A 110,057-nucleotide genomic window follows, 5' to 3' on the forward strand; every position below is an offset into this window, starting at 1 on the left:
ACGCGGTCGACGTGCCGGTCACGCTCAAGTTCCGCACAGGCTGGGATCGCGAAAACAAGAATGCGCTCACCATCGCGCGCATGGCCGAGCAGGCCGGCATCGCTATGCTGACCCTGCACGGGCGCACCCGCGCGGACGGCTACAAGGGCGAGGCCGAGTACGACACCATTGCCGCGGTCAAGGCGGCGGTATCGATCCCGGTGGTCGCCAACGGCGACATCACCACGCCGCAAAAAGCCAAGTTCGTGCTCGAGCACACCGGCGCCGACGCCGTGATGATCGGCCGCGCCGCCCAGGGCCGGCCGTGGATCTGCCGCGAAGTCGACCACTACCTGCGCACCGGCGAACTGTTGCCGGCGCCGCTGGTGGAGGAGGTACGCGCCTTGATGAACGAGCACCTGCCGGCACACTACGCGTTTTATGGCGAATTCCTGGGCGTGCGCACCGCGCGCAAGCACATCGGCTGGTACGTCGAAGACTTGCCGGGCGGCGAGGAGTTCCGCCAGCGCATGAACCGCCTCGAATCGACCGCCGAGCAGCTGGCGGCCGTGGATGAATTTTTCAAATCGCAACAGGAGCATGGGGAGCGGTTACAATACCGGCCCGCGCCGACGCAGGATGTCGCGATCGCAGCATAAATAATTGAAAAGATAATAAAAAGAACCGGAGATGAAGCTGCTTTGAGCAGCGTAACGGTGGCCTCGAGAACCGTAGCGAGCGGAAGAAGTTTCGTTCGAGAAGCGCAGCCGTACTTATGGTACGGCGAGCATCGCAGGACGAAAATTCGACGCGCAGTAGGTTCTCGAGGCCACCCACCGAACAGGAACAGCAGTATGAGCAAAGAAATAATCCAGGAAGTCGTACAGAAAAGTCTCGAAGACTATTTCAACGACCTGGGCGAACAAAAACCGACCAATATCTACGACATGATGCTCCTGACCGTCGAAAAACCGATCCTGCAGGTCGTGATGACGCGCGCGGATGGCAACCAGTCGCATGCGGCCCAGATGTTGGGCATCAACCGCAACACCCTGCGCAAGAAGCTGCAGGAACACGGGCTGCTATAAGCCGCGGCGGAGGGGCCGGGGCGTACCGTGCGCGTCGGCTCCCGTTCGGCGCAACATAATGCAGGTCGTCCGCCAGCAAGTCGTACGCTAGATTTCTTCATCGATAGGCCACTCCCATGATCAAACAAGCTCTCATTTCCGTTTCCGACAAGACCGGCGTGCTCGATTTCGCGCGCGCGCTGTCTGCGCTTGGCGTGAACATCCTGTCCACCGGCGGCACTGCCAAGCTGCTGCAGGACAATGGCGTCGCCGTGACCGAAGTCGCCGACTACACCGGTTTCCCGGAAATGCTCGATGGCCGCGTCAAGACCCTGCATCCGAAGGTCCACGGCGGCATCCTGGCGCGCCGCGACTTGCCCGAGCACGTCGCCAAGCTGGAAGAGCACGGCATCCCGACGATCGACATGGTGGTGGTCAATCTGTATCCATTCCAGCAGACCGTGGCCAAGGAACAGTGCTCGCTGGAAGAAGCGATCGAGAACATCGACATCGGTGGCCCGACCATGCTGCGCTCGGCGGCCAAGAACCATCGCGACGTCGTCGTCGTCGTCGATCCGGCCGATTACGGTCCGATCCTGGCGGAGATGAAAGGCACCGGGGCCACCGCGGGCGACGTCGGCTACGACACCAAGTTCCGCCTGGCCAAGAAAGTGTTCGCCCACACGGCCCAGTACGACAGCGCGATCACCAACTATCTGACCAGCCTGGGCGAGGACAAGCAGCACACGACCCGCGCCACCTACCCGCAGACGCTGAACCTGCATTTCGAAAAAGTCCAGGACATGCGCTACGGCGAAAATCCGCACCAGAGCGCCGCCTTCTACCGCGACCTGGCCCCGGCGGCCGGCAGCCTGGCCAACTACCGCCAGCTGCAGGGCAAGGAACTGTCGTACAACAACATCGCCGATGCCGATGCGGCCTGGGAATGCGTCAAGACGCTCGGCGGCTTCGAGGCGCCGGCCGGCTGCGTGATCATCAAGCACGCCAACCCGTGCGGCGTGGCGATCGGCGCCGATGCGCTCGACGCCTACTCGCGCGCTTTGAAGACCGACCCGACCTCGGCGTTCGGCGGCATCATCGCCTTCAACGTGCCGGTCGACGGCCGCGCCGCCGAAGCGATCGCCAAGCTGTTCGTCGAAGTCATCATCGCGCCGGTGTTCACGCCGGAAGCGCGCCAGATCCTGGCGGCCAAGCAGAACGTGCGCCTGCTCGAGATCGCCCTGGGCGAAGGCCACAACAACTTCGACGTCAAGCGCGTCGGCGGCGGCTTGCTGGTGCAGTCGCCGGACGTCAAGGACGTCGGCCTGGGTGAGCTGCGCGTGGTCAGCAAGAAGCAGCCGACCCAGCAGCAGCTGCAGGACCTGCTGTTCGCCTGGCGCGTCGCGAAATACGTGAAATCGAATGCGATCGTGTTCTGCGCCAATGGCATGACGCTGGGCGTCGGCGCCGGCCAGATGAGCCGCATCGACTCGGCGCGCATCGCATCGATCAAGGCGCAGAACGCCGGCCTGTCGCTGGAAGGCTCGGCGGTGGCGTCGGACGCATTCTTCCCGTTCCGCGATGGCCTGGACGTGGTGGTCGACGCCGGCGCCACCTGCGTCATCCACCCGGGCGGCTCGATGCGCGACCAGGAAGTGATCGACGCGGCCGACGAGCGCGGCGTCGTGATGCTCTACACCGGTACGCGTCACTTCCGCCACTGATCGCGGCGGCGCGCAGTAATCTAGTGGGATAATGCAAACCGCCACGGCCAAAACCGTGGCGGTTTCGCTATTGGACTGTATTTTTGCACAGTATTTTTCCCACGAAACACCCACGCCGGTATACCATTCGCTCATGATTATTCTGGGCATTGACCCGGGCCTGCGCACGACGGGCTTCGGGGTGATCGAAAAGCAGGGCCAGCGGCTGCGTTACATCGCGTCCGGCACCATCAAGACCGGCACCGAGGGCGCGCTGCCGCCGCGCCTCAAAATCATCCTGTCCGGGGTGAGCGAAATCGTCACGACCTACAAACCGGCCTGCGCCGCCATCGAACGCGTGTTCGTCAACGTCAACCCGCAGTCGACGCTGCTGCTGGGCGCGGCGCGCGGCGCGGCGATCACGGCGCTGGTCGGCGCCGACCTCGACGTGGCCGAGTACACGCCGGCCGAGGTCAAGCAGGCCGTGGTCGGCTCCGGCAAGGCGGTCAAGGCCCAGGTGCAGGACATGGTGGCGCGCTTGCTCAAGCTGCCCGGCCTGCCGGGCAGCGACGCCGCCGACGCGCTCGGCATCGCGATCTGCCATGCGCACGGCATGGACGCGCTGGGGCTGATCGGTTCGCTGTCGCCGGAAAAGCCGGGGCTGCACATGCGCCGCGGCCGCCTCGTCTAATATCAATACACTGAACTGAAAGAACACGATGATCGGTCGCCTGTCCGGAGTCCTGCTGGAAAAGAACCCGCCGCAAGTGCTGGTGGATTGCAACGGCGTCGGCTATGAAGTCGACGTACCGATGAGCACTTTCTACAACCTGCCGCACACCGGCGAGAAGGTCACGCTGCACACGCATTACGTGGTGCGCGAGGATGCGCATCTGCTGTTCGGTTTCGGCACGTCCAGCGAGCGCGCCGTGTTCCGCCAGCTGATCAAGATCACCGGCGTCGGCGCGCGCATGGCGCTGTCGATCCTGTCCGGCATGACCATCGCGGACCTGGCCCAGGCCGTGACGCTGCAGGAAGCCGGGCGGCTGGTGAAAGTGCCGGGCATCGGCAAGAAGACCGCCGAGCGTCTGCTGCTCGAGCTGAAGGGCAAGCTGGGCGCGGACATCGGCGTGACCGCCGGCGCGCCGCAGGACGACGCCCAGGCAGACGTGCTCAATGCGCTGCTGGCTTTGGGGTATTCTGACAAGGAAGCCCTGGCCGCGATCAAGAGCATGCCGGCCGGGACGAGCGTATCCGACGGTATTAAGTTGGCGCTGAAATCGCTGTCGAAAGCGTAAGCACTTTAAGATTCAACCATGAGCATCCAGACCGACAACTTCACCGAGCAGCGCATCATCGACGCCGCCCCGTCCTCGCCCAACGAGGAGGCGATCGAGCGCGCGCTGCGCCCCAAGCACCTCGAAGAATACGTCGGCCAGAGCAAGATCCGCGACCAGCTCGAGATCTTCATCTCTGCCGCGCGCAAGCGCCGCGAAGCGCTGGACCACACGCTGCTGTTCGGCCCGCCGGGCCTGGGCAAGACCACGCTGGCGCACATCATCGCGCGCGAGATGGGCGTGAACCTGCGCCAGACCTCCGGCCCGGTGCTCGAACGCCCCGGCGACCTGGCCGCGCTGCTGACCAACCTGGAAGCCAACGACGTCCTGTTCATCGACGAGATCCACCGTTTGTCGCCGGTGGTCGAGGAGATCCTGTACCCGGCGCTCGAGGACTACCAGATCGACATCATGATCGGCGAGGGCCCGGCGGCGCGTTCCGTGAAGCTCGACCTGCAGCCGTTCACGCTGGTCGGGGCGACCACGCGCGCCGGCATGCTGACCAACCCGCTGCGCGACCGCTTCGGCATCGTCGCGCGCCTGGAGTTCTACAACGTCGATGAACTGACCAAGATCGTCACCCGCAGCGCCGCGCTGCTCGAAGCGCCGATCAACGAGGAAGGCGCGCGTGAAGTCGCCAAGCGCGCGCGCGGCACGCCGCGTATCGCCAACCGCCTGCTGCGCCGCGTGCGCGACTACGCGGAAGTGAAGGGCAACGGCGAGATCACCAAGGACATGGCCGACCGCGCACTGCGCATGCTCGACGTCGACACGGTCGGCTTCGACGTGATGGACCGCAAGCTGCTGGAAGCGGTGCTGTTCAAGTTCGCCGGCGGCCCGGTCGGCATCGGCAATCTGGCGGCGGCGATCGGCGAAGCGGCCGACACCATCGAGGACGTGCTCGAACCCTACCTGATCCAGCAGGGCTACCTGCAGCGCACCCCGCGCGGGCGCATCGCCACGCCGCTGGCGTATCACCACTTCGGTGTGACGGCGCCGCGCATCAGCCCGACCGGCGACCTGTGGGACAACCTGCCGCCGGCATGATGCAGATCTGGGTCGATGCCGACGCCTGCCCGGCCGTCATCAAGGACATCCTGTTCCGCGTGGCCGAGCGCGTGCAGATGCAGGTGACGCTGGTGGCCAACCAGTTGATGCGCGTGCCCGGCTCGCGCTTCGTGCGCGCGCTGCAAGTGCCGAGCGGGCCGGACGTGGCCGATACCGAGATCGTCGAGCGCCTGGCGCCGGGCGACCTGGTCGTCACCGGCGACATCCCGCTGGCCGCACGCGTGCTGGAAAAGGGCGGCGACGCCCTCAATCCGCGCGGCGATTTTTATACGAAGGACAATATCGCGCAGCAGCTGACGATGCGTGCCTTCATGGAAGAGTTGAGGAGCGGCGGCGTCGACACCGGCGGCCCGGCCGCGTTCAGCCAGGCCGACCGCCAGCGCTTTGCGAATGCGCTCGACCGGCACCTGGCGCGCAGGCGGCCGGCCGGACAATAAGCGGCGTCGATCAGCCCTGCTGGTGCGGCGGCAGCAGGTTCAGGTTCGGGTCCTGCTGCTCGCGCTGGCGCATCGGCCGCGAAGGCGCTTCGATGCCCGGATACACGAAGCTCAGGAACAGCAGCAGGCCAAAGCCCAGCACCATGCCGCTGGCCACCATTTGCGCGAATTCGTGGAGCATCACCATCAGCACCAGGCCGGTGACGATCGGGATCAGCAGCAGGACGCCGCCGATCTTGCGTTGCGGGCGCTTGCGGATCATGCGTTCCCCGTTCACGCCGATGTAGATGAAGGTGGCCGAGACCGCCACGACCGCGAGCAGACTGGCGGCGACGGCTTCGATCGACCAGTTGCCGGTGCCGGCGTCGGTCAGCATGATCGGCGGCGCCAGCAGGACGAGGAAGCTTGCGAGCAGGGAGAGGATACGCAGGGCGTTCATCGCAGCCGCTCCTGCGGCGAGGCGATGAACGCAAAAATGAGCTTGTGCATGCTTGTTCGTCAACAATAAGTTGCGCAAAGCTTAATGGAGACACAATTTCGATGGCGCGCGTTTGGCGCACCGCAGCAAAACCTGCGGCTGAACCTTGGGACGTTCGACGAACCCCGGGGCGAGACCTGGCAACGCAGCCCTGAGGCTTCGGTCAGGCGGTCTTATTCCTGGCGCAGCCAGACCTGCGAGCGGCCCAGCATCGGCATGCCGATGTAACCGCGCACTTCCAGCTTCTTGCCGCCTTCGCGCAGCATCGCCTTGCTCTTGTAGACCTTGCCGCTTTTCGGATCCAGGATCTCGCCGCCGTCGTATTCGTCGCCGTCTTTCTTGAGGCCGGAGACGATGGTCATGCCGATGATCGGCTGGTCCTTGCGCGCGCCGGTGCACAACGCGCACTTCGGGTTCTGGTCTTCACTGGGTTCGCGGAACAGCTTCTCGATCTTGCCCTGCAGCTCGCCCCCGTTGTCGCTGATGCGGATCAGCGCCGACGGTTTGCCTGACTTGTCGTCGATCGCCTTCCACAGTCCGACCGGCGAATTCGATTCGGCCCAGGCCAGTGGCGCGGCGAGGACGGCGGCAATCAGGGACAGGTTGATCAGGGTGCGCATGGGGTCTCCAGTGGGTTGGCGGCAAGTGCAGTGTAGCAACTATACGGCCCTGCGGTAAAGGACTAGAGGTGATGACATTTGTCACACCGAATTGGTGGCGGTCGCTTCTATCGGCACCGGACCAGGTTGCGAATACTGCTTCGCATCGACAACGACAATGCCAGGCCCCCATGAAATTGATGGTCTGGCGAAAGGAACCCCGGCTGAACGCGCCTCATGCGACGTGCATCAACATCGCACTGGAGCTCATCCTTATGCTGGTTGCGTGGACGGCCGTCGTCCACCGACCTGACGAGGACATCATGACGCCATCCAGCTGGATCCGACGCGGCATCGCCATCGCCGCCGCCTTGTGCGCTTGCGCGGCCACCTCCGCCTCGGCCGAGACGGTCACGCTCACCTTCGCCATTTTCGACGACCCGCTCTATCCAAGCTCCTATTCGCAAGCCGGTTTCATCATCACCTCGCTCTACCCGGATGGCGGACACCTGCATGCCGGCGACGGCAACCTCTGGCTGCACAGCCGCGAGGGTTCGTCGCCCTACCAGATCCGGCGCATCGACGGCGGCAGCTTCGATTTCCTCGGTTTCGACTACCAGGGCGGCGATTCCGTCTTCGTCAGCGACACCGGAGCGAGCTACACCATCCTGGGCGAGCAGCCGCTGGCCACCTTCGCCATGCCGCCCTCGTTCCACGACGTCACCTACGTCAACTGGTATATGAACAACCCGGGCGACCTCGATTTTCCGGACCCGCAGTGGGGAAGCATCGACAACGTCGTGCTGAACATCCCGGCGGCGCCGGAGCCGGCGCCGCCGGCCATGTTCGGCATCGGCGTGGCCGGCTTGCTGCTGGCGGCGCGCCGCTCGCAGCGCCGGTACGCAGGCGGCGCGGGAGCCTGAGGCATGCGGCTGGCGGCGGACGAAAAAAAACGCGCCGGCGTGAACCGGCGCGTTTTGGATGAACTGCGGCATGCACCGCGCACCCGGCTGCACCACGCTGGGCGCAGCCGGCGTTCTGGGCGATCAGGCCGGCGGCAGCTTGGCCAGTTGCTCGCTCATCTTGTCGCGGGTGGCGCTGAAGTTGGCCACGCGCTCGCGCTCCTGCGCGACCACGGCCTCGGGCGCGCGCGCGACGAAGCTTTCGCTGGACAGCTTGCCGTTGGCCTTGGCGATCTCGCCTTCGAGGCGCGCGATCTCCTTTTTGAGGCGTTCGCGTTCGGCGGCGACGTCGATCTCGACCTTCAGCATCAGCTTGGTGGTGCCGACGATGGCGACCGCGGCCGGCGATTCCGGCAGCGCGTCGACGATCTGCACCTCGGACAGCTTGCCCAGCAGCTGCACGTAGGGCGCGAAGGCCTGGGCGGCGGCGCGGTCAAGCTCGCTCGCCGGCTCGACGATCAGCGGCACGCGCACCGACGGCGCCAGCTTCATTTCGCCGCGCAGGTTGCGGGTCGCGTCCGTGACCTTCTTGAACTGCTCCATCCAGGCTTCGGCGCCTTCATCGATCATGGTTTCATCGGCGATCGGATAGGGCTGCAGCATGATCGAGTCACGGTTCTCGCCCTGGCCCTTGCCGGCCAGCGGCGCCACCGCCTGCCACAGCGCCTCGGTCACGAACGGGATGATCGGGTGCGCCAGGCGCAGCACGACTTCCAGCACGCGCAGCAGCGTGTGGCGGGTGGCGCGCTGCTGGGCTTCGCTGCCCTGCTGGACCTGCACCTTGGCCAGTTCCAGGTACCAGTCGCAGTACTCGTCCCAGACGAACTTGTAGATCGCGTTGGCGATGTTGTCGAAGCGGTAGTCGGCAAAGCCCTTGGCCACTTCCAGCTCGACGCGGTTGAGCAGCGAGATGATCCAGCGGTCGGCCTGCGAGTAATCGGCCGGGTCGGGCTTGTCGGATGGCCGCACCCCGCAGTCTTTCCCTTCGGTGTTCATCAGCACGAAGCGGGTCGCGTTCCACAGCTTGTTGCAGAAGTTGCGGTAGCCTTCGGCGCGGCCGAGGTCGAAGTTGATGTTGCGGCCCAGCGAGGCGTAGCTGGCCATCGTGAAGCGCACGGCATCGGTGCCGAAGGCCGGAATACCCTCCGGGAATTCCTTGCGCGTCGCCTTGGCGATCTTCTCGGCCGAGCGCGGATCCATCAGGCCGGTGGTGCGTTTGGCTACCAGCGACTCGAGGTCGATGCCGTCGATCAGGTCGATCGGGTCGAGCGTGTTGCCCTTCGACTTGGACATCTTCTGGCCGGACGAGTCGCGCACCAGGCCGTGCACGTACACGGTCTTGAACGGCACCTTGTTCGTGAAGTGCGCGGTCATCATGACCATGCGCGCGACCCAGAAGAAGATGATGTCGAAGCCGGTCACCAGCACCGACGACGGCAGGAACAGGTCCAGGTCCTTCGTCTGCTCGGGCCAGCCGAGCGTCGAGAAGGGCACCAGGGCGGACGAGAACCAGGTATCGAGCACGTCGTCGTCGCGGCGGATGTCGCCGGCGATGCCTTGCTCCTTGGCCTTGGCCTGGGCTTCTTCCTCAGTGCGCGCGACCACGATTTCGCCATTCGGGCCGTACCAGGCCGGAATGCGGTGGCCCCACCACAGCTGGCGCGAAATGCACCAGTCCTGGATGTTGCCCAGCCACTGGTTGTAGGTGGTGCTCCAGTTTTCGGGCACGAACTGGATCTCGCCGCTCGCGACCTTTTCCAGGGCGACTTCGGTGATCGACTTGCCCGGATTGAAGGTGCCTTCCGGCGCCGGCTTGCTCATCGCGACGAACCACTGGTCGGTCAGCATCGGCTCGATGACGACGCCGGTGCGGTCGCCGCGCGGCACCATCAGCTTGTGCGGTTTCACTTGCTCGAGCAGGCCCTGCGCTTCCAGGTCGGCGACGATCTGCTTGCGTGCGGCAAAGCGGTCCAGGCCGCGGTAGGCCGCCGGCGCGTCGTCGACGATCTTGGCCTCGAGCGTCATGATCGACAGCAGCGGCAGGTTGTGGCGCTGGCCGACCGCATAGTCGTTGAAGTCGTGCGCCGGCGTGATCTTCACGCAGCCGGTGCCGAAGGCCTTGTCCACGTATTCGTCGGCGATGACCGGGATCTCGCGGCCGACCAGAGGCAGTTTCAGCATCTTGCCGACCAGGGCCGTGTAGCGCTCGTCGGTCGGGTCGACCGCGACCGCGACGTCGCCCAGCATGGTTTCCGGACGCGTGGTCGCGACCGTCAGGTGGCCGCTGCCGTCGGCCAGCGGGTACTGGATGTACCACATCGAGCCGTCTTCTTCCTGCGAATCGACTTCGAGGTCGGACACGGCGGTGCCCAGCACCGGGTCCCAGTTGACCAGGCGCTTGCCGCGGTAGATCAGGCCCTGCTCGTACAGGCGCACGAACACTTCGGACACGGTCTTGGAACGCGGCTCGTCCATCGTGAAGTATTCGCGCTGCCAGTCGGCCGAGGCGCCCAGGCGGCGCATCTGGCCGGTGATGGTGTCGCCCGACTTTTCCTTCCACTCCCAGACTTTCTCGACGAAGGCTTCGCGGCCGAGGTCGTGGCGCGAGATCTTTTGCGCGTCCAGCTGGCGCTCGACCACGATCTGGGTCGCGATGCCGGCGTGGTCGGTACCCGGAATCCAGGCGGTGTTGAAGCCACGCATGCGGTAGTAGCGGGTCAGGCCATCCATGACGGTCTGGTTGAAGGCATGGCCCATGTGCAGGGTGCCCGTCACGTTCGGCGGCGGCAGCTGGATGCTGAACGACGGTTTGTCGGCGTCCATGGTGGCGGCGAAGTAACCGCGCTGTTCCCACTCGCTGCGCCAGAATTGTTCGATGTCGGCTGGCTCGAAAGACTTGGCTAATTCCATGATGTGGCTTATCGGGATATATATGCGAAAACGACCATTATAGATGACGGCGCAATTGAAAAGGGCGCTTGCCGCGCCCTTTCGCCATGCCGGTCAGACGGCGTGGAAGCTTACTTGCCGCAGCCCAGCGACTTGATGCGGTCGTAGGCGGCCTTCGCCTGCACCAGGCCGTAACCGTAGTGGATGTCGCGGCCGGCAGCGCCGAGCTCGAGTGCGCTGTTGTCCAGCGAGGTGCGGATCTGCGCGCCGGTGCAGGTCGGGAAGTAGCTCCACACCAGGGCGGCCACGGCCGACACGTGCGGCGTCGCCATCGAGGTGCCGTCGAAGTAGGCATAGTTCGACGCCTTCACCGCCACCGTGGCGCTGCTGCCGAGCTGGGTCTTCATCGCGGCGCCATCAAGGTCCGAAGCGGTCACCGACGGGATGCTGGTGGCGACGCCGTTGAGCGTGCCGCTGTAGGCGCCGGCGACGTTGTTGTACACGACCGCGCCGACGCCGCCGCTGCTCTGGCAATTCTGCACCTTGGTCGCGAAGTCCACGGTGCCGCGCTGGATCAGGCAGACCTTGCCCGAAACTGCCGTGTTGACCTTGTCGCCGATGCCGAAGTCGGCCAGCGGCGCGGTCGCCGTCTTGACCGGCGAGCCATCCATCGCCGACGAGGCGTAGTTGGACGCGCCGACCGAGAGGGCGGTGTCGATGCCGGCGCCCATCGGGACCGTGGACAGCACCGACACGCCCGGGCCGGCGATCTCGACGTCGCTGTTGTACTGCGAGAAGCTGGCGAAGGCCTTGTTCTCGTCGACCGCCGCGACCGACATCACGCTGGCGTAACCGGCCGGGTAGGAGGTGGTGGCGTTGCCGTCGTTGCCGGCCGCGGCGATGCTGAGCACGCCCTTGGTCTGCAGGCTGTCGAAGGCCTTCTGCTCGGTCATGCTCTTGGCCCCGCCGCCCAGCGACATGGTGATGACGTTGGCGCCGGCCGCGCCGCACTTGTTGGCGGCGTTGGCCAGCGTCGACGAATAGGTCCAGGCGCCGTCGGTGCCGAACACCTTCACCACATGGATCTTGAGCTGCTTGTTCGGGTTCACGCCGACCACGCCCAGGCCATTGTTGACGCCGGCGATCGTGCCGAACACGTGGGTGCCATGGTGGGTCTCGTCGGTGTACCACCAGCCGGTGCCCGCGTCGTATTCGCCGGTGACGTTGCCGCCGTTGTCCTTCAGGTCTTCGTGGCTGAAGTCGACGCCGGAGTCGATGATGCAGATCTTGCGGTTGGCGGCGTTCGCATCCGCCAGCTGGTCGGCCTGGACCAGCTTGATGCCGTAGGGGACCTGCTGGCCGCTGGTGTACGGCACGCCGGTCGAGGGGGTGGTGAGCGAGAACGGCTTGCGGATTACGTCCTCTTCGATGTACTCGACGTTCGGGTTGTTGGCCAAGCCCTTGAGCGCCACGCTCGGCACTTCGATGGCCATGGCGTCCATGTTGAAGATTTCCTGCTTGACCGCGCCGCGGGCGGCGGCGACGGCCGACTTGAGCGCGGCCTTGGCGCCCGGCTTGAAGGCGACGATCACACGGGTGGTGTCGGGTGCGGCGGCTGCCGCCGGGACCGCGAAGGCCGTGGCGATCGCCGCGACACACAGGCCGAGAGCGGGAAGGACAGGGAAGGCGCGCGTGGATTGCTGATTCATCGGTGTTTTCTCCGTATAAAGCTTGTCGTTATAGCCACGAGCTATGCCCGTGTGCTGTTGCTTGCTGCTTTAAGAACCGAACGTCGTGCTGTAGCCGCGGTTTGCAAATACCTGGGCAGCATGGATGAGTTTATGTGTGACATTTGTATGTATGCAAATGATTTCCAATCGTGCGCGCCAGACTGTTGTTGTTGCACTCAGGACATAGATATATTGACGCGTCAGCTCTACAGCATGCTATATTTGTATCAGCCGAATAGGGTGAGGTGACGATTGACACGGCGCCCGGTTCGCGACCTACTCACACTACATAACGATAATCATGAGTGCGCCTACGGCTTCCCGCCGCCTCATCCTTCTGGTCGACGACGACGCCCTCCTGCTCGACTACCTGTCCACCGTCCTGCGCCACGCGGGCTATGAAACGATCATGGCGGCGTCGGCGCCCGAAGCCTTGCAGCGCGTGGCCGAACCGGATACCGACATTGCCCTGGCCCTGCTCGACATCAACATGCCCGGCATGTCCGGCCTCGACCTGGCGCGCCGGCTGAAGGACCACACCGAGGTGCCCTTCATGTTCCTGTCCTCGGTCGACGATGCGGAGACCGCGCGCCAGGCCGCCAGCCACGGCGCGGTCGGCTTCGTGGTCAAGCCGGTCGACGCCACGCGCCTGCTGCCGGCCTTCGAATCGGCGCTGGCGCGTGCCGATGAGATCCGCAAGCTGCGCCACACCGAAGCCAACCTGAACGCCGCGCTGGCCGCGGGCCGCGAGACCAGCCTGGCCGTCGGCCTGTTGATGACGCGTTTCCAGACCGACCGCAACACCGCCTTCGAGGTGCTGCGCGACCACGCCCGCTCGAGCCGGCGCAAGATCAACGAATTGGCCGAGCAATTGGTCGAGGCCGAGGAATTGCTCAACGGCCTGCACGGCGCCTTTGTTTCGCGCTTGCGGCGCTGACGGCCGCTGCCTGGCTAAGATTCCGCACGAAAACGGCGGCTCGGCCACGCGTCTTTCCTGCGCTTGGTATCATGACAAATTCATCGGCACGCCATGGCTGTGCTGAATTTCATTATTACCAACGTTAAGTTCAGGAAGGACGACATGAAAACCAGAGCAGCGATTGCATGGCAGGCGGGAAAACCGCTGACGATCGAAGAGGTCGAGCTCGAAGGCCCGAAGGCGGGCGAGGTGCTGGTCGAGGTCAAGGCGACCGGTATCTGCCACACCGACTACTACACGCTGTCGGGCGCCGATCCGGAAGGCATCTTCCCGTCCATCCTCGGCCATGAAGGCGCGGGCGTGGTGGTCGATGTCGGCCCGGGCGTGACCAGCCTGCGCAAGGATGACCATGTGATTCCGCTGTACACGCCGGAATGCCGCCAGTGCAAGTTCTGCCTGTCGCAGAAGACCAACCTGTGCCAGGCCATCCGCTCGACCCAGGGCCGCGGCCTGATGCCGGATGCGACTTCGCGCTTTTCGCTGGACGGCAAGCCGATCTACCACTACATGGGCACCTCGACTTTCTCGAACTACATCGTGGTTCCGGAAATCGCGCTGGCCAAGGTGCGCTCGGACGCACCGTTCGACAAGATCTGCTACATCGGCTGCGGCGTCACCACCGGCATCGGCGCGGTGATCTTCACGGCGAAAGTGGAGGCGGGCGCCAACGTGGTCGTGTTCGGCCTGGGCGGCATCGGCCTGAACGTGATCCAGGCGGCCAGGATGGTCGGCGCCGACAAGATCATCGGCGTGGACATCAACCCGGGGCGCGAAGAGATGGCGCGCAAGTTCGGCATGACCCACTTCGTCAATCCGAAGGAAGTCGGCAACGTGGTCGACGCCATCGTCCAGCTGACCGACGGCGGCGCCGATTACTCGTTCGAGTGCATCGGCAACACCACCACCATGCGCCAGGCGCTCGAGTGCTGCCATAAAGGCTGGGGCCAGTCGATCATCATCGGCGTGGCGGAAGCCGGCGCGGAAATCTCGACCCGTCCGTTCCAGCTGGTCACCGGCCGCGAGTGGAAAGGTTCGGCCTTCGGCGGCGCGCGCGGCCGCACCGACGTGCCGCGCATCGTCGACTGGTACATGGAGAACAAGATCAACATCGACGACCTGATCACGCACCATTTGTCGCTCGACCAGATCAACGAAGGTTTCGACCTGATGAAGAAGGGCGAATCGATTCGCTCGGTGGTCGTCTACTGATCCAGGACTGAAGCGACGGCGCGTTCCGCCGCTGCCGCCTTCCGGGCCGCCCGCCGGCCCGGTTCCGTTTTCACTCCCACCCTCTTTGCCTGCGCGCACCCAGCGCATCCAGCGCACCCAGCGCAGCCGCAGCACGCCGGTCCCCGCAACAGCGACACCAGCTTGCTTCTGCATACTTTCCGTGTATTTATTGAAATATTGTTAGAAATTGTGACGATTCCAGCAGGGTTCATGCATAAGGCATATAATTTCAAACTAGCAACCCAGCCCATTCCCTGCGGCGAGTTGCGACTACACGTAGTTTCAACATTTTGCATTGGATTAAACATGTTTAAGAAAATCGCTGCTGCTGCAGCCCTGACCCTGCTGGCTTCCTCCGCTTTCGCTGCGCCGACCGGCTTCTACGGCGCCGTCGACCTGGGCTCGACCCGTGCCGACACCCTGGACCTGAACAGCAGCAAGGTCAGCTACGGCGCCCTGCTGGGTTACGGCCTGAACGAGAATATCGGCTTCGAACTGGGCTACCGTCGCCTGGGCGAGTGGGATGACGCCTACGGCAATGGCCGTGACGCCAGCATCAACCAGACCCACCTGTCGGTGATCGCTTCGGTGCCCCTGAAAGACCAGTTCAGCCTGTTCGGCCGCATCGGCTACAGCAAGCTGAACGGCGCACCGGAAAGCAACAGCGGCGCGCTGTACGGCGTCGGCGTCGGCTACGACTTCAGCCCGGTCCTGTTCGGCCGCGTCGAAGTGCAGAAGCCGACCAACTACGCCAACAACATCGGCATCACCGTCGGCTATAAGTTCTAATTGCCGGCTGGCTTGACGCCAGCGATCCAAAAGCGCGCATGGCTGTCAAGCCTGCGCGCTTTTTTTATTGGTTTTTGCCGCCTGTTCCGCCATTCGCGCAGTCTGTCGCAGTGCGTTGGCCGCATCGCAAGCGCGCCTCTATCGTTGCCTTCATTGAACCCAGCCCATGGAGGAAACGATGTCCCGATTCGAACACAAGACGCTGCGCCGGCTGCCGGCCATCCTGGCCCTTGGCTTTGCCTTGACCGCCGCGGCGGCAAGCGCAACCTGGGCGCACGAGGATGGGCATGCCGACCAGCCGTACGCGCTGGTGCGCGCGGGCGTGACGGGTATGACCGGCAGCGGCGACAGGGGCGACTGGTTCGCCGTCAAGCAGGCGAAGGCGCGCATCAAGGGCGACTTCCTCTGGTTCCGCGAGAATGGCCGCGCCTGGGTGATCCGGGACCCGGACACGCTGGCCAAGGCGCGCGCCGCCTGGGCCGACGTCGACCGCCTCGGCGACCAGATGAACGTTTGTGGCCGCGACATGGACCAGCAGGGCAAGGCGATGGGCGCGCTCGGCATGGAAATGGGCCGCGCCGGCGCCGCCATGAAGCCGGACGAAGCGAAGATGCATGCGATCGAGCGCCAGATGGATGCGCTGGGCCGGCGGATGGGCGAGCTGGGCCGGCAGATGGGACCGGCCGACGATGGCGAACGTGTACGCCTGGACGCCGAGATGGCGACACTGAGTGTCCGGATGGGCCAGCTCGGCGGCCAGATGGGCGCCGCCGCCCAGCCCGTGCATGGGCGCCAGGCGCAGATGCAGATGAAGGAAATCGGCCTGCGGATGGAGAATGCGAAGGGGCCGATGGAAGCGCTGGGCCGCAAGATGGATGCGCTCGGCAAGGACATCGACCGCGCCAGCCACGCCGCCGACCAGACCGTGCACGCGCTGATCCGCGACGCCAGGGCACGTGGGCTGGCGCAGCCGGCGCCGTAAAACCGAGCCGTTATCGTTCTCGCCGTTTCACGGTGGCCGGCGAATTGAATCCGCCGGCCATTTTCTCGTACGCATAAAAAACAAGCGTTGTTCAATACAGACAATCCCTTGGCGATCTATTTTCGTGATTGTATAATTTCCCTATGGAAATGTTTATCTTCATTTCCAATAAATAAGACCACTGAGAGAATCTGGAAACATGATGATGAAAAAGATCTTCGCCGCCGTTGCATTGAGCCTGCTTGCTTCTTCCGCGTTTGCCACGCCGCCGGGTTATTACGGCGGCCTGGACGTCGGCTCGACCAAACTCGACGGCATGGACGGTAGCAAGACCGGCTACGGCGGCTTCCTGGGTTATGGCTTCAACCGCTTCCTTGCGATCGAGCTGGGCTACCGCCAGCTGGGCAAAGGGGACCTCTACGGCGTCGATATCACTGCCAAGCAGACGCACGTATCGGTGATCGGCTCCTATCCGCTGGCGCCGCAGTTCGACGTGTACGGCCGCCTTGGCTATAACGATGTGCGCGCCGAAGCGTCGTATGGCGGCACCACCTACAGCGCCAGCGACAGTGGCGGCATGTACGGCGTCGGCCTGAACTACGATTTCACCCCGGCCGTGTCGGGCCGCGTCGAAGTCCAGAAACCAACCAGCGATTCGACCTATTACAACGTCGGCGTGGTTTTCAAGTTCTGATCGAATTCAGCCGGGTGATCTGATCGCCTAAAAAGAAGCGCTTGTTCCGTGAGGAGCAGGCGCTTTTTGTTTGGTTTCACTCGAAAGCCAAGTGCGGCATTTGCAAAAATCCGATCAGCCGGCGCTTGTCGAATATTAATCCGGCGTAAATCCGTGATAATCCGCGCATATTCATGAATTAAGCCTTTGCGCACATAATCAAATAAAAAGGTTTTAAAACACGAAAGCAGGGCATGTTTCAGCACACGGCTTGCCCGTCAATAAACATTGTCGGGTTTGCAGTTGTATGGCAGCATGACGCCCCAAGCCATCATCACCAGGAATTCCTCGCATGCGCACCTTCGTTCGCCTTGCCCAGCCCGCCGTTCTCGCCGCCCTGGCCAGCATCGGCGCCTTCGCTTATGCCCAGACCTCGGCCCCGACGCCAGCCTCGACGTCAGCGTCAAGCCAGGCATCGACGCCGGCCTTGAGCGCCGCGCCGACCGCCAGCCCGGAACGCCCGGCCACCTCCTTTCCCTACACCCCGGGCCTGGACGTCAAGTCGATGGACCGCAACGCCGATCCCTGCGTCGACTTTTACCAGTACGCCTGCGGCGGCTGGATGAAGAACAACCCGATCCCGGCCGACCAGGCACGCTGGTCGGTGTACAGCAAGCTGGCCCAGGACAACCAGCGCTTCCTGTGGGGCATCCTGGAAGACCTCGCAAAGCGCCAGGATGGCCGCAACGCCAACCAGCAAAAGATCGGCGATTATTTTGACGCCTGCATGGACGAGAAGGCGATCGAGGCCCGCGGCAGCGCGCCGCTCAAGCCGTACTTCGACCAGATCGCGGCCTTGCGTTCGAACAAGGATTTGCCGCGCGTGCTGGCGCGCCTGCACCTGGCGCTGTCGGATCCGGGCCTGTTCTTCGGCTTCGGGGCCAGCCAGGACTTCGGCGACTCATCGCGCGTGATCGCGTTCGCGACCGCGGGCGGCCTTGGCCTGCCCGACCGCGATTCCTACCTCAAGCAGGACGCCAAATCGAAAGAGGTCCGCGCCAAGTACCTGATCCACATCGCCAACACGTTCGAATTGCTGGGCGACGCGCCGGCGCAAGCGAAGCAGGAAGCCGCGCGCGTGATGGCGATCGAGACCGAGCTGGCCAAGGCCTCGCTGTCGCGGGTCGACAAGCGCGATCCCTATAAACTGTTCCACAAGGTCGATGCCAAGGGCTTGCAGGGGCTGACCCCCGGCTTCGACTGGCATGCTTACCTGGATGAGCTCGGCCAGGGCAAGCAGACCACCTTCAACGTCACCGAACCCGGCTTCTTCAAGGCACTGGGCAAGATGTGGGCAAGCAATGACGTCGAGGGCACCCGGACGTATCTGCGCTGGCAGGTGGCGCGCAATATGTCGCCGGTGCTGGCGTCGAATTTCGACCGCGAGCATTTCGATTTCTTCAGCAAGACGCTGCGCGGCGTGCAGCAGCAACCGCCGCGCTGGAAGCGTTGCGTGGCGCTGGTCGACCATCAATTGGGCGAAGCGCTGGGACAGGAATTCGTCAGCCGCGCGTTCTCGCCGCAGCTGAAGGAAAAGACGCTGCACATGACGCGCCAGATCGAGACCGCGATGAAGAAAGACATCGATTCGCTCGACTGGATGAGCCCGGAAACGAAGAAGCGCGCCCAGGAAAAGCTGGCCGCCATCGTCAACAAGATCGGCTACCCGGACAAATGGCGCGACTACGGCAGCTACGTCGTCAAAGCCGGCGACTTTGCCGGCAACGTCGAGCGCGGCCACCAGTTCGAAGAGCATCGCCAGCTGGCCAAGATCGGCAAGCCGCTGGACCGCACGGAGTGGGGCATGACGCCGCCGACGGTGAACGCCTACTTCGATCCGCAGATGAACGACATCAACTTCCCGGCCGGCGTCCTGCAGCCGCCGCTGTACGATCCGAAGATGGACGACGCGCCCAACTACGGCAACACCGGCGGCACCATCGGCCACGAGCTGACCCACGCGTTCGACGACGAAGGCCGCCAGTTCGATGCCCAGGGCAACCTGAAGGACTGGTGGACCAAGGAGGATGCCAAGGCGTATGAAGAACGCGCCCAGTGCGTCGTCGACCAGTACGCGCAGTACACGGTGGTGGACGACATCAAGATCAATTCCAAGCTGACCGAAGGCGAAGACATCGCCGACCTGGGCGGCCTGATCCTGGGCTGGATGGCGTGGCAGGAAGAGATGGCGTCGCTGCCGCAGAAGGCCCAGCCGCAGGGCGAGAAGCTGCGCGACGGCTTGACCCCGGAACAGCGCTTTTTCGTGGGCAACGCGCAGTGGGCGTGCGAAAACGACCGTCCGGAAAACCAGCGCGTGACGGCCATGACCGATCCGCACTCGCCGGGACGCTTCCGCGTCAACGGCCTGCTGGTCAACATGCCGCAGTTCCAGCAGGCCTTCCAGTGCAAGGCGGGGCAGCCGATGGTGAAGGAGAAGCACTGCCGCGTGTGGTAACCTGAGCCGCGCTGGATGGCACGGCGCGCCATACGTCGTGCCGTGCCCTGTGAAGGAGAGAGTGGATGAAGCGATGGACAAGCATCCTGGTCGCGCTGCCGATGTGCTGGAGCACGGGCGCGCGCGCGGACGTGACGTACGACTTCATTCGCTATGCCTGCGTGCCCGAGAACGGCATGCTCGACGTCGAGTACCGCGGCCTGCACGATTCGGTTGCCGGCGCCCTTTGGGACAAGCCGACCGAAACGCCGAAAGCCTTGCAGCGGCAAGGTTTTTACCGTGCGCGTGGCTTCCAGGCGACCTGCACGATCGGGCAGGCGACCTATATGATCAAGGCTTCCCAGGATGAACCGTCGGAAAAGATGTGCGGCGGCGTGCCTGACATCTATCTCGAGGTCACCCGCAATGGTCGACCTTTCTTTCATGACGTGATGTTCGGTGATGATCATTGCGGCAACCGACCGTCGCTCCAGCGTTTCACGATCGGCGAAATCACGCCGTCATGGCGCGACGGTCCCGAAGCGCAGGCCTGCTACTCGAGTGGAAGCGACGATGCCGCCGTGCCCGGGATGTCTTCCCCGCAGATCTGCCAATGGACCTTTGGCGATGCCGATTTCGCTAAACGCTTTCCGGTTGGTAAAGACACGATCGTGAAACTGTTTACGCGACCGCAGAAATGAAACAAGCCCGCTGAGCGCGGGCCGGGTGACCGTCGGGAATCCATCCGCCTGGGATGGCGACGTTCAGCGCCGTGCGCCCTGGTCGCTCATCTGCGCCTGCAGGTGCACCATATTCGCTTCGAATGCCTGCATTTCCAGGCCGATCGGCGTCATGTCGATGGCGGCGTGCTGGAGTTGCGGGAAAAACTGCTTTTCCTCTTCGTCGATGTGGGCCAGGACCGAGTCGAGCATTTCGTCGACCAGCGGCGCCGCGGCCGGATCGTCCATCGACATGCCTTGCAGCGTGGCGAGGATATCGTCCACCGCGAGGTGTTCTTCCTCGAAATGGGCGATCAGGTTCGGCTCGACCCGGCGCACGCCTGGATAGAACACGGATTCTTCGAGACGCGAGTGCATGTTGATGGCCTGCACCAGCTGGATCGCGGCCTGTTTCTTGACTTCCGCGCTGTCGCTATTACGGTACTTGTCGGCCAGCTTGCGCACCAGGTCGTGGTCGCGCAGCAGAGCCAGGACGGGATTATCGACCGGGAACGCTTCGTGCGAAACCTGGCGGATGGGATCGTCGTTGATTGCCATGGCTACTCTCCTAAAAGAACCCAATGCTACATCCTGCAAGCATCCAGGCTCGTTCGTTTAGGCGGGGCAAGTGTATGTTTTAAAACACGAAAACGCCGCGCGACGGCGGCGTCATGCGCGCGACCGACACAGTATCGTGCGGGCCCCGTTCCTAGTGCTGGGAAACGCTGCCGCGCCAGGCGCCGCTTTCCTTGCCGCGCGACTCCAGCATGTCCTTGAACTTGCGCAGGTTGGCGCGCGCTTCCAGGCGCACGGCGCCGAGGGCGTCGCCGATGGACTCCAGCGCGCCTTCCGGCTGGTAATCCATTTGCAGCGTCACGCGCGTGACCTTGTCGGCGATTTTGTGGAAAGTCACCACGCCGCCGTTCGGCACGCCCGAGGTGCTGCGCCAGGCGATGCGCTCGTCCGGAATCTGCTCGGTGATCTCGGCGTCCCACTCCTTTTCCTTGCCGGCCACGTTGGCCTTCCAATGCAGGTGGCGGTCGTCGAGCTGGCGGATCTCGTGGACGCTGCCCATGAATTGCGGGAATTCCTCGAACTGGGTGAACTGGTTGTAGGCGGTGCGGACCGGTACGTTGACCTCGACGGTTTCGATGATCGAGGAGTCCATGCCGGACGCCTTGTTGCGCTTGAGCTGCTTGGAAAGCATGATGCCGCCCACTGCCAGCGCGGCGACTGTGACTACACGGTTGAGCATTTGTTGCCTCCTGTACGCTTATGCATTCGCTACATGGTAATAAATGCCTATCCGCATCGAAAATGCGGCGGACAGGCGCTAACACGACGACTTCGGCTGTCAACTTAACCCGATTCGCATGCGGGAAGCGCACGCATAGCGCGGCGTCCGTCAACGGGTGGCGATCCCTTCCAAATCCCTTTCGATGCACTGCGCTGCGCGAAGTTCGCACCTTGCGCAGCCGTTTACGGGGTGATGGCATCCTGTCAAAGGCAGGCGATTTTCCAGCCGGACGGCGTGCGCAGCCTGTTGTATTACTGTATATTTAATCAGTAGATGTGCCTGGACCGCGCCGCCGCCGGGCCGGCCCGACGTTATAATTGCCCGCATGAATCTCCTCGACAATCTGAATCCCGAACAATTGGCAGCCGTGACGCTGCCGTCCCAGAGCGCCCTCATCCTGGCAGGCGCCGGTTCGGGCAAGACCCGGGTGCTGACCACCCGCATCGCCTGGCTGATCCAGACCGGGCAGGTATCGCCGGCCGGCATCATGGCCGTGACCTTCACCAACAAAGCCGCGAAGGAGATGCTGACCCGTCTGTCGGCCATGCTGCCGGTTAACACGCGCGGCATGTGGATCGGCACCTTCCACGGCCTGTGCAACCGCCTGCTGCGCACCCACCACCGCGACGCCGCCTTGCCCCAAACCTTCCAGATCCTGGACTCGGCCGACCAGCTGTCGATGATCAAGCGCATGCTCAAGGCGCTCAACGTCGACGACGAGAAGTACCCGGCCAAGGACCTGATGTACTTCATCAACAACGCCAAGGACCGCGGCCAGCGCGCCGGCCAGCTCGACGCCTATGATCCGATCGAGCGCCGCATGGTCGAGCTGTACGACCTGTACGACCAGCAATGCCAGCGCGAAGGCGTGGTCGACTTCGCCGAGCTGCTGCTGCGCGCCTACGAGCTGCTGCAGCGTAACCAGCCGCTGCGCCATCATTACCAGATGCGCTTCCGCCACATCCTGGTCGACGAGTTCCAGGACACCAACGACCTGCAGTACAACCTGCTGAAAGCGCTGGCCGGGCAGGGCGAGCAGCGCGGCGGCGCCATCTTCGCGGTCGGCGACGACGACCAGAGCATCTACGCCTTCCGCGGCGCCAACGTCGGCAACATGCAGGCCTTCGAACGCGAGTTCGAGGTCAAGAACCTGATCAAGCTGGAGCAGAACTACCGCTCGCACGGCCACATCCTCGACAGCGCCAACCACCTGATCGCCAACAACGCCAAGCGCCTGGGCAAGAACCTGCGCACCGACGCGGGACAAGGCGAGCCGGTGCGGATTTACGAAGCCTCGTCCGACCTGGAAGAGGCGCAGTGGATCATCGACGAGGCCAAGGGCCTGATGGCCGAAGGCGTGTCGCGCAGCGAGATCGCGATCCTGTACCGCTCCAACGCCCAGAGCCGGGTGATCGAGCACGCGCTGTTCGCGGCCGGCCTGCCGTACACCGTCTACGGCGGCCTGCGCTACTTCCAGCGCGCCGAGGTCAAGCATGCGATCGCCTACCTGCAGCTGATGGACAACCCGAACAACGATTCGGCCTTCCTGCGCGTGGTCAATTTCCCGACCCGCGGCATCGGCGCGCGCTCGATCGAGCAGCTGCAGATGGCGGCCGAAAGCTACCGCGTGTCGCTCTACCAGGCCGTGCCGCACATGACCGGCAAGGCCGGCTCGTCGCTGGGCAATTTCGTCAAGCTGATCGAGAGCATGCGCTTCGAGACCCAGCAGCTGCCACTGCCGGAGATGGTGCGCGTGGTGCTCGAGCGCAGCACGCTGCTCACGCATTACGAAAAGGAAAAAGAAGGCCAGGAACGCATCGAGAACTTGCAGCAGATGGTCGGCGCCGCCGGCCAGTTCCTGCAGGAAGAAGGGTTCGGCTCGCACAGCCCGGCCCACCTCGGGCCGCAGGCGCAGATGTCGAGCAGCGAAGCCATCCTGCTCAACGAGGGCGGCCTCGAGATCATCGATGCCGACATCCCGCTGAACACGATCATGTCGCCGCTGTCGGCCTTCCTCTCGCACGCCACGCTGGAAGCCGGCGACGCCCAGGCCCAGGCCGGCCAGGAAGCGCTGCAGCTGATGACGGTGCACTCGGCCAAGGGCCTGGAATTCGATGCGGTGTTCATCACCGGCATGGAAGAAGGGCTGTTCCCGCACGAGAGCAGCGCGCGCGAGCTCGACGGTGTCGACGAGGAGCGGCGCCTGATGTACGTGGCGATCACGCGCGCGCGCCGGCGCCTGTACATGAGCTTCACCCAGCAGCGCATGCTGCACGGCCAGACGCGCTACAACATGAAGTCGCGCTTCTTCGACGAATTGCCGGAAGACTCATTGAAGTGGCTGACCCCGCGCGTGCAGACCAACTGGTTCGGCAACCGCAAGTCGAGCACGGCCTGGGATGACGCCAACTTCCGCGAAGGCGGCACCGACAACCAGATTGCGCGCAAGCTCACGCAAAAGTCGAGCGACGACCGCGGCACCGGCTGGCGCATCGGCGAGAGCGTGTCGCATGCGCGCTTCGGCGAGGGCGTGATCGTCAACATCGAGGGTGGGGCCGGCAGTGCGCGCGCCCAGATCAACTTCGGCGCGGCCGGCATGAAAGTGCTCGACCTGTCGGTGGCCAAGCTGGAGCGGGTGGGGCGTTGATCCTTGCGGTCGGGCGGCCGCGCTGGCAAAATCAGGCCGGCTGCGCCGCCCCATCGGCCGGCTTGCCGAAGATGGTGCGGTAGCCGGCGTACAGCGCGCATTGGAGCAGCAGCATGAACAGGAACACCAGCCACACGGCCACGACCCGGCCGATGGCGGCGTCGCCGAACAGCAGCAGCACGGCCATCACCAGCGCCATCAGGATGCCGAACCAGGCCAGCAGCAATACCAGGAACACGCGCGCCGAACGCACCACGGCAAAGAAGCTGTAGAACAGCGCCTTGCCGGTCGTCATGCGTTTCCAGAGGGCCAGCGGCGCCGCAAAATACAGCGTGACCATCATCACCACGTTCAGCAGGCCGATCAGCAGGAACACCAGCACTTCCATCGAGAGCGACTCGGCCGCCTTCGGATCGGCCTGGCGCGCGGCGATCTTCTGGAAGAATTCCGGCCCCATCGACAGCGCGACGACGCCCATCTCGATCAGTCCCAGGCCGACGTAGATCAGTCCGATCTTGCACAGCGCCGCCAGCGCCGGCTGGCGAAAGCCGGTCAGCAGCACCGCCGGGGTGACCCGGTTGCCATTCTCGATCATCAGGCAAGCCTGCATATAGGCGATCGACAGCGACGGGATCAGGATCGTGCTGAGCAGCGGGCCCAGCAGCGGCACGATGGACAGGAAAACGCTGACCAGGATATTGGCGAACAGCAGCGTGGTCAGGGCGGCCGGCTGCTTGCGGAACAGGCCGATGCCTTGTTTCAGCCAGGCCCAGCCGGTACTTGCGGGAAGTGAGCTCATGCGGTCAAGCCGGGTGCGGGGGTAGCGATGCGTTGGCGCAGGACGCGTTCGAAGTGGGTCGGATCGTGCGGCGTCAGCATCTCGGCGGCGCGCGGCCGATGGAAATCGTACAGGCGCGACACCCAGAAACGCAGGGCGGCCGCGCGCAGCATCGCCGGCCAGGCGTCGCGCTCGGCCTGGGTGAAGGGACGGGCGGCGTCGTAGGCGCGCGTGAGCGCCTGCGCGCGCGCGACGTCGAGCCGGCCGCTGTCCAGGTCGATGCACCAGTCGTTGACGGTGACGGCGATGTCGAACAGCCAGGTGTCCCAGCCGGCAAAGTAAAAGTCGAAGCAACCGCTCAGCTTGTCGCCGACGAACATCACGTTATTGCGGAACAGGTCGGCGTGCACCGGGCCGCGCGCCAGCTGGGCGTAGACCGGGCCGGCGGCGAACTCTTTTTGGTAAGCCAGTTCGGATTGGAGCAGGGCGCCGGTGGCCGGATCCAGGTGCGGCACGATCCTGGGTACCGTCTCGATCCACCAGTCCAGGCCGCGCAGATTCGGTTGCTGCAAGGTGAAGTCGCGCCCGGCCAGGTGCATTTTCGCCAGCATCGCACCCACTTCGGCGCAGTGCACCGGCTGCGGGTCCATCTGCGAGGCGCCATCGAGCTTGCTCACCACGACGGCCGGCTTGCCGTGCAGGGCGACGACCAATTCGCCGGCGTCGTTGGCGACCGGATCGGGCACCGGGACGCCACGCGCGGCCAGGTGGCGCATCAGCTGGATGTAGAACGGCAACTGTTCGAAGCTCAGGTTCTCGAAGATCGTGAGAACGAACTCGCCGCGTTCCGTGGTCAGGAAGAAGTTACTGTTTTCGATGCCGCTCGCAATGCCTTTGAGGGCGAGGGCTCTGCCAAGAGGAAACTGCTTGATCCACTGGGACAGGTCGCCCAGTGTGACCGAGGTGAAAACTGCCATTGTGTCAGTCGGGTAGGTCTTTAAAATGCCCTGCTTACTTCCGGTCGGACGTGTTGGACGGCAGCGGCGGGGGCGGGGGCGGCACATCGGCCGCCGGGGCGTTGGTGCCGCTGTCGCTGGTGCCGTGGCGCTTGCCCGACAGGTCGAAGGTGCCGACCGTCCAGGTGGCGCCGCGGACCTGGTTGCCGGTGACGCTGCCCGGGACCGCGTTGCCCGGCAGGTTGTTCGGCTGCATGGTGTAGTGGCTGCCGCCGGCGGTCACGTCGACGCCGGTGACCTGGCCGCCGTTATCGCGGTGCTCGTCGATCTGGGTGCCGCGCCGGGTCGGGATGTTGGTAGCCGGCGTGTCGCTGCCCGGTTCCACGCTTTGCACATTGGCCGGCGGCCGCTGGTTTTGCGTCGGCTGCGCCGTGGATTGCTGCTGGGCCAGGGCCGGGCCGGCCAGCAAGACCGCGAGCAGCGGCGTGGATAGTGTCCAGCGGGAAAGAGAGCGTGGCATGGTAGGCACCTTTGTCGTTTAGTCCATTGTAACAAACAGTGCCCACCATCTGTGAAAAGCCAATGAAAAGAACGGATGGCGTCCCCATATTGTCCCTGTTCCCGGCATTTCCCGACCAACTTCAGCGCCATTTCATCGCTTCCGATTCTGCGATAATGGCGCACGCTTTCAATTCGAATTCCACAATGGACAATACCCTCCTTCTCGTCGACGGTTCCAGCTATCTGTATCGCGCCTATCACGCGCTGCCCGACCTGCGCAGCCCGGACGGTTATCCGACCGGCGCGATGCACGGCATGGTCAACATGCTGCGGCGCCTGCGCAACGACTTCCCGGCCGCCTACATCGCCTGCGTGTTCGACGCCAAGGGCAAAACCTTCCGCGACGACCTGTATCCCGAGTACAAGGCGACGCGCGCGTCGATGCCGGAAGACCTGGGCAAGCAGATCGAACCGATCCACGAGGTGGTGCGCCACATGGGCTGGCCGATCCTGATGGTCGAGGGCGTCGAGGCCGACGACGTGATCGGCACGCTGGCGGCGCAAGCCACGGCGCGCGGCATGAACACGGTGGTCTCGACCGGCGACAAGGACCTGGCGCAGCTGGTCAACGACAAGGTCATGCTGATCAATACGATGAGCAACGAGAAGCTCGACGAAGCCGGCGTGGCCGCCAAGTTCGGCGTGCCGCCGAACCGCATCATCGATTACCTGACCCTGATCGGCGACACCGTCGACAACGTTCCCGGCGTGAACAAGTGCGGTCCGAAGACGGCGGTCAAGTGGCTGGCCCTGCACGGCTCGCTGGACGGCGTGATCGAGAACGCCCATACGATCGGCGGCGCGGTTGGCGCCAACCTGCAGGCGGCCCTGGAATGGCTGCCCAAGGGCCGCGAACTGATCACCGTCAAGACCGACTGCGACCTGACCGGCCACATGGTGTCGATCGAGGAAAGCCTGGTCGGCCGCCAGGAAGACAAGGACGCGCTGCGCGACTTCTTCCAGCGCTTCGGCTTCAAGAGCCTGCTGCGCGACCTGGGCCACGGCAACGGCAGCGGCAGCGGCAACGCCGGCAAATACGCCTCGCCAGGCGCGCCGGCCCTGAATTCGCCGGAGGGCGCGCTGGCCGGCGAGAACGCCACCCAGCCCGGCATGCCGATCATCAAGGGCGAGTACGAGACCGTCACCACGGCCGAGCAGCTGGAACGCTGGATGGCGCTGATCGACGCCGCGCCTTTGACCGCGGTCGACACCGAAACGACATCGCTCGACCCGCTCAACGCCGAGATGGTCGGCATCTCGCTGTCGGTCGAGGCGGGCAAGGGCTGCTACATCCCGCTGGCGCACCGCTACGCCGGCGTGACCGAGCAACTGAATCGCGAAGAGGTGCTGGAAAAGCTGCGCCCCTGGCTGGAAAGCCCGGACAAGCCGAAACTCGGCCAGAACCTGAAGTACGACATGCACATTTTCGAGAACCACGGCGTCAAGCTGCGCGGCATCGCGCACGACACGCTGCTGCAGTCGTACGTGTTCGAATCGCACAAGCCGCACGACATGGACACGATGGCGCTGCGCCACCTCGGCTACACGACGATTCCGTTCGTCGACGTGTGCGGCAAGGGCGCCAGCCAGATCACGTTCGACCAGGTCGAGCTGTCGCGCGCGACCGAGTACGCGGCCGAAGACGCCGACATCACGCTGCGCCTGCACCACACGATGATCGGCCACGTCGAAAGCGACAAGGGCCTGGACACCATCTACCGCAAGATCGAGCTGCCGACCCAGGTCGTGCTGCAGAAGATCGAGCGCAACGGCGTGCTGATCGACTCGGACAAGCTGGCCGCGCAGTCGAACGAACTGGCCGTGCGCATCCTCGAGCTCGAGCAGCAGGCCTACGAGATGGCCGGCGGCCCGTTCAACCTCGGCTCGCCCAAGCAGATCGGCGAGATTTTCTTCGGCAAGCTGCAGCTCCCGGTGATCAAGAAGACCGCGACCGGCGCGCCCTCGACCGACGAGGAAGTGCTGCAAAAGCTGGCCGAGGACTATCCGCTGCCCAAAGTCCTGCTCGAGCACCGCGGTCTGTCGAAGCTGAAGTCGACCTACACCGACAAGCTGCCGAAGATGGTCAACCCCAACACAGGCCGGGTGCACACCAACTATGCGCAGGCGGTGGCGATCACCGGGCGCCTGGCGTCGAGCGACCCGAACCTGCAGAACATCCCGGTGCGCACCGGCGAGGGCCGGCGCATCCGCGAAGCCTTCGTGGCGGCGCCGGGCAACGTGATCGTGTCGGCCGACTATTCGCAGATCGAGCTGCGCATCATGGCCCACATTTCCGGCGACGAGGCGATGCTGCGCGCCTTCGGGGCCGGCGAGGACATCCACCGCGCCACCGCGGCCGAGGTGTTCGGCGTGCCGCCGGAAGAGGTGCAGAGCGAGCAGCGCCGCTACGCCAAGGTCATCAACTTCGGCCTGATCTACGGCATGAGCGCCTTCGGCCTGGCCGCCAACCTGGGCATCGAGCGCGGCGCCGCCAGCAACTACATCGAGCGCTATTTCGCCCGCTTCGCCGGAGTGAAACGGTACATGGACGAGACCCGCTTGCGCGCCAAGGAGCGCGGCTACGTCGAAACCGTGTTCGGCCGCCGCCTGTGGCTGCCGGAGATCAATTCGCCCAACGGCCCGCGCCGCGCCGGCGCCGAACGCGCGGCGATCAACGCGCCGATGCAAGGCACGGCGGCCGACCTGATCAAGCTGGCGATGATCGCGGTACAGGACTGGATCGAGACCGAGAAGCTGGGCACGCGCATGGTGATGCAGGTGCACGACGAACTGGTGCTCGAAGTGCCGGAAGGCGAGCTGGAACTGGTCAAGCACAAGCTGCCCGAGCTGATGGCCGGCGTGGCCACGCTCAAAGTGCCGCTGCTGGCCGAGACCGGGGTGGGGCCGAACTGGGAATCGGCGCACTAAGCCCTTGCATCAACACGAAACGGCCCGGGCCAGCGATGTCCCGGGCCGTTTCGTTTTACGGTTGTGAACCGGCTACACCACGGCGGCGCTGAACGCGGTCGACATCTCGAGCGCCAACGCCGTCAAGGCCGACATCACGCTGACGCCGTAACTGGCCCGCGCTCATTGCCGCTGGCGGCGCCTCCACGCCGCCAGCACGCCCAATCCTCCCGTCAGCAGCGCTGCCGGCGCCGGTTCCGGCACCGGCAGCGCCTGCGATTCCGCCACCGCGTACGCGCTGTAGGCGAGCATGCCATCCACCCACGCGTCCTGCGACAGCGCCGACACCGACAAGGTGCCGTGCTGGCTGCCGCCATCCACCAGCGCACGCGTGCTGAAGGTCCAGTCGCCGTCGCCGTCGCCGATGCCGTGCAGGGAGCCGTACAGCTCCGCCAGTGCGGTCGGCAGGGAACCGGCGGCCGGGTCGGCGCTGGCCCAGAGCGCGGCATCGAGGTCGAACACCACCTGCGTGTGCGGCGACAGCGTGAAGTGCAGGCTGCGGTTGGACGAGGCGAAGCCGTAGCCGCTGGCCAGGTCGAAGCGGATGCGGGCGGCGTCGCCCTGCGCGTCCACCCGCGCGGCGGCGTAATCGTTGGTGAAGCCGCTGCTGCCCGCGGTCTCGATCTGTACGCTGTCGATCAGGTTCGCTTGCCCGTCGTAGACGCTGGCGTAGGCGAGGACGCTGTCCGAGGTCCAGCTCAGCAGCGGGGCGATGCCGTCGTCCGGCGCGAGGTCGACCAGGTGGTAGACGAGGTTGCCGACGCTGACTTCGGCGGATTGCTGGGCCAGGGCGGGTGCGGCGGCCGTGAACAGAAGGGCGGCCAGCATGGCGTTGAATCGTCTTTGCATGTCGTGTTCCGTCGTGATGGAGGAAAAGCGACTGTAAGCGATGGTCCGGCGCCGGCTTTATGCCGCGTCAATATCCGACACGCATGCGGCCGGCCCCAAGCGCGTCTGCCTGCGCGCTGCTAAGATGCCGAGTCTTTGTCATGGAGGATTGAGATGAACGATATCGCAAACAAGGGCTTCGCGGCCGCCGTCCAGCCGATCGTCGCCCAGACGGCGATCCACACCGATACCGACGGCCTGGTCGCCGGCACCATCACGCTGAATATCGACGGCCAGGACGTGCCGGTCTACCGCGCTCAGCCGGCCGGCAAGGACAAGCTGCCGGTGATCCTCGTGGTCTCCGAAATCTTCGGCGTGCACGAGCACATCGCCGACGTCGCGCGCCGCTTCGCCAAGCTGGGCTACCTGGCGCTGGCGCCGGAACTGTTCGTGCGCCAAGGCGACGCGCACGCGATCTCGGACATCCCGACGCTGTTCCGCGAGATCGTGCTGAAGGCGCCGGACAGCCAGGTCAACGGCGATCTGGACGCCTGCGTGGCCTGGGCCGCGGACAACGGCGGCGACGTCGACAAGCTGGGCATCACCGGCTTTTGCTGGGGCGGCCGCGCCACCTGGCTGTACGCGGCGCACGACCCGAAGGTCAAGGCCGGCGTGGCCTGGTACGGCCGCGTCGCCGGCGACAAGACCGAAAACCAGCCGCGGCAGCCGGTCGACATCGCCCCGGCCCTGACGGTGCCGGTGCTGGGCCTGTACGCTGCCCTCGACCACGGCATCCCGCTCGACACCGTCGAGCAGATGAAGGCCGCGCTGGCCCGGGGTGCGAGCGGTTCGACCATCGTGGTCTACCCGGACGCCGACCACGCCTTCTACGCCGACTACCGTCCGACCTACCACGCCGAATCGGCCAGGGACGGCTTCGCGCGCGCGCTCGACTGGTTCAAGCAGCACGGTGTGAGCTGATACGGCCGGGGCCGGTACGGTACAATTGCCGTCCCCGCGCATAACAAGAGGTTTTCTCATCGACCCGATCCTTATCTCCATCCTGCTTGCCACGGGCCTGGCGGGCCTGGTCAGCATCACGGCGGCCGCGGTGTTTTCCTTCACGCTGCTGTCCAAGGTGGTCGAGCGCATGGTCAGCCTGTCGGTCGGGATCATGCTGTCGACGTCGCTCTTGCACGCGCTGCCGGAGGCGTTCGAATCGAAGGCCGATCCGCGCAGCCTGTTCGGCACGCTGCTGGCGGGTTTGCTGGCCTTTTTCCTGCTGGAAAAGGTCGCGCTGCTGCGCCACTCGCATCATCACGAGGGCGACGGCCACCATCACGCGCACGGCCATGACAAGATGCAGGCCGGCAAGGCCGGCTGGATGATCCTGATCGGCGACGGCATGCACAACTTCACCGACGGCATCCTGATCGCGGCGGCGTTCCTGGCCAACCCGAAGCTGGGCATCGTCACCGGCGTGGCCATCATCGCCCACGAGATTCCGCAGGAGATCGGCGACTTCATCGTGCTGCTCAATGCCGGCTTCTCGCGCGTGCGCGCCTACGTGTTCAATTTGCTGTGCAGCCTGCTGGCGGTGGCCGGCGCCCTGATCGGCTACGCCACGCTGGACCGCGCCAGCAACCTGATTCCCTACGTGCTGGTGTTCGCGTCCTCGGGCTTCATCTACATCGCCGTGAGCGACCTGATGCCGCAGATGCAGCGCCGGGCCACGGTGCGCGAATCGATCCCCCAAGTGTTGTTGATTGGCCTCGGCGTGGTCATCGTTCTGTTTCTGACGCACGGCCATTGATCGGACACAGCGCCCAAGTGTTGACAAGACGATTGACGGCACCCTATCCTGAGCCGTCATCTCAATGGAGGGAAGCATGTCACACCTGGTCGCTCAACTGATCGCGGCACTGCGCGAAAAGCCGTCGCGCTTCGGGTATGTGCTCGCCATCCTCGTCGTCTCGGTGGTCATGTTCACGCTGGCCGATTTCATGCCGGCGCCTTATGATTTCAGCCACTGAGCTTCAGCCGCTGAGCTTGCGCCACCCCGCTACTCGACCGTGATCGCCAGATCGCGGCCCGCCAGAGCCACCTGTCCCGCGTAATCCGCCGCGTAGATGCGCAGCAGGTAGTCGCCCGGCGCCAGATCCCCCACCTTCCAGCTGCCGGCCAGCGCAAGGCCACCGCGCAGCGTGTTGTTGACCGCATACGCAAAGTGCGTTTCCTTGCTGCCGTACACCGTGATGCCGCTGCTGTCGGCGTACACCAGCTTGACCGCGTCGCGCTCGCGCGGCAGCCGGTCATACACCTGGGTGATGCGCGCCGTCTCGAACCCGGCCACCGCGCTGCCGTCCGCGTGCAGCAGCTGGTAGCCCAGCTTGTACAGGCCGAGGCGGCGCCGCGCCAGGTTGCCGTCCATCTGGTCGTAGCCGTCGGCGACGATGGCGATCTCGCCCAGGGCGCGCGCCACGCGCACGCGCCGGCCCTTTTGCGCCGGCAGGCGCCGGCCGCCCGGGTCATACAAGGCAATACCCTGGATGTGCGGGGCGATCGTGTCGCGCATGCCGATAAAGCCCAGCGTCAGCGGGTTGGCCAGCACGCCGCCGGGGCGGTATTCCATGTGCACGTGGGCCATCGGATTGATGGTGCCGAGCGCGTCCCCCAAAGCGAAGCGGGCGCCGCGCCGCACCCGCACGCGCTTCAAGCTGCCGCGCGCATCGGGCAGCAGCTGGAAGCGCGCATCGAGGGCGTGGCCGGCGCTGTCGCGGCCGACGCGCATGTGGATGTACGACAGCGCTCCGAGGCCCATGCCTTCGCCCAGCTCGCCGAAGTCCCAGTTCGGATAGGGATCGGAGACCGTGGCCGGCTCGATCGCCAGCACGCGCGTGCCGATCTCGGCGCGGATGTCCAGGCCGGCGTGGAAGTGGTCGCGGCTTTCGCCGCCGTAATTGCCGCGCACCTCGCCCATCACGCCGACGATTTCGTGCGGCGCGTCCTGCGGGACGACCGGCCAGGGCATGGGCGGCGCCGGGGGCAGCGCGGTCGGCGCCGCCTGCGCAGCCAAGGCTGGCCGCGCCGGCGCGCCGGCCTGGGGCGGCGCCAGCGCGAACACCGTCGACGCCGCGCCGTCGGCCACCACCAGCGCGCCGTCGCGCCTGAGCGCGATCCCGCGCGGCGCGTACAGGCGCAGGCTGCCGTCGCTGCCGAAACTGGTTTGTGGCGGACGGTCGGCGTCCATCAGCGCGTGATACAGCCCGCGCGGATCGACCTGGACGATGCGGCCGCCGATGCCATCGACGTACAGGAAGCCGTCGTGGGTCAGCGCCAGCGCGACCGGGCGATGCAGCAGCCCGTGGCCGTCCGCGGCGACCAGCGGCGCCAGCGTGCTCACCGCGCCGCTCTTGTCGATGCGGCGGATCGCGTCGTTGCCGGTGTCGGCGACGAACAGCACGCCGTCCTTGCCGGCCACGATGGCGCTCGGGGTGTCGAAGCCGGCCGCCATGCCGATGCCATCGAGGCTGCCGGGGCCGCCGTGGCCGGCGACGGTCGTCACCACGCCGGCCTTGTCGATGCGGCGGATGCGGTCGTTGTAGGTGTCGGCGACGTAGACGCTGTCTTCCCGGTCGACCGCCACGCCGACCGGCCCGTCGAAGCGCGCGCTGCGGCCGGCGCCGTCCAGGTAGCCCGCCGGCCCGCCGCCGGCCAGCGTGCTCACGCGGCCGTCCGGCGTGATCTTGCGGATGGCGTTGTTGCCGGTGTCGGCGACGTACAGGTTGCCGAGGCGGTCGATGGCCAGCGCCGACGGCGTGTCGAACGCGGCGTTCGCTGCCGGGCCGTCCGTAAAACCCGCCGCGCCGCCGGCCACCGTGCTTACCCGGCCATCGGGTGAGATGCGCAGGATGCGGTTGCCGGCGCCGCCCTCGCTGACGTAGACGTTGCCATGCGCGTCGACGGCGGCGCCGAACGGGTCGCTGAAGCGGCCGGCCAGCGGCATGGCGCGCGCGCTCCAGTCGGGGCGCGTCGGCGCTTCGGCCCACAGCCAGAGCGCCGGCCCGGGCATGCCGGTCTTGCGGGCGTCGAGCGTGAAATAGGCGGCCGCGGCGAGGGCAAGGACAGTGGCGCCGGCGGCCACCGCAATCAGGGTTTTTCGCTTCACGCTCGCAGCCCGCAAAAATTGCTCAGGCTGCAAGTCTAACCGATCGACCGCCCTGGCAGGGCAGGGCAGCCGTTGCCGTGGCGATCAGTCGGCGCCGGTCGCGACCGCGCGTTTCGGGTCGGCGCTCCATTCGCTCCACGAGCCCGGATACAGCGCGGCGCCCGGCATGCCGGCCACTTCCAGCGCCAGCAGGTTGTGGCAGGCGGTCACGCCCGAGCCGCACTGCATGATGGCCGTTGCCGGGTCGCCGACCGCCACGCCGAGTTCCGTCTTGAGCTGCGCGGGCGACTTGAAGCGGCCGTCCGCCTGCAGGTTGTCCTTGAAGAAGCGGTTTTTCGCGCCGGGGATGTGGCCGCCGACCGGGTCGATGGTCTCGTTCTCGCCGCGGAAGCGGTCGGGCGCGCGCGCGTCGACGACCGTGCGGCCGCCGTGCTCGACGCGCTGCTCTACCGCGCGCAGGACGGCTTCGACGTCGACCGTGGTGGCCAGCGCGTCGCGCGCCTGCACGCTCCCGCGCGCGCGCGCGGGCGAGGCGTCGCTCGTCACCGGCTGGCCGGCGTTTTGCCAGGCCGGCAGGCCGCCGTCGAGCACCGCCACCGCCGCATGGCCGACCCAGCGCAGCATCCACCACAGGCGCGCCGCGAACATGCCGCCGTGGGCATCGTAGGCGACGACTTGCGTGTCGTCGTTCACGCCCCAGGCGCGCAGCAGTTCGATGAAGGCGTCTTTTTCCGGCAGCGGATGGCGCCCGCGGAAGGCGCCGCCCGCGCCGCGCCTGGCGCCCGACAGCTCGGTTTCGATATCGGCGAAGAGCGCGCCGGGAATGTGGCCGGCGGCGTAGGCGTCGCGCCCGGCGGCCAGGTTGACCAGGTCGTGGCGGCAGTCGACCACGACCCAGGCCGGGTCTTGCAGGTGCGTGGCCAAGGCGGCCGGTTCGATCAGGGTGGTGAAGGTGGACGTGGCGGGCATCGATGTCTCCTCAGGCTTCGCTGGCGATGGGGTCGGGTGGCGCGGTTGGCTCGATTGCAGAGGCGCGCGCCGCACTGCGGGTATTGTAGAACGTGGCGGCGATGCCGGAGGCCAGGATCACGCCCATCCCCAGCCACACCTGCCAGGCGAACACGTCGCCCCACAGCAGCATGCCCCACAAGCTCGAAAAGATGATGCCGGTGTACTGCAGGTTGGCCACCACCAGCACGCTGCCCAGGCGATAAGCGCGCGTCATCGCGATCTGCGCGACCACGCCGGCCGCGCCGATCACCGCCAGCAGCCCAAAGCCGCGCCATGACTGCGCATGCGCCAGGCTGTGGCCGCTATCGAACAGCGCGCCGACGAAGCCGGCCACGCCCATGGTCAACGAAAAATAGAACACCACGCGGTATTCCGGCTCGCCCATCTGGCCCAGGCGGCGCACCTGCAGGTAGGCCATCGCGGCGATGACGGAGGAGGCGATTGCCGCCACGCCGCCGAGCCATTCGCGCGTCTCGACGGCCGGACGCAGCACCAGCGTCACGCCGACGAAGCTCATCGCGATCGCCAGCGCCAGCGGCCATTCGGGCAGGCCCTTGCCGCGCCACCAGCCGCTGCCGAACATCCAGGTCGCGAGCCAGATCGGCGCCATGTAGTTGAGGGTGACGGCGGTCGCCAGCGGCAGCTTGACGATCCCGTAGAACCACAGCCACAGCGACAGGACGCCGACCACGCTGCGCCACAGGTGTTCTTTCGGATACGGCGTCTTGAGGGTGCCGCCCTGGGCGTGGATGATCGGCAGCAGCAGCAGGCTGCCGATCAGCCCGCGGTACATGACGATTTCGGAAGTGGAGTAGGTGAGGGAGGCCAGCTTCACGCACGCGCTCATGAGCGCGAACGTGAAGCTGGCAAACAACATCCACAAAGCGGGCATTACATACCTGGCGGGATATCTGGCAGCCGGCCGCGGTACCACTCGTGGAAGTGCTGCATCCCGTCTTCCATCGGCGATTGGTACGGCCCGGCCTCGGTGACGCCGCGTTCCATCAGGATCTTGCGGCCGGCGTCCATGCGCAGGGCGATCTCGTCGTCCTCGACGCAGGTTTCCATGTAGGCGGCGCGCTCGGCGTCGACGAATCCGCGCTCGAACAGCACGAATTCTTCCGGGTAGTAGAACTCGACCACGTTGCGCGTCTTTTGCGGACCCATCGGCCACAGCGTCGACACCACCAGCACGTTCGGGTACCACTCGACCATGATGTTCGGGTACAGCGTCAGCCAGATCGCGCCGTACTTGGGCGGCTGGCCGTTGTTGAACTTCAGGACCTGCTCCTGCCATTTCTTATAGGCGGGCGAGCCCGATTTCTGCAGGCCGCGGTGCACGCCCACGGTCTGCACGCTGTAGTCCGGCCCGAATTCCCAGCGCAGGTCGTCGCAGCTGACGAAGTTGCCCAGGCCCGGGTGGAACGGCTCGACGTGGTAATCCTCCAGGTAGACCTCGATGAAGGTCTTCCAGTTGTAGTCGCACTCGTGCACCTCGACGTGGTCGAACATGTAGCCCGAGAAGTCGAGATCCTTCGTGACCGACATCTGCTTGAGCTTGTCCATCACGTCGTAGCCATTCTGTTCGAACAGCAGGCCGTTCCAGTTCTGCAGCGGCGTCTTGGACAGGTTCAGGCAAGGCGTGTCCGCAAAGTGCGGCGCGCCGATCAGTTCGCCCTTCAGGTCATAGGTCCAGCGGTGCAGCGGGCACACGATGTTCCTGGCGTTGCCGCGGCCATTGAACATCAGCGCCTGGCGATGGCGGCAGACGTTGGACAGCAATTCGATGCCCTGGTTATTGCGCACCAGCATACGGCCTTCGTTTTCCGACTTGAGAGTCGCGAAGTCGCCCTGTTCGGGCACCATCAGCTCATGCCCGACGTAGCGGGGGCCCCCGAGAAACAATTGCTGCATTTCGCGCTGCAACAGCGCTTCGTCAAAGTAGACACTTACCGGAAGCTGCGCGTGCGAGCGCGCCAGCTTGGCGTGGGTAGCCAGATCGGACATCCCAACCCCCCTTTATACAAATTTCAGCCAAAGAAGAGAAAGAATCCGAAGACAGTATTTGGGCGGATCGACGCGCTGCCGGGCAATGCATGGTGGGGCTGCCACCCTGCTGTCGCTGGCTGCGGTGTTCTCGCTCCTTCAAAGAACGGAATACGGTATTTCGGAGACAGAACCGGAGATTATAGCCTGTAAAAGGCTCCACTGGCTGGGACCGGCTCGGCTTTGTGGCACCTGCGCGTATAGAAATTGCCTGTAAGGCATCGTTTTCATGAATCTCGAGGCGCTTTACGATAAAATGTGTCTTTGCTTGCAAGCTTGTGGTGACTTCGCCAACGCCGCATGGCCCGCCACCGTCGTGCAGGGGTAGGATTGTTTACAATAAGCGATTAGACTGGCGCGCCGCACACGAAGTTGCCCCGTGCCCGGCCCCGAAACACCTAGAGTCATTATGCCAAATAAATCAAGCACGGAGAGCCAGGCACAGGCCGCTCCAGAATCCTTCGAAGGGGCGATGGCCGAACTGGCCCAGCTCGTGAGCCAGATGGAAGGCGGGCAGTTGCCGCTGGAAGCCTCGGTCGCCGCGTATGCGCGCGGCTCCGAACTGGTGCGCTATTGCGCGGCCCAGCTGGAAAAGGTCGAGGCCCAGGTCAAGGTCCTCGAAGGCGACATGCTCAAGCCTTTCAGCACCGACGCCGAGGAGGACGAATGAACGCACCCGACGTGGCCGGACTGCGCTTCGGCGACTGGATGAAGGCGGTGCAGGCGCGCACCGAGGATGGCCTCGACGCCTTCCTGCCGCCGGCCGCCACGGCCCCGGCCAGGCTGCACGAGGCGATGCGCTACACCACGCTGGGCGGCGGCAAGCGCGTGCGCCCGCTGCTGGCGCATGCCGCCGGCGAATTGTTCGGCGCCGATCCCGACGCCGTGCTGCGCGCCGCCTGCGCGGTCGAAATGATCCACGTGTATTCGCTGGTGCACGACGACATGCCCTGCATGGACGACGACGCCCTGCGCCGCGGCAAGCCGACCGTGCACGTGGCCTACGACGAAGCCACCGCGCTGCTGGTCGGCGATGCGCTGCAGGCGCAAGCCTTCGAAACGCTGGCCGGCGCCGCCACCGTAGCGCCGCAGAGGCACGTGACGATGTTACGCTTGCTGGCACAAGCCGCGGGCAGCGCCGGCATGTGCGGCGGCCAGGCGATCGACCTCGACAGCGTCGGCTTCAAGCTCACGCTGGAACAGCTCGAACGCATGCACCAGCTCAAGACCGGCGCCATGCTGCGCGTGTCGATCATCCTGGGCGCGCTGGCCGGGCGCGATCTCGACGCGAACGAGTACGATGCCTTGAGCGCGTACGCGCGCGCGATCGGCCTGGCGTTCCAGGTGGTGGACGACGTGCTGGACGCGACCGAGGATTCGGCAACGCTGGGCAAGACCGCCGGCAAGGACGCGGCGGCCAACAAGCCGACCTACGTGTCGATCCTGGGGCTGGAGGAATCGCGGGCCCTGGCGGAACAACTGCGGCAGCAGGCGCACGAAGCGCTGGCGCCGTTCGGAGAACAAGCACTGCGGCTGCGCGAGCTGGCCGACCTGATCGTGCAGCGGAAGGCATAATAATGAACCTGCTAGAGACAATCAACGACCCAGCCGACCTGCGCAAGCTGCCGCGTACCCAGCTGACCCCGCTGGCCCACGAACTGCGCCAGTTCCTGCTCGAATCGGTCTCCAAGACCGGCGGCCACCTGTCGTCCAACCTCGGCACCGTCGAGCTGACGATCGCGCTGCACTACGTGTTCGACACGCCGCACGACCGCATCGTGTGGGACGTCGGCCACCAGACCTATTCGCACAAGGTCCTGACCGGGCGCCGCGAGCGCATGCCGACGCTGCGCCAGCACCTCGGCCTGTCCGGCTTCCCGCGCCGCGACGAAAGCGACTACGACACCTTCGGCACCGCGCACTCCTCGACCTCGATCTCGGCCGCCCTCGGCATGGCCGCCGCCGCCAAGATCAAGGGCGAGAAGCGCAAGTCGATCGCCGTGATCGGCGACGGTTCCATGACCGCCGGCATGGCGTTCGAGGCGCTGAACAACGCCGGCGTCGAGGACGACTGCGACCTGCTGGTGGTCCTGAACGACAACGACATGTCGATCTCGCCGCCGGTCGGCGCCCTGAACCGCTACCTGGCGCGCCTGATGTCGGGCCAGTTCTACGCGGCCGCCAAGAACGTCGGCAAGAGCGTGCTGCCGGCCCCGGTGCTGGAACTGGCCAAGAAGCTCGAGGAACACGCCAAGGGCATGGTCGTGCCGGCCACGATGTTCGAGGAATTCGGTTTCAACTACATCGGCCCGATCGACGGCCACGACCTCGAGTCGCTGATCCCGACGCTGGAAAACATCAAGCGCCTCAAGGGCCCGCAATTCCTGCACGTGGTGACCAAGAAGGGCCAGGGCTACAAGCTGGCCGAGGCCGAGCCGATCCTGTACCATGGCACCGGCAAGTTCAACCCGAGCGAGGGCATCAAGCCGGCCAAGGCCGGCAAGATCACCTATACCGAGGTGTTCGGTAACTGGCTGTGCGACATGGCGGGAAGCGACAAGCGCCTGGTCGGCATCACGCCGGCGATGCGCGAAGGCTCGGGCATGGTGCGCTTCCACCAGGAGTACCCGGAGCGCTACTTCGACGTCGGCATCGCCGAGCAGCACTCGGTCACCTTCGCCGCCGGTCTCGCGACCGAGGGCATGAAACCGGTGGTCGCGATCTACTCGACCTTCCTGCAGCGCGCCTACGACCAGCTGATCCACGACGTGGCGCTGCAGAACCTGGACGTGACCTTCGCGCTGGACCGCGCTGGCATCGTCGGCGCCGACGGCGCGACCCACGCCGGCAACTACGACCTGGCCTACCTGCGCTGCATTCCCAACATGGTCGTGATGGCGCCGTCGGACGAGAGCGAGTGCCGCCAGATGCTGACCACCGCCTACCACTATCCGGGGCCGGCCGCCGTGCGCTATCCGCGCGGCGCCGGCGTCGGCGCGGCGATCCAGCCGGCGCTCGACACGCTCCCGATCGGCAAGGGCACGGTCAAGCGCCAGGGCAAGGGCGTGGCGATCCTGGCCTTCGGTTCGATGGTGGCGCCGAGCCTGGGCGCGGCCGCCGACCTGAACGCGACCGTGGCCGACATGCGCTTCGTGAAGCCGCTCGACGTCGAGCTGGTCAAGCAGCTGGCGCGCGACCACGACGTCCTGGTGACGGTCGAAGAGGGCTGCACGATGGGCGGCGCCGGTTCAGCCGTGGCCGAGGCGCTGGCCAGCGAAGGCATCGTCAAGCCGCTGCTGATCCTGGGCCTGCCGGACCGCTTCATCGACCACGGCGACCCGGCCCTCCTGCTGGCCTCGGTCGGCCTGGACGCGCACGGCATCGGCAAGTCGATCCGCGAACGCTTCGGCATCGGCGAGCCGCGCCTGGTGGTGAACAACACCTGAGCAACACCTGAGCAACACCTGCGCCCTCGCGCGCCTCGCGTTCGTACGCGGGCGCACGCGAGGCGCGCCGCAAAGCCGGTATGATCGGTGTCAAACCAACCTGATACCGGAATTCCTATGTTGATCGTCACCCACGGCGGTAAATTCCATGCGGACGACGCATGGGCCGTCGCCGTCCTGCACATCCTTCATCCCGAAGCCGAGATCGTGCGCACGCGCGACCCGGCCATCATCGAGACCGGCGACTTCGTGGTCGACGTCGGCGGCATCTGGGACCCGGCCACGGGCCGCTTCGATCACCACCAGAAAGGCTTTGCCGGCGCGCGCCAGAGCGGCGTGCCGTATGCCAGCGCCGGCCTGGTGTGGCGCGACCAAGGCGCGCGCTGCGTGCGCCTGCTGGCCGAGCAGCATGCCGGGCGCCAGATTTCGGACGACACCGCCCAGCAGATCGCCTACGCGATCGACGCCGACATCGTGCAGTACCTCGACCTGTCCGACGTCGGCGCGGCCAAGAACGCGCCGGGCGGCTACGGGCTGTCGGCCGTGATCTCGGGCTACAACCCGAACTGGCTCGACGAGGAGCGCCTCGGCTACGGCGGGGAAGCCGACGCCTACCGCCTGCAGCAGTTCCGCCGCGCGATGGCCTTCCTGGCCGACGTGATGGCCAATGCGGTCAAGTACCGCGTCGGCGCGATGCTGGCGCTGGAACAGGTGCGGGGCGCCGAGCAGCTCGAAGGCGGGCGCCTGCTGTACCTGAAGAACAGCGCGCTGCCGTGGTCGTCCGTGGTGCGCAAGGAGATGCCGGACGTCCTGTTCGTCATCAGCCACAACCTGCAGGAGCAGCGCTACATGCTGCACACGGTGCCGGCCAGCGTCGACAGCTTCGAGGCGCGCGCCGACTTGCCGGCAAGCTGGGCCGGCCTGCGCGACGCCGACCTGGCGGCCGTCACCGGCGTGGCCGATGCAGGCTTTTGCCACAACGGCCGCTTCATCGCCGCCGCCAGGTCCTACGACGGCATCTACCTGATGGCGCTGCAGGCGCTGAAGGAAGTCGAACCGGGTTGAGGCAAAAGCCGGTTCCGCCGGCTCAGGCCGCCGTGCGTTCCGGCACGTGCAGCGAGCGCGCCAGCAGGTGGCCGGCCACGAAGCCGCCGACCAGGCCGCCGAGGTGGGCGGCATTGTCGGTGTGCGGATACAGGAAGCCGGCGGTCAGGTTGAACAGCAGGAACGGCAGTGTGGACGCGCGCAGTTCCTTGACGATGGTCGGCGGCACGCCGCTGTTCTCGCGCCGGATGAAGGCCAGCAGGCCGCCCAGGATGCCGAAGATCGCGCCCGAGGCGCCGACGCTGTTCACGTGCGGATTCCACAGCACGCTGGCCAGGCTGCCGCACACGCCGGCGATCATGTACAGCGCCAGGAAACGCGTGCTGCCGAAGATGCGCTCGACCAGCGTGCCGACCTGCCACAGCGCCAGCATGTTGAAGGCGATGTGCAGCAGGCTCCCGTGCAGGAACATCGAGCTCACCAGGCGCCACCACTCGCCGCCCAGCGTCAGCGGGCCGACGTTCGCCCCCCAGTGCGCCAGCTGGTAGGAACGGATCATGGCGTCGACCGGCGAGCTCCAGCCCCAGCCCGGCATAGTCTGCAGCGAGATGCCGTACTGGCCGCGCCGCGCCAGCCACATCAGGAAGTAGATGCCGATGTTCAGGGTGAGCAGCCCCCAGATCACCGGCGTCGACGGGCTCCAGTAATCGATGCGGTCGTGGAAGGCTTCGCGCTCGGCGTAGGCGCGCGCGAATTCCTCGGTCTGGCGCGTCGGCAGCAGCGCGGCCAGGCGGCGCGCCTCGGCGCTGTCCGCCAGCGTGAAGCCGACCGTCATGTTGCCCTTCACGCCGATCACGTCGAAGCGCAGGTCGGGTCCTTCGGTCCGCACGTTGACGATGTCGACCATGCGAATCCGGTGATCGGCCCACTTCGCCAGGCGGAACGAGCTGTGGTTGCGCCCGCCGATGATGACGAAGTCGGGCTCGATCGCGACCGATCCATCGCCCTGCAAGCCGTAGGGATTGGTCGGCCAGTTCCTGCCGCCCAGGTGGAAGCGGACATTGAAAGCGTGCAGTCCTGCCATGCGTCAGCCGCGCTTGCGTTCGTGCTGCCAGAGCACGTCGTTGCCGCCGGCGTGGCGGTTCAGCACGCGTGCCAGCACGAACATCAGGTCGGACAGCCGGTTCACGTACTGGCGCGGCTGGGCGTTGACAGTCTCCGCATGCGACAGCGCGACGATGCTGCGCTCGGCGCGCCGGCACACGGTGCGGCACACGTGCGCGAGCGAGGCCGCGCGCGAGCCGGCCGGCAGGATGAATTCCTTCAGGGTCGGCAGGTCGGCGTTGTACTTTTCGAGCAGGCCGTCCAGGCGCGCCACGTGCTCGTCCTGGATCATCTGGTAGCCGGGGATGCACAGCTCGCCGCCCAGGTCGAACAGGTCGTGCTGGATCGAGACCAGCTCCTCGCGCGTGGCGGCCGGCATGTCCTCGCACAGCAGCAGGCCGATGAAGGAGTTGAGTTCGTCGACGTCGCCGAGCGCTGCGATGCGCGCGCTGTCCTTGCCGGTGCGGCTGCCGTCGCCCAGGCCGGTGCTGCCGTCGTCGCCCGTGCGGGTTGCGATCTTGGATAATCGATTGCCCATGCTGATGTCCTGCCAATGAAAAAAGATAGCCGGAGCATACGCCAAAAAGATGGAATAGTGCTTACAATCGGTTCATGATCTTATCGATAGCCGTCGGTCCCGAGCCTCGCGTCCTGCGCGTCCAGTTCCTCGTACGTACTGCCGTCGTGCTGCCCGGCGTGGCGGTGCGATGACGGCGCCGGTATCGCGGGTCCTGCTGGCGGCCTGGCTCGTCTGCGCCATCGCGGTGGGGCAGGCGCAGGCGGCGTCCGCGCAACAGCACGACGCCAGGCACGACGCCAAGCGTGCCGACAAGCACGCGGCCAGGGCGTCCGGCAAGGCCCAGCACAAGCCGGCCGGCAAGCCAGCCAACAAAGCGGCCAACAAGCGCGAGCCGAAACCGGTCGAGGCCACGCCGTCGACCGTCGACCCCGACGGCGAAGGCTTCCTGAAGCTCTACACCGACCTGTGCGTCAAGCGCATCGACGCCCTCGGCGCCTTCCGCCGCAAGCTGCTGCGTACCAAGGTGCCCAAACTTCAGCCGGAGCGCGCCAAGCTGTACCTGGCGGGCCTGGACGGCGACGCCTGGCCGGTCTCGTACAACGGCAAGACCGGCAACTTCGTGCTGGTGCTGGCCGAGGACAACGACCAGTGCATGCTGTATGCACGCCGCACCGACCGGGTCGCGGTCGAGCAGGGCTTCACGGATCTCGTGGCCAAGGCCCACCTGGCGGCGCGCACCACCGCGCGTACGAACGGTGATGCGCTGACGCTGTCGGCGACCGTGCGGCCACGCGGCGAGCATGCGATGCGCTTCGCGCTCACCACCCAGTCCGCGCCCGACGCCAAGCTGCGCGCGGTCGGCTTGGTCGAACTCAATCCGCTCGCCGATCCGGCCCCGCCGCCGCCACCGAAAAAGGCGCGCAAGCCTAGCCGCCGTTCGAGCGGATCACCTGCGCCAGCACATCGGCCTCGCGCGCGGCCTTGAACGCGTACAGCGCGTCGTCCGGGTGCGCGCAGTCGGTCAGCATCGATTGCCAGCCGGGCAGGGCCTTGATGGCGTCGTACTGCATCACCAGCGGTACGTTCTTCTCGCGCGCGACCTCGTTCAGGATGCCGACCAGGGCGTCGAGCGTCTCGTGGCCGAGGCAGACCGGGTTCGGTTCTTCCAGCACCGGCAGCTTGCCGCCGGCGCGCACTACGTCGACGAAGCGGACCAGGTTGGCGCGGTAGGCGTCCGCCGGCAGGTAAGCGTCGTTGATGCCGAAGTTCTCGATCACGATGCGCGCGCGGCTCAGCGCCGGGCGCGTTGCCAGCGGCGTGCTGTAGTTGCCCGTGCCGTTCAATTCCATGTCGAGGTTGGCGCCCGAGGAGCCGTTGGCGTTGACCGTCACGCCCACGCCGAACAGGCTGCGCAGCTGCGCTTGCACCAGGGCAGGGACCGGGTGCGCGGACTGGACGAACTGGCCGCCGACCGTCTCCAGGCCGGACATGGTCGAGTCGCCCTCGGCGTCGATCTCGATGGCGGCGCCGGACGCGGACGGGGCGGGCGCGGCTGCCGTCCGGTTGGCGGAAGCGGGTTGCGCAGGCGCGGCGCCAGGCCGGCGCCGCCGAAACACGCGGATGTTGCGTCAGGGTAAGAGCCGAGGAGCAAGTTCTCAGCAGAAAATTTCTCAGGCTTGGCAGCTGTGTACTGTTCCGTATGTTGCCAGGCACAGCCGCGTCACCGGCGCGAAAACGCCGGCCGTGATAGCATCGGCGCCCGTATTTTTTAATCGATGGAGGTGCCGCGTGAGTTTCGTGTTTCGTCTCGTGTCCCACGACGAGGACACGGCCTTGTCGTCCACCGCTTTCCAGGACAGCATCGGCCCCGGCTACGTCGGCTTGTGGGAAGAGATCGGCGTCTACGATGCGCTCTACAACAGCGACGGCCGCCAGGGCCGCGATGTCTCGCGCACCATCGCCTACGGCATCGACCGCCTGAACGAGGACGAGTCGATGGGCCGGGTGCTGCCGCCCACTTGCCGCATTTCGGAGGCGATCCGCTTCCTGGAAAACGTGCACCGCGGCTGCACGCTGCACACCTCGGCGACCATCGAGACGCGCTGATCCTCACCAAATATTGCAGTAGCGCCAATAACTGCAGAGCGTTACCATGGCTGACCTGTATTGACTCCGGCCCACGCCATGCGTATCGCCCACCCCTTGTTGTTGGCGCTTGCTCTTTCCCTGCACGCTGCGCCGGCGTGCTTCGCCGCCGAGGCGCCCATTCCGATCGCCGCGTTCTTCGAGAACCCGGCGCTGAGCGGCGCCAAGCTGTCGCCGGACGGCAAGCGGCTGGCGATGCGCGTAACGAACAGCAAAGGACGCGACCAGCTTGGCGTGGTGAACCTGGCCGACAATGCGATGCAGGTCGTCGGTGGCTTCGCCGACGACGACGTCGGCCGGTTCGAGTGGGTCAACGACAACCGGCTGCTGTTCGACTCGCGCGACAACCGCATCGCGCCGGGCCGGGACCATAACGCGCCCGGGCTGTTCGCGGTCAATGCCGACGGCAGCGCGTACCGCCAGCTGGCGACGGTCGGCTTCGAGACCGACCAGGCCACCAGCGCCTACACGGTCGGCCGCGAGAAGCTGCCCTGGAATACCTTCATGCTCGACCAGGCCGGGGCACAGGATTCGGACTGGGTCTATGTCGAGATGGTCAAGTTCAGCCGCGACGGCGACGACGTGGCCGACCTGATCCGGCTCAACACCGTGACCGGCCGCACCGAATCCGTCGACGGTCCCGGCCGCGTGCGCGAATGGTGGCTGGATGCCAAGGGCAAGCCGGCGCTGGCGATTACGGTCGACGGCAATACCGAAGTGCTGCACTACCTCGACCCCAAGACCGGCAAGTGGCGCAAGCTCGCCACCGATAACGTCTACCTGTCCGACGCCAAGACCGTCACGCCGCTCGGCTTTGCGCCGACGGGCGAGCTGTACGTGACCAGCTACGCCGGGCGCGACAAGAGCGCGCTGTTCGCCTACGACCTCGCCACCGGCACAAGGGCGTCCAAGCCGCTGGTCGACCTTGAGGAATACGACTTCAGCGGTAGCCTGATCGTCGGTGCGGGCAAGCTGCTCGGCGTGCGCTATACGGTCGATGCCCAGAGCGCGGCCTGGTTCGACCCGGCCATGAAGAAGGCGCAGGAGACGGTCGACAAGCTGCTGCCAGGCTGCGTCAACGTACTGAGCGTCGGCGTGCGCTCCGAGACGCCGTTCGTGCTGGTCGAGTCGTGGTCCGACCGCCAGCCGCCGGTGACCCTGCTGTTCAACCGCGACACCGGCAAGCTGGCCAGGATCGGCGCCAGCCGCCCGGCGCTTCCTACGGCGCGCATGGCGCGGCAGTCGCTGGTGCAGGTCAAGGCGCGCGACGGCCAGATCATCCCGACCTGGGTCACGATACCGCATGGCAGTGAAGGGAAGAAGCTGCCGATGGTGGTGCTGGTGCATGGCGGCCCGTACGTGCGCGGCAGCGAATGGGGCTGGGACAGCCAAGGCCAGTTCCTGGCCTCGCGCGGGTACGTGGTGCTCGAGCCAGAATTTCGCGGCAGCACCGGCTACGGTGCGGCCCACTTCCGCGCCGGCTGGAAGCAGTGGGGGCTGGCGATGCAGGACGACGTCGCGGACGCCACGCGTTGGGCCATCGGCGAGGGCATCGCCGACCCGAAGCGCATCTGCATCGGCGGCGCCAGTTACGGCGGCTACGCCACCCTGATGGGGCTGATCCGCGATCCCGACCTGTACAAGTGCGGCATCGACTGGGTCGGCGTGACCGACATCGAACTGCTCTACAATGGCCATTGGAGCGCCGACAGCGACCTGTCCGAAGGCTGGAAGCGCTACGGCATGCCGACGCTGGTCGGCGATCCGGTCAAGGACGCGGCCCAGTTCGCGCAGACCTCGCCGCTCAGGCAGGCCGCGCGCATCACCCAGCCGCTGCTGCTGGCTTACGGCGGCGTCGACCAGCGCGTGCCGATCTACCACGGCAAGAAGTTCTACGACGCGGTCCGCCAGACCAACAAGAACGTCGAATGGATCGAGTACGAACAGGAAGGACATGGCTGGACGCTGGTCGAGACGCGTCTCGATTTCTGGGGCCGGGTGGAGAAGTTTTTACAAAAGCAGATCGGGTCGGGCGGCGAGCCGCCGCGTTGAGAAAGGCATCCATGCATCGATATGCGAAGGTCGTGCTGGCCGCTGCGCTGGTGACGGCGATTGGGGTATGGCCGGCCATGGCCGCGCCGGCGGCACAGGAAGAGAAGTCACGGGAAGAGAAATTCGACGCCGGCGCGCTGGTCCTCAGCCGCTTCACGCTGCCGGGAGACGCCGGCGCGCCGGTGCGTTACGTGCTGTCGCGGCCCGGCCACAAGGCGCCGCTGGTGTTGTATATCCAGGGCTCGGGCTGCGTGCCGCCGTTCGTCGGCCTGGGCACGCCCAAGCGCTCGTCGAACATCTTTTCCTGGGCGCCGCTGGCGGCCCGGCACCGCTACGCCGTCATGGCGGTCGACAAGCCTTATCAGCCGGAGCAGCCGCCTGCAACTGACCGGCCGGGCACGGCCACCGCCTGCCCGCCGGCCTTCAACGCCCACTTTTCCTACGACAGCTGGCTGGTCACCTTGAAGGCCGCGCTGCGCCACGCCCTGGCCCAGCCCGACGTCGACGCCAGCCGCGTGCTGGTCATCGGCATCTCGGAAGGCGCGGCGGTGGCGGCCGGCCTGGCGCGCGCGATGCCCGAACTGACGCACGTCGCGCTGATCGGCGGACCGCCCGGTCCGACCCAGCTGTACGACTTCATCGTGCACGCCTACGCCGGGCCAGGCAGCGACGACGACAAGCTGCGCCGCCTGCGCGAACTGGACGCCACCATCGACGCCATCGCCGCCGACCCGCGCAGCGCCGATAAATTCTTCGCGGGCCACACCTACCTGCGCTGGAGCAGCTTCTTCGCCCAGTCGCACGGCGAGGACCTGGCGCAGGCCAGGGCCAAGGTCTACATGGTCGACGGCATGCAGGATGCGAGCGTGCCGATCCTGTCGAGCGAGGCCACGTACGCGCGCCTGCGCGGGCTCGGGCGCGACGTCACGTTTCGCCGCATCCCGAACGCCGATCACGGCTTGATGGCGCCGGGGCAGGGCTGGCAGGACCTGCAGGAGGAATATGATGCAGTGATCAAGTGGTTCGAGCGGGGCTAATCAGGTGCGCAATCGCGCCGTAAGGTATGCCGTCAAGCGCGCCAGCGGCCCGGCCAGCCGATAACACGCCAGCACCACCGGCACGTACACGACGAAGGTCCAGTCCTGTCTGTCGCCGAGCAGTGCGCGGTACGCCGCCACCGTCCCCAGCACGACGAACATGTGCGACAGGTACAGCTCGTAGCTGAGCGCCCCCATGCGCGCCAGCCAGCCCAGGCCGCGGCGTGGCGCCGGTGGATGCGCGTGACAGGCCAGCAGGATCGCGCAGCTGCCCACGCACAACAGGTACATATTCGATGTGGCCAGGTGCCGGTGCACCAGGTCGCCCCAGCCGAGCGGCAGCAGGATGCAGATGGCGCCCAGGACGGCCAGCAGGCGCGCTTCGCGCCGCGTGGGATGCCAGCGGCGCCCCAGCAGCGCGGCCAGCACGCCCCAGGCAATCGCCGCCATGCCGGGCAGGTAGGCCTTCTCCCACCAGACTTCGTCGCTGGCCGGCACCAGGCTGCGCAAGGGGTTCAGCGCCAGCGCCCATGCCAGCAGGACGCCGACCAGCAACCGCCGCGGCAGCCACAGGCACAGCAGCGGGAAGCCGAGATAAAAGGCCTCTTCGATCGACAGCGACCACAACACGTCCCAGCCGGCCGGCGCCCAGCCGGTGCGGCCCTCGTACCAGTTGAAGGTAAAACTCAGGGCCGACGCCAGCAGGCCGCCAATGCTTTGCTGGCCGGGTTCGGGCGCGAAGCCCGGCACGCCGCAGGCGGCGAAAAGCGCCAGCACGGCCAGGACCGGCGCCAGCAGCGGCAGGATGCGCCAGGCGCGCGCCGCGTAAAAGCGGCGCAGGCGCACGCGCGCGAGCTCGCCGTCGCGCTCGACGATGCGGGTGGCGATCAGGAAGCCCGAGATCACGAAGAAGATGAAGACCGCTTCGTAGCCGTTGAAGCTGATCGCGTTCAGCAGCCGCCTGGGCCCCCAGTGGCCGAGCAGGCTGGGACGCAGCGGCAGGCGGAACGGCAGCGCCAGGTGGTGCACGATCACCAGCAGGATCGCCAGGCCACGCAGCCAGTCGATGCCGGCGTTGCGCGCCTTCACATCGCGGCTTTCAGCGCAGCCAGGTAGCGCTCGCTGACCGCCACCTCGGCGCCGCAGCGCAGGCCCAGGCGATAGGTGCCGTCGCCGGTGGTGGCCAGGCGCGCGAGCTGGTCGCGCCGCACGATCGCGCCGCGGTGCACGCGCAGGAAAACCGCCGGATCGAGCAGCGCTTCCAGGCGGTTGAGCGTGATCCGGTGCAGCACCGTGCGCCCGGCCAGGTGCAGCTCGACGTAGTTGCCGGCCGCGGCCAGCCACAGCACCTCGGCGACGCGTACCTGCTCGATGCGCCCGACCGAGCGCACGTTCAGGTGGTCGGCGAAGGCTTTGGCGTCGGCGTCGACGTAGCTGCGCAGCGCCGCGCCATAGGCTTCGCGCTGGCGCTGGCGCAGCATGTCGGCGCTGCGCTCGACCGCCTGGGCCAGGCGCGCGTCGCTCAAGGGTTTCAACAGGTAGTCGAGCGCATGCACCTCGAAGGCGTCGATCGCGTGCTCGCTGTAGGCGGTCACGAACACCACCAGCGGCGGCTCGCGCAGGCGGCTCAGTTCGCGCGCCAGCACCAGGCCGGATTCGCCCGGCATCTGCACGTCGAGGAAGATCACGGCGACGTTGGCGCCCGACCCGGCCAGCGCCACGCGCGCGGCGGCGGCGCCGTCGCATTCGGCCACCAGCTGCCAGTCCGGGTGGGCGTCCATCGCCAGGCGCAGGTTGGCGCGGCCGGGGGCTTCGTCGTCGACGATCAGGTAGCGGATGCTCATGGCTCAGTCCAGATCCAGCAGCGGCAGGCGCACCTCGGCGACGAAACGCCCATCCTGCGGCCCGGCCTGCAGCGAGGCGCCCGAGTGCATCAGGCGCAGGCGATCGCGCGTGTTGGCCAGGCCGAGACCCGCGCCGGGATTGGGCGACGCCTGCGCGCTGAGCGGGTTGGTGACGCGGATCGCCAGCGCGTCGCCTTCGCGTGCGAAGGACAGCGCGATGTCGCCGGGGCCGGCGTGGCAATCGAGGTCGTGGCGCAGCGCGTTTTCGATCAGCGGCTGCAGCAGCAGCGGCGGACATTCGACCTCGTGCAGCAGTTCGTCGTCGCCGGCGATGTGCACGCGCAGGCGTTCGCCATAGCGCAGGCGCTGCAGGTCGAGGTAGTCGCGCACGAAACGCAGTTCGGCGGCGACCGTGGTCGTGTTGCGGCTGCTGGCCGAGAGCGCGTAACGCAGCAGGTCGCTCAGGCGGCCGATGCCGCCGAGGGCCAGCGTCTTGTCGCCGTCGCGCACCAGCGCGCTGATCGCGTTCAGCGCGTTGAACAGGAAGTGCGGCTCGAGCTGGGCGCGCAGGGCCAGCATGCGCTGCTCCTCGAGCGCCAGGCGCAGGCCGAGCATGTCGGTCTGGCTGCGCTGCCAGGCCAGCTCGCGCTCGCGCGCCTGGCGCCAGTAGTGCAGGGCGAGGATGGCGGCGAAGGTGCCGGTGGTCGAGAACCAGCCGACCAGCAGCATCTTCAGCAGCAGTTGCCGGACGTCGGCCAGGCTGGCGATGTGCAGGTAGCCGCGCTGCCAGGCCATCCAGGTCCACTCGAGCGGCTGGAACACCAGTACCAGGGCGACGAACAGCAGCACCACGTTGCGCGGGCGTGCGAGCGGCGCCGGCCAGCGCGCCAGCAGCATCGACAGGCCGGCGCTCAGCACGATCAGCGGCACCGCGTATTCGACGAACCAGGTCAGCAGCAGCGTCGGATAGTGGCTGTCGACGCCGCCGCGCAGGTTGTCGCTGTAGGTCTGCAGCGCGCCCAGGGCGCTGATCGCGCTCCACAGCAGGATGGTGGTGCCGATGGTCTTGAAGGCCGGCGGCAGCGCAGGCCGGGCGCCGATGGCGTCGGCAGGAACCGTGGAAGCGACAGCGGAAGCGGGGCGGGTATTCATTGACAAAAGTATAGCAGCGGCCCCAGGCGCCGAAACCGCCCGCCGCCCAGGCCCGTCACGCCGATCCGGCCTTTCGTCACGCGGCCGCTGCCGGGGTAGCGAAGGCGCGGCAGAATCGGCGCATGAAAACCCTGATCCCTACCTTCGTTCTCGCACTGGCGGCCAACGCAGCCCACGCCGCCGACTGGTACGCGCCGCAGCAGCCTTTCGCCATCTACGGCGACACTTATTATGTCGGCACCCACGGCATCAGCGCGGTGCTGATCACCTCCAAAGAAGGCCACATCCTGGTCGACGTCGGTGGGCCGGAGGCCGCCAGACAGGTCGCAGACCACATCCGCCAGCTCGGCTTCAAGGTCGAAGACATCCGCTACATCCTGAATTCGCATGCGCACCAGGACCACGGCGGCGCCGTCGCCGCATTGCAGAAGCTCAGCGGCGCGACGGTGCTGGCCGGGCCGGGCAACGAGCAGGTCCTGCGCACCGGCCAGCCCGACCGCGCCGATCCGCAATACCCGGGCTTGATCCCGATGGCGCCGGTCGCGCGCACGCGCGCGCTGCGCGACGGCGAAGTGATCCGCGTGGGGCCGCTGGCCGTGACCGCGCACTTCACGCCGGGACACACCAAGGGTGGCGTCAGCTATACCTGGCAGTCCACCGAAGGCGGGCGCACGGTCGACGTGGTGTTCGCCGACAGCGTGTTCGCGCTGGCCGCCGAGGGCCGGCGCTTCAGCGGCAATCCGCTGTACCCGGCTGCGCAGGCCGACGTCGAGCGCTCGATCGCCTGGGTCGACGCCGTCAAGTGCGATGTCCTGGTCAGCGCCCACCCCGAGTTCAGCGGCCTGTGGGAGCGCAAGGCGAAGCAGGCCACGTCTGGGGATGCCGCCTTCATCGACCCGGATGCATGCCATGCCTATGCCAGGGTCGGACACGAGTTCCTGGCGCAGACGCTGGCGCAAGAACATGGGAAAGACAAAGGCAAACAAAAAGGGAAAGGAAAACCATGAACGCCTGTTCGCATCGCTCGCGCTGTGCCTGGCCGGCGCAGCCGCGGCTACATCGACTGCAGCCGCGAACGCCGCGCCCTACGTGCTGGCCGACACCGAGGTGCTCGACCTCCACGCTGCAACCCTGCAGCGCGACTACCAGGTCTACGTCGCGCTGCCCGAGTCGTACGGGGCAACGCAAAGTACGGGCCGGCGCTATCCGGTCATCTTCGTGGTCGACGCGAATTATGGCTTCCCGGTGGTGCGCGCGATCGCCGACCGGCTGCACAAGCACGGGCATCTGGAGGAGGCGATCGTGGTCGGCCTGTCGTACGCGAAGGGCGACAGCCCGACCTACAGCCGGCGCCGCGACTACACGCCGAGCGTGCCGCGCGCCGGCGTCTACACCTCGGACATGCCGGGCCGCCAGGTCGCCTTCGGGCAGGCCGACGATTACGGGCGCTTCATCTCGAAGCAGGTGTTCCCGCTGGTGGCCGCGCGCTACGGCGCCGACATGGGGCGCAAGATCTTCGTGGGACACTCCTACGGCAGCCTGCTCGGCGTCGAGCTGCTGTTGACGCGGCCCGGGACTTTTGAAGACTACATCCTCGGCAGCCCGTCGCTGTGGTTCGACGGCGGCGTGCTGTTCGAGCGCGAGCGGGCGTACGCGCGCGCGCACAAGGATTTGCCGGCCAAGGTCTACTTCGGCATCGGCGGCCAGGAGACGCTGGCGCGCGGGCAGAAGCGTTCGCGCTCGGAAGAGCATGCCGACATGGTGGCGGACCTGCGCGAGTTCGACGCGGCCTTGAAGGCGCACCGTTATCCGGGCTTGAAGACGCAGCTCGAGGTATTCCCCGGCGAGGACCACGCCAGCGTGTTCCCGATCCTGCTCACGCACGGGCTGCGCGCGTATCTACATGAAGAGCCGCGTTAGATCGCGTGCTGAACGTCAGGCCGGCTGGGCCAGCAGCGCTTCGATGTCGTTGGCGATGTCTTCCGGCTTGGTCAGCGGCGCGTAGCGCTTGACCACCTGGCCGTCGGGCCCGACCAGGAACTTGGTGAAGTTCCACTTGATGGCTTCCGTGCCCAGCACGCCGGAAGCCTCACCCTTCAGGTACTGCCACAGCGGATGGGTGTGCTCGCCGTTGACGTCGACCTTGGCGAACATCGGGAACGAAACGCCGTAGTTCTGCTCGCAGAAGGCGCCGATCTCGGCCTCGGTGCCCGGCTCCTGCTTGCCGAACTGGTTGCAGGGGAAGCCCAGCACCTCGAAACCGGGGCCGCGGCCGTGCAGCTCGCGGTACAGGGCTTCCAGGCCCTTGTATTGCGGCGTGAAGCCGCATTCGCTGGCGGTGTTCACGATCAGCAGCACCTTGCCGCGGTACTGGCTGAGCTCTACCTGCCTGCCGTCCAGGGACACGGCGTGAAAATCGAAGACGTTCATCGGACACTCTCCTGCATTCATGTTAATTCGAATGCAAGAGTGTACGACAAACCCGCGCGGGTGTCGTTCAGACGATCCCCAGGTGCTCCGTCCCGCTCGAGAAATCGCGGTTCCTGGCGTGCTTGCTATTGAGCTTGATGTTCAGGCGCAGGTCGTTGACGGAGTCGGCGTTGCGCAGCGCGTCCTCGTAGCTGATCTTGTCGGCCTCGTACAGGTCGAACAGCGCCTGGTCGAAGGTCTGCATGCCGAGTTCGCGCGACTTCTTCATGATCTCCTTGATCTCGTGGACTTCGCCCTTGAAGATCAGGTCGGAGATGAGCGGCGAGTTCAGCATGATCTCGATCGCCACGACGCGGCCCTTGGCCTCTTTGCGCGGGATGAGGCGCTGCGAGATCAGGCCTTTCATGTTGAGCGACAGGTCCATCAGCAGCTGCTGGCGGCGCTCTTCCGGGAAGAAGTTGATGATGCGGTCGAGCGCCTGGTTGGCGCTGTTGGCGTGCAGCGTGGCCAGGCACAGGTGGCCGGTCTCGGCGAAGGCGATCGCGTGCTCCATCGTCTCGCGGTCGCGGATCTCGCCGATCTGGATCACGTCCGGCGCCTGGCGCAGCGAATTCTTCAGTGCGGCCTCGAAGCTGTCGGTGTCGACGCCGACTTCGCGCTGGGTGATCACGCAGTTGCGGTGCGGGTGCACGAATTCGACCGGGTCTTCGATCGTGATGATGTGGCCGTAGCTGTTTTCATTCCGGTAGCCGACCATCGCCGCCATCGTCGTCGACTTGCCGGAGCCGGTCGCGCCGACCATGATCACCAGGCCGCGCTTGGTCATGATCACGTCTTTCAGTACGTCCGGCAGCTCGAGGTCGTCAAAACGCGGGATGGTGGTGGTGATCACGCGCAGCACCATGCCCACGCAGCCCATCTGCATGAAGGCCGAGACGCGGAAGCGCCCCAGGTCGCCGGGGCTGATCGCGAAGTTGGCTTCCTTGGAGAGCTCGAAGCCGGCGGCCTGCTTGTCGTTCATGATGGCGCGCGCCAGGTCGGCCGTGTGCGAGCCGTTCAGCGCCTGGTTCGACACCGGGGTCATGCGCCCGTCGATCTTGATCGCGGGCGGGAAGCCGGACGTGATGAACAGGTCGGAGCCGCCCTTGCTGACCATCAGGCGCAGCAGGTCGAACATGAATTTGGAGGCCTGGTCGCGTTCCATGGTAAACCGTATAAATTGAATATCAGCCCGGGAAGTTGTCCGGGATTTTTGCGGCGGCGCGGGCAGCGGCGCTGGAGATCACGTTGCGGCGCACCAGCTCGGTCAGGTTCTGGTCCAGCGTCTGCATGCCGACGTTCGAGCCGGTCTGGATCGCCGAGTACATCTGCGCGATCTTGGCTTCGCGGATCAGGTTGCGGATCGCCGGCGTGCCGATCATGATCTCGTGCGCGGCCACGCGGCCCGAGCCGTCCTTGGTTTTCAGCAGCGTCTGGGAGATCACGGCCTGCAGCGACTCCGACAGCATCGCGCGCACCATCTCCTTTTCCTCGGCCGGGAACACGTCGACGATACGGTCGATGGTCTTGGCCGCCGACGAGGTGTGCAGCGTGCCGAACACCAGGTGGCCGGTCTCGGCGGCCGACAGCGCCAGGCGGATCGTTTCGAGGTCGCGCAGCTCGCCGACCAGGATCGCGTCCGGGTCTTCGCGCAGCGCCGAGCGCAGCGCGTTGTTGAACGACAGCGTGTGCGGACCGACTTCGCGCTGGTTGACCAGGCACTTTTTCGAATCGTGGACGAACTCGATCGGGTCCTCGATGGTGAGGATGTGGCCGTATTCGTGCTCGTTCAGGTGGTTGACCATCGCCGCCAGCGTGGTCGACTTGCCGGAGCCGGTCGGGCCGGTCACCAGCACCAGGCCGCGCGGCTTCAGGGCAAGCTCGGCGAAGATCTTCGGTGCGTTCAGCTCTTCCAGCGACAGGATCTTGGACGGAATCGTACGCATCACGGCCGCCGCGCCGCGTTCCTGGTTGTAGGCGTTGACGCGGAAGCGCGCCAGGCCGGGAATCGCGAACGAGAAGTCGCACTCGAGCATCTCTTCGTACTGCTTGCGCTGGCCGTCGTTCATGATGTCATAGATCATGCCGTGCACGTCCTTGTGCTCGAGCGGCGGCAGGTTGATGCGGCGCACGTCGCCATGCACGCGGATCATCGGCGGCAGGCCGGAAGAGAGGTGCAGGTCCGAGGCCTTGTTCTTGACCGAGAATGCGAGAAGTTCGGAGATGTCCATTTATATATAATCCTGTTCGGCCGCTGTCTTCCGGTGGCGCGTGCAACCGAAAATATTTCCGTGTAGAAAACCATTATGTCCACAATCGCCGCGAACTTGCAAGCTGTCGAAGCAGCAATCCAGTCAGCCTGCGACGCTGCCGGCAGGCCGCGTTCGACCGTCCAGTTGCTGGCCGTTTCGAAGATGTTTCCCCCTGAAGCGGTGCTGGAAGCGGTCGATGCCGGCCAGCGCGCGTTCGGCGAAAACTATCTGCAGGAAGGCGTCGACAAAATCGCCGCTGTGGCAAAAGCGCGACCCGATCTGGCGCTGGAATGGCATTTCATCGGTCCGATCCAGTCCAACAAGACGCGTCCGATCGCCGCCAGTTTCGATTGGGTGCACACGGTCGAGCGCTTGAAAATCGCCCAGCGCCTGTCCGAACAGCGCCCGCCCGAGCTGGGGCCGTTGAATATCTGTTTGCAGGTGAACATCAGCGGCGAAGCGACCAAGAGCGGCGTCCACCCGGACGAGCTGCCGGAACTCGCGCGCGCCGTTGCGGCCTTGCCGAACCTGCGCCTGCGCGGGCTGATGGCGATTCCGGAGCCGCAGCTTGACGCCGCGCTGCAGCGCGTGCCCTTCGCGCGCCTGCGCGCGCTCGCGCAAGCCATCGTCGACGACGGCATCTTCGTGGACACGCTGTCGATGGGCATGTCGGCCGACCTGCACGCGGCGGTGCTGGAAGGCGCCAGCATCGTGCGCGTCGGCAGTGCGATCTTCGGCGCGCGCCATTACGAGTAACCCGCGAACGACTTTTCAAGGAATCGTATGAAGATCAGTTTCATCGGCGGCGGCAACATGGCGACCGCCCTGATCGCCGGCCTGGCCGGCAAGGCAGCACGCGGCGGCGACATCCACGTGGTCGACCCGAACGCCGAGGCGCTCGGCAAGCTGCGCGAGGCCTATGGCGTGCGTACCGCGCCCGGGATCGGCGCGGAAGTCGCCGCCAGCGACGTCATCGTGCTGGCCGTGAAGCCGCAGCAGATGCGCGACGTGGCGCTGCGCCTGCAGTCGCAACTGGAGAATCGTCCGCTGGTGCTGTCGATCGCGGCCGGCATCCGCGGCGCCGACTTGTCGCGCTGGCTGGGCGGCTACGGCGCCATCGTGCGCACCATGCCGAACACGCCGGCGCTGGTCAAGCAAGGCATCACCGGGATGGTGGCGATGGCCGGCGTCAGCGAGGCCCAGCGCCAGGCCGCCGACAGCATCCTGCAGGCGGTCGGCCAGACCGTGTGGCTCGAGACCGAAGACCTGATCGATCCGGTGACGGCGGTCTCGGGCAGCGGCCCGGCCTACGTGTTCTTCTTCCTCGAGGCGATGCAGCAGGCGGCCGTCGAGATGGGTTTGTCGAGCGAGCAGGGCCGCGCACTGGCGCTGGCCACGTTCACCGGCGCGGCTCAGCTGGCGGCGCAATCCGACGAGCCGGCCGAGGTGCTGCGCCAGCGCGTGACCTCGAAAGGCGGCACCACGCACGCGGCGATCACCAGCATGGAAGCGGCCGGCGTGAAGGAAGCGATCGTCGCGGCGATGAAGGCGGCCGCCGCGCGCGGGCGCGAGCTGGGCGACGAATTGGGCAAGGACTGACCAGCTCACTCCTCGTCGAGCATCTCCCCGAGCCGGTCCAGGCGCTGGTCCCACAGCTGCCGGTTCAGCGCGACCCACTCGTCGAGCACGGCCAGCCCCTGCGGGTCGATGGCGCAGGTGCGCACCCGGCCCTGCTTGCTGGTGCGGACCAGCCGGCATTTCTGCAGCACGTCGAGGTGTTGCGCGACCGCGGTCAGCGTGATCTCGAGCGCCTTGGCGAGCGCGCTGACCGATTGCGGCCCTTGCGCCAGCAGGCGGTAGATCGCGCGGCGGGTCGCGTCGCCCATCGCGATGAAGATGCGGTCGGCGTCGCTCGGCGCCAGCGACGCGGCATTGCTGGTCGACGTCATGCGCGCGCCAGCGCCTGTTCCATCCGGTCGAGCAGCTGCTGCCAGCCCTGCCTGCGCATCTGCGGACCGTCCGCGCCTTCGAAAAACACCGCCTGATGGGTGAGCACCAGCCGCGTGCCGCCATCCACGGCGATGAACTCGAAGGTTTCCAGCGCGGCCGAGATGCGCTTGCCGCCGAATTCCATCGTCGAGGCGGCGACGATGCGCGCCTCGGGCACGATGTCCAGGAACGCGCCGCGATGCGCCAGACGGACGCCCTCGAAGGGTGTGCCGGCGTTCAGGCGGTAGCTGAGGGTTTCCTGGCCGCCGACTTCGAAGCGCATGGCGAAGTCCTCGACCGCATGGGTGTCGCCTTCGGCAAACCAGCGGCGTTTGCGCTGCGGGTCGGCAAACGCCGCGAATACGCGTTGCGGCGAGGCCGGGTAGAACCGTTCGATCCTGAAAGTGTCTTCCTGTACGGCGGCAGTGGACATGGCTGGCTCCAAGGTGAAGTGGGAACTTCAGTATTGCATCCAGCCGATCGAAAGTAAACCCTGGACTTCAGTATTATGCGGCCGACGTCGGCGCGCCGCCCGGCTGGCGCTGCACCGCCGTTTTCTGCATGAACTCGGCGATCGCCGCCGCATACTTTTCGCCGGCCTCGATCAAGCCGTTGTGGCCGGCCGGGGCGATGCTGACGAAGTCGGCGTCCGGCGCCATCCGGCTGATGGCGATGCCGGCTTCCGGCTTGGTGATACGGTCGGCGTCGCCCGCCAGCACCCGCACCGGCACCGTCAGGGTGCGCGGCGTCTCGGTCTCGTCCCAGCGCAGCACCGCGCGCAAGCCCTTGGCGATGACGCCGGGATGGTCCTTGATGTTGTAGCGCGACGCGAAGTCGAGCTGCTCGCGCGTGACGCCGCGGCTGAGCGAGGTGAGGCGGTTGACGATGTGGCTGGTGCCGTTCAGGTAGCTTTGCAGGTTGCTCAGCCACATCAGTGGCCACAACAGGATGGTCAACAGCAGCAGCGGCTCGATCAGCGGCCAGCGCAGCAGGCGCAGCAGGCCGCCCGCCATCACGGTGCGCAAGGGCCAGGTATGGGTCGTGTCCATCAGCACCATGCCGCGCACTTTGTGCTGCAGCAGCTCCGGATGCAGGCGCGCCAGGGTCAGCATCATGAAGCCGCCGATGCTGTGCCCGACCAGGGTCACAGGTTTGTCGCCGGTCGCCAGGATCACGGTGCGCAAGTCTTCGGCCAGGCGCGCGACGCTGTAGTGGCGGTCGGCCGGCTGGCTCGATTTGCCCAGGCCGGGCAGGTCCCACAGCACCAGGCGGTAGGTCTTGGCCAGTTCGCGCCGCACCGAGTACCAGGCCGCGCTGTCCAGTGCCCAGCCGTGGGTCAGGATGATGACCGGGCCGTCGGGCGGGCCGTCGAATTCGAGGTGCAGGCTGCTGCCGTCCGCTGCCTGGAGCGACTGCACGCCGTTGCCAGCCACGGCGTGCGGCTTGTCGCGCCCGTGCGGGTAGAAGGCCAGGACGATCTGGCGTCCCAGCAATGACCAGGCCACCATCACGAGGCCGTAGACGAGCGAGGACGTGGCCACCAGCATGCCGGCGAACCAGGCCCAGACGAGATAGACGCCGCCGACCAGCATGGCCAGCGAGGCCAGGCTGAGGAGGGTTCCCAACAGAAATGGCAAAGGCAGGATGTACATGGGCTTACCCGCTAAGGATGTGGATGCCTGATCCTATACGGACGCCTATGTACGTGGCGTTACTTTGAATGCCTGCAATAGATCGACGCGCCGCTAGCGGACCGGTTGCGCGGGGCGCCAGTCGGGGTGGAGCAGGGCCCGGCAGCGCGCAGGCGCGTCCGGCTGTCCGGGCATGGGTTGCAAAGCCTCGTGCGGATCTTCATAAGTGAACGTGTAAAGACGCTGGTCGATGAACAGGTGGCGCCGGAAGATCTCCAGGATTTGGCTCGATTCGCCTAAGGAACTGACGTTGGTTTCGCTGCAGTACAGGCCATCGCCTAGAGCCACAGTCGTACGGTAGCCGGTGAGCATCAGCAGGACCACGGCCAGCAAGGCGATCAGCCAGGCCAGCGTCGCCAGGATCGAGACGGGCAGCAGCGGCTTGACGCGGTACGTGGCCAACGTCAGCATGCCCATGCAGAGCAGCGCGGCAATGATGGTGACCTTGTTAGACGCATGCCCGGCGAACGAGAGGCCCCAGAGCCAGGCCAGCGCGCACGCGATGATGAAGCCGCTGAACAGCGCCTGCCGCCGCGCGGTAGTGCGCTGTACGTCATCGATGTCGGCCTTGCGCAGCAGCAGGAATAACGGCCGCAGCAGGGCGACCAGGGCGGCGATGGCGCATGGTACGAGGATGAGCAGTGCCACGACCATGGCTCGGTTCCGGAGCTTAGCCCAGCATCCCCAGCAAGCCGCGGATCGTGCCCCAGCTGCGCAGCAGCGTGCCGGCGATGCCGGCCAGTCCGCCCAGCCGCTTGCGCCCGATCAGCGCCGCGACCGCGCCGGCGCCGAGCACGCCCAGCACCATCTTCCTGTTTGCGACGACATAGCCGGCCACGGGGTGCTCGGCCAGCATCTCGGCGCCCACCTGGGACGGCTGCAGCGCCTTGAGCTCGTAGGCCAGGCTGGTGCGCTGCTCGGCGCAGCGCTCGACCAGTTGCTTGCGGCGCTCGGCCAGTGAAGGTTTATCCATGATGCGCTCCAGCGTCGGCGTCGGCTGCGGCATGCGTCGTCGTGGGGACGGCATGCCCGCGCAGGTAAGCGACGTCGCTGCGCAGTTCGGCCAGCGTGTTTGAAAACAGCGATGATTGCGCCTTCATGCCGGCGCGCACTTTCATGAGGATCAGCGCGGCGCCCAGGCCGAACACGATCGCCACACCTGCCACGGCCTGCAGGCGGAAGCTGTCCCAGAACAGGACGATGACGAACAGGGCGACGAACAGCAGCGCGCTGCAGGCCAGGAACAGCGCCAGCAGCGTCCATGCGAGGGCGCCGAGCAGGCGCCGCGCGTCTTCCTGGAATTCGACCGCGGCCAGTTCGAGCCGCGTGCCGACCATGGCGACCACGGTTGCAGCAATGCGGCCCGCAGCCGCCAGGATAGCCACTTACTTACGCGCGATCAGCAGGCCGATCACGACGCCGACCGCGGCGCCGATGCCGACTGCTTTCCACGGATTCTCGGTGACGAATTCGTCGGTGGCCTTGGCCGCGACCTTGGTCTTCTCGACCACGGCTTCCTGGCTGCGGACGATGTCGTCCTTGGCCTTGACCAGGGTGCGCTCGAACTTGGCCTTGGCGGCCTTGAATTCTTCGCCGGTCAGCGTGCCGCTGTTGCGCAGCCAGGATTCGGCGTCCTGGATGACGGTTTTCAGGTCGGACAGCAGCTGGTCGCGGGTGCCGCTCTGGGTCGGGATTTTTTCGATCATGATCAGAAACCTTTTAGTTAGTTATGTATTTTGACAATATTATCTTAATGCATAGTCCAGCGCGACACCAATGAATAGTGCGGCCCCCAGCCAGTTGTTATGACGGAACGCAGCAAAGCAGCGCATGCGGTCGCGTCCGCGGATCAGGGTGTAGTGCCAGAGCGCCATGCCGGCCGCCACCGCGACGCCGGCCACGAACCACCAACGCAGCCCGAGCAGCCAGCCGCACGCCAGGTCGATGCCCAGCGCAGCCGCATAGCAGACCATCACGGCGAACACGTCGTAGCGGCCGAACGTGATGGCCGAGGTGCGCATGCCGATCTTGATGTCGTCGTCGCGGTCGACCATCGCATACTCCGTGTCGTAGGCGACCGCCCAGAACACGTTCGCCACCAGCAGCCACCAGGCCACGGCCGGCACGCGGTCCTGCACCGCCGCGAAAGCCATCGGGATGCCGAAGCCGAAGGCGATGCCGAGATAGGCCTGCGGAATCGCGAAGAAGCGCTTGAAATAAGGGTAGCTGCCGGCCACGATCACGGCCACCACCGACAGCTGCTTGGTCAGGGCGTTCAGCGGTAGAATCAACAGGAAGGCGACGATCGCGAGCACCGCGGCGACCATGACGGCTTCCCAGCCCTTGATGCGGCCGCTGGTGATCGGACGGTCGACGGTGCGCTTGACGTGGCGGTCGAAGTCGCGGTCGGCGTAGTCGTTGATGGCGCAGCCGCTCGAGCGCATCAGCGCGGTGCCGAGCACGAAGATGACCACGATCGTCGGATCGGGATGGCCGCCGGACGCCATCCACAGCGCCCACAGCGTGGGCCACAGGAGCAGCAGGATGCCGATCGGCTTGTCGGCCCGGATCAGGCGGAAGTACAGCGCCAGCTTGTTCATGGTGTCTCGGTTGAATTAGTTGAAAACTTGCAAAAACAGGATTCTAGCCTGTTCATGGCGTACGATCGACCATGCACAAGGTATGACGGACTCGGCGCGGCTAGGATGCGGGCTTTACGACATAGACGGGAGACATTCATGCAGTTTGCGAGAATCGCAGTCGCGGCGGCCATCGGCATCGGCTGTTGCAGTGCGGCGTCTGCCGCCCAGCGCGACGATGCCCGCTGGGTCGAGGCGCAATCGCTGCGCGAGCTGCCGGCCGGGGTGCAGGTGCTGCTGGGCGCCGGCCTGGCGCCGGACGAGGGCGGCATCGCCGACCGCGACGGCCGCTTCAACCCCAGCGACATCATGATCGACGGCGTGCCAGGGCGCCGCTTCGCGCTCGGTGTCCTCAAAGGCGACACGGCGCTGGTGGCGGTCGAGCAGGGCGGGCGCGGCTATTCGGTGCAGACGATGGAATTCAAGCAGGCCGGCTCGACCTGGGCGGCGTCGCGCTGCGTGTCGAGCGCCACGCTGCCGCAGCATGGCGCCGACCTGGTCGACACCCTGGCGCATCCGGCGCCGAACGTGACGGCCTGCATCGTGCCGGGCGCGCCTCCTGGCCGCTGAGACCGCCGCTAAACCGCTCGCCAGGTTCAGGCCGCGGCTTGCAGCTTGACCATGTCGACGCCCGGCAGCTTGCAGTCGGCCACGGCGTTCACCACCGCCTCGATGGCGGCGCGGCGCGTAAAACTCTTGCGCCAGACGATCACCACGCGGCGCGACGGCGCCGGTTCCTCGAACGGCACGAAGCGCAGCATGCCGTTCGGATCCTTCATGTCCGGCACCGAGGCGCGCGGCAGCACGGTCAGGCCGATGCCGCTGGCGACCATGTGGCGGATCGTTTCCAGCGACGAGCCCTCGAAGGTGCGCTGCATGCCGTTGCTGTTGTTGGCCGAGGACGAAAAGCGCGCCATCTCCGGACACACCTCGAGCACCTGGTCGCGGAAGCAGTGGCCGGCGCCCAGCAGCAGCATGTTCTCGGTTTTCAGGTCTTCGGCCGAGATGGCCTTGCGCCCGGCCCACGGATGGTTTTTCGGCATCGCCACCACGAAGGGTTCGTCGTACAGCGGCTGCACCGCCATGCCGTGTTCGGGCAAGGGCAGGGCCATGATCGCGGCATCGAGTTCGCCCTGGCGCAGCAGGTCGAGCAGCTTCACCGTGAAGTTTTCCTGCAGCAGCAAGGGCATCTGCGGCACGTTGTCGATCAGGTTTCTTACCAGCGGCGGCAGCAGGTAGGGGCCGATCGTGTAGATCACGCCCAGGCGCAGCGGGCCGGCCAGCGGATCCTTGTTTTGCTTGGCCAGTTCCTTGATCGCCGCGGTCTGCTCCAGCACGCGCTCGGCCTGGGCGACGATCTGCGCGCCCAATGGCGTGACCGAGACTTCCGAGCCGCCGCGCTCGAACAGCGTGACGCCCAGCTCGTCTTCGAGCTTCTTGATGGCCACCGACAGGGTTGGCTGGGCGACGAAGCACGCTTCGGCTGCGTGTCCGAAGTGTCTGGCGCGCGCGACGGCAACGATGTATTTCAGTTCTGTCAGAGTCATGGGCATCGGGGTGGAAAGCGTGTTCTGGACGACACACTTTCCGTAAAGTTGAGCAAACAACCACTATTTTACCGTTAAACCTGCCGATATAATGGCCGGGCTGGAGATGTTGCCTCCGGTTAATATTTTGACTTCATAAATTGGAAGCCCCATGTCCTCGACCTTCGGCCCGGCGGAAGCCCAGGCTTACATGCACAAGCTGCTGACCGTCATGCACCAGCAGGGCGGTTCTGACCTGTTCATCGCGTCGGATTTCCCACCCAGCATGAAGCACCAGGGTTCCATGAAGCCGCTGTCCAACCAGCGCCTGTCCGGCGAGGTCACGCGCGCGCTCGCGCTGGCCCTGATGAACGAGCGCCAGCGCGCCGAGTTCGAAGCCGAGATGGAGTGTAATTTCGCGATATCGCTGCCGGGCGTGTGCCGCTTCCGCGTCAACGTCTTCGTGCAGCAGCAAAGCGTCGGCATGGTGGTGCGTACCATCGCCTCCGAAATCCCGAGCTTCGAGAAACTCGACCTGCCCGACGTGTTGAAAGATGTCGTTATGACCAAGCGCGGCCTGGTGCTGGTCGTCGGCGGCACCGGTTCCGGCAAGTCGACCACGCTGGCGGCGATGATCGACTACCGTAACAGCAACTCGGCCGGCCACATCATCACGGTCGAGGACCCGGTCGAGTACGTCCACAAGAACAAGAATTGCCTGGTGACGCACCGCGAAGTCGGCGTCGACACGCTGTCCTGGCACAACGCGCTGAAGAACACGCTGCGCCAGGCGCCGGACGTGATCCTGATCGGCGAGATCCGCGACACGGAAACGATGGAACACGCGATCGCATTCGCCGAGACCGGCCACCTGTGCCTGGGCACGCTGCACGCCAACAACGCCAACCAGACCATGGACCGGATCATCAATTTCTTCCCGGAAGAGCGGCGCAACCAGCTGCTGATGGACCTGTCGTCGAACCTGCGCGCGATCGTCTCGCAGCGCCTGGTCCGCACCGAGGATGGCAAGGGCCGCAAGGCGGCGATCGAGATCCTGTTGAACACGCCGACCATCGGCGAGATGATCCTGAAAGGGAACTTCCAGAACATCAAGGAGATCATGGCCAAGTCGCGCGAACTGGGCATGTGCACCTTCGACCAGGCCTTGTTCGAGCTCTACAACAAGGGCTATATCGGCTACGACGAGGCGATCCGCAACGCCGACTCGGCCAACGGCCTGCGCCTGCAGATCAAGCTGTCGGGCGAGCGCAAGGGGCCGGGCGAGGGCGGCGCCGGCCGGCCGGCCGAGCTGTCGATGCTGATGGACGAGCCGCAAGCGGATGCGCCGGGGGCGAACTAAGTTACACTCCGCGTTTTGATCGCCAGCGCTTCGTCTCATGCCCAACTTCGAACAAAAACTCTGCACCCGCGCCACCTTGAAGGAACGCGTCGCGGCACTGCCCAAGCCGGTGGTGCTCACCAACGGCGTCTTCGACATCCTGCACCGCGGCCACGTGACCTACCTCGCGCAGGCGCGCGCGCTGGGCGCTTCGCTGGTGGTGGCCGTGAACACCGACGGCTCGGTCAAGCGCCTCGGCAAGGGCGACGACCGGCCCTTGAACACGATGCTTGACCGGATGGCCGTGCTGGCCGCGCTGGAATCGGTCAGCCTGGTGGTCGAATTCGACGAGGACACCGCCCTGGAAGTGGTGCAGGAAGCGCGCCCCGAGATCTACGCCAAGGGCGGCGACTACGTGATGGACCAGATCCCGGAAGGCAAGGAAGTCATCGCCCAGGGCGGCAAGGCGGTCGCGATCGATTTCGCGCACGACCGCTCGACCACCAAGCTGGTGGCCAGGATCAGGCAGTTCGGGGCCTGAGCCGCTCGTTGGCGCACACCATGCGCCGCCAGTCGCCCGGCGCGACGCCGACGCTGCCCTTGAAGCGGCGGTTGAAGTGGCTCTGGTCGGCGAAGCCGCATTCGAGCGCGACCGCCGCCAGCGGGATGCCGGCGCGGATCAAGGCCTGGGCCCGCGCCACCCGCACCGCATTCAGGTAGACGTGCGGCGGGACGTGGAAGGCGGCGCTGAAGGCGCGGCTCAGGTGGGCGCGCGACAGGCCGGCCACCTCGGCGAGTTCGGCGCTGTTCAAGTCGCGCTGGGAATGGGCGTGGATGTAATCCTTGACCCTGTCCAGGCAGGCCGCATTTACGCGTCTTGGCGACCGCAGCGGGGCAGGGCGCTCGCCATGCCGCGTCAGCATGCCGGTCAATAGCGCGCGCATCGCCGCTTCGTTGCGCAAGGACTCGCGCGGCGCCGCGGCCAATTCGCGCGTCAGCCGGCCGAAAGCCGCCGCCATCCGGGCATCGGTGACGTGGGGCGCTGCGAAGTAGGGCTGTCCAGGCAGGCCGGCGTCGGCGTCCAGGCAATCGCGTACCAACGCCTGCGGCACATACCAGATCGCGTAGCGGAATCCTGCCGTCGTCCCTGGGCTGCCGTCGTGGTCTTCGTCGGGATTGAACAGCACCAGGTCGCCGGGACGGCTGTCATGGCGTGTGCCCTTGCAGTGAAAACGCTGGATGCCGTAGGTGGTCACGCCGACCGCGAAGCAGTCGTGGCTGTGGCGTTCGAAGGCGTGATCGGCGAAGCTGGCGGTCATCAGCGTCGTGCCGTGGCCGAGCGGCGTGAAGTCGGCCCGGTTGCGATCGGGAGCGGCGTGCTGGAACATGCAACGATTGTACAAGACGCCCCGCGGCGAAAACGTCAGCATGGCGTTTTCATTCCGAGGAACCCACCATGACCCTTCCCGTCGATCTCGCCGCCAAACTGTCCACCTTCGACGAGGCCTGGCAGCCGCGCACCGTCAGCCTGTTCAACGGCCATGACGTGATGGTCGCCAAGCTGCGCGGCGACTACCATTGGCACGTTCATCCGGACAGCGACGACTTTTTCCTGGTGTTGCAGGGCAGCCTGGAGATCGATCTCGAAGACGGCGCCACGGTCGCGCTCGCGCCCGGGCAGCTGTACGTGGTGCCCAAGGGCGTGCGCCATCGTCCACGCGCCAACGGCGAGGCGCACATCCTGCTGATCGAACCGACCGGCACGCCCAACAGCGGCGATCCGCTGACGGCGGCGCCGCGCCGGGTCATCTAGGCGCGCATCGTCCTCGCCTGCGCCCGCCATCCGTGCGATCGTTTATAGTCGGGACAACTTCATCACATCTCGAGAACGCCAGTGCGAAGACTCGCCCTCATTGCCGGAACCTTTTTACTTGGCGTCGCCGCAGGCGAGGCGCTCGCGCGTGCGGGCGGCGAGGCCGAGCCGCTCGACACCATCGCCGCGCTCGACGCGAAGCGCTACATGGGTACCTGGTACGAGATCGCCAAGTTCCCCAACGTCTTCCAGCGCAAATGTGCCGGCAACACGAGCGCCGGCTACAGCCTGCTCGAGGACGGGCGCGTGCGCGTGGTCAACCGCTGCCGCCGCGCCGATGGCGGCGAGGATGTCGCGGAGGGCGTGGCGCGCCAGATCGGCGGCGCGGCGTCGCCCAAGCTCGAAGTGCGCTTCGCGCCGGCCATCCTGTCCTTCATCCCGATGGTCTGGGGCGACTACTGGGTCATCGACCTGGACGAGAAGTATCAGCTCTCGGCGGTGAGCGAGCCGCGTCGCAAGTATCTGTGGATCCTGTCGCGCACGCGCCAGGTCGATCCGGCCGCCTACCAGGCCTTGCTCGGGCGGCTGGCGGCGCGCGGGTTCGACCTGTCCAGGCTCGAGCGCACGCCGCAGGACGAATAGGCGTCAGGCTCCGCCCGCGTAGCCATTCTGGCGCCAGGCCTCGTACACCACCACCGCCACCGTGTTCGACAGGTTCAGGCTGCGGTTGCCCGGCATCATCGGCAGGCGGATGCGCTGGGCCGGCGGAAACGATTCGCGCAGGGTCGGATCGAGGCCGCGCGATTCGGCGCCAAACACGAATACATCGCCGGGACGGAACGCGGCATCGGCGAACGGCGACGAGCCGTGCGTGGTCAGCGCGAACATGCGCGTGGGGTCGGGTTGGGCCTGCGCCAAAAACGCGTCCCAGTTCTTGTGCACCTTCATGGTCGCGTAATCGTGGTAGTCGAGGCCGGCGCGGCGCATCTTGGCGTCGTCGAGCGGGAAGCCGAGCGGCTCGACCAGGTGCAGCTGGGCGCCGGTGTTGGCGCACAGGCGGATGATGTTGCCGGTGTTCGGCGGAATCTCGGGCTCGACCAGTACTACGTGAAACACATTAACTCCTCTTGATTAGATAGCTGTACTACGGGGCGGCGTGCGCGCGAACACCAGGTTGGTCACGCGTGCGGCGCCGAAGCGCTTGAACGTGGCCGCCAGCTCGCGCAGCGTGTGGCCGCTGGTCATCACGTCGTCGACCACCCCGACGTGACGCCCGGCGACCCGGTCCGGGTCCGTCACCGCGAATGCACCGCGGATATTGCTTGCCCGCTCGCTCGGCGCCACGCCCGACTGCGCCTGCGTTTCGGTCGTGCGCGCCGCCAGCGTCGGGCACAGTTCGATGCCCAGCGCCTTCGACAAAGGCCGGGCAATTTCCAGCGCCTGATTAAAACCGCGCTCGACCAGCCGGGCCGGACCCAGCGGCACAGGGCACAGCAGGTCGGGCAGCGGCATGCCACGGCGCGCCAGCACGGCCTCGACCAGATTCTGCGCGAACCACGGCGCCAACGCCAGGCGCGATGCGAATTTTAGCTGCAACACCAGCTGGTCGAGCGGCGCCGCGTAATCGACCGCGGCGATGGTGGCGTCGAACTCCGGCGGATAATCCCGGCAGGCGCCGCACAGTGCCAGCCCCGGCGTCGGCGCCGGCCCGTCCAGCGCCAGGCCGAACAAGGGATTGGCGCAGCGCAGGCAGGACCGCGCGCGCGGACGCGCGTAGGCGGCCGCGCAGGGCGCGCAGACGACGCCATCGCAGCCCATGGCGCACAAGGCGCAATGGGATGGGAGCAAGTGCGCCAGCAGGGCAGACGCGGCGGCGCGCCAGCGGCGATACGGATGGTCGGGCATGGTTCCTCCGGAAGCTTGTCCGCCCATCATGTACACTCGCGCCATTATCTCATTTGACCGCCGTCGATTATGGTTTCACCCCAAGCCCCTTCCAAGATGAGCGCGCCGATCGACCTGGCGCAGGTGCGCCGCGCGTTCGCCGATCCGCAGCGCGTCGCGACCGCCGACTTCCTGCGCCGCGAAGTCGCCAGCCGCATGTTCGAGCGCCTGGCGCTGGTCAAGACCTCGCCGCGTCATGTGCTCGACGCCGGCTGCGGCGCGGGCGCCGACATCGCCGAGCTGCAAAAGCAATATCCCGCCGCCCAGGTCATCGGCCTCGACGCGGCCCCGCAGATGCTGGCCGCCGCCTCCGGTGTCCAGGCGCCGCGCTCGCTGCTCAGCCGTTTGCTCCCGGCCAAAGCCGGCATCGACCTGGTTTGCGCCGACTTCGGGGACCTGCCGTTCGGGCCGAACTCGCTTGACCTCGTATGGTCGAACCTGGCATTGCACTGGCACCCGCAGCCCGACCGCGTGTTCGCGGAGTGGCGCCGGGCCTTGCGCGTGGATGGACTGCTGATGTTCTCGACCTTCGGGCCGGACACCTTCCGCGAACTGCGCAGCGCCTTCGCGGCGATGGACGAAACGCCGCACACGCTGCCCTTCGTCGACATGCACGACTTCGGCGACCAGCTGGTGGAAGTCGGCTTCACCACGCCGGTGATGGATGCGGAGCGGATCACCGTGACCTACGAGACGATCGAGGCTTTGCTGGCCGACGTGCGCGCGTTTGGCGGCAACCCGCTGGCCACGCGCCGGCGCGGCCTGGTCGGACGCGCCGCCTGGCAGCGCATGCGCGATGCCTTCGAGGCGCAGCGCCGCCCGGACGGCAAGCTCGGGCTGAGTTTCGAGGTCGTGTACGGCCACGCGTTCCGTCCTGCGCCGAAGGTCACGGCGGCGGGCGAGGCTATCGTGCGTTTTCAGCCGCGCAAGCCGTAGTGAGCGGGCATGCGCCGTACGGCGGCGCAGCATTTGCAATGCCGTTTGGAGCAGGTGATTTTCCTTGAATAAAAATTAGCGATTTAGATATAATCAAAGACACTTTTTTCGACCTGAGCGGTAAAGGCGCTAAAAATTTAAGCACAAAAGCGTAGCGTCGAACGGGTTGGAGCATCACCAGGGAGTCACGGCTCCCGCAAGCCGGCACTGGCGCCGCGTCGCATACGGGCCGGCGCAGCCTGCTAAAAAGGATTTCGGAGCGGCGGCGGTTCGTTCATGGAATTGCTGACCGTTTTAAGAAAATTCAATTTCTTTGGGTGGTTGGGGACAACATGACTTATGCGAAACGATTCAAAGCGTTGATGTTCGGTCTTGCAATGTCGGCGGCCCTCCCGGCCCTGGCGCGGCCCCAGCCCGACATCACGGGACGGCCGGTCGAGCACCAGTTCGGCATGCAGCCCCCCGCCACCGGACTGGCCGACTATATCTACAGCCTGCACAACTGGATGCTCCTGGTCTGCCTGATCATCTTCCTCGGCGTGTTCGGCGTCATGTTCTATTCGGTGTTCAAGCACCGCAAATCCCTCGGCCACAAGCCGGCCACGTTCCACGAATCCACCAGCGTCGAAATCGCCTGGACCGTGATTCCCTTCCTGATCGTGATCGGCATGGCGCTGCCCGCCACCCACGCCGTGGTCCAGATGAAGGACACCTCCAACCCCGACCTGACCATCAAGGTCACCGGCATGCAGTGGAAATGGGGCTACGACTACCTGAAAGGCGAGGGCGAGGGCATCTCCTTCCTGTCCAGCCTGTCCACGCCGCGCAGCGCGATCGGCGAGCCCGGCGTCGCACCGACCACGCCGCGCACCGAAAACTACCTGCTCGAGGTCGACAACCCGGTGGTGGTGCCGGTCAATAAAAAGGTCCGCCTGGTGCTGACCGCCAACGACGTGATCCATTCCTGGACGATTCCGGCATTTGCGGTCAAGCAGGACGCGATTCCCGGCTACGTGCGCGACACCTGGTTCCGCGCCGAGCAGACCGGCACTTTCCGCGGCAACTGCGTCGAACTGTGCGGCAAGGAGCACGCCTTCATGCCGATCGTCGTGAAGGTGTTATCCAGCGCCGATTATTCCGCCTGGGTGGCCGACCAGAAAAAGAAAATGGCCGCGCTGGCCGAAGACCCGAACAAGATCTGGACCATCGACGAGCTCAAGACCAAGGGCCAGCAGGTGTACTCGACCAACTGCGTGGCCTGCCACCAGGCCAGCGGCCAGGGCGTGCCGGGCGCGTTCGCCGCGCTGGTCGGCTCGCCGGTCGTGCTCGGCCCGAAGGGCGACCAGATCAACGTGCTGCTGAACGGCAAGCACAGCGGCAAATACCCGTCGGCCATGCCGGCCTGGAAGCAACTGTCCGATACCGAGATCGCCTCGGTCATCACTTTTACCCGCAATAACTGGACCAACAAGGCCCAGGAAAACATCGTACAACCGGCCGAAGTGCTGGCTGCGCGCGGCAAGTAATCGATCGATTCAGGTAACGACCAGGACTCCGACATGACTTCCAGCACTCTCGATCACGCACACGACGGCAACCACGACCTGAGCAGCCACGATTCGCACGCACACCCGCACGGCTGGCGCCGCTGGCTGTTCGCCACCAACCACAAGGACATCGGCACGCTGTACCTGTGGTTCTCGTTCACCATGCTGCTCTCGGGCGGGGTGCTGGCGCTGCTGATCCGCACCGAGCTGTTCCAGCCCGGCCTGCAGTTCTTCCGCCCCGAGTTCTTCAACCAGCTGACCACCATGCACGGCATCGTGATGGTGTTCGGCGCGATCATGCCGGCCTTCGTCGGCTTCGCCAACTGGATGATCCCGCTGCAGATCGGCGCGTCCGACATGGCGTTCGCGCGCATGAACAATTTTTCATTCTGGCTGCTGCCGCCCGCCGGCCTGCTGCTGGCCAGTTCGTTCTTCGTGCCGGGCGGCGCCACCGCGGCCGGCTGGACGCTGTACGCGCCGCTCTCCACCCAGATGGGCCCGGGCATGGACATGGCGATCTTCGCGCTGCACATCATGGGCGCCTCGTCGATCATGGGCTCGATCAACATCGTCGTCACGATCCTGAACATGCGCGCGCCCGGCCTGACGCTGATGAAAATGCCGATGTTCTGCTGGACCTGGCTGATCACCGCCTACCTGCTGATCGCGGTGATGCCAGTGCTCGCCGGCGCGATCACCATGACGCTGACCGACCGCCACTTCGGCACCTCGTTCTTCAACGCGGCCGGCGGCGGCGATCCGGTGATGTACCAGCACATCTTCTGGTTCTTCGGCCACCCCGAGGTCTACATCATGATCCTGCCGGCCTTCGGCATCATCTCGCAGATCATCCCGGCCTTTGCGCGCAAACCCCTGTTCGGCTATGCCTCGATGGTGTACGCGACCGCCTCGATCGCGATCCTGTCCTTCATCGTCTGGGCGCACCACATGTTCACCACCGGCATGCCGGTGACCAGCCAGCTGTTCTTCATGTACGCCACCATGCTGATCGCGGTGCCGACCGGCGTGAAGGTGTTCAACTGGGTCGCGACCATGTGGAAGGGCTCGATGACCTTCGAGACGCCGATGCTGTTCGCGGTCGGCTTCATCTTCGTGTTCACGATGGGCGGCTTCACCGGCCTGATCCTGGCCGTCACCCCGATCGACATCCAGGTGCAGGACACCTATTACGTGGTCGCCCACTTCCACTACGTGCTGGTGGCCGGCTCGCTGTTCGCGCTGTTCGCCGGTTTCTATTACTGGGCCCCCAAGTGGACCGGCCACATGTATCCGGAAGGGCGCGGCAAGTTCCACTTCTGGAATTCGCTGATCTGGTTCAACGTGACCTTCTTCCCGATGCACTTCCTGGGCCTGGCCGGCATGCCGCGCCGCTACGCCGACTATGCCGTGGAGTTCACCGACTTCAACCAGATCGTCTCGATCGGCGCGTTCCTGTTCGGCATCACCCAGGTCTACTTCCTGCTGTTCGTGGTGATTCCGACCATCCGCGGCGGCGCCAAGGCCGAAGCCAAGCCGTGGGAAGGCGCCGAGGGCCTGGAGTGGACCGTGCCGAGCCCGGCGCCGTTCCACACCTTCGAAAACCCGCCGCTGGTGAAGTAAGCCGGCGCCAGGGAGGGCATCATGAACGATCGCACTGAACAGCAGGTCGAATCCCACGTCGAACCGCGGCCCAAGCCGAACAACCTGCGCACCGGCCTGCTGCTGGCGGCGCTGGCCCTGTTCTTCTTCGTGCTGCTGTTCGTCAAGCGGCTGTGGCTCGGCTGACATGAACGCCGAGTCCAGCGGCCGCTTGCTGCTCAACCGCAGCACCTTTACCAAGCTGGTGGTGGTGGCCTTCATCATGTTCGGCTTCGGCTATGCGATGGTGCCGGTCTATCGCCAGGTGTGCGAAGTACTCGGCATCAACGTGCTGACGCAGAAGGACGGCACCGTGATACGCCCGGCCAACACCCAGATCGACATGACGCGTACCGTCACCGTCGAGCTGGACGGCAATGCCCAGGGACCGTGGCGCTTCCGCCCGACCCAGCGCAGCGTCGCCGTGCATCCGGGGGCGATGACGACGGTGGTCTACGAAGTCGTCAACACCCAGGGGCGCGCGGTCAAGGCGCAGGCGATCCCGAGTTATGCACCGCAGTCGGCGACGCCGTTCTTCAAGAAGGTCGAATGCTTCTGCTTCCGCGAGCAGGTGCTCGGCCCGCACGAGGCGCGCCAGATGCCGGTGGTGTTCTTCATCGATCCCGGCTTGCCGCGCGAAGTGAAGGACATTACCTTGTCGTACACGTTTTTCGAGATCGGGGGCGCGGTCGCGGCGCGAGCGAGCGATGGACGCGGACCGGGATAAGCCGGCGCCGCGCAAGGCCGGCTTCGGCGCGACCATGCGCGCCGTGTTCTGGTCCTTCTTCGGCGTGCGCAAGCGCAAGGACTACGAGCACGACGCGGCGCACCTGAATCCGCTGCACCTGATCGTCGCCGCGCTGGTCGGGGTGGCGCTGTTCATCGGCGTGCTGGTCGTGCTGGTGCGCATCGCGGTGGCGCGGGGTTAAGTTCAGCAACAAGCTTCACAGGACAAGCAGCATGGCAACGAGAATCCGCTGGACCGCAGGGCAGCAACCGGAATTCGACAATATGCTTGATTGAGGAGATGAGAATGAGTTCGCCACATACTGCGCCATCCGCGCCATCACATACCGCGCCGTATTATTTCGTCCCCGGGCCGTCGAGGTGGCCGCTGGCGGGCGGCCTGTCGATGCTGGTCACCATGGCCGGCGCCGCCGGCTGGGTCAACGGCACCGGCTGGGGCCCGGGCGTGTGCATCGCCGGCATCCTGGCGATGCTGCTGGTGCTGTACTTCTGGTTCGGCGACGCCATTGGCGAATCCGAATCCGGCCAGTACGGCGAGCGCATCGATTTGTCCTACCGCTGGTCGATGAGCTGGTTCATCTTCTCCGAGGTCATGTTCTTCGGGGCTTTCTTCGGCGCGCTGTTCTACGCGCGTGCGGTGTCGATGCCCTGGCTGTCCGACCTCGACCACAAGATCATCTGGCCGGACTTCGCCGGCCACTGGGGCAACACCGGCCCGGCCGGCACGGTCGAACAGTTCAACGTCATGGGACCGTTCCCGATCCCGACCATCAACACCGCCTTGCTGCTGACCTCGGGCGTCACGCTGACCATCGCCCACCACGCACTGCGCGCCGGCCATCGCGCCAGGAGCGCGCTCTTTCTGTTCGCCACCATCCTGCTGGGCGCGATCTTCATGGGCTTCCAGGCCTTCGAATACCACCACGCCTACACCGAACTGAACCTGAAGCTGACCTCGGGCATCTACGGCTCGACCTTCTTCATGCTGACCGGCTTCCATGGCTTCCATGTGACGCTCGGCGCCATCATGCTGTCGGTGATACTCTATCGCGTGCTGCGCGGCCATTTTACGCCCGAGAACCACTTCGGCTTCGAGGGCGCGGCCTGGTACTGGCACTTCGTCGACGTGGTCTGGCTCGGCCTGTACATCGTGGTCTACTGGCTATAAATTATCGCAGCCCGGTCGGCTGGATCCAGCCCATCTTGTACGAGAACAGCACCAGCAGGAACAGGGTGATCGACAAGCCGACCCGGGTGGCCAGGGCCTGCACGGTGCGGTTGCTGCGGCCGCGGTCGCGCATCAGGAAGAACAAGGCAGAGGCCAGGCTGCCGATGATGAGCACGAAAGCGACGGCGACGACGATTTTCATGGCTTGCCTATCCTGACACGAAAAGGTGAGGCTTTATTGTAATGCGACCGCGCTTCCGATTTCGACCCATTCCCTTCATTGTCACGGTGTTATTGGTGGCGCTCGGCGTCCTGCTCGGTAACTGGCAGACCCGCCGCGCCGCCGAGAAGACGGCGCTGCAAAGCCGCCTCGACGTACGCCGCGCCGCGCCGCCGCTGGTGCTGGGCCGCGAGGCGGTCGACCCGGCCGCCGTCGAATTTCGCCGCGTCATTGTTACCGGCGAATTCGTCCCCACTTGGCCGGTGTTCCTCGACAATCGGCCAAACGGGGGCCGCAGCGGATTCGTTTTGCTGATGCCGTTTAAAATAACGGGTGCCGATGGCGCGACGAACAAATACGTCCTGGTCGAACGCGGCTGGCTGCCGCGCCGCGCCGAGTACGGCAGCGTCCCGGCGTTTTCGACGCCGGCCGGCCCGCGCCGGATCGAAGGCATCGCGGTATTGCGTCCGGCGCGCGTGATGCAGCTCGGCGCGCCGGCGCCGCTGCACCCTGGCGCCATCGTGCAGAACGCCGAGCCGTCAGACATCGCGCGCGTCACCGGCTTCGATTTCCAGCCCATCGTGCTGGAGCAGACGGGGGCCGACATCGCCGCCGGCGCCGCGAATGGGGCGGGCAGCACGCCACTGGTGCGCAACTGGCCCGCGCCCGGCGTCGACATCGCGCGCCACCGCGGCTACGCGGTCCAGTGGTACGGCCTGGCGACGATGGCGTTTCTTTTTTATGTGATAACAGGATTTCGACGTGCAAGCAAACCCGCAGCAGCCTGACCCGGCAAGCCCCGGTGCGAAGCCGATCGCGCCGTCTTCCCCGAGCGCCGTCAAGCGCGGCCGCCGCATGCTGTGGCTCGTGCTGCTGGTCTGCGCGGCGCCGATCATCGCGTCGTACCTGACCTTTTACGTGATCAAGCCGGAAAAGCGCAACAACTACGGCGGCTTCATCGACGCGCGCACCCATCCGATCCCGGCCGCGCTGCACACCACCACGCTGGACGGCAGGCCGCAGGCGCTGGAACAGTTCAAGGGCAAATGGGTCATCCTGATGGCGGCCCCCGGCGACTGCCCGGACGCCTGCCAGAAGCAGCTGTTCGCGCTGCGCCAGCTGCGCACGATGCAGGGCAAGGAAATGAACCGCATCGAGCGCGTCTGGCTGATCACCGACCGGCAGCCGCTCGATACCATGGTGATCCGCGAGTACGACGGCACGCACATGCTGCGCGCCGATCCGCAGGCGGTCGCGGCCTGGCTGCCGGTCGACGCCGGCACCAGCATCACCGACCACATCTACGTGATCGACCCGCTCGGCCACCTGATGATGGTGTTCCCGAAAGACCCCAACCCCGCCCAGACCCATCTGCACATGCAGAAGGTCTACAAGGACCTCAACAAACTGCTGAAGGCCTCGGCCATCGGCTGACATCGACACCATGCACGTTTCGGATTTCGTATTACTGGCCCTCACCGGGCTGCTCGCGGCTTGCGTGCCGCTCATCCTGATCCGCTCCGCGACCGGGACCAACAAGCTGCACAAGCTGGCCTGGGCGATCGCCTTCGTCACGTTCGACCTGATCGTGTTCGGCGGCTTCACGCGCCTGACCGACTCCGGCCTCGGTTGCCCCGACTGGCCGGGCTGCTACGGCGAAGCCAATCCCTTCCTGGCGCATGCCCACATCGCCGCCGCCGAGGCGCTGCTGCCGACCGGCCCGGTCACGAAGATGAAGGCCTGGATCGAGATGATCCACCGCTTCCTGGCGATGGGCATCGGCTTCCTGATCATCACACTGCTGGTCGCCTGCTGGCGGCGCTGGGGGCGCACGCGCGTGCGCGCGTACAAGCCCACTCTGCCGGGCATCCTGCTGCTGTGGGTGTGCGTGCAGGGCGCGTTCGGCGCCTGGACCGTGACCATGAAGCTGCAGCCGATCATCGTCACGCTGCACCTGCTGTTCGGGATGACGCTGCTGGCGCTGGCGGTCTGGATGGGCGGGCGCGTCGACACCGTCGGGCAGCCGAAGACGACGGCGCTGAGCTTCGAGCAGGTGGCGGCGCTACGGCGCCTGCGCCCGCTGGCCTGGCTGTCGGCCGCGGTCCTGCTGGTGCAGCTGTTCCTGGGCGGCTGGGTCAGCACCAATTACGCGACCCTGGCCTGCAGCGACTTCCCCTTGTGTAATGGACAAGTCATGCCGCCGATGGACTTCGAGCGCGGCTTCACGCTGTGGCGCGCGCTGGGCCGCGACGCCGCCGGCGACTACCTGCCGTTCCAGGCGCTGACCGCGATCCACTGGGTGCACCGCAATTTTGCCGCCGTCGTCGTGCTGGTGCTGGGCTGGACCGCCTGGCGCGCCTGGCGCTTGCCGAATCTGCACAAGACCGCGCGCAACATGGCGCTGGTGCTTGTCATCCAGGCACTGACCGGCATCGCCACCGTGTTCCTGAACTTCCCGCTTGTGGTCGCCGTGCTGCACAATGCGGGGGCGGCCCTCCTTGTCTCGCTGGTGACCATGTTAAACTACAAGGTACAGCATCAACTTGATCGCACCCGGCCAGCGCCGCAATTTCAGAGCGCCGCGTCTGCGAGTCACTCATGATTACCCAAACCGCTACCCACAAACCTCCGTCCAATCGGATCGCGCAATACTGGGCATTGACCAAGCCGCGCGTGACGCAGCTGGCCGTGTTCTGCGCCGTGATCGGCATGTTCCTCGCCACCGACGGCTTCCCCGGCTGGCACGTGCTGTTCTGGGCGACGCTCGGCATCTGGCTGCTGGCCGGCGCCGCCTTCGCCGTCAACTGCCTGATCGAGGCCGAGATCGACGCCCGCATGGCGCGTACCGCGCGCCGCGCGACCGCCATGGGCGAACTCTCGACCACGCAGACGCTGATCTTCTCGGCCATCATCGGCGGGGCCGGCATGGGCGTGCTGTACGCGATGGTCAATCCGCTCACGATGTGGCTGACCTTCGTGACCTTCGTCGGCTATGCGCTGATCTACACGATTCTTTTGAAACCCAACACGCCGCAGAACATCGTGATCGGCGGGCTGTCCGGTGCGATGCCGCCGGCGCTGGGCTGGGCCGCAGTCGCCAACCACGTGCCGATGCAGGCTTGGCTGCTGGTGCTGATCATCTTCGTCTGGACCCCACCGCACTTCTGGGCGCTGGCGATGTATCGCCGCGACGATTACGTCCGCTCCGGCCTGCCGATGCTGCCGGTCACGCACGGCATGAAGTACACCGGCCTGCAGGTCTGGCTGTATTCCATCGCGCTGGCGGCCTGCTCGCTGCTGCCGTTCGCGGTCGGCATGAGCGGCCTGGTCTACCTGGCGGCGGCGGTCGCGCTGAACGCCGTGTTCCTGCGCTACGGCTGGCTGATCCACAAGCACTACAGCGACCAGATCGCGCGCAAGGCCTTCGCCTGGTCGATCGTCTACCTGTCGCTGCTGTTCGCGGCGCTGCTGGTCGACCACTATTTTAAGTTTTGATGCGCAAATACTGATCTATGAAAAAGCTGCTGTCCGTCCTTGTCGCCTGCGCGTTCACCTTCAACCTGGCCGGCTGCGACAAGACCGCCAGCAGTGCCGGCAGCGGCGCCGCCAGCGCCAGGCCGGCGCCCAGCTTCCAGAGCACCGACGTCTCTGGCCTCGACTACGCCAAGGGCTTTTCGCTGGTCGACCACACCGGCAAGCCGCGCACGCTGGCCGACTTCAAGGGCAAGGTGGCGCTGGTCTTCTTCGGCTACACCCAGTGCCCGGACGTGTGCCCGACCACGATGGCCGAGCTGGCCCAGGTGATGCAAAAGCTGGGACCCCAGGCCGACCAGGTGCAGGTGCTGTTCATCACCCTCGACCCCGAGCGCGACAACCAGCAGCTGCTGGCCCAGTACGTGCCGGCCTTCGACAAGCGCTTCATCGGCCTGCGCGGCACGCCTGAGCAGACCAAGCAGACGGCCAAGGACTTCAAGGTGTTCTACGCCAAGGTGCCGGGCGAAGACCCGAAAACCTACACCATCGATCACATGGCCGGCACCTACGTGTACGACCGCGACGGCCACCTGCGCCTGTACATCAAGCGCGACCAGAGCGCCGACTCAATCGTGCACGACATCCGTCAGCTATTATCCTGACATCTCGGCTTTGCGGCGCGGCGACGCGCCGGAAGTGGCATGGAAAAAAGCTATGCCCGCGCCGGCGCCGTCCTGCTGCTGACCGCCGGCTGCCTCATCGTCCTGCGGCCATTTCTTCCCGCGATGCTGTTTGCCGCGGCGGTCGCGATTTCGTCCTGGCCGCTCTACCTCAGGCTGCTGCGCCGCTTCAAAGGCCGGCGCAGCCTGGCCGCGCTGACCATGACGCTCAGCCTGACCCTGCTGGTGATCGTACCGCTGGCCCTGGTCGCCTACCGCCTGGCCGATAGCATCGCCCAGGCTTTCGAGGCCATACGCGCCGCGCTGGACCAGGGCGAGCTGCTGCCCCCGCAATGGATCCGCGACATCCCGCTGGTCGGCCAGCAGTTCGACGATTACCTGCGCCAGCTGGTCGCCAGCCGCGAGCGCATGATGGCGCTGGCGCGGCGCATGGTCGAACCGGCGCGCCACACCCTGTTTTCCGGCGGCCTGATCCTCGGCGCCGGCATCGTGCAGATGATCCTGGCCGCCTTCGTCAGTTTTTTCTTTTACCGCGACGGCGAGGCGCTGCGCAGCGTGTCGATGGCGGCCATGCGGCGCTTGATGGGCGAGCAGGCCGAATCGGTCGACACGATCGTCGCCCAGACCGTGCGCGGCGTGATGTACGGCCTGCTCGGCACCGCGCTGGCGCAGGCGCTGGTGGCGGCCTTCGGCTTCGCGCTGGCCGGGGTGCCGGGCGTGGCGCTGCTGTCGGCGCTGGTGTTCGTGACGTCCCTGATTCCGCTCGGTCCGCCGGCGATCTGGGGCGCGGCGGCGCTGTGGCTGTTCGCCGAAGGGCGCGCCGGCTGGGGCGTGTTCATGCTGGTATGGGGCTTTTTTTGCATCAGCGGCGTCGACAACGTGGTCCGCCCGATCCTGATCAGCCGCGGCTCCAGCCTGCCGTTCCTGCTGACCTTCCTGGGCGTGCTGGGCGGCGTGATCGCCTTCGGCGTGGTCGGCATCTTCATCGGCCCGACGCTGCTGGCGGTCGGCTACGCGCTGCTCAGCGGCTGGACCGAAACGCGCGATCCGATCGTGCGCCAGGACCGGCAGGGGTGACGGTCCCGGTGATGCGGTCCTGACGCAGACTCAGCGCAGCAGCGGCGGATGACGGGCTGTCAGCGCGCCCGCAGCGCCGCCGGTGCTTCGGTCAGCGCTGCAGTGGGTGACGGCAGCGTGCGATTGCCCGGATACCAGCGCGCGCGCAGGCGCATGAACGGCGTCTCCACCACACGGTACAGCACCCAGCCCGCAAACACCGCCACCGCCATGATCGCGAGGATGACCAGTGGCGCGTGGGTATCGACGTGCATGCGCTCGCACCACGGACGCAGCGCCATGAACACCGGCTTGTGCGCCAGGTAGACCGCGTACGACCACAGCGCCAGCTGCGCCGCGCCCGGCACGCGGATGCGGTTCAGCAGGCAGGCCGGGGTAAGGGCGGCGCAGGTCATCAAGCCGAAGCCGATCGCCAGCAGCGAGAAGCCGAAGATGCTGGCGACGCCGAGCGACGGCCAGTCGTGGCGGATGCAGGTCAGCACCGCGATGCTCAGCGCCAAGCCGATCGCGAGCAGGCGGTTGGCGTGGCGCTGCAGGCGCGCGAAGGTGGCTGGATGGAAGTTGCGCAGCATGGCGATGGCCACGCCCGGCAGCAGCTCGTCGAAACGGCCGAAGCTCGAGTAGTACACCTCGGCGCTGAATGCCTCGTGGCCATAGTCCAGCCAGGCGACGGCGCGCGCGGCGACGCCGAACAAAATGGCGCCGCCCAGCACGCACCAGGCCAGGCGCGGCGAGCGCTTCAGCCGCGCAAACGCCAGCACCGCCAGCGGCAACACCACGTAGAACTGCTCCTCGATGCACAGCGACCAGGAGTGGCTGAAGGTCTGCCCATAGGCCAGGCCGATGTTCTGCGTGAAGGTCAGCATCTTCCACAGCGGCGGCAGCGTGGAGCCGGCGATCGGAGAATGCGGCAACAGCACGTACACCGCCAGCACCACGTAATAATTCGGCAGCGTGCGCAGCAGGCGGCGCGCGAAGAACACCTTCAGCGACAGCGTCTCGCCGCGCGCGACCGGGGCCAGCAGCTGGTTGCCGATCAGGTAGCCGCTCAGCACGAAGAACAGGTCGACGCCGGCCCAGCCGACCGCGCCGAGCGCGCCGAAGACCGGCGCCCCGGCGACGAAGCCGGCGTAGTGCGACATCATGACCAGCACGATGGCGGCGGCGCGCAGGAGGTCCAGGCCGCGCAGGCGCGCGGTCTCGTTGTGCGGCAGGTGTTGCGGATGCATCAGGCGGTCCTTGCGAGGGCAGGTTGCGAGAGGTCGATGCCGGCGTGGCGCGCCAGCGCCTCCTGCAGCGCCGGCATGTAGGTGCGGCTGGCGCGCACCAGCGTGCCGTCGCGCAGGCGCAGCAGGGCGTCGCGGTTGGTCAGCGCGCGCAGCTCCGCGACCATGTCGATGCGCACGATGCTCGAGCGGTGCACGCGCTGGAAGCAGTCCGGGTCGAGCCGAAGCGCCAGCGTGTGCAGGCGTTCGCGCACCAGATACGTCTTGCCGCCGGCGTGCAGCGTCGCGTAGTCGCCGTCGGCGTCGATGCGTTCGACGTCCTCGGCCGGGACCAGCACCGTGCGCGCGCCCGCGCGGACCGTGAACGTGCGGGTCCAGGCCTGCCGTTCCAGTGTGGGCCGCGCGCCCGGCGCCACGCCTGCGCGCCGCCACGGAAAGGCCAGCCGCGCGCGGTCCAGCGCCTCGTCGAGGCGCTCGTCGTCGAGCGGTTTGAGCAGGTAGTCGAGCGCGGCCAGGTCGAACGCCTGCAGCGCGAAGCCGTCGTAGGCGGTGACCAGGATCGCCATCGGGCGCGTCTCGCGCGGCAGCGCGCGCAAGACCTCGAGGCCGCTGCGGCCGGGCATCTCGACGTCGACCAGCGCCAGGTCCGCACGCACCTCGGCCAGCCCGGCGGCGGCGGCATCGCCATCGCCATATTCGGCGACCAGCTCGAAGCCGGGCCGCCCGGCCAGGCGCACCTTGAGCGCGAGGCGGGCCAGCGGCTCGTCGTCGACGATGGCGACGCGGATCGGGGCCGGCGTCATGCGGCGGCCCGTTGCGGCGGCGCGGCCTGCAGCGGCATCGGCTGCAACGGCAATGGCTGCAACGGCAATGGCTGCAACGGCAATAGCCGCAGCGGCAGTACGAGCCGCACGTGGAAGCGCCCATTGCCGCGCCAGCCGGCCTCGCACCGGCCTTCCATGCCGTACAGGTGGCGCAGGCGCTCGGCGACGTTGGCCAGGCCGATGCCGGCGCCCGGCTCGGCATCGGCGGCGGTTGGAGGACGGCCATCGTTGACCACCTCGATGCGCAGGCGCGCGCCGTCGCGCTCGACGCGGACGTCGAGCCGGCCCGCCACGCCGAGCGGGGCGATGCCGTGGCGGATCGCGTTCTCGACCAGCGGCTGCAGTACCAGGTAGGGCACGGCGGCGTCGAGCACGTCGGGACCGGCCGCCATCGTCAAGCGCAGGCGCTCGCCCAGGCGGACTTTTTCGATGTCGAGATAGGCGTCTAGCAGCGCCAGCTCCTCGGCCAGCGCGTGTTCGTGGCGGCCGTCGTGGACCAGCGCGGCGCGCAGGAAGTCGGACACGCGCGCGATCATGCGCGTGGCGTCGCGCCCGGAGCCGCTCGCCACCAGCGCCGAGACCGCGTTGAGCGTGTTGAACAGGAAGTGCGGATTGACCTGCAGGCGCAGGGCGCGCAGCTCGGCCTCGCGCGCGTGCGCCAGCGCCTGCGCCAGGCGCAGCTGGGCGCGCTGCAGCGACAGGTAGTAGACCGCCACCGCGTGCATCGCGCAGAAGGCGATCAGGGCCAGCCAGCAGCTGTCCAGGCCGCGCACCAGGTCGGCCCACTGGTAGCGGGTCGCGAGGCCGAGTCCGATCTCCACGCGCTGGCCGAGCAGGGAATTCGCGACCGACATCGCGTAGGTCGCAACCAGCAGCACCAGCCCCGTCAGCGCCAGCGAGCATTCGCGCCGCCACAGCGCGCGCTGGAGCAGCGCCAGCGGCACGAGCCAGGCCATGCAGGCGACGAAGAACAGGGTGCGGAAGGTGACTGCATGACCGTGGCCGATCGCCGGCAGGCCCAGGATCGCCATGCAGACGGCCACCGGCAGCGCGGCGAGGACGGGGACGAGCGGTGGCGCGGGGTCTTTCACGCGGGGCTTCCGGAGTGTTTGGAATCTTTCGATTCTAGCGCGTCAGCGGCCGATCGAATACAGCATCGAGCTGATTTTCCAGCCGTCTTCGGCACGCACCAGTTGCCAGCTCTCGCTGCCGCGGTTATTCAGCTTGCCGTCGGCGAGGAAATCAAAATCGAACCAGACCGAGGCGACCGCGCCGTTGGTCTCGATGCGCACGTTGTAGAAGCGCTCCTCGATCGGCTTGGAGCCGGCTTGCACGTCGTTGGCGAACTGCTTCCAGCTCGAATGCATCACCTTGGGTGCGTCGGGATGCCTGGTCTTGACATCGGCCCAGGTCTTGGCGTCGGCCACCTCCAGCCAGCTGTCGTGGTCCTGTAAAAACAGGCTGCCGAGCGTCTTGCCGTCGTGCGCGATGACGGCGGTCTTGAACTGCGCGACAATCTTGTTGATGGCGGCGACGTCGGCGTCGTGATTAGGCGCGTCGGCTGGGTGAACAGGGGTGCTCAGGCAGAGCGTGCAGGCGAGGGCGAGGGCGGCGAGTGGGCGCATGGGATGTCTCCGGCGTGATGGGTGCGATCACGGTACGCAGGCCGGGCGCGCGTCGCCATCACAATGCGGTGGGCCGTGCGCGCCATGCGATGAAGCGGTGCCCTCAATCCCGATCGTCTTCCTCATCCCCGCGCGAAAGCTGCGGAATCACCTTCACCAGCAGGATGCGCGGCCCGTTGGTCTTGCGCACCACCACGTCGAACTTCGGAAACTCGATGCGCTGCCCCTGCTTCGGGATGTCGCCCAGCTTGGCCATCAGGAGGCCGCCCACCGATTCGACTTCGTCCAGCCCCATTTCCTCGTTGTCGATGTCGATGCCGAGCACCCGCTCGAGCGAGACGATCGGCAGGCTGGCCTTGCCGATGAAGGTGCCGTCGGTCTGCTTCATCCAGTCGTTTTCGTTGAGGCGGAATTCGTCGCGGATCTCGCCGACGATGGCGCCGAGCAGGTTGTCGAGCGTGATGAAGCCGACCGGGCGCTTGCCCTTTTCGCCGATCAGCGCGAAGTGCGGCGCGCCGCTGCGGAAGCGCCGGAACAGCTCGATCGCGGGCGTGCGCGCGGAAATCATCTCGACCGGGCGCAGGTATTCGGTGAGGTCGGTGGTGTCCTTGCCGGCCTGGCTTGCGAAGAACAGGTCCTTCAGGTGGATCACGCCCAGCACTTCCTCGCCGTCCGCGTCGAAGTAGGGGTAGCGCGAGAAGCGGTTGCGGCGCATCGTGTCGAGGTTCTGCTCGAGCGTGCGGCTGGCGTACAGCGCGCTGACCTCGTTAATCGGGCGCATCAGGTCGGACACCGAGTGCTGCGAGAACTCCAGCGACTGGGCCAGGATGTGGCGCTCGTCGTAGGTGAATTTTTCGCCGCGCGTGCTGGTGTTCGAACGCAGGATCATCTTCAGCTCGTCGTTCGAATAATGCGTCTCGTGGCTGCCGCTGCCTGCCAGGCCGGCGATGCGCAGCACCAGGTTGGCGCTGGCGTTGAGCAGCCAGATCGCCGGGTACATCGCCCAGTAAAAGCCGTACAGCGGCAGCGCGCTCCACAGGCCGATCGCTTCCGGGATGCGGATCGCCAGCGACTTCGGCGCCAGTTCGCCCACCACGATGTGCAGGAACGAGATCACGCCGAACGCGATCACGAACGAGACGCCGTGGATCACCTGCGGGCTGGTCACGCCGACGATGGCGAAGGCCGGCTCCAGCAGCGCGGCGAAGGCCGGCTCGCCGACCCAGCCCAGGCCGAGCGAGGCGAGGGTGATGCCGAGCTGGCAGGCCGACAGGTAAGCGTCGAGCTGGCCGTGGACCTTGGCCAGGATGCGCCCGCGCAGGCCGGCGGTCTTGGCGATCGCGCGCACGCGCGTCTTGCGCAGCGTGACGATGCCGAATTCGGCCGCCACGAAAAAGCCGTTCAGCACCACCAGCAGCAGCGCGAGAACGACGAGGAGAACATTATGCATATCGTCTTAGTTGGTTACGTCCTCCCGGCAAAGGCCGGGCGGCGGAATCTTTATTGTAGCGCTCAGCCGGCCGCAGCCATCCCATCCTGCGCCGCCGCCAGCATCGCCTCGACGGCCGGATGCTGGATCTTGCGGTCGTTCGAGATCATGTAGAACTGTTCGCGCACGCCGGCCGCGACGCCCACCTGCGCCGCGCCGAACTGCTCGGCCACGTCGGGCGCCAGCGTGGCCGGGGCGAAGAACAGGCCGAGGCCGCGCCGCCCGAAGGTGCTGACCAGTGCATTGTCCTCGAACTCGCCGACCACGTCGGGCCGCACGCCGTGCTGCACGAACCATTCGTCGATCTTGCCGCGCAGGGCATTATTACGTGTCGGCAGCAGGAACGGCGCGCTGTTCAGGTTGTTCGGGAAGCCTTCGCGGTAAACCTCGGCCAGCGCCGGCGCGCCCACCACCACCAGCTCGCTGTCGAACAGGCGGTGGCTGAACACCTTCATCGTGCCGCCCGCACGCACTTCGCGGTCGGTCAGCACCACGTCCAGCTTGTGCAGGGCGAGGTCGGCCAGCAGCGCCTCGAACTGGTCTTCGTAGCAGACCAGGCGCACCGGACGGTTCATCTGCGTGGCCGCTTCCAGCATGCGGTAGGCCGACAGCTTGGGCAGCGAATCCGAGATGCCGACCGTCAGGCGCAGGCGCCCGCTGTCGGCCTCGTGCAGCGCTTCCTGCATCTGTTCGCCCAGCAGGAAGATCTGGTCGGCGTAGCTCAGCGCCAGGCGCCCGGCCTCGGTCAGCACCAGGCGCCGGCCCTGCTGCGCGAACAGGGTCTTGCCGAGCGACTGCTCGAGCAGGGTCAGCTGGGCGCTGACGGTCTGCACCGCCAGGCCCAGGCGCTCGGCCGCGCGCGTGATGCCGCCTTCCTTGGCCACCACCCAGAAGTAGTACAGATGACGGAAATTGATTTCGTTTTTCATACCTGATGTCAAATACTGAGGTTTTACCGAAGTAACTCTCATATTATCTGCGCTTTTTACTTCAGGCGCACAGCTTTAGACTGCTTCCCTGTCAATCGCGCCATCGTATCGCGCAAAGACTCATATAAATACAGGGGTGCTGCAAATGAAACATTTTAGAGTGTCGTTCATCGTCACCGCGCTTTGCCTGGCATTGTCGGCCTGGTGGGGCTACGAACACGCGGGCATCGCCGGCGCACTGACCGGCATCGGCGTCGCCGCCATCCTGGCGGTGATGGAAGTCTCGCTCTCGTTCGACAACGCGGTGGTCAACGCCTCCGTGCTCAAGACTTGGAGCCCGTTCTGGAAGAAGCTGTTCCTGGGCGTCGGCATCATCATCGCCGTGTTCGGCATGCGCCTGCTGTTCCCGCTGGTGATCGTCGCGGTGGCGGCCGACATCGGCATGATCGACGTCTGGCACATGGCCTTGCAGGATCCGAAGCAGTACTCGATGCACCTGACCAACCACCACGCTGAAGTGGCGGCGTTCGGCGGCATGTTCCTGCTGCTGGTCTTCCTCAACTTCCTGTTCGACGACGAGAAGGAACACCACTGGCTCGGCAACGTCGAAGAGAAGTTGGCGTCGTTCGGCAAGACTTCGTCGATCTCGGTGATGGTCGCGCTGGGCACGCTGATGGCCAGCCTCGGCCTGGTGACCGAAGCGCAGAAGATGGTGGTCCTGATGTCGGGCTTGTGGGGCATCCTGGTCTACGTCGGCGTCGACGTGCTGTCGAACCTGCTGGAAAAGTCGGAAGCGGGCGCGGAAGGCGTCGGCAACATGGTCGTGAAAGGCGGTATCGGCGGTTTCCTGTACCTGGAAGTGCTGGATGCGTCGTTCAGCTTCGACGGCGTGATCGGCGCGTTTGCGATCACCAACGACGTCGTGATCATCATGCTGGGCCTGGCGATCGGCGCGATGTTCGTGCGCTCGCTGACGGTGTACCTGGTGGAGAAGGGCACGCTCGACCAGTTCGTCTACCTGGAGCACGGCGCGCACTACGCCATCGGCATCCTGGCCCTGATCATGTTGGCCAGCATGAAGTTCCACGTGCCTGAGCTGGTCACCGGCCTGGCGGGCGTGGCCTTCATCGGCGCCTCGGTCTGGTCGTCGATCCGGTATCGCAAGAAGCAGGAAGCGCTGGGCGGACATGCCAAGGCCGTCGCCCACGCTGAATGAAGCAGACAATGAAGCAAGCAGTGAAACAAACAAACTCGTTGTACAACCACGAAGCATCGTAAAAGGAGAATCACCATGGCAATCAGCCTGCAAAAAGGCGGCAACGTCAACCTGTCCAAAGAAGCGCCGGGTCTCACCAAGCTGCAGGTCGGCCTTGGCTGGGACGTGCGCTCCACCGACGGCGCGGCGTTCGATCTCGACGGCGTCGTGTTCATGCTGAACGCGAGCGGCAAGGTCCGCGGCGACGGCGACTTCATCTTCTACAACAACCTGCGTTCGACCGACGGTTCGGTCGAGCACTCGGGCGACAACCGCACCGGCGCCGGCGAAGGCGACGACGAGACCGTCAACATCGACTTGTCGAAGGTGCCGGCCGACGTCGAGCGCATCGCCTTCGCGGTGACGATCCACGAAGCCGACGCGCGCCGCCAGAACTTCGGCCAGGTCGCCAAGGCCTTCGTGCGTTGCGTGAACGGCGCCAACGGCAGCGAGATCGCACGCTACGACCTGTCGGAAGATTCGTCGACCGAAGCGGCGATGATCTTCGGCGAGGTCTACCGCAACGGCGCCGACTGGAAGTTCCGCGCCGTCGGCCAGGGCTTCCAGGGCGGCCTGGGGCCCCTGGCCAAGAACTACGGCGTGAACGTCTGAGCGAGGAAGCGCGATGCCTAGATTTACTGTGACCGGGGACATCGACCCCTTCCTGCACGTCGCATTGAAGCAGGGCGAAACCATCTACTGCGAGTCCGACGCGATGGTGATGATGGAAGCCACGCTCGACCTGAAGGGCAAGATGAAGGGCGGCCTGGGCAGCGCGCTGATGCGCACCTTCGCCAACGGCGAGTCCTTCTTCCAGCAGCACATCGAGGCCACGCGAGGCGACGGCGATTGCCTGCTGTCGCCCACGCTGCCCGGCGCGATGCAGGTGGTCGACTGTGGCCCGAGCCAGTACATCATCAGCGACGGCGCGTTCGTCGCGGCCACCAGCGGCATCGATTTGCGCGTGCGCACCCAGAGCCTGGGCAACGCGCTGTTCGCGCAGAGCGGCGGCTTTTTCGTCACCGAGACGGGCGGCCAGGGCCAGGTCGTGGTGTCCGGCTTCGGCTCGATGCACATGCTGGACGTCGAGCCGGGCAAGGACGCGATCATCGACAACGCCCACGTGGTCGCCTGGGACAGCCTGCTCCGCTATGAAATCTCGATCACCACCGGGACCAGCGGCGGCTTCCTGGGCAACCTGATCAACAGCCAGACCAGCGGCGAAGGCATGGTGCTGCGCTTTTCCGGGCGCGGCAAGGTGTTCGTCTGCTCGCGCAACCGCGACGCCTTCAAGGCCTGGATGCAATCGCCGAAGGGCTAATTTTTAGGAGTACATCATCATGGCAGTCAATCTCACCAAAGGGCAGAAGATCTCGCTCGAGAAGGAAGCCGGCGGCGCGCTGTCGCGCGTCACCATGGGCCTGGGCTGGGACGTCGCGCAGAAGCGCGGCTTCCTCGGTTTTGGCGGCGGCAAGGGCGATTCGATCGACCTGGACGCGTCCTGCGTGCTGTTCGACGACAGCAACCGCCCGGTCGATGTGGTCTGGTTCCGCCAGCTGAAAAGCCGTGACGGCAGCATCACGCACACCGGCGACAACCGCACCGGCGCCGGCGATGGCGACGACGAGCAGATCGTCGTCGAACTGAATCGCGTGCCGGAGCACGTCAAGTCGCTGGTGTTCACGGTGAACAGCTTCACCGGCCAGAACTTCGCGCAGGTGGCGAACGCTTTCTGCCGCCTGGTCGATACCGCTTCCAAGCGCGAAGTCGCGCGCTACGATTTGTCGGTGCAGAGTTCGCACACGGCCCAGATCATGGCCAAGCTGTACCGCCATAACGGCGAATGGAAGATGCACGCGATCGGCGAGAACGGCAGCGGCCGCACCATCGACGAGCTGCTGCCGCAGATCCTGCCGCACCTGTGACTGCAGACGCAGATATTTTCAGCTTTCTAAAAAGCGCCTTTCAAAAGGCGCTTTTTTTATTTGGTGATGGGACGACAAACGCGTTCCTCTGGCGTGGGCGGTCTGATTCCTCTTGCGGGCAAAACTTCTTTTTAGTTAGAATTTGATAGATTTTGCTAAAATGGATTATAACTTAATTAATTATTGCGTCGAAAAATTCACTGTTTTTGCTATGTAGTAAAGCAAATCTCACTACTTGTCACTTAAGAAAATACTATTTATAAATAGATACATTTTTTTCTTGACTGCTTCAGTTTTTGCGTCAATACTCCATTCACTTCGGTGCGTCACGGTTTAAATCGCACTGCGGTGCAGACTGAATGGATGAAAGATTCGTCTATTTATTTGCTAGTTCTTAACAATCAAAGCAAACGGAGTTGGAATGCAAGAGCTGAATCTGCAGGAAATCGAAGAGATTTCCGGTGCCGGTATCATGTATTACGTTGGCTACGCGATCGGATATGTGATTTCCGCGAGTCGAGTTGCTGATGACGAGTGGGCATGGTCGGGTGGCGGTTGATACCGCTCCCTTTTATGTCGGAAATTTTAGTTTTTAATAAAAAGGGAAGTTAAATGCAAGAAATGACAATGCAGGAAATGGATGAGGTCTCCGGTGCTTTAGGTCCGAAAGATCTGGTTTGGGTGGCTGACCAAATTACCGATTTCGTTCGCGGTTTTAGTGCTGGCTGGGATGCTGGCGCTCAGAAGTAATAATTTTGAGTAGAAGAGCCCGGCCTTGTGCCGGGTTGATCGCAATTTGGAAAATTTTTTCTTCCGTTTACATCAGAAAAGCCGGCCGCTCTTCTTTATTTTGCTGCTGCTTGCATCAACAATTCCATTTGTTGCATCGTACTTATTTCCTGACGACAGGCCAGGCTTAATTGACCAGTTGGGTTATATAAAATATTTTCTTGCACTTGTTTATGCTCCTTTATTTGAGACGCTGATATTGCAACATATACCAGTACGATTTTGTGCTCGGAAAGGTTTAGTGGGTTGGCGTTGTATGGCTATCGTGATCGCTCCGTTCGTATTGGCACATATTTCGCTATCCTTCAGCCCGTTACCTTTATTAAATGGATTATCTGGTGGGACTGTTTTAGGTATATGTTATCTGACATGCTCCAAGTTGTCATGGCGCTATGCGTTCGCAATAACAGCTGCGCTTCATTTTTTTCATAATATTATTGCGTTAATTCTGGCAAGTTTCTTTTAAATTAAGCAATCTGGCGAGGCAGAAATAGATGGATCCATTCCTGGATGGCGACCATCTTTTCGTAAGTATCAGTCGGCAAGAAGTTGATTGTTTTTTGTGTACAAGGTTGACCTTCAAGTGACGAGCTTTCCCCCCCGTGTTTCCTCCAGTTCCCGTCCCCTGTTTCGGAAACAAGCCGTTGAGCGCGCAGGTATTCGCCAGTATGGATCCGTGAGCCTTGCGCAGCCGGTGAGCTTCCGAGTGCTGACGTGGCTGTTTGTCGCAATCGCCGTAAGCATTGTGGCATTCTTCTATAGTTTTTCTACTACCAGAAAAGCCCAGTGCCAAGGTGTTCTGCTGCCTTCTGCAGGTGTCATTAGAATCGTTCCGATACAGACTGGTACCGTCAAGTTCAGACGGGTAAAGGAAGGTCAGCATATTTCAGCTGGAGATGTATTGTTCGTGTTAAGTAGCGATCGCAGCGCGGCGGCTGGCGATGCCCAAAAGACGATTTCGGCCTTGCTCAAGACCCGTCGTGACAGCTACCGCGACGAGCTAAAGCAGCTGGAAATGCAGGCATACCAACGTGCGGATGCATTACGCAAGAAAATGACCGACATAACCTCGGACTTGGATAGACTCAACGAGCAGATTGCACTCCAGAAACAGCGTGTGGTACTCTCAGAACAGTCGTGGCAGCGCTACAGCGATTTGCAGGCATCTCACTATATTTCTTCAGCCCAGGCCCAGGATAAGCAGGCAGAGTTGCTGGACCAACGCCAACGCTTGAGTGACTTTTTCCGTACTAAAACCGCCACTCAGCGAGACTTCGACGCAGCGAATGCCGAATTGCGTGATCTGAATATCCAATCCAAACGTGATGCGGCTGCACTACAGCGCAATATTTCAACTGTTGCACAAGACTTGACCGATAGCGAAGCGCGTCGCGAGATTTTGATTCGCAGTCCCCAGTCCGGTGTAGTTACGGCCATTACTGCGGAAGAGGGGCAAACTGTGTCGAGCGGCCAGGCTATTGCGTCCGTATTGCCCTTGGATGCTGCCTTGGAGGCGGAGATCTACGCGCCGTCGCGCTCTATAGGATTCGTCAAGCCCGGCATGCAGGTATTGCTGCGTTACCAAGCCTATCCTTATCAAAAGTTTGGGCAGCATACCGCCATCATCACCGAGGTCGCAAATACGTCATTGCGTCCAGACGAGATGGCTCTTCCTGGAGCGACCCTGCCAAGCGGTAGCGTGGCCGAACCCTTGTATCGGATCCGTTTGAAGCTAAACAAGCAAACGATAAAGGCATACGGCCAGGAAATGCCACTCAGGTCGGGAATGCTGGTGGATGCAAGCGTTTTGTTAGAGCGTCGCCACCTGTACGAATGGGTCCTTGAGCCGATATTCAGTATCTCTGGACGTATGTAATTTTTTTACTGAATCTGCCTAGCTCTGGCAACACGCCGAAATACATTTTTTTTGTAAAAGACCAATGAAATTTCAAGCTTCGCCTCATCTAACTTTCTGGCGCTCCAATCGTTTGCCAGTATTGCTTCAGACCGAGGCAGCCGAATGCGGCTTGGCCTGTCTCAGCATGGTTGCCAGTTATTGGGGGCACCAAATCGATATTGCCAACATGCGCAGAAGATATTCGGTTTCTCTCAAGGGGGTCACACTAAAAAGTATCATCGCTATGGCGCAGGGCTTATCGCTGAGCACACGTCCGTTGAAGCTGGACATGCAGCATCTACCAGACCTCAAGTTGCCATGCGTCTTGCACTGGGATCTCAACCATTTCGTTGTCTTGAAATCGGTGTCGGCAAATAATGCTATCATCCATGATCCAGCAGTTGGCGAGCGTAAACTTCTGCTGGATGATTTTGCAAATCATTTCACTGGCGTCGCACTTGAGCTATCGCCAACGGGCGCTTTTAAGAAACAACAGGAGACCGCAAAATTTTCCATGCGGTCGCTTATGGGTCGAGTTGCCGGCCTGCGGCAGGGCTTGGGTCAGATTCTGCTTTTAGGTCTGGCGCTGCAGATCTGTCTATTAGTGGCCCCTTTTTACCTGCAATGGATTGCCGACGAAGCCCTAGTGACATCCGACCGCGATCTTGTTACCGTACTCGGACTGGGTTTTTTGGCCTTGGTGACTGTGCAGACGGCAATCGGCGCCGTGCGCTCGTGGGTGACGACTATTTTGTCCACTAGTCTGAACTTTCAGTGGTTCGGAAATGCCTTCACTCACTTAATGAAACTTCCGCTGTCTTACTTCGCAAATCGGCATAGCGGCGATATAGTTTCACGCTTTAGTTCTATCCAGACCATTCAACGTGGAATCACCACGCAATTCATCGAAGGCGTGATAGACGGCGTGTTGGCAGTTGGAACGCTAGGCATGATGCTTTTTTATAGCGTAAAATTGGCGAGTGTCGCCTGTGCTGCGATTGGATTGTACGTCTTATTGCGCTGGTTGATTTTTCGGTCTTTGCGTGCAGCTACTGCCGAGCAGATCATCCATGCGGCTAAGCAACAGACCCACTTCCTTGAATCCGTGCGAGGAGTGCAAAGCGTGCGCCTGTTCGACCGCGCTGAAGAACGGCGTGCTGGCTGGATGAATATCCTCGCCGATCAGTTCAATGCCGATCTGCACATTTCGAAATTGGCAGTTTCATACCAGACAGCAAACACATTTTTGATTAGTGCAGAGCGAATCATCGTCATCTGGCTCGCTGCACTCGCCGTACTGGACAATCAGTTTTCTGTCGGGATGTTATTTGCTTTTATCAGCTATAAAGACCAGTTCAGCCAGCGGACAGCGAGCCTCGTTGATAAGTTGTTTGAGTTTCGCATGATGAAGCTGCACGGCGAGCGCCTCGCAGATATTCTAATGACCGAACCTGAACAGGATGTCCAAGATGCAGAAATCGACATGGAAGGGATTACTCCTTCCATCGAATTCCGAAATGTATCGTTCCGGTACGCCGATGGTGAACCCTACGTGCTCAAGCAGCTCAATCTTACTATTCCGGCTGGACAGTCCATTGCAATCACGGGACATTCAGGTTGTGGCAAAACTACCCTCATGAAGTTGCTGCTGGGATTGGTTGAGCCCAGTGAAGGAAATATCTTGATTGGCGGAATCGAGATCGGACATCTCGGATTGTCGAACTATCGCAAAATGATCGGTACGGTAATGCAGGACGACGCCTTGTTTTCAGGGTCGGTCGGTGACAACATCTGCTTTTTTGACCCGTCCCGCAACCAAGCCGGTATTGAGGCATGCGCCCAGCTTGCTTCAGTACATGCTGATATCGTCATGATGCCAATGGGGTACAACACGCTGATCGGTGATATCGGTTCTGGCTTGTCGGGAGGTCAGATGCAGCGCGTTCTACTTGCGCGAGCACTATATAGAAAACCCAAGCTACTTGTCCTCGATGAAGCAACAAGTCATCTAGACATACACAATGAACAAGCAGTTAACACGGCGATCAAGCAGTTGCCTTTAACCCGCATCATAGTGGCCCATCGGCCCGAAACGATTGCCATGGCTCAGCGCGTTATTGTCTTACACCAAGGCGCAGTGATGCAGGACACCGTTTTGCTAAAGCAGGCTCCGGTTACAGCATGAATTGAGTCCTGAGCCGGTCGGGTGCCGCCGCTGCTTGCTTCAATGCCCACTCAGTACCCCTTCTTCTGCACCAGCGCCGTCCCGGTGCCATGCCGCTTGCCTTCGCTGACCGCCGTCACCGTGCCGTCCGGGTTGAACACGATGGCGTTCGCCGCGCCGATCTCTTCCGGGCTGACCGTCCACTTGTGCCCAAACGCTTCCAGCGCCTTGGCTTGCGCGCTGCCGGTGAAGCCGGCTTCGACCTCGGTCGCGGCCTCGTTGCGCTCGGACAGGCGCGGCGCGTCGATCGCCTCGTTCATCGGCATGCCGAAGTCGAGGTAGTTGACGATGGTCTGCAGCACGGTCGTGATGATGGTCGCGCCGCCCGGGCTGCCGATGGTGAAGGCCGGCTTGCCGTCCTTGAAGGCGATGGTCGGCGCCATCGACGAGCGCGGGCGCTTGCCGGCTTCCGGAATGTTGGGGGCCGGGCCGCTGAAGTCGAAGTCGGTCATCTCGTTATTCAGCAGGAAGCCGTAGCCCGGCACCACGATCCCGCTGCCGCCCCAGGATTCGATGGTGAAGGTGTACGACACGATATTGCCTTCCTTGTCCGACACCGTCAGGTGGGTCGTGTGCACGCCCTCGCGCATGATCTGGTTCTGCATCGGGCGCAGCGGGAAGCTCTGGTCGTTCTCGTATAAAAAGGCGTCGCCGGCCGGGACGATCTTGGGCGCGGCGCGGTTCGGGTTGATCAGCGAGCGGCGCTGGGCCGCGAACTGCTTCGACAGGATGCCGTCGACCGGCGCGTCGACGTATTCCGGGTCGCCGAGGAAGGCGTTGCGGTCGGCAAAAGCGAGGCGGCTGGCTTCCAGGTAGAGGTGCTCGGCATTCGCGCGCGGCATCGACTTCAGGTCGTAGCCCTCGAGGATGTTGAGCGCTTCTGCCACCGTCACGCCGCCGCTGCTGGGCTGCGCCATGCCGTACAAATCGTAGCCGCGGTAGGTCGAATGCACCGGCTGGCGGATGCGCACCTCGTAGTTGGACAGGTCGGCCAGCGTCATGCCGCCGGCGCGCACCGAGGCGCCCGCGACCAGCGGTGGGCGGTTGACCGCGTCGACCACGGCCTGCGCCATCGGGCCTTCATAAAACGCCTTGTAGCCGCGCGTGGCCAGTTCGCGGTAGGCCTTGGCCAGGTCCGGATTCCTGACGATCGTCCCGACCGGGAGCGCCCGGCCATTCTTGAGATACAGCTGGCTGGTGCTGCCGAACAGGCTGAACTTCTTTTCGTTCTCGACCATCAGGCCGTGCAGCGTCGGCGTGACCGGATAGCCCTTGGTCGCGACCTGAATGGCCGGCGCCAGCACCTGCTTGAACGACATCGTGCCGTAGCGCTCGAGCGCCTCGTGCCAGCCGCGCACCGTGCCCGGCACGCCCACCGACGCGCCGCTGGCGACCGCGGTGTCGAAGTCGATCGGCTTGCCGTTTTCCTGGAACACGGCCGGCGTGAACGAATTCGGCGCGGTCTCGCGGTGGTCGATCGTGACCACGCGCTTGTCCTTGGCCAGGTAGATCACCATGAAGCCGCCGCCGCCGATGCCGCAGCTGAACGGATCGGTGACGCCCAGCGTCGCGGCCGCCGCCACGGTGGCGTCGATGGCGTTGCCGCCCTTGTTGAGGATGGCGAGCGCCGATTGCGAGGCCTTTTCGCTGATGGTGGCGACGGCGCCGCCGGTGCCGGTGGCGACCGGCGGCGCGGCGAAGGCGGCGGGGCACGCCAGCGCGATCGCCAGCAGCAGGGGTTTGACGTGGGTGGTCATGGTCGGGGTGGTGTGGAAGTGAAAGGGACAGTGGACGCGGAAGCCGGCGCGCCGGCCTGGCTGATCCTGAGCGTGACGGCCAGCGGGTCGGCCGCGTGCGCGCCTGCGCCCGCGCGCGCGGGCGGGAGCGCGCGCACGTCGAGCGACACGCGCGCGCCGTGCAGCGCGTTGGGCGCCGCCACGGCCTGGTCGGGACCGAGGCTGAACTCTTCGCGCCCGCCCGGGCCATCGACGATGAAGCGCAGGATCAGCCGTCCGGCCCAGATGCACTGGGTGTTGGCCGGGCAGCGGCTGTCGCTGAAGCTGTCGTAGGTGAGCGTGGTGCCCGGCGCCAGGGTCACGCTCTGTTCGGGCTGGAGCGGATAGACGCCGTCGCGGATCGGGTTGACCGCGCAGCCGCCCAGGGCGACACCGGCTGCCATGGTGAAGGCGGCCGCGATGGCAAGGGGACGAGGCGGGAACCGCGATGGCATCATGGAGCATTCGGACATTTGCATTAAGCAAATAGTATCAAAACGCGACGCCTGCACAATTCGCGCTCCGGATGGCGTATCCTGTTGAGCACTTGTCAACTCACCAGGAGACCCGGATGACGCGCTTGACCTCCGAGGATTTCGATCCCGAAGTCCTGAAACTGTTCGACGGCTACGTCCACGGACGCCTGTCGCGGCGCGACTTCCTGTCCCGCGCCGGCCGCTATGCCGTGGGCGGCGCGAGCGCGGCCACGCTGCTGGCGCAATTGTCGCCGTCGTTCGCCGCGCCGGTGGTGGCGCCGTCGGATGCGCGCTTGACCACGCGTTACCAGGAATTCCCGTCGCCGCAAGGCTACGGCAAGCTGCGCGGCTACCTGGCGATGCCGGCCAGCGCCAAGGGCAAGCTGCCGGCGATCCTGGTGGTGCACGAGAACCGCGGCCTGAACCCGCACATCGAGGACATCGCGCGCCGCCTGGCGCTGGACGGCTTCATCGCGTTCGCGCCGGACGCGCTGTTCCCGCTCGGCGGCTACCCCGGCGACGAGGACAAGGCGCGCGAGCTGTTCCCCAAGCTCGACCAGGCCAAGACGCGCGCCGATTTCGTCGCCGCGGCCCAGCTGCTCAAGACGCTGCCGCAGGCGAATGGCAAGGTCGGGGTGGTGGGCTTTTGCTACGGCGGCGGCATCGCCAACTATCTCGCCACGCAATTGCCGGATCTGGGCGCGGCGGTGGCCTTTTACGGCATGCAGCCGGCAGCGGCCGAGGTGGCGCACATCCACGCGCCGCTGCAGTTGCACGACGCCGGCAAGGACGAGCGCATCCTGGCCGGCTGGCCGGCGTACGAGGCCGCGCTCAAGGCCAACCACGTCGACTACCAGCATTTCGTCTACGCCGACGCGCAGCACGGTTTCAACAACGACACCACCCCGCGCTTCGACGAAGCGGCGGCCAAGCTGGCGTGGAGCCGCACGGTTGCGTTCTTCAAGGACAAGCTGGGCAGCTGAGCCGGCGGGCATGCATGCCGGCCTCGGAAGTCGAGCGATACTGCAACTGCAGCTGCAGCGCACGCGGCGCTGGCGCACATCAGCGCGGTATTGCGCCCGGCGCGCGGCGAATCATCGGGCGTGAAAACCCGGGTCGCATGCACCATCGTGCCTACGGGCTGGAGGAAAGACGTCGATCGATCGCCGGATCGGTGCACCGAAAGAAAAGGCGCCCCGGAGGCGCCTTTTTTCGTGTTGCGCTAAATCAGAGGCGAATCACGCGCGGCTGACACCGTCCACGAAGCCTTGGGTAAAGTCGTTCAAGCCTGCGCCGAGCCACATCATAAGCGCCGCCGCCAGCAGCAGGTTGCGGTTGGTCTTGCGATAGCCCACCGCCAGCAGCACCAAACCGATGATTTCGATCAGATAGAAAGAAAGTGTGTCATGTACGTCGACTTGTGATTGATGAGTCCGCTAGGGTATCAGATCGGCAAGCTCGTAAATACGCATATTGTCACTGCATAAGTGACCAAAAAAAAGCGCCCGAAGGCGCTTTCCTGATGCTGCGGTAAGGAATCAGACGTAAGCGGCCAGCGCCGTTTTCATCTTTTTCAGTGCTGCGGTTTCGATCTGGCGGATACGCTCTGCCGACACGCCGAACTCCTCGGCCAGCGTGTGCAGCGTGGCGCCCGAGCCGTCGTCGTTGGCCAGCCAGCGCGCTTCCACGATGCGGCGCGAGCGCGGGTCCAGCTTGCCCAGGGCCGTTTCCAGGCCTTCCGACTGCAGGCGCACCACTTCTTCGGCTTCCAGCACCTTGGTCGGTTCCTGCTGGTCCGACGACAGGTAAGCGATCGGCGAGAACTTGTCGTCTTCGTCGTCGGTCGGCGCTTCCAGCGCGATGTCGCGGCCCGACAGGCGCGTTTCCATCTCGATCACTTCTTCGCGCTTGACGTCGAGCATCTTGGCCAGGTCGTCGACTTGCTGCGGCGACATAGCGTCCAGGCCCTGCTTGTTGCTGCGCAGGTTGAAGAACAGTTTGCGCTGGGCTTTGGTCGTCGCGACCTTGACCAGACGCCAGTTCTTCAAGATGTATTCGTGCATCTCGGCCTTGATCCAGTGCATCGCGTAGGACACCAGGCGTACGCCCTGGTTCGGGTCGAAGCGCTTGACTGCCTTCATCAGGCCGATGTTGCCTTCCTGGATCAGGTCGGCGTGCGGCAGGCCATAGCCCAGGTAGCCGCGTGCGATCGACACCACCAGGCGCAGGTGGGACATCACCATCTTTTGCGCGGCGTCCAGATCGTTGTCGTCGCGCAGCCGCTTCGCCAGCGAGATCTCTTCCTCGTGGGTCAGCATCGGCAGGCGGTTCACCGCGGAGATATAAGCGTCGATATTGCCGAGATTGCCGTTGAAACCCAGTCCAAGAGCACGGCTGCCGGTAGGTACCAATGCGGATTGTGCGGACATGTTCACTCCCTCGTAAAAAGCTGCTGCATCGTCAATGCCATAAAGGCTGCCCCGGAGGCGCGGCGATTATGGGATGCGGACGGGATGCTTTCAATAGCCAAACCCGTCGTGTACGGACAAGATATTAGCACTCTCTTGAGGTGAGTGCTAGCCGCCACCATATTTCCGCTGACGTCCTTAAGTTTCGTTAAAGTGTTGCTTACAGGAATCGAAAACGGATCGGTTCAACTGTAGAGGTGGCACTGTGATGCAGCTGATTTAAATCAAACGCGGGGCTTGAAACGTTTGAAATCGGTAGAAGATAGGTTATGCCTGCAAGTTACAGAGGTCTGTGAACTGGCGCACCTAGACATGTAGGCCGATGCCTTGCGTCCGCCGTGGACTTGACTGGCGAACAGCGGAAGAGTTCACAAAAACACAAGGCGTTCCAAGGTCCGAGTTCATTGCGGACACCGGCAATCTGCTCCATGACGTTCCTCGGCGCGATGCGCCGATTCCCCCTCGGCACCGACGACAACGCCCCCCAAGACGCGGGTTTCCTTATTGCTGCGCTGCGGCAGCCGGACGCGCGAGATTCCATGCCTATGCTACGTTCATGATCCAGGCAGGCCACCGGGACGGTATGCGCAACGTATTTACCAGAGGTTTGGCCTGCGGAATTCAAAGCACATCATCGTGAAGGAATAATGCAATGAGCAAGAATGCCGAAGCACGCGAATACCAGAATTTCGATACGCTGTTCATCGATGGCCGCTGGAAAGCCGGCGGGTCCAAGCCCAGGCCGAATCTGAACCCCTGGACCGAACAGCCGATCGGCGAGGTCGCCCAGGCCAACGAAGCCGACCTGAACGCCGCCTACGATGCCGCCACCCGCGCCCAGCCCGCATGGGCGGCCAAGCTGCCATCGGAACGTGCACAGGTGTTCGCCAAGGTCGCCCAGATCATGGACCAGCGCCGCGAAGAGATCATCGGCTGGATCGTGCGCGAAGCCGGGGGCACCCTGCTCAAGGCGGCGCTCGAGTGGAAGTCGGTGCAGGGCGTCATGCTCGAGGCGGCGTCGCTGCCGTATATGGTCGAAGGCAAGATCCTGCCCAACGACACCGTCGGCAAGGAAAGCCGCGTCTACCGCAAGCCGGTGGGCGTGGTCGGCGTGATTTCGCCGTGGAACTGGCCGTTCCAGTTGTCGGCCCGTTCGGTGGCGCCGGCCATGGCGGTCGGCAATGCCGTGGTGCTCAAGCCGGCATCGGACACCCCGATCACCGGCGGCCTGCTGTTCGCCAAGATGTTCGAGGAAGCCGGCCTGCCGCCGGGCATCCTGAACGTCATCCCGGGTTCGGGCGGCGAGATCGGCGATGCCTTCGTCAAGCATCCGGCGCCGCGCGTGATTTCGTTCACCGGCTCGACGCCGGTCGGACGGGGGATCGGCAAGATCGCCTACGAGGCCGCGATCATCAAGCGTCTCGAACTGGAGCTCGGCGGCGACAGCCCGCTGGTGGTGCTGGCCGATGCCGACCTTGATCTGGCGGTCGATGCCGCCGTGTTCGGCAAGTTCCTGCACCAGGGCCAGATCTGCATGATCTCGAACCGCCTGATCGTCGAAGCGCCGATCTACGACGAGTTCGTCGACCGCTACGCCGCCCGCGTGAAAGGGCTCAAGATGAATGGTCCGGACGATCCCGAAACCTTCATCGGTCCGATCATCAATCGCGACCAGCTGAAAAGCGTGCAGGAGACGATCGCCCTGGCGCGCGGCGCCGGCTACCGCGAGATGGCCGGCGGCGAGGCGCAGGGACTGCTGATGCCGCCGCACGTCTTCGCCGACGTCGAGCCGGAAGGCGCGCTGTACCGGCGCGAGATCTTCGGGCCGGTCGCGCCGGTGATCCGCGCAGCGAATGCCGACGAGGCGCTGCGCATCGCCAACGACACCGATTACGGCCTGTCCTCGGCGGTGTTCACGCGCGACCTGGAAAAAGGCGTGCGCTTCGCGCGCTCGATCCAGGCCGGCATGGCGCACGTCAACGACCAGCCGGTGAACGACTTGCCGTTCAGCCCCTTCGGTGGCGAGAAGAACAGCGGCATCGGCCGCTTCAACGGCCGTTGGGCGGTCGAGGCCTTCACCACCGACCAGTGGGTCACGCTGCAGCACGCGCCGCGTCCTTATCCGTTCGACGCGCGCATCCTGAGCCCGGGGACGTCGGAAAGCGTGGGCGGCTAAGGCCGCTGGAGGGATGGCCGGTGCCCCGTCCGGGCGGCGCCGGTCCCTGACTTCATTACTTCAGCCGCGCCAGGTGGCGCTGCACCGACAGCATGGCGCCGGCCAGCCCGAGGCCGGCGCTGATCGCCAGCAGGGCGGCCAGGCCGAGCGGCGGCAGCGGCGCCAGCTGGAACTCGGACGCGTACAGGCGTGCGAATTCGGCGATGGCGGTATTGAGCGGACGCAGCGCGAGCGTTACCGCGCCCAGCGCCACCGCGCCGGCGCACAGGCCGAGCAGGGCGCCGGTATAGTAAAACGGACGGTGGATGAAGTCGTTGGTCGCGCCCAGCAGCTTCGACACGGCGATTTCCTCGCGCTGGGTCAGCACCTGCAGGCGGATCGTGTTGAACACCACCGCGATCACCACCACGCCCAGCGTCAGCGCCAGCAGCAGCAGCGCCATGCGCAGCACGTTCAGCAGCGCCGCCAGGCGCTTGACCCAGGCCGAGTCGACCTGCACCGAGTCGACGCCCGGCAGCGCGCGCATCTGCTCGGCCAGGCCGTCGACGCGCTCGGCGTCGGCGCCGCTGTTGGCGAAGCCGTCCAGCTTCATCACGTAGCTGTCCGGCAGCGGGTTGTCGCCCAGCGTCTCCAGCACGTCGGTCAGGCCGCTCTTGGCGCGCAGGTTTTCCAGCGCCTGCTCGCGCGGCACGAAGCTGACCTTGGCGTGGCTGCCGGCCAGGATCCGCTGCAATTGCGGATCGACGGCCTGGGCCTGGTCGCGCGTCGCGTCCTGCTTCATGAACAGGCTGATTTCGGGGTCGACCGACAGCTCCTGCGACAGCGGCCGCACGTTCTCCAGCAGGGTCACGCCGGCGAAGGGCAGCGCCAGCGCCACCGCCACCACCAGCACGTTGAACAGGAAACTGCCGGGCGTCTTGCGCACCTGGCCGAAGGCCGCGCCGAGGGCGAAGCGATGCTGGCGGAACCAGACGTTCATGCTTGGCCTCCCGCGGCATGGCCGGCGACGTCGCCGATCGCATCGGCCACCAGCGCCCCATGTTCGAGGCGGATCACGCGTGCGTTCGACGAGCCCAGTACGAAGTCGTCATGGGTCGAGATCACGCAGGTCACGCCGACCGAGTGGAACGCGCGCAGCGCGTCGAGCACGCGGTCGGCCGCGGCGCGGTCGAGGTTGGCGGTCGGCTCGTCGGCCAGGATGATCTGCGGACGGTTGACGATCGCGCGCGCGATCGCCACGCGCTGCTGCTCGCCGCCCGACAGTTCCACCGGCAGGGCGCCCGCGCGCTCGAGCAGGCCGACCTTGTCCAGCGCGGCGCGGGCGCGCCCCTCGGCCTGCCCCTTGGGCGAGCCGGTGACGATCAGCGGCAGCATCACGTTGGCCAGCAGGCTGCGGTCGTTCAGCAGGCGCTGGTGCTGGAAGATCAGGCCGAGGTTACGGCGCAGGAAGGGCACGCCGGCCTTCTTGATGCGGCCGATGTCCTGGCCGTTGACGATCACGCGGCCCGAGGTCGGGCGCTCGATCGCGGCCACCATCTTCATCAGCGTGGACTTGCCGGCGCCGGACGGGCCGGCCAGGTAGACCAGCTCGCCCTTGCCGATGTTCAGCGAGACATCCTGCAGGGCGAGCGCGTCGGCCGAATACTTTTTCGAGACGGACTGGAATTCGATCATGGGCACGGTCGATGGGCTCCGCAGCTTAACCGAGCAGCGCTTCGGCGAACTCGTCGGCGCTGAAGGGCTGCAGGTCGTCCAGCTTTTCGCCGACGCCGATGAAGTACACCGGCACCGGACGGGTGCGCGCGATCGCGGCCAGGATGCCGCCCTTGGCGGTGCCGTCCAGCTTGGTGATCACCAGGCCGGTCAGCTGCAGCGCATCGTCGAAGGCCTTGACCTGCGCCAGCGCGTTCTGGCCGGTGTTGCCGTCGATGACCAGCAGGACTTCGTGCGGCGCGTCTTCCATGCCCTTGCCGATGACGCGCTTGATCTTCTTGAGCTCTTCCATCAGGTGCAGCTGGGTCGGCAGGCGGCCGGCGGTATCGACCATGACCACGTCGACGCCGCGCGCCTTGCCCGACTGGACCGCGTCGAACGCGACCGCGGCCGGGTCGCCCGACGCCTGCGAGATCACCGTGACGTTGTTGCGCTGGCCCCAGACCATCAGCTGCTCGCGCGCGGCGGCGCGGAAGGTGTCGCCGGCGGCCAGCAGCACCGACTGATCGAAGCGCTGCATGTGCTTGGCCAGCTTGCCGATGGTGGTGGTCTTGCCGGCGCCGTTGACGCCCGCGATCATCATCACCAGCGGCGCATGGCGGCCCAGCTCCAGCGGCTTTTCCAGCGGGCGCAGCAGGTCGACCATCAGGGTCTTGAGGGCGGCCTTGACCGCGGCCGGCTCGAGCAGCTTGTCTTCCTTGACCTTGCGGCGCAGGTTGTCGAGCAGGTACTGGGTCGCGTCCATGCCGGCGTCCGACATCAGCAGGGCGCCTTCGAGTTCTTCGTACAGGTCTTCGTCGATGCGCGCGCCGACGAACAGCAGCGACAGGTTGTTCGAGGTCTTGGCCAGGCCGGCCTTCAGGCGCGACATCCAGGAGCGCTTGGCTTCGGCCGGATTGACCGGGCGTTCGGCGGTTTCGGGGAACAGCTGGCCTTCGTAGGCGGTGCCGATCGATTCGGCCGGGAGTTCGGCGTCGAGTTCGGCGCCGGCGGCGGCCTGGGCTTCGGCTTGTGCTGCGGCTTCCGGCGCGGCGGCATCGTCCGGCGCGAAGGCGGGCGTACCGTTGCTGCCGAACAGGCGTTGCAGAAAACCGGGCTGAGCGGGCGCCTCGGCCTCGGGGGCTGCCGGCGCCAACGCGGCGGCATCGGCCGGCGTCGGCTGCGCCGGGGTCTCGGCTTCAGGCTTTTTCTTTTTGAAAAAACTAAACATGGTGTCGTGGGGAGGAACTGCGTGCGGCGCCCGCCGGGGCGGACATACCAAAAAGGGTCGCGCGTATTCTACCAGAGCGGGCCACTGCGGCGGACGCGACACCGCTGAGCGCATGCCTGCGTCAGCTCAGCGATTTCGTGGCGAGAATGCATCGCATCATGGAACTTGGCGACACCGCTTGCTCAATCATGGCGAGCGCTGGGTTAGATTGTGCCTATATCAAGAAACTGAAAGGGACGCCATGATCTCCAGGTTCTTCAAGCGGCTGCTGACCGGCGACGCCGCGAGCGCCGGTGCGGCCTCGCTGCGCAACATCGTCGTCTGGCTCTTCATCATGCTGGTCGCGCTGTTCCTGACCCACCCGTCGGGCGGGCCGTTCAGCGCGTCCGACACGCCGGCGCCGTGGCCGGCGGAGCTGGGACTGGACGGGTCGCTGGGTCTCTGATGCCGCTGCTCAGGCCTTCTTTGCCGCCTGCGCATTCGCGCGGATCGTCTCCAGCGTCGCGTTCGGCGTGATCAGGTTGCCGTCGTAGCGCAGCTCGATCAGCGCCGGCAGCGAATGCGCGCGCGTGTACGCGATCGCGCGCGCGAGCGCGGGTGCGAAGTCGGCGGTGGCTTCGACCACTTCACCCTGGCCGCCGTAGGCCCGGGCCAGCGCCGCGAAATCCGGATTGTGCAACCCGGTGCCCGAGACCCGGCCCGGATACTCGCGCTCCTGGTGCATGCGGATCGTGCCGAACATGCCGTTGTTGAAGACGATGAAGATCACGCCGGCGCCGTACTGCACGGCGGTGGCCAGCTCCTGGCCGGTCATCATGAATTCGCCGTCGCCGGCGAACGTCACCACGCTGCGGGCCGGGTCGACGATCTTGGCGGCGACGCCGGCCGGCACGCCGTAGCCCATCGCGCCGCTGGTCGGGGCCAGCTGGGTGCGCATGCCGCCGTAGCGCCAGAAGCGGTGCGCCCAGGTGGCGTAATTGCCGGCGCCGTTGGTGACGATGGTGTCGTGGGGCAGGGCGGACTGCAATTCCTGCACCAGCTGCCAGAGGTCCAGCGGCGCCGCGCCATCTTTGAAAATCGGCGGCTGCTCCTGCCAGGCGCGCAGCTCGGCCTTGGCTTCCTCGACCGTATGACGCCAAGCGGAAGCATCGACCGGCTCCATCGCCGCCAGCATCCGGGCGGCTTGCGGCGCGCCGCCGGCGATCATCAGCTCGGCCTGGTAGACGCTGCCCAGCTCCTGCGGATCGGGGTGGATGTGCACCAGGGTCTGCCGCGGCACCGGCGCGGCCAGCAGCGAGTAGCCGCCGGTGGTCATCTCGCCCAGGCGCGGACCGAAGGCGATGATCAGGTCGGCGTCCTTCACGCGCGCGGCCAGCTTCGGATTGATGCCGATGCCCACGTCGCCGACGTAGTGCGGGTGGTCGTTGTCGAGCAGGTCCTGGAAGCGGAAAGCGCAGGCGACCGGCAGCGCGTTGGCTTCGGCGAAGCGCTGGACGTCGGCGCAGGCCTGCTCGGTCCAGGTGCCGCCGCCCAGCAGCAGCAGCGGCTTTTTGCTCGCGGCCAGCATGGCCCGCAAGGTGTCGACCTGCGCCGCGGAAGGCGAGGCTTGCACCGGCTGGTAGCGCCGGGTGTCGGCCACTTCGGCCCTGGACACCAGCATGTCCTCCGGCAGCGCCAGCACCACCGGCCCCGGCCGGCCGCTGGTGGCGACCTGGAACGCGCGCGCCAGGTATTCGGGGATGCGCTCGGCGCGGTCGATCTGCGCCACCCACTTGGCCATCTGGCCGTACATGCGGCGGTAGTCGATCTCCTGGAAAGCTTCGCGGTCCATGAAGTCGCCCCCGACCTGGCCGATGAACAGGATCATCGGCGTGGAGTCCTGAAATGCCGTGTGCACGCCGATCGAGGCGTTGGTCGCCCCGGGGCCGCGCGTGACGAAGCAGATGCCGGGCTTGCCGGTGAGCTTGCCGTAGGCCTCGGACATGAACGCGGCACCGCCCTCCTGGCGGTTGATGACGAAGCGGATGTTCGAGTCGTGCAGGGCGTCGAGCACGTCCAGGTAGCTTTCGCCGGGCACGCCGAAGGCGATGTCCACGCCGTGGACTTGCAGGGCGTCGACCAGGATCTGGCCGCCGGTGCGGGAGGGGTGCGTCATGGAGAGGGTGTCCTTATCGAAGAAGCATCGCTCAATTCTAGGGGAGGGCGCCGGGGCTGGCTTGCGAAATTACGACACCGAATTTCAAAAACGGCAGCGCCGGTGCGATCCCGGGCCGGCCGGAGCGCGCATCGGTTAGAATAGCGCCCGTGAAGCAGGCCAGACAGCCGCTGGTCCACGCCGCAAGGTCGTGGGCGGGAGGAAGGTCCGGACTCCATAGAGCAGGGTGACGGTTAACGGCCGTCCGCCGAAAGCCGGCGCAAGCGGGTATAAGGCGAGGAACAGGGCCACAGAGACGAGCGTATTCAGTTACGGTGAAACGCGGTAACCTCCACCTGGAGCAATTCCAAATAGGCACGCGTTGAGGTTGCTCGCGGAGCGTGCGGGTAGGAAGCTTGAGCGCCGGAGTAATTCGGCGCCTAGAGGAATGGCTGTCATAGGGGCGTCCCGCAAGGGAGACCACTACACAAAATCCGGCCTATCGGCCTGCTTTACACATAATTCAGAAACGAAAAAAGGCGCCTCCGATGGGCGCCTTTTTCGTCTCGAGACAGGCTACGGCCGGGTCAGGCCGCCAGGCGCGCCACCGGCTCCGCCTGCGCGCTCCCGGCCAGCTTGAACAGCGACACCGTGGCTTCCAGCGCGCGCGCCTGGTCCTGCATCGCCGCCGCCGCCGCCGAGGCCTGCTCCACCAGCGCGGCGTTCTGCTGCGTGACGCCATCCATGTCGGCAATCGCACGGTTGACCTGCTCGATGCCGCTGCTTTGCTCCGCGCTGGCGCTGGTGATCTCGCCCATGATGTCGGTCACGCGCTGGATGCTGGTGACCACTTCGGCCATCGTGGTGCCGGCCGATTGCACCAGCTGGCTGCCGGCGTCGATCTTGCCGACCGAGTCGCCGATCAGCGCCTTGATCTCCTTGGCCGCGCTGGCCGAACGCTGCGCCAGCGTGCGCACTTCGCCGGCCACGACCGCGAAGCCGCGTCCCTGTTCGCCGGCGCGCGCCGCTTCCACGGCCGCGTTCAAGGCCAGGATGTTGGTCTGGAAGGCGATGCCGTCGATCACGGCGATGATGTCGACGATCTTGCGCGAGGCCGCGTTGATCGCCTCCATCGTGTCGACCACCTGGCCGACCACTTCGCCGCCGCGCACCGCCACCGCCGATGCGCTCAGCGCCAGCTGGTTGGCCTGGCGCGCGTTGTCGGCGTTCTGTTTCACGGTCGAGGTCAATTCTTCCATCGAGGCCGCGGTTTCTTCCAGCGCGCTGGCCTGCTGTTCGGTGCGGCTCGACAGGTCGAGGTTGCCGACCGCGATTTCGCTCGAGGCGGTGGCGATCTGCGTGGTGCCCGAGCGCACCTGGCCGACGATGCGCGCCAACCCGGCGTTCATGGTCTTGAGCGCGCCCAGCAGGCGGCCGGTTTCGTCGCGGCTGCTCACCTCGATGTCGCTGCGCAGGTCGTTGTTGGCGACGCTGACGGCGATCTCAACCGCGCGGTTCAACGGCACCACGATGCCGCGCGTCAGCCACCAGGCGCAGGCCGCACCGAATGCCAGCACGGCCAGGCCCATGCCGAGCAGCACGCTGCGGTTGTGCTGGTACAGCGCATCGACCTCGCCGGTGCGGCGGTTGATGGCCTCGCGCTGCAGGTCGAGGAAGTCGCTCAGCGACGCCAGGTACTCGGCGCCGGCCGGCTGGAACTGCTGCACCAGCATCTGCTGCGCTTCCTCGGCCTTGCCATCCTTTTTCAGGGCCGTCATGGCGTCGCGGAGCGCCAGATACGGCTTGCGTGCGGCGGCGATGCGCGCCAGCGCCTGCTTTTCCTGCGGCGTGTCGAGCAGCGGCTCGACCTTCTTCTGCAGCTCGGTGACTTCGCGCGTCGAGACGGCGGTCTGCTCGGCGAAGAAGGCGCCCAGCGACGGGTCGGCGCTCCTGGCGATCGCCGTGGTGCGCGTGACGCTGGTGTGGATACGGCGGTACCAGTCCGACACCAGCCTTTCCTTGGTCAGCGGGACGGTCATCATGTCGCGGGTGGCGTCGGCGACCGAACGCATCTGGAAGATGCCGATGGCCGTCATCAGCAGCGTGAAAGCGAGCACCAGTCCGAAGCCGAGCGATAGACGGGCGCCGATATTCAGGTTTTTCATAGAATGGTCGTGGAATGGATGAGTAAACATGATTGTATAGGCAGTTTATTTCCATAGTGTAACTTTATGGCGACATGTAGCGGATGCGCCATATCGGTTGCACAATCAAACCTGTCTGGAGGAGTCACCGATGCACTATGTTCTCGCCCTCGACCAGGGCACCACCAGTTCGCGCGCGATCCTGTTCGACCGCCGCGGCCAGGTCTGCGCCAGCGCGCAGCGCGAATACCCGCAGCATTTTCCGCATCCCGGCTGGGTCGAGCACGATCCGCTCGACATCTGGGCCAGCCAGCTCGCGTGCGCGCGCGAGGTGCTGGCATCGAGCGGCGTCGACGCCGGCCAGGTCGCCGCGGTCGGCATCGCCAACCAGCGCGAAACGGCCGTGGTGTGGGAGCGCGCCAGCGGTGCGCCGCTGTGCCGCGCGATCGTCTGGCAGGACCGGCGCACGGCCGAGCGCTGCGACGCCCTGCGCGCGCAAGGCAAGGCCGGCCTTGTCGCGCGCAAGACCGGCCTCGAACTGGACGCCTACTTTTCCGCCACCAAGCTCGAATGGATCCTGGACCACGTGCCCGGCGGGCGGGCGCGCGCCGAACGCGGCGAACTGGCCTTCGGCACCGTCGACAGCTGGCTGGCTTTCAAGCTGACCGGGCGCCACGTTACCGACGTCAGCAACGCGTCGCGCACGATGCTTTTCAATATCCACGAACTGCGCTGGGACGACGAGCTGCTCGCGCTGTTTCGCGTGCCGGCGGCGCTGCTGCCCGAGGTGGTGGCCAGCAGCGAAGCGGTCGGCCGCTGCGATGCGCAATGGTTCGGGCGTGCGATCCCGCTGGCCGGCATCGCCGGCGACCAGCAGGCGGCGACGTTCGGCCAGGCCTGCCACCGGCGCG

General features: G+C 65.4%; 114 protein-coding genes and 1 other RNA gene (2 of these 115 running past the window's edge). 63 read left to right on the plus strand and 52 right to left on the minus strand.

Features of this window, described 5'->3' with window-relative positions:
- From dusB to FA90_RS22690, 7 genes are all read left to right on the plus strand, one after another.
- On the plus strand, window positions 1–638 hold the 3' portion of the coding sequence (gene dusB, locus FA90_RS22660; RefSeq protein WP_081933996.1) for a tRNA dihydrouridine synthase DusB. 388 nt of this gene lie to the left of the window's left edge; 638 of the gene's 1,026 nt are visible here — the last part of the coding sequence; the start codon falls outside the window, past its left edge; its stop codon occupies window positions 636–638.
- Between the two features lie 195 nt (window positions 639–833).
- Window positions 834–1,067: a helix-turn-helix domain-containing protein gene (locus tag FA90_RS22665; RefSeq protein ID WP_036172767.1), complete on the plus strand. Its 234-nt coding sequence runs from the start codon at window positions 834–836 to the stop codon at window positions 1,065–1,067.
- 116 nt (window positions 1,068–1,183) lie between these two features.
- Window positions 1,184–2,770 (plus strand): bifunctional phosphoribosylaminoimidazolecarboxamide formyltransferase/IMP cyclohydrolase, encoded by a 1,587-nt coding sequence (purH, locus tag FA90_RS22670; protein WP_036172769.1) that lies wholly within the window; start codon window positions 1,184–1,186, stop codon window positions 2,768–2,770.
- Between the two features lie 133 nt (window positions 2,771–2,903).
- Complete coding sequence (gene ruvC, locus FA90_RS22675) at window positions 2,904–3,440, plus strand: crossover junction endodeoxyribonuclease RuvC (RefSeq protein WP_036172771.1); 537 nt, start codon at window positions 2,904–2,906, stop codon at window positions 3,438–3,440.
- Between the two features lie 28 nt (window positions 3,441–3,468).
- Window positions 3,469–4,047, plus strand: coding sequence for a Holliday junction branch migration protein RuvA (gene ruvA / locus FA90_RS22680; protein WP_036172773.1), 579 nt, complete (start codon window positions 3,469–3,471; stop codon window positions 4,045–4,047).
- Window positions 4,048–4,065: 18 nt separating this feature from the next.
- Window positions 4,066–5,133 carry a Holliday junction branch migration DNA helicase RuvB gene (gene ruvB / locus FA90_RS22685; protein WP_036172775.1) on the plus strand — a complete coding sequence of 356 codons (1,068 nt, stop codon included), beginning with the start codon at window positions 4,066–4,068 and terminating at the stop codon, window positions 5,131–5,133.
- Window positions 5,133–5,591, plus strand: a complete 459-nt coding sequence (locus FA90_RS22690; protein ID WP_036176783.1) for a YaiI/YqxD family protein — start codon at window positions 5,133–5,135, stop codon at window positions 5,589–5,591. The genes ruvB and FA90_RS22690 overlap by 1 nt, the downstream gene beginning before the upstream one ends.
- A gap of 10 nt (window positions 5,592–5,601) precedes the next feature.
- Here the strand turns inward: FA90_RS22690 and FA90_RS22695 are convergent, their stop codons facing one another.
- Together FA90_RS22695 and FA90_RS22700 are read right to left on the minus strand one after the other, a co-directional pair.
- Window positions 5,602–6,030, minus strand: coding sequence for a hypothetical protein (locus FA90_RS22695; protein ID WP_036172777.1), 429 nt, complete (start codon window positions 6,028–6,030; stop codon window positions 5,602–5,604).
- Between the two features lie 212 nt (window positions 6,031–6,242).
- Window positions 6,243–6,689, minus strand: coding sequence for a DUF2147 domain-containing protein (locus FA90_RS22700; RefSeq protein ID WP_036172778.1), 447 nt, complete (start codon window positions 6,687–6,689; stop codon window positions 6,243–6,245).
- Window positions 6,690–6,991: 302 nt separating this feature from the next.
- On the opposite strand from FA90_RS22700, the gene FA90_RS22705 reads away from it, so the two are divergent.
- On the plus strand, window positions 6,992–7,591 hold the full coding sequence (locus tag FA90_RS22705) for a hypothetical protein (RefSeq protein ID WP_156116806.1): 600 nt from the start codon (window positions 6,992–6,994) through the stop codon (window positions 7,589–7,591).
- A gap of 123 nt (window positions 7,592–7,714) precedes the next feature.
- Here FA90_RS22705 and FA90_RS22710 read toward each other — a convergent pair whose 3' ends face one another.
- On the minus strand, window positions 7,715–10,540 hold the full coding sequence (locus FA90_RS22710) for a valine--tRNA ligase (RefSeq protein ID WP_036172784.1): 2,826 nt from the start codon (window positions 10,538–10,540) through the stop codon (window positions 7,715–7,717).
- 110 nt (window positions 10,541–10,650) lie between these two features.
- Window positions 10,651–12,228, minus strand: coding sequence for a S8 family serine peptidase (locus FA90_RS22715; protein WP_036172786.1), 1,578 nt, complete (start codon window positions 12,226–12,228; stop codon window positions 10,651–10,653).
- Between the two features lie 322 nt (window positions 12,229–12,550).
- Here FA90_RS22715 and FA90_RS22720 point away from each other — a divergent pair, with 322 nt between their 5' ends.
- The 5 genes from FA90_RS22720 (at window position 12,551) to FA90_RS22740 (ending at window position 16,923) form a co-directional block, all read left to right on the plus strand.
- Window positions 12,551–13,186 (plus strand): ANTAR domain-containing response regulator, encoded by a 636-nt coding sequence (locus FA90_RS22720; protein WP_036172789.1) that lies wholly within the window; start codon window positions 12,551–12,553, stop codon window positions 13,184–13,186.
- A gap of 144 nt (window positions 13,187–13,330) precedes the next feature.
- Window positions 13,331–14,437, plus strand: coding sequence for an S-(hydroxymethyl)glutathione dehydrogenase/class III alcohol dehydrogenase (locus FA90_RS22725; RefSeq protein ID WP_036176786.1), 1,107 nt, complete (start codon window positions 13,331–13,333; stop codon window positions 14,435–14,437).
- A 327-nt stretch (window positions 14,438–14,764) separates the two neighbouring features.
- Window positions 14,765–15,247: an outer membrane beta-barrel protein gene (locus FA90_RS22730; protein ID WP_036172792.1), complete on the plus strand. Its 483-nt coding sequence runs from the start codon at window positions 14,765–14,767 to the stop codon at window positions 15,245–15,247.
- 178 nt (window positions 15,248–15,425) lie between these two features.
- Complete coding sequence (locus tag FA90_RS22735; RefSeq protein WP_156116807.1) at window positions 15,426–16,229, plus strand: hypothetical protein; 804 nt, start codon at window positions 15,426–15,428, stop codon at window positions 16,227–16,229.
- 199 nt (window positions 16,230–16,428) lie between these two features.
- Window positions 16,429–16,923: an outer membrane beta-barrel protein gene (locus tag FA90_RS22740; protein WP_036172797.1), complete on the plus strand. Its 495-nt coding sequence runs from the start codon at window positions 16,429–16,431 to the stop codon at window positions 16,921–16,923.
- On the opposite strand, the gene FA90_RS26680 is transcribed toward FA90_RS22740, so the two are convergent.
- Window positions 16,893–17,168, minus strand: coding sequence for a hypothetical protein (locus tag FA90_RS26680; protein WP_156116808.1), 276 nt, complete (start codon window positions 17,166–17,168; stop codon window positions 16,893–16,895). The two genes, FA90_RS22740 and FA90_RS26680, sit on opposite strands and share 31 nt — an antisense overlap.
- Window positions 17,169–17,254: 86 nt before the next feature.
- Between FA90_RS26680 and FA90_RS22745 the strand changes: the two genes are divergently transcribed.
- Both FA90_RS22745 and FA90_RS22750 read left to right on the plus strand, forming a co-directional pair.
- Entirely contained in the window at window positions 17,255–19,417 is a 2,163-nt protein-coding gene (locus FA90_RS22745; protein WP_081933998.1) for a M13 family metallopeptidase, read from the plus strand.
- Window positions 19,418–19,482: 65 nt separating this feature from the next.
- A complete protein-coding gene (locus FA90_RS22750) occupies window positions 19,483–20,097 on the plus strand; it encodes a hypothetical protein (RefSeq protein ID WP_156116809.1) in 615 nt (204 codons plus the stop codon).
- A 63-nt stretch (window positions 20,098–20,160) separates the two neighbouring features.
- Here FA90_RS22750 and FA90_RS22755 read toward each other — a convergent pair whose 3' ends face one another.
- Entirely contained in the window at window positions 20,161–20,673 is a 513-nt protein-coding gene (locus FA90_RS22755) for a hemerythrin domain-containing protein (RefSeq protein WP_036172804.1), read from the minus strand.
- 151 nt (window positions 20,674–20,824) lie between these two features.
- On the minus strand, window positions 20,825–21,370 hold the full coding sequence (locus tag FA90_RS22760) for an SRPBCC family protein (protein WP_036172807.1): 546 nt from the start codon (window positions 21,368–21,370) through the stop codon (window positions 20,825–20,827).
- Window positions 21,371–21,737: 367 nt separating this feature from the next.
- Between FA90_RS22760 and FA90_RS22765 the strand changes: the two genes are divergently transcribed.
- Window positions 21,738–24,059: a UvrD-helicase domain-containing protein gene (locus FA90_RS22765; RefSeq protein ID WP_036172810.1), complete on the plus strand. Its 2,322-nt coding sequence runs from the start codon at window positions 21,738–21,740 to the stop codon at window positions 24,057–24,059.
- A gap of 31 nt (window positions 24,060–24,090) precedes the next feature.
- On the opposite strand, the gene FA90_RS22770 is transcribed toward FA90_RS22765, so the two are convergent.
- Genes FA90_RS22770 through FA90_RS22780 form a run of 3 tightly spaced genes read right to left on the minus strand, consistent with a single transcriptional unit; the run spans window position 24,091 to window position 26,313 of the window.
- Window positions 24,091–24,858, minus strand: coding sequence for a BPSS1780 family membrane protein (locus FA90_RS22770; RefSeq protein ID WP_036172813.1), 768 nt, complete (start codon window positions 24,856–24,858; stop codon window positions 24,091–24,093).
- Window positions 24,855–25,814, minus strand: coding sequence for a homoserine kinase (locus tag FA90_RS22775; RefSeq protein ID WP_036172816.1), 960 nt, complete (start codon window positions 25,812–25,814; stop codon window positions 24,855–24,857). The genes FA90_RS22770 and FA90_RS22775 overlap by 4 nt, the downstream gene beginning before the upstream one ends.
- Window positions 25,815–25,848: 34 nt before the next feature.
- Window positions 25,849–26,313, minus strand: coding sequence for a hypothetical protein (locus FA90_RS22780; RefSeq protein WP_036172819.1), 465 nt, complete (start codon window positions 26,311–26,313; stop codon window positions 25,849–25,851).
- A gap of 185 nt (window positions 26,314–26,498) precedes the next feature.
- Between FA90_RS22780 and polA the strand changes: the two genes are divergently transcribed.
- Window positions 26,499–29,282 carry a DNA polymerase I gene (gene polA / locus FA90_RS22785; protein WP_051972019.1) on the plus strand — a complete coding sequence of 928 codons (2,784 nt, stop codon included), beginning with the start codon at window positions 26,499–26,501 and terminating at the stop codon, window positions 29,280–29,282.
- 162 nt (window positions 29,283–29,444) lie between these two features.
- Here the strand turns inward: polA and FA90_RS22790 are convergent, their stop codons facing one another.
- Window positions 29,445–30,170, minus strand: coding sequence for a PEP-CTERM sorting domain-containing protein (locus FA90_RS22790; RefSeq protein ID WP_156116810.1), 726 nt, complete (start codon window positions 30,168–30,170; stop codon window positions 29,445–29,447).
- 153 nt (window positions 30,171–30,323) lie between these two features.
- Here FA90_RS22790 and FA90_RS22795 point away from each other — a divergent pair, with 153 nt between their 5' ends.
- From FA90_RS22795 to FA90_RS26685, 3 genes are all read left to right on the plus strand, one after another.
- Window positions 30,324–31,130, plus strand: coding sequence for a dienelactone hydrolase family protein (locus tag FA90_RS22795; RefSeq protein WP_051972020.1), 807 nt, complete (start codon window positions 30,324–30,326; stop codon window positions 31,128–31,130).
- A gap of 130 nt (window positions 31,131–31,260) precedes the next feature.
- Window positions 31,261–31,962, plus strand: a complete 702-nt coding sequence (locus FA90_RS22800) for a ZIP family metal transporter (protein ID WP_051972021.1) — start codon at window positions 31,261–31,263, stop codon at window positions 31,960–31,962.
- Between the two features lie 76 nt (window positions 31,963–32,038).
- A complete protein-coding gene (locus tag FA90_RS26685; RefSeq protein WP_156116811.1) occupies window positions 32,039–32,182 on the plus strand; it encodes a hypothetical protein in 144 nt (47 codons plus the stop codon).
- 29 nt (window positions 32,183–32,211) lie between these two features.
- On the opposite strand, the gene FA90_RS22805 is transcribed toward FA90_RS26685, so the two are convergent.
- From FA90_RS22805 to FA90_RS22820, 4 genes are all read right to left on the minus strand, one after another.
- On the minus strand, window positions 32,212–34,317 hold the full coding sequence (locus FA90_RS22805; RefSeq protein ID WP_036172825.1) for a gluconolaconase: 2,106 nt from the start codon (window positions 34,315–34,317) through the stop codon (window positions 32,212–32,214).
- 84 nt (window positions 34,318–34,401) lie between these two features.
- Window positions 34,402–35,286 carry a sulfurtransferase gene (locus FA90_RS22810; RefSeq protein WP_036172829.1) on the minus strand — a complete coding sequence of 295 codons (885 nt, stop codon included), beginning with the start codon at window positions 35,284–35,286 and terminating at the stop codon, window positions 34,402–34,404.
- A gap of 10 nt (window positions 35,287–35,296) precedes the next feature.
- The gene (locus FA90_RS22815) at window positions 35,297–36,220 is read right to left on the minus strand and encodes a DMT family transporter (RefSeq protein WP_036172830.1); all 924 of its coding nucleotides are present in this window, start codon (window positions 36,218–36,220) and stop codon (window positions 35,297–35,299) included.
- The gene (locus FA90_RS22820; protein ID WP_036172834.1) at window positions 36,220–37,335 is read right to left on the minus strand and encodes an aromatic ring-hydroxylating dioxygenase subunit alpha; all 1,116 of its coding nucleotides are present in this window, start codon (window positions 37,333–37,335) and stop codon (window positions 36,220–36,222) included. Before FA90_RS22820 ends, FA90_RS22815 begins: the two co-directional genes overlap by 1 nt.
- A gap of 448 nt (window positions 37,336–37,783) precedes the next feature.
- Here FA90_RS22820 and FA90_RS22825 point away from each other — a divergent pair, with 448 nt between their 5' ends.
- From FA90_RS22825 to FA90_RS22840, 4 genes are all read left to right on the plus strand, one after another.
- A complete protein-coding gene (locus FA90_RS22825) occupies window positions 37,784–38,044 on the plus strand; it encodes an exodeoxyribonuclease VII small subunit (protein ID WP_036172839.1) in 261 nt (86 codons plus the stop codon).
- On the plus strand, window positions 38,041–38,949 hold the full coding sequence (locus tag FA90_RS22830) for a polyprenyl synthetase family protein (RefSeq protein WP_036172842.1): 909 nt from the start codon (window positions 38,041–38,043) through the stop codon (window positions 38,947–38,949). Before FA90_RS22825 ends, FA90_RS22830 begins: the two co-directional genes overlap by 4 nt.
- 2 nt (window positions 38,950–38,951) lie before the next feature.
- The gene (dxs, locus tag FA90_RS22835) at window positions 38,952–40,820 is read left to right on the plus strand and encodes a 1-deoxy-D-xylulose-5-phosphate synthase (RefSeq protein WP_036172845.1); all 1,869 of its coding nucleotides are present in this window, start codon (window positions 38,952–38,954) and stop codon (window positions 40,818–40,820) included.
- 117 nt (window positions 40,821–40,937) lie between these two features.
- Window positions 40,938–41,885, plus strand: a complete 948-nt coding sequence (locus FA90_RS22840; protein ID WP_036172848.1) for an MYG1 family protein — start codon at window positions 40,938–40,940, stop codon at window positions 41,883–41,885.
- A gap of 22 nt (window positions 41,886–41,907) precedes the next feature.
- Here FA90_RS22840 and FA90_RS25280 read toward each other — a convergent pair whose 3' ends face one another.
- A complete protein-coding gene (locus tag FA90_RS25280; protein WP_051972022.1) occupies window positions 41,908–42,948 on the minus strand; it encodes a rhomboid family intramembrane serine protease in 1,041 nt (346 codons plus the stop codon).
- A 3-nt stretch (window positions 42,949–42,951) separates the two neighbouring features.
- On the minus strand, window positions 42,952–43,506 hold the full coding sequence (locus FA90_RS22850) for a cob(I)yrinic acid a,c-diamide adenosyltransferase (RefSeq protein ID WP_036172852.1): 555 nt from the start codon (window positions 43,504–43,506) through the stop codon (window positions 42,952–42,954).
- 169 nt (window positions 43,507–43,675) lie between these two features.
- Here FA90_RS22850 and FA90_RS22855 point away from each other — a divergent pair, with 169 nt between their 5' ends.
- Window positions 43,676–44,473, plus strand: a complete 798-nt coding sequence (locus FA90_RS22855) for a hypothetical protein (protein ID WP_036172855.1) — start codon at window positions 43,676–43,678, stop codon at window positions 44,471–44,473.
- Here the strand turns inward: FA90_RS22855 and FA90_RS22860 are convergent.
- Window positions 44,415–45,104, minus strand: coding sequence for an SGNH/GDSL hydrolase family protein (locus FA90_RS22860; protein WP_156116812.1), 690 nt, complete (start codon window positions 45,102–45,104; stop codon window positions 44,415–44,417). The two genes, FA90_RS22855 and FA90_RS22860, sit on opposite strands and share 59 nt — an antisense overlap.
- Window positions 45,105–45,276: 172 nt before the next feature.
- On the opposite strand from FA90_RS22860, the gene FA90_RS22865 reads away from it, so the two are divergent.
- From FA90_RS22865 to FA90_RS22875, 3 genes are all read left to right on the plus strand, one after another.
- The gene (locus FA90_RS22865; RefSeq protein WP_036172859.1) at window positions 45,277–45,594 is read left to right on the plus strand and encodes a hypothetical protein; all 318 of its coding nucleotides are present in this window, start codon (window positions 45,277–45,279) and stop codon (window positions 45,592–45,594) included.
- Window positions 45,595–45,672: 78 nt separating this feature from the next.
- Window positions 45,673–47,685, plus strand: coding sequence for a S9 family peptidase (locus FA90_RS22870; RefSeq protein WP_036172862.1), 2,013 nt, complete (start codon window positions 45,673–45,675; stop codon window positions 47,683–47,685).
- A gap of 11 nt (window positions 47,686–47,696) precedes the next feature.
- Window positions 47,697–48,722: a S9 family peptidase gene (locus FA90_RS22875; RefSeq protein ID WP_036172865.1), complete on the plus strand. Its 1,026-nt coding sequence runs from the start codon at window positions 47,697–47,699 to the stop codon at window positions 48,720–48,722.
- On the opposite strand, the gene FA90_RS22880 is transcribed toward FA90_RS22875, so the two are convergent.
- Genes FA90_RS22880 through FA90_RS22890 form a run of 3 tightly spaced genes read right to left on the minus strand, consistent with a single transcriptional unit; the run spans window position 48,723 to window position 51,718 of the window.
- On the minus strand, window positions 48,723–49,811 hold the full coding sequence (locus FA90_RS22880; protein WP_051972024.1) for an acyltransferase: 1,089 nt from the start codon (window positions 49,809–49,811) through the stop codon (window positions 48,723–48,725). It abuts the gene before it with no gap.
- Window positions 49,808–50,566, minus strand: coding sequence for a LytTR family DNA-binding domain-containing protein (locus FA90_RS22885; RefSeq protein ID WP_036172868.1), 759 nt, complete (start codon window positions 50,564–50,566; stop codon window positions 49,808–49,810). The genes FA90_RS22880 and FA90_RS22885 overlap by 4 nt, the downstream gene beginning before the upstream one ends.
- A 3-nt stretch (window positions 50,567–50,569) precedes the next feature.
- Complete coding sequence (locus FA90_RS22890; RefSeq protein WP_081934000.1) at window positions 50,570–51,718, minus strand: sensor histidine kinase; 1,149 nt, start codon at window positions 51,716–51,718, stop codon at window positions 50,570–50,572.
- 122 nt (window positions 51,719–51,840) lie between these two features.
- On the opposite strand from FA90_RS22890, the gene bla reads away from it, so the two are divergent.
- Together bla and FA90_RS22900 are read left to right on the plus strand one after the other, a co-directional pair.
- Window positions 51,841–52,725 (plus strand): subclass B3 metallo-beta-lactamase, encoded by an 885-nt coding sequence (gene bla, locus FA90_RS22895; protein ID WP_051972025.1) that lies wholly within the window; start codon window positions 51,841–51,843, stop codon window positions 52,723–52,725.
- Complete coding sequence (locus FA90_RS22900) at window positions 52,682–53,638, plus strand: alpha/beta hydrolase (RefSeq protein WP_051972026.1); 957 nt, start codon at window positions 52,682–52,684, stop codon at window positions 53,636–53,638. Before bla ends, FA90_RS22900 begins: the two co-directional genes overlap by 44 nt.
- Window positions 53,639–53,653: 15 nt before the next feature.
- On the opposite strand, the gene FA90_RS22905 is transcribed toward FA90_RS22900, so the two are convergent.
- The 3 genes from FA90_RS22905 to FA90_RS22915 all read right to left on the minus strand — a co-directional run bounded on the left by FA90_RS22905 (window position 53,654) and on the right by FA90_RS22915 (window position 56,418).
- Entirely contained in the window at window positions 53,654–54,148 is a 495-nt protein-coding gene (locus FA90_RS22905; RefSeq protein WP_036172871.1) for a glutathione peroxidase, read from the minus strand.
- A 67-nt stretch (window positions 54,149–54,215) separates the two neighbouring features.
- Window positions 54,216–55,352, minus strand: a complete 1,137-nt coding sequence (locus tag FA90_RS22910; RefSeq protein WP_036172874.1) for a PilT/PilU family type 4a pilus ATPase — start codon at window positions 55,350–55,352, stop codon at window positions 54,216–54,218.
- Window positions 55,353–55,374: 22 nt separating this feature from the next.
- A complete protein-coding gene (locus FA90_RS22915) occupies window positions 55,375–56,418 on the minus strand; it encodes a type IV pilus twitching motility protein PilT (protein WP_036172879.1) in 1,044 nt (347 codons plus the stop codon).
- 75 nt (window positions 56,419–56,493) lie between these two features.
- Between FA90_RS22915 and FA90_RS22920 the strand changes: the two genes are divergently transcribed.
- Window positions 56,494–57,195 carry a YggS family pyridoxal phosphate-dependent enzyme gene (locus FA90_RS22920; RefSeq protein WP_036172882.1) on the plus strand — a complete coding sequence of 234 codons (702 nt, stop codon included), beginning with the start codon at window positions 56,494–56,496 and terminating at the stop codon, window positions 57,193–57,195.
- Between the two features lie 27 nt (window positions 57,196–57,222).
- Window positions 57,223–58,038 carry a pyrroline-5-carboxylate reductase gene (gene proC, locus FA90_RS22925; protein ID WP_036172885.1) on the plus strand — a complete coding sequence of 272 codons (816 nt, stop codon included), beginning with the start codon at window positions 57,223–57,225 and terminating at the stop codon, window positions 58,036–58,038.
- Window positions 58,039–58,043: 5 nt separating this feature from the next.
- Here proC and FA90_RS22930 read toward each other — a convergent pair whose 3' ends face one another.
- The 8 genes from FA90_RS22930 to ubiA all read right to left on the minus strand — a co-directional run bounded on the left by FA90_RS22930 (window position 58,044) and on the right by ubiA (window position 62,719).
- Window positions 58,044–58,388, minus strand: a complete 345-nt coding sequence (locus FA90_RS22930) for a helix-turn-helix transcriptional regulator (protein ID WP_051972027.1) — start codon at window positions 58,386–58,388, stop codon at window positions 58,044–58,046.
- Window positions 58,385–58,861, minus strand: coding sequence for an SRPBCC family protein (locus FA90_RS22935; RefSeq protein ID WP_036172887.1), 477 nt, complete (start codon window positions 58,859–58,861; stop codon window positions 58,385–58,387). The genes FA90_RS22930 and FA90_RS22935 overlap by 4 nt, the downstream gene beginning before the upstream one ends.
- Window positions 58,862–58,934: 73 nt before the next feature.
- Window positions 58,935–60,053, minus strand: a complete 1,119-nt coding sequence (locus FA90_RS22940; RefSeq protein WP_197065343.1) for an alpha/beta fold hydrolase — start codon at window positions 60,051–60,053, stop codon at window positions 58,935–58,937.
- Between the two features lie 120 nt (window positions 60,054–60,173).
- Window positions 60,174–60,773 carry a hypothetical protein gene (locus FA90_RS22945; RefSeq protein WP_036172889.1) on the minus strand — a complete coding sequence of 200 codons (600 nt, stop codon included), beginning with the start codon at window positions 60,771–60,773 and terminating at the stop codon, window positions 60,174–60,176.
- A gap of 16 nt (window positions 60,774–60,789) precedes the next feature.
- The gene (locus FA90_RS22950) at window positions 60,790–61,092 is read right to left on the minus strand and encodes a hypothetical protein (RefSeq protein ID WP_156116813.1); all 303 of its coding nucleotides are present in this window, start codon (window positions 61,090–61,092) and stop codon (window positions 60,790–60,792) included.
- Window positions 61,085–61,504, minus strand: coding sequence for a phage holin family protein (locus FA90_RS22955; RefSeq protein WP_051972029.1), 420 nt, complete (start codon window positions 61,502–61,504; stop codon window positions 61,085–61,087). Before FA90_RS22955 ends, FA90_RS22950 begins: the two co-directional genes overlap by 8 nt.
- Window positions 61,505–61,825: a YqjD family protein gene (locus FA90_RS22960; RefSeq protein WP_036172894.1), complete on the minus strand. Its 321-nt coding sequence runs from the start codon at window positions 61,823–61,825 to the stop codon at window positions 61,505–61,507. It lies immediately after the preceding gene.
- Window positions 61,826–61,864: 39 nt separating this feature from the next.
- Window positions 61,865–62,719 (minus strand): 4-hydroxybenzoate octaprenyltransferase, encoded by an 855-nt coding sequence (ubiA, locus tag FA90_RS22965; protein WP_036172897.1) that lies wholly within the window; start codon window positions 62,717–62,719, stop codon window positions 61,865–61,867.
- Window positions 62,720–62,857: 138 nt separating this feature from the next.
- Here ubiA and FA90_RS22970 point away from each other — a divergent pair, with 138 nt between their 5' ends.
- A complete protein-coding gene (locus FA90_RS22970; RefSeq protein WP_036172900.1) occupies window positions 62,858–63,328 on the plus strand; it encodes a hypothetical protein in 471 nt (156 codons plus the stop codon).
- Window positions 63,329–63,354: 26 nt separating this feature from the next.
- Here FA90_RS22970 and FA90_RS22975 read toward each other — a convergent pair whose 3' ends face one another.
- Complete coding sequence (locus tag FA90_RS22975; RefSeq protein ID WP_036172903.1) at window positions 63,355–64,305, minus strand: hydrogen peroxide-inducible genes activator; 951 nt, start codon at window positions 64,303–64,305, stop codon at window positions 63,355–63,357.
- A gap of 151 nt (window positions 64,306–64,456) precedes the next feature.
- On the opposite strand from FA90_RS22975, the gene FA90_RS22980 reads away from it, so the two are divergent.
- Window positions 64,457–65,644, plus strand: a complete 1,188-nt coding sequence (locus tag FA90_RS22980) for a PilT/PilU family type 4a pilus ATPase (protein ID WP_036172906.1) — start codon at window positions 64,457–64,459, stop codon at window positions 65,642–65,644.
- Window positions 65,645–65,681: 37 nt separating this feature from the next.
- Window positions 65,682–66,164, plus strand: a complete 483-nt coding sequence (gene rfaE2 / locus FA90_RS22985; RefSeq protein ID WP_036172909.1) for a D-glycero-beta-D-manno-heptose 1-phosphate adenylyltransferase — start codon at window positions 65,682–65,684, stop codon at window positions 66,162–66,164.
- Here the strand turns inward: rfaE2 and FA90_RS22990 are convergent.
- Window positions 66,145–67,011, minus strand: coding sequence for an AraC family transcriptional regulator (locus FA90_RS22990; protein WP_156116814.1), 867 nt, complete (start codon window positions 67,009–67,011; stop codon window positions 66,145–66,147). The genes rfaE2 and FA90_RS22990 overlap by 20 nt on opposite strands.
- A gap of 68 nt (window positions 67,012–67,079) precedes the next feature.
- Between FA90_RS22990 and FA90_RS22995 the strand changes: the two genes are divergently transcribed.
- Window positions 67,080–67,436: a cupin domain-containing protein gene (locus FA90_RS22995; protein ID WP_036172912.1), complete on the plus strand. Its 357-nt coding sequence runs from the start codon at window positions 67,080–67,082 to the stop codon at window positions 67,434–67,436.
- 81 nt (window positions 67,437–67,517) lie between these two features.
- Window positions 67,518–68,078, plus strand: coding sequence for a lipocalin family protein (locus FA90_RS23000; RefSeq protein WP_051972030.1), 561 nt, complete (start codon window positions 67,518–67,520; stop codon window positions 68,076–68,078).
- 3 nt (window positions 68,079–68,081) lie between these two features.
- Here FA90_RS23000 and trmL read toward each other — a convergent pair whose 3' ends face one another.
- Both trmL and FA90_RS23010 read right to left on the minus strand, forming a co-directional pair.
- Window positions 68,082–68,552 (minus strand): tRNA (uridine(34)/cytosine(34)/5-carboxymethylaminomethyluridine(34)-2'-O)-methyltransferase TrmL, encoded by a 471-nt coding sequence (gene trmL, locus FA90_RS23005; RefSeq protein ID WP_036172915.1) that lies wholly within the window; start codon window positions 68,550–68,552, stop codon window positions 68,082–68,084.
- Window positions 68,553–68,567: 15 nt separating this feature from the next.
- A complete protein-coding gene (locus tag FA90_RS23010) occupies window positions 68,568–69,341 on the minus strand; it encodes a ComF family protein (RefSeq protein ID WP_036172916.1) in 774 nt (257 codons plus the stop codon).
- A gap of 69 nt (window positions 69,342–69,410) precedes the next feature.
- Here FA90_RS23010 and FA90_RS23015 point away from each other — a divergent pair, with 69 nt between their 5' ends.
- From FA90_RS23015 to FA90_RS23040, 7 genes are all read left to right on the plus strand, one after another.
- Window positions 69,411–70,316 (plus strand): methyltransferase domain-containing protein, encoded by a 906-nt coding sequence (locus tag FA90_RS23015; RefSeq protein ID WP_036172918.1) that lies wholly within the window; start codon window positions 69,411–69,413, stop codon window positions 70,314–70,316.
- Window positions 70,317–70,648: 332 nt separating this feature from the next.
- The gene (gene coxB / locus FA90_RS23020) at window positions 70,649–71,842 is read left to right on the plus strand and encodes a cytochrome c oxidase subunit II (RefSeq protein ID WP_036172920.1); all 1,194 of its coding nucleotides are present in this window, start codon (window positions 70,649–70,651) and stop codon (window positions 71,840–71,842) included.
- Between the two features lie 33 nt (window positions 71,843–71,875).
- On the plus strand, window positions 71,876–73,483 hold the full coding sequence (ctaD, locus tag FA90_RS23025) for a cytochrome c oxidase subunit I (RefSeq protein WP_036172922.1): 1,608 nt from the start codon (window positions 71,876–71,878) through the stop codon (window positions 73,481–73,483).
- A gap of 21 nt (window positions 73,484–73,504) precedes the next feature.
- Window positions 73,505–73,648 carry a cytochrome oxidase small assembly protein gene (locus FA90_RS27040; protein WP_197065344.1) on the plus strand — a complete coding sequence of 48 codons (144 nt, stop codon included), beginning with the start codon at window positions 73,505–73,507 and terminating at the stop codon, window positions 73,646–73,648.
- Between the two features lies 1 nt (window position 73,649).
- Window positions 73,650–74,228, plus strand: a complete 579-nt coding sequence (locus tag FA90_RS23030; protein WP_036172924.1) for a cytochrome c oxidase assembly protein — start codon at window positions 73,650–73,652, stop codon at window positions 74,226–74,228.
- Complete coding sequence (locus FA90_RS23035) at window positions 74,209–74,430, plus strand: DUF2970 domain-containing protein (protein WP_036172926.1); 222 nt, start codon at window positions 74,209–74,211, stop codon at window positions 74,428–74,430. Before FA90_RS23030 ends, FA90_RS23035 begins: the two co-directional genes overlap by 20 nt.
- 104 nt (window positions 74,431–74,534) lie before the next feature.
- Window positions 74,535–75,416, plus strand: a complete 882-nt coding sequence (locus FA90_RS23040; protein ID WP_036172928.1) for a cytochrome c oxidase subunit 3 — start codon at window positions 74,535–74,537, stop codon at window positions 75,414–75,416.
- Between the two features lies 1 nt (window position 75,417).
- Here FA90_RS23040 and FA90_RS23045 read toward each other — a convergent pair whose 3' ends face one another.
- Complete coding sequence (locus FA90_RS23045; protein WP_036172931.1) at window positions 75,418–75,618, minus strand: twin transmembrane helix small protein; 201 nt, start codon at window positions 75,616–75,618, stop codon at window positions 75,418–75,420.
- Window positions 75,619–75,713: 95 nt separating this feature from the next.
- Between FA90_RS23045 and FA90_RS23050 the strand changes: the two genes are divergently transcribed.
- The 6 genes from FA90_RS23050 to FA90_RS23075 all read left to right on the plus strand — a co-directional run bounded on the left by FA90_RS23050 (window position 75,714) and on the right by FA90_RS23075 (window position 80,867).
- Complete coding sequence (locus FA90_RS23050; protein WP_307172442.1) at window positions 75,714–76,424, plus strand: SURF1 family protein; 711 nt, start codon at window positions 75,714–75,716, stop codon at window positions 76,422–76,424.
- A 67-nt stretch (window positions 76,425–76,491) separates the two neighbouring features.
- The gene (locus FA90_RS23055; protein ID WP_156116906.1) at window positions 76,492–77,070 is read left to right on the plus strand and encodes a redoxin domain-containing protein; all 579 of its coding nucleotides are present in this window, start codon (window positions 76,492–76,494) and stop codon (window positions 77,068–77,070) included.
- 10 nt (window positions 77,071–77,080) lie between these two features.
- Complete coding sequence (locus tag FA90_RS23060; protein ID WP_036172937.1) at window positions 77,081–78,238, plus strand: heme A synthase; 1,158 nt, start codon at window positions 77,081–77,083, stop codon at window positions 78,236–78,238.
- Window positions 78,235–79,131 carry a heme o synthase gene (gene cyoE / locus FA90_RS23065; RefSeq protein ID WP_036172940.1) on the plus strand — a complete coding sequence of 299 codons (897 nt, stop codon included), beginning with the start codon at window positions 78,235–78,237 and terminating at the stop codon, window positions 79,129–79,131. The genes FA90_RS23060 and cyoE overlap by 4 nt, the downstream gene beginning before the upstream one ends.
- Window positions 79,132–79,148: 17 nt before the next feature.
- Complete coding sequence (locus tag FA90_RS23070; protein WP_036172943.1) at window positions 79,149–79,772, plus strand: SCO family protein; 624 nt, start codon at window positions 79,149–79,151, stop codon at window positions 79,770–79,772.
- A 39-nt stretch (window positions 79,773–79,811) separates the two neighbouring features.
- Window positions 79,812–80,867 (plus strand): AI-2E family transporter, encoded by a 1,056-nt coding sequence (locus tag FA90_RS23075; protein WP_036172946.1) that lies wholly within the window; start codon window positions 79,812–79,814, stop codon window positions 80,865–80,867.
- Between the two features lie 59 nt (window positions 80,868–80,926).
- Here FA90_RS23075 and FA90_RS23080 read toward each other — a convergent pair whose 3' ends face one another.
- The 6 genes from FA90_RS23080 to nhaR form a co-directional block, all read right to left on the minus strand.
- Window positions 80,927–82,096 carry an acyltransferase gene (locus tag FA90_RS23080; protein WP_051972031.1) on the minus strand — a complete coding sequence of 390 codons (1,170 nt, stop codon included), beginning with the start codon at window positions 82,094–82,096 and terminating at the stop codon, window positions 80,927–80,929.
- Entirely contained in the window at window positions 82,096–82,896 is an 801-nt protein-coding gene (locus tag FA90_RS23085) for a LytTR family DNA-binding domain-containing protein (RefSeq protein WP_036172949.1), read from the minus strand. The genes FA90_RS23080 and FA90_RS23085 overlap by 1 nt, the downstream gene beginning before the upstream one ends.
- A complete protein-coding gene (locus tag FA90_RS23090; RefSeq protein ID WP_239700918.1) occupies window positions 82,893–84,008 on the minus strand; it encodes a sensor histidine kinase in 1,116 nt (371 codons plus the stop codon). Before FA90_RS23090 ends, FA90_RS23085 begins: the two co-directional genes overlap by 4 nt.
- A gap of 42 nt (window positions 84,009–84,050) precedes the next feature.
- The gene (locus FA90_RS23095; protein ID WP_036172952.1) at window positions 84,051–84,542 is read right to left on the minus strand and encodes a nuclear transport factor 2 family protein; all 492 of its coding nucleotides are present in this window, start codon (window positions 84,540–84,542) and stop codon (window positions 84,051–84,053) included.
- Window positions 84,543–84,645: 103 nt separating this feature from the next.
- Window positions 84,646–85,992, minus strand: a complete 1,347-nt coding sequence (locus tag FA90_RS23100) for a hemolysin family protein (protein ID WP_036172955.1) — start codon at window positions 85,990–85,992, stop codon at window positions 84,646–84,648.
- Between the two features lie 62 nt (window positions 85,993–86,054).
- Window positions 86,055–86,960 (minus strand): transcriptional activator NhaR, encoded by a 906-nt coding sequence (gene nhaR, locus FA90_RS23105; protein ID WP_036172959.1) that lies wholly within the window; start codon window positions 86,958–86,960, stop codon window positions 86,055–86,057.
- Between the two features lie 145 nt (window positions 86,961–87,105).
- Here nhaR and FA90_RS23110 point away from each other — a divergent pair, with 145 nt between their 5' ends.
- The 8 genes from FA90_RS23110 to FA90_RS23135 all read left to right on the plus strand — a co-directional run bounded on the left by FA90_RS23110 (window position 87,106) and on the right by FA90_RS23135 (window position 95,011).
- Entirely contained in the window at window positions 87,106–88,176 is a 1,071-nt protein-coding gene (locus FA90_RS23110) for a DUF475 domain-containing protein (RefSeq protein ID WP_036172963.1), read from the plus strand.
- A 75-nt stretch (window positions 88,177–88,251) separates the two neighbouring features.
- The gene (locus FA90_RS23115) at window positions 88,252–88,827 is read left to right on the plus strand and encodes a TerD family protein (RefSeq protein WP_036172966.1); all 576 of its coding nucleotides are present in this window, start codon (window positions 88,252–88,254) and stop codon (window positions 88,825–88,827) included.
- Window positions 88,828–88,840: 13 nt separating this feature from the next.
- Entirely contained in the window at window positions 88,841–89,536 is a 696-nt protein-coding gene (locus FA90_RS23120) for a TIGR00266 family protein (protein ID WP_036172969.1), read from the plus strand.
- Window positions 89,537–89,555: 19 nt separating this feature from the next.
- Window positions 89,556–90,140: a TerD family protein gene (locus FA90_RS23125; RefSeq protein ID WP_036172973.1), complete on the plus strand. Its 585-nt coding sequence runs from the start codon at window positions 89,556–89,558 to the stop codon at window positions 90,138–90,140.
- Window positions 90,141–90,561: 421 nt separating this feature from the next.
- Complete coding sequence (locus FA90_RS26690) at window positions 90,562–90,699, plus strand: hypothetical protein (RefSeq protein WP_156116815.1); 138 nt, start codon at window positions 90,562–90,564, stop codon at window positions 90,697–90,699.
- A gap of 53 nt (window positions 90,700–90,752) precedes the next feature.
- Window positions 90,753–90,890 (plus strand): hypothetical protein, encoded by a 138-nt coding sequence (locus FA90_RS26695; RefSeq protein ID WP_156116816.1) that lies wholly within the window; start codon window positions 90,753–90,755, stop codon window positions 90,888–90,890.
- A 715-nt stretch (window positions 90,891–91,605) separates the two neighbouring features.
- Window positions 91,606–92,805, plus strand: coding sequence for an HlyD family secretion protein (locus FA90_RS23130; protein ID WP_239700920.1), 1,200 nt, complete (start codon window positions 91,606–91,608; stop codon window positions 92,803–92,805).
- Window positions 92,806–92,869: 64 nt separating this feature from the next.
- Window positions 92,870–95,011: a peptidase domain-containing ABC transporter gene (locus FA90_RS23135; protein WP_036172976.1), complete on the plus strand. Its 2,142-nt coding sequence runs from the start codon at window positions 92,870–92,872 to the stop codon at window positions 95,009–95,011.
- 50 nt (window positions 95,012–95,061) lie between these two features.
- Here the strand turns inward: FA90_RS23135 and ggt are convergent, their stop codons facing one another.
- Both ggt and FA90_RS25285 read right to left on the minus strand, forming a co-directional pair.
- A complete protein-coding gene (gene ggt, locus FA90_RS23140; protein WP_036172979.1) occupies window positions 95,062–96,807 on the minus strand; it encodes a gamma-glutamyltransferase in 1,746 nt (581 codons plus the stop codon).
- Window positions 96,804–97,283 carry a hypothetical protein gene (locus tag FA90_RS25285; RefSeq protein WP_156116817.1) on the minus strand — a complete coding sequence of 160 codons (480 nt, stop codon included), beginning with the start codon at window positions 97,281–97,283 and terminating at the stop codon, window positions 96,804–96,806. The genes ggt and FA90_RS25285 overlap by 4 nt, the downstream gene beginning before the upstream one ends.
- Window positions 97,284–97,396: 113 nt before the next feature.
- On the opposite strand from FA90_RS25285, the gene FA90_RS23150 reads away from it, so the two are divergent.
- Window positions 97,397–98,284 carry a dienelactone hydrolase family protein gene (locus tag FA90_RS23150; RefSeq protein WP_036172983.1) on the plus strand — a complete coding sequence of 296 codons (888 nt, stop codon included), beginning with the start codon at window positions 97,397–97,399 and terminating at the stop codon, window positions 98,282–98,284.
- 255 nt (window positions 98,285–98,539) lie between these two features.
- On the opposite strand, the gene FA90_RS27555 is transcribed toward FA90_RS23150, so the two are convergent.
- Window positions 98,540–98,671, minus strand: coding sequence for a hypothetical protein (locus tag FA90_RS27555; protein WP_275041321.1), 132 nt, complete (start codon window positions 98,669–98,671; stop codon window positions 98,540–98,542).
- A gap of 168 nt (window positions 98,672–98,839) precedes the next feature.
- On the minus strand, window positions 98,840–99,730 hold the full coding sequence (gene rpoH / locus FA90_RS23155) for an RNA polymerase sigma factor RpoH (protein WP_036172986.1): 891 nt from the start codon (window positions 99,728–99,730) through the stop codon (window positions 98,840–98,842).
- 691 nt (window positions 99,731–100,421) lie between these two features.
- Between rpoH and FA90_RS23160 the strand changes: the two genes are divergently transcribed.
- Complete coding sequence (locus FA90_RS23160) at window positions 100,422–101,945, plus strand: aldehyde dehydrogenase family protein (RefSeq protein WP_036172989.1); 1,524 nt, start codon at window positions 100,422–100,424, stop codon at window positions 101,943–101,945.
- A 55-nt stretch (window positions 101,946–102,000) separates the two neighbouring features.
- Here the strand turns inward: FA90_RS23160 and ftsX are convergent, their stop codons facing one another.
- Genes ftsX through ftsY form a run of 3 tightly spaced genes read right to left on the minus strand, consistent with a single transcriptional unit; the run spans window position 102,001 to window position 104,868 of the window.
- Window positions 102,001–102,924 carry a permease-like cell division protein FtsX gene (ftsX, locus tag FA90_RS23165; RefSeq protein WP_036172992.1) on the minus strand — a complete coding sequence of 308 codons (924 nt, stop codon included), beginning with the start codon at window positions 102,922–102,924 and terminating at the stop codon, window positions 102,001–102,003.
- Window positions 102,921–103,619: a cell division ATP-binding protein FtsE gene (locus tag FA90_RS23170; RefSeq protein ID WP_051972033.1), complete on the minus strand. Its 699-nt coding sequence runs from the start codon at window positions 103,617–103,619 to the stop codon at window positions 102,921–102,923. The genes ftsX and FA90_RS23170 overlap by 4 nt, the downstream gene beginning before the upstream one ends.
- 25 nt (window positions 103,620–103,644) lie before the next feature.
- On the minus strand, window positions 103,645–104,868 hold the full coding sequence (gene ftsY / locus FA90_RS23175; RefSeq protein WP_036172995.1) for a signal recognition particle-docking protein FtsY: 1,224 nt from the start codon (window positions 104,866–104,868) through the stop codon (window positions 103,645–103,647).
- A gap of 241 nt (window positions 104,869–105,109) precedes the next feature.
- Between ftsY and FA90_RS23180 the strand changes: the two genes are divergently transcribed.
- A complete protein-coding gene (locus tag FA90_RS23180; RefSeq protein ID WP_036172996.1) occupies window positions 105,110–105,313 on the plus strand; it encodes a hypothetical protein in 204 nt (67 codons plus the stop codon).
- A 9-nt stretch (window positions 105,314–105,322) separates the two neighbouring features.
- Here the strand turns inward: FA90_RS23180 and FA90_RS23185 are convergent, their stop codons facing one another.
- Complete coding sequence (locus FA90_RS23185; RefSeq protein ID WP_036172999.1) at window positions 105,323–107,023, minus strand: thiamine pyrophosphate-binding protein; 1,701 nt, start codon at window positions 107,021–107,023, stop codon at window positions 105,323–105,325.
- A gap of 151 nt (window positions 107,024–107,174) precedes the next feature.
- On the opposite strand from FA90_RS23185, the gene rnpB reads away from it, so the two are divergent.
- An RNA gene (gene rnpB / locus FA90_RS25310) (RNase P RNA component class A) lies at window positions 107,175–107,520 on the plus strand.
- A gap of 69 nt (window positions 107,521–107,589) precedes the next feature.
- Here rnpB and FA90_RS23190 read toward each other — a convergent pair.
- Window positions 107,590–109,167 carry a methyl-accepting chemotaxis protein gene (locus tag FA90_RS23190; RefSeq protein WP_036173002.1) on the minus strand — a complete coding sequence of 526 codons (1,578 nt, stop codon included), beginning with the start codon at window positions 109,165–109,167 and terminating at the stop codon, window positions 107,590–107,592.
- Window positions 109,168–109,297: 130 nt separating this feature from the next.
- On the opposite strand from FA90_RS23190, the gene glpK reads away from it, so the two are divergent.
- Window positions 109,298–110,057, plus strand: the 5' portion of a protein-coding gene (gene glpK / locus FA90_RS23195; RefSeq protein WP_036173006.1) for a glycerol kinase GlpK. 743 nt of this gene lie beyond the right edge of the window; the window shows 760 of its 1,503 coding nt (coding positions 1–760); its start codon is at window positions 109,298–109,300; its stop codon lies off the right edge, out of view.

Origin of the sequence: Massilia sp. 9096 (assembly GCF_000745265.1) — a bacterium.
Classification (GTDB): Bacteria; Pseudomonadota; Gammaproteobacteria; order Burkholderiales; family Burkholderiaceae_D; genus Telluria.

Excerpts from the sequence above, each read along its gene's own strand:
- coxB (WP_036172920.1), top strand. The coding sequence starts at position 70,649 with ATGACTTATGCGAAACGATTCAAAGCGTTGATGTTCGGTCTTGCAATG.
- FA90_RS22790 (WP_156116810.1), bottom strand. The coding sequence starts at position 30,170 with ATGCAAAGACGATTCAACGCCATGCTGGCCGCCCTTCTGTTCACGGCC.
- FA90_RS22830 (WP_036172842.1), top strand. The coding sequence starts at position 38,041 with ATGAACGCACCCGACGTGGCCGGACTGCGCTTCGGCGACTGGATGAAG.
- FA90_RS23070 (WP_036172943.1), top strand. The coding sequence starts at position 79,149 with ATGAAAAAGCTGCTGTCCGTCCTTGTCGCCTGCGCGTTCACCTTCAAC.
- FA90_RS23190 (WP_036173002.1), bottom strand. The coding sequence starts at position 109,167 with ATGAAAAACCTGAATATCGGCGCCCGTCTATCGCTCGGCTTCGGACTG.
- dxs (WP_036172845.1), top strand. The coding sequence starts at position 38,952 with ATGAACCTGCTAGAGACAATCAACGACCCAGCCGACCTGCGCAAGCTG.
- FA90_RS22750 (WP_156116809.1), top strand. The coding sequence starts at position 19,483 with ATGAAGCGATGGACAAGCATCCTGGTCGCGCTGCCGATGTGCTGGAGC.
- FA90_RS22815 (WP_036172830.1), bottom strand. The coding sequence starts at position 36,220 with ATGCCCGCTTTGTGGATGTTGTTTGCCAGCTTCACGTTCGCGCTCATG.
- FA90_RS22915 (WP_036172879.1), bottom strand. The coding sequence starts at position 56,418 with ATGGACATCTCCGAACTTCTCGCATTCTCGGTCAAGAACAAGGCCTCG.
- FA90_RS22745 (WP_081933998.1), top strand. The coding sequence starts at position 17,255 with ATGCGCACCTTCGTTCGCCTTGCCCAGCCCGCCGTTCTCGCCGCCCTG.
- FA90_RS22910 (WP_036172874.1), bottom strand. The coding sequence starts at position 55,352 with ATGGAACGCGACCAGGCCTCCAAATTCATGTTCGACCTGCTGCGCCTG.
- FA90_RS23135 (WP_036172976.1), top strand. The coding sequence starts at position 92,870 with ATGAAATTTCAAGCTTCGCCTCATCTAACTTTCTGGCGCTCCAATCGT.
- FA90_RS22850 (WP_036172852.1), bottom strand. The coding sequence starts at position 43,506 with ATGGGCAATCGATTATCCAAGATCGCAACCCGCACGGGCGACGACGGC.
- FA90_RS23160 (WP_036172989.1), top strand. The coding sequence starts at position 100,422 with ATGAGCAAGAATGCCGAAGCACGCGAATACCAGAATTTCGATACGCTG.
- FA90_RS22755 (WP_036172804.1), bottom strand. The coding sequence starts at position 20,673 with ATGGCAATCAACGACGATCCCATCCGCCAGGTTTCGCACGAAGCGTTC.
- FA90_RS22960 (WP_036172894.1), bottom strand. The coding sequence starts at position 61,825 with ATGATCGAAAAAATCCCGACCCAGAGCGGCACCCGCGACCAGCTGCTG.
- FA90_RS22905 (WP_036172871.1), bottom strand. The coding sequence starts at position 54,148 with ATGAACGTCTTCGATTTTCACGCCGTGTCCCTGGACGGCAGGCAGGTA.
- FA90_RS23010 (WP_036172916.1), bottom strand. The coding sequence starts at position 69,341 with ATGCCCGACCATCCGTATCGCCGCTGGCGCGCCGCCGCGTCTGCCCTG.
- FA90_RS26695 (WP_156116816.1), top strand. The coding sequence starts at position 90,753 with ATGCAAGAAATGACAATGCAGGAAATGGATGAGGTCTCCGGTGCTTTA.
- FA90_RS23015 (WP_036172918.1), top strand. The coding sequence starts at position 69,411 with ATGGTTTCACCCCAAGCCCCTTCCAAGATGAGCGCGCCGATCGACCTG.
- rpoH (WP_036172986.1), bottom strand. The coding sequence starts at position 99,730 with ATGTCCGCACAATCCGCATTGGTACCTACCGGCAGCCGTGCTCTTGGA.
- FA90_RS23095 (WP_036172952.1), bottom strand. The coding sequence starts at position 84,542 with ATGCGCCCACTCGCCGCCCTCGCCCTCGCCTGCACGCTCTGCCTGAGC.
- FA90_RS23180 (WP_036172996.1), top strand. The coding sequence starts at position 105,110 with ATGATCTCCAGGTTCTTCAAGCGGCTGCTGACCGGCGACGCCGCGAGC.
- FA90_RS22740 (WP_036172797.1), top strand. The coding sequence starts at position 16,429 with ATGATGATGAAAAAGATCTTCGCCGCCGTTGCATTGAGCCTGCTTGCT.
- FA90_RS22995 (WP_036172912.1), top strand. The coding sequence starts at position 67,080 with ATGACCCTTCCCGTCGATCTCGCCGCCAAACTGTCCACCTTCGACGAG.
- FA90_RS22780 (WP_036172819.1), bottom strand. The coding sequence starts at position 26,313 with ATGCCACGCTCTCTTTCCCGCTGGACACTATCCACGCCGCTGCTCGCG.
- FA90_RS22945 (WP_036172889.1), bottom strand. The coding sequence starts at position 60,773 with ATGGTCGTGGCACTGCTCATCCTCGTACCATGCGCCATCGCCGCCCTG.
- FA90_RS23045 (WP_036172931.1), bottom strand. The coding sequence starts at position 75,618 with ATGAAAATCGTCGTCGCCGTCGCTTTCGTGCTCATCATCGGCAGCCTG.
- FA90_RS22705 (WP_156116806.1), top strand. The coding sequence starts at position 6,992 with ATGACGCCATCCAGCTGGATCCGACGCGGCATCGCCATCGCCGCCGCC.
- FA90_RS22885 (WP_036172868.1), bottom strand. The coding sequence starts at position 50,566 with ATGAGCATCCGCTACCTGATCGTCGACGACGAAGCCCCCGGCCGCGCC.
- FA90_RS22920 (WP_036172882.1), top strand. The coding sequence starts at position 56,494 with ATGTCCACAATCGCCGCGAACTTGCAAGCTGTCGAAGCAGCAATCCAG.
- rfaE2 (WP_036172909.1), top strand. The coding sequence starts at position 65,682 with ATGCCCAACTTCGAACAAAAACTCTGCACCCGCGCCACCTTGAAGGAA.
- FA90_RS22970 (WP_036172900.1), top strand. The coding sequence starts at position 62,858 with ATGCAGTTTGCGAGAATCGCAGTCGCGGCGGCCATCGGCATCGGCTGT.
- ruvB (WP_036172775.1), top strand. The coding sequence starts at position 4,066 with ATGAGCATCCAGACCGACAACTTCACCGAGCAGCGCATCATCGACGCC.
- FA90_RS22695 (WP_036172777.1), bottom strand. The coding sequence starts at position 6,030 with ATGAACGCCCTGCGTATCCTCTCCCTGCTCGCAAGCTTCCTCGTCCTG.
- FA90_RS22825 (WP_036172839.1), top strand. The coding sequence starts at position 37,784 with ATGCCAAATAAATCAAGCACGGAGAGCCAGGCACAGGCCGCTCCAGAA.
- FA90_RS23185 (WP_036172999.1), bottom strand. The coding sequence starts at position 107,023 with ATGACGCACCCCTCCCGCACCGGCGGCCAGATCCTGGTCGACGCCCTG.
- FA90_RS22820 (WP_036172834.1), bottom strand. The coding sequence starts at position 37,335 with ATGTCCGATCTGGCTACCCACGCCAAGCTGGCGCGCTCGCACGCGCAG.
- FA90_RS22990 (WP_156116814.1), bottom strand. The coding sequence starts at position 67,011 with ATGTTCCAGCACGCCGCTCCCGATCGCAACCGGGCCGACTTCACGCCG.
- FA90_RS22855 (WP_036172855.1), top strand. The coding sequence starts at position 43,676 with ATGACGGCGCCGGTATCGCGGGTCCTGCTGGCGGCCTGGCTCGTCTGC.
- FA90_RS22840 (WP_036172848.1), top strand. The coding sequence starts at position 40,938 with ATGTTGATCGTCACCCACGGCGGTAAATTCCATGCGGACGACGCATGG.
- FA90_RS22715 (WP_036172786.1), bottom strand. The coding sequence starts at position 12,228 with ATGAATCAGCAATCCACGCGCGCCTTCCCTGTCCTTCCCGCTCTCGGC.
- FA90_RS22795 (WP_051972020.1), top strand. The coding sequence starts at position 30,324 with ATGAACGATATCGCAAACAAGGGCTTCGCGGCCGCCGTCCAGCCGATC.
- FA90_RS23150 (WP_036172983.1), top strand. The coding sequence starts at position 97,397 with ATGACGCGCTTGACCTCCGAGGATTTCGATCCCGAAGTCCTGAAACTG.
- FA90_RS22725 (WP_036176786.1), top strand. The coding sequence starts at position 13,331 with ATGAAAACCAGAGCAGCGATTGCATGGCAGGCGGGAAAACCGCTGACG.
- FA90_RS22930 (WP_051972027.1), bottom strand. The coding sequence starts at position 58,388 with ATGACGTCGACCAGCAATGCCGCGTCGCTGGCGCCGAGCGACGCCGAC.
- FA90_RS22975 (WP_036172903.1), bottom strand. The coding sequence starts at position 64,305 with ATGACTCTGACAGAACTGAAATACATCGTTGCCGTCGCGCGCGCCAGA.
- FA90_RS23110 (WP_036172963.1), top strand. The coding sequence starts at position 87,106 with ATGAAACATTTTAGAGTGTCGTTCATCGTCACCGCGCTTTGCCTGGCA.
- FA90_RS22950 (WP_156116813.1), bottom strand. The coding sequence starts at position 61,092 with ATGGATAAACCTTCACTGGCCGAGCGCCGCAAGCAACTGGTCGAGCGC.
- FA90_RS23040 (WP_036172928.1), top strand. The coding sequence starts at position 74,535 with ATGAGTTCGCCACATACTGCGCCATCCGCGCCATCACATACCGCGCCG.
- FA90_RS22720 (WP_036172789.1), top strand. The coding sequence starts at position 12,551 with ATGAGTGCGCCTACGGCTTCCCGCCGCCTCATCCTTCTGGTCGACGAC.
- FA90_RS22870 (WP_036172862.1), top strand. The coding sequence starts at position 45,673 with ATGCGTATCGCCCACCCCTTGTTGTTGGCGCTTGCTCTTTCCCTGCAC.
- FA90_RS23030 (WP_036172924.1), top strand. The coding sequence starts at position 73,650 with ATGAACGCCGAGTCCAGCGGCCGCTTGCTGCTCAACCGCAGCACCTTT.
- FA90_RS22935 (WP_036172887.1), bottom strand. The coding sequence starts at position 58,861 with ATGTCCACTGCCGCCGTACAGGAAGACACTTTCAGGATCGAACGGTTC.
- ctaD (WP_036172922.1), top strand. The coding sequence starts at position 71,876 with ATGACTTCCAGCACTCTCGATCACGCACACGACGGCAACCACGACCTG.
- FA90_RS25285 (WP_156116817.1), bottom strand. The coding sequence starts at position 97,283 with ATGATGCCATCGCGGTTCCCGCCTCGTCCCCTTGCCATCGCGGCCGCC.
- FA90_RS23060 (WP_036172937.1), top strand. The coding sequence starts at position 77,081 with ATGCACGTTTCGGATTTCGTATTACTGGCCCTCACCGGGCTGCTCGCG.
- FA90_RS23035 (WP_036172926.1), top strand. The coding sequence starts at position 74,209 with ATGGACGCGGACCGGGATAAGCCGGCGCCGCGCAAGGCCGGCTTCGGC.
- FA90_RS23080 (WP_051972031.1), bottom strand. The coding sequence starts at position 82,096 with ATGCATCCGCAACACCTGCCGCACAACGAGACCGCGCGCCTGCGCGGC.
- FA90_RS22690 (WP_036176783.1), top strand. The coding sequence starts at position 5,133 with ATGCAGATCTGGGTCGATGCCGACGCCTGCCCGGCCGTCATCAAGGAC.
- ftsX (WP_036172992.1), bottom strand. The coding sequence starts at position 102,924 with ATGAACGTCTGGTTCCGCCAGCATCGCTTCGCCCTCGGCGCGGCCTTC.
- FA90_RS25280 (WP_051972022.1), bottom strand. The coding sequence starts at position 42,948 with ATGGCAGGACTGCACGCTTTCAATGTCCGCTTCCACCTGGGCGGCAGG.
- ruvA (WP_036172773.1), top strand. The coding sequence starts at position 3,469 with ATGATCGGTCGCCTGTCCGGAGTCCTGCTGGAAAAGAACCCGCCGCAA.
- FA90_RS22735 (WP_156116807.1), top strand. The coding sequence starts at position 15,426 with ATGTCCCGATTCGAACACAAGACGCTGCGCCGGCTGCCGGCCATCCTG.
- FA90_RS23125 (WP_036172973.1), top strand. The coding sequence starts at position 89,556 with ATGGCAGTCAATCTCACCAAAGGGCAGAAGATCTCGCTCGAGAAGGAA.
- FA90_RS22890 (WP_081934000.1), bottom strand. The coding sequence starts at position 51,718 with ATGAATACCCGCCCCGCTTCCGCTGTCGCTTCCACGGTTCCTGCCGAC.
- FA90_RS22730 (WP_036172792.1), top strand. The coding sequence starts at position 14,765 with ATGTTTAAGAAAATCGCTGCTGCTGCAGCCCTGACCCTGCTGGCTTCC.
- FA90_RS22980 (WP_036172906.1), top strand. The coding sequence starts at position 64,457 with ATGTCCTCGACCTTCGGCCCGGCGGAAGCCCAGGCTTACATGCACAAG.
- FA90_RS22665 (WP_036172767.1), top strand. The coding sequence starts at position 834 with ATGAGCAAAGAAATAATCCAGGAAGTCGTACAGAAAAGTCTCGAAGAC.
- FA90_RS23100 (WP_036172955.1), bottom strand. The coding sequence starts at position 85,992 with ATGCATAATGTTCTCCTCGTCGTTCTCGCGCTGCTGCTGGTGGTGCTG.
- ubiA (WP_036172897.1), bottom strand. The coding sequence starts at position 62,719 with ATGAACAAGCTGGCGCTGTACTTCCGCCTGATCCGGGCCGACAAGCCG.
- FA90_RS22710 (WP_036172784.1), bottom strand. The coding sequence starts at position 10,540 with ATGGAATTAGCCAAGTCTTTCGAGCCAGCCGACATCGAACAATTCTGG.
- proC (WP_036172885.1), top strand. The coding sequence starts at position 57,223 with ATGAAGATCAGTTTCATCGGCGGCGGCAACATGGCGACCGCCCTGATC.
- cyoE (WP_036172940.1), top strand. The coding sequence starts at position 78,235 with ATGATTACCCAAACCGCTACCCACAAACCTCCGTCCAATCGGATCGCG.
- FA90_RS22810 (WP_036172829.1), bottom strand. The coding sequence starts at position 35,286 with ATGCCCGCCACGTCCACCTTCACCACCCTGATCGAACCGGCCGCCTTG.
- polA (WP_051972019.1), top strand. The coding sequence starts at position 26,499 with ATGGACAATACCCTCCTTCTCGTCGACGGTTCCAGCTATCTGTATCGC.
- FA90_RS22765 (WP_036172810.1), top strand. The coding sequence starts at position 21,738 with ATGAATCTCCTCGACAATCTGAATCCCGAACAATTGGCAGCCGTGACG.
- FA90_RS26690 (WP_156116815.1), top strand. The coding sequence starts at position 90,562 with ATGCAAGAGCTGAATCTGCAGGAAATCGAAGAGATTTCCGGTGCCGGT.
- ggt (WP_036172979.1), bottom strand. The coding sequence starts at position 96,807 with ATGACCACCCACGTCAAACCCCTGCTGCTGGCGATCGCGCTGGCGTGC.
- ftsY (WP_036172995.1), bottom strand. The coding sequence starts at position 104,868 with ATGTTTAGTTTTTTCAAAAAGAAAAAGCCTGAAGCCGAGACCCCGGCG.
- purH (WP_036172769.1), top strand. The coding sequence starts at position 1,184 with ATGATCAAACAAGCTCTCATTTCCGTTTCCGACAAGACCGGCGTGCTC.
- FA90_RS26685 (WP_156116811.1), top strand. The coding sequence starts at position 32,039 with ATGTCACACCTGGTCGCTCAACTGATCGCGGCACTGCGCGAAAAGCCG.
- FA90_RS23085 (WP_036172949.1), bottom strand. The coding sequence starts at position 82,896 with ATGACGCCGGCCCCGATCCGCGTCGCCATCGTCGACGACGAGCCGCTG.
- FA90_RS22760 (WP_036172807.1), bottom strand. The coding sequence starts at position 21,370 with ATGCTCAACCGTGTAGTCACAGTCGCCGCGCTGGCAGTGGGCGGCATC.
- FA90_RS22900 (WP_051972026.1), top strand. The coding sequence starts at position 52,682 with ATGGGAAAGACAAAGGCAAACAAAAAGGGAAAGGAAAACCATGAACGC.
- ruvC (WP_036172771.1), top strand. The coding sequence starts at position 2,904 with ATGATTATTCTGGGCATTGACCCGGGCCTGCGCACGACGGGCTTCGGG.
- FA90_RS22875 (WP_036172865.1), top strand. The coding sequence starts at position 47,697 with ATGCATCGATATGCGAAGGTCGTGCTGGCCGCTGCGCTGGTGACGGCG.
- bla (WP_051972025.1), top strand. The coding sequence starts at position 51,841 with ATGAAAACCCTGATCCCTACCTTCGTTCTCGCACTGGCGGCCAACGCA.
- FA90_RS22775 (WP_036172816.1), bottom strand. The coding sequence starts at position 25,814 with ATGGCAGTTTTCACCTCGGTCACACTGGGCGACCTGTCCCAGTGGATC.
- FA90_RS22770 (WP_036172813.1), bottom strand. The coding sequence starts at position 24,858 with ATGAGCTCACTTCCCGCAAGTACCGGCTGGGCCTGGCTGAAACAAGGC.
- FA90_RS23170 (WP_051972033.1), bottom strand. The coding sequence starts at position 103,619 with ATGATCGAATTCCAGTCCGTCTCGAAAAAGTATTCGGCCGACGCGCTC.
- FA90_RS27040 (WP_197065344.1), top strand. The coding sequence starts at position 73,505 with ATGAACGATCGCACTGAACAGCAGGTCGAATCCCACGTCGAACCGCGG.
- FA90_RS23055 (WP_156116906.1), top strand. The coding sequence starts at position 76,492 with ATGCTGTGGCTCGTGCTGCTGGTCTGCGCGGCGCCGATCATCGCGTCG.
- FA90_RS22700 (WP_036172778.1), bottom strand. The coding sequence starts at position 6,689 with ATGCGCACCCTGATCAACCTGTCCCTGATTGCCGCCGTCCTCGCCGCG.
- FA90_RS23075 (WP_036172946.1), top strand. The coding sequence starts at position 79,812 with ATGGAAAAAAGCTATGCCCGCGCCGGCGCCGTCCTGCTGCTGACCGCC.
- FA90_RS23120 (WP_036172969.1), top strand. The coding sequence starts at position 88,841 with ATGCCTAGATTTACTGTGACCGGGGACATCGACCCCTTCCTGCACGTC.
- nhaR (WP_036172959.1), bottom strand. The coding sequence starts at position 86,960 with ATGAAAAACGAAATCAATTTCCGTCATCTGTACTACTTCTGGGTGGTG.
- FA90_RS23115 (WP_036172966.1), top strand. The coding sequence starts at position 88,252 with ATGGCAATCAGCCTGCAAAAAGGCGGCAACGTCAACCTGTCCAAAGAA.